Genomic DNA, 112,140 nt, shown 5'->3' with positions numbered 1-112,140 from the left:
TTGAATTCCATGCTGCGTTCCCCACCTGTACCACACGAAGTTACGATAGCTTGATCCTATAGCGCATCAAGAGTTCCCGTGGATGGTCAACGCCGTCCCACGGCTTAAGCTCGCGATTGCAAAAGCCTGAGAGGAAAGAAGATGTCCGATCTGGAGGGACTGCTGGTTGTGTCGGTGGAGCATGCTGTGGCGGCACCCTATGCCTCGTGCAAGCTGGCGGATGCCGGCGCGCGCGTGATCAAGGTCGAGCGGCCCGAAGGCGATTTCGCACGCACATACGATCAGCTCGTCCACGGTGAGAGTGCCTATTTCATATGGATCAACCGCGGCAAGGAATCGGTCTGTCTCGACCTGAAAGAGACGGCAGACCTCGATATTCTGCGCAATATGCTGCGATCTGCGGACGTGTTCATTCAGAACCTCGCGCCGGGCGCCTTCGACCGATTGGGCTTGCCGATCGAAACCATCCGTTCGGACAACCCCGGGCTGATCGTCTGTTCAATCTCCGGTTACGGCACCGAGGGATCGGCGAAGGATCAAAAGGCCTATGACCTGCTGATCCAGGCCGAGACGGGCCTGTCGTCGATCAACGGAACCGAGCATGGGCCTGCGCGCGTGGGCGTGTCGGTCTGCGACATCGCTGCGGGTATGACCGCGTACCAGGCGATCCTTCAGGGGCTGATCGCGCGTGCCCGGACGGGGCAGGGGCGCGAGATCGAGGTGTCGTTGTTTCATGCCATGTCCGACTGGATGAACGTTCCGTATCTGCAGTACAAATACGGCGGCAAGAAGCCCGCGCGCATGGGTCTCAAACACCCCACGATCGCGCCCTACGGGGTGTTTCGGTGCGCCGACGGCAAAGAGATCCTGATCTCGATCCAGAACGAGCGGGAATGGGCGCGCTTGTGCGCAACCCTTCTGAAGGATCCGGAGTTGCCCAGCCGCGAAGGCTGGCGCACCAATTCGGAAAGGGTGGCAAACCGGCAGGCCGTGGACGAAGCCGTCGCGCAAGCCTTTGCACGAGTACCGAGAGACAGGGCGATCGAGATGATGCAGCAGGCCGATATCGCGTTTGGCCGACTGAGCGATCCTGACGATCTGGTTTCACATCCGCAAAACCGGGTTGTTACGGTAGAGGTGTCCGGCAACTCGGTCGACCTGCTGGCGCCCGGCGCGCTTGTCAAAGGCGAAGACACCCAATTCCGCTCGGTCCCGGAGCTTGGTCGGGATACCCAGCGCATTCGCGAGGAGTTTTCCCCGCGTTTGGGCACGCTTCTGGCCGGTAAGTGACCGCGCAGCGCAAAGCGACGTGCAAGTGCATATGCACGCCGACTTTTGGTGCAACTGCCTTTGGGCACCAACGCGCAGCTTTACGCCGCTTTCTTCGAGTACGGTAAACCCCCGATCCAGAGCCATTCTCTGATTGCGGCATTGTGCGAAGACAAGACCCACACTCGCGCGCAACAGCTTTTGGAGGCTCCGGGTTGGGGCGGCGGTCTCTATGGATGTAGGCAGCGCCAGACTTCGCGATGCGACAACCGGGACAGGGTCTTCAAAGGCGTGTCCCGGTGGACGGTTCGGGCATGGACAGCTTACAGTTCCGGGGTGTTTCGAGAATTTGGGGGGGGGCGCATATTGTTCTGGCCAGTTTTGCGCCTGTCAGAGGCATGGTCTTTTGTGTGACGCTGGTCTTCTTGCCGCTGTCTGCGGCCGCGCAGAGCGGGTCTGCAGGGCTCTTTTTTGGCTGTGTAGGCATTGTATGGAACGGCTCAGCTCAAACGCAGGCGGAGCGTTCGGACGATTATCAGGTTGCACGCCGATTGCTCGACCTGATCGTGGTGGGCAGACGGACGCAAGCGGCCTTTGCCCGTTTTCTGCGTCTCTTGGGCGCCAAGCATGCTGAGGCCGCGCTGGCAACCGAGGCGGCGCTTGCCTCGATCCGGGGTGTGAGCGATCCGATCTGCACAGCGCGGTGGGTGGTCGCCAACGCGCCGGAGAAACTTGCCGGAAGCTGAGGGGGTCGCGCGAATTGCCAGACACTGTTCCGCAAGGTGCGCAACTGGCCAAGCTGCAACGCTGGTTTACCCCGTTCGAGGCGCTGAAGATGGCGACCTGCGACAATGCCGAGTTGCTGAAGATGTCTGGCGATCTCACACCCTATCCGCTGGGCCCGCTCGGCGTGATCGCGGCGGGGGCTTATGCGGACATGATCCTGGTGGACGGCAATCCTCTGGAGGATCTCGACCTTGTGGCGGACCCTTCGGAGAACTTCGACATGATCATGAAGGATGGCGTGATCTACAAGCTCGCCTTTGACTGAGCTTCTGACGGCGGCCCGCCCGACAAGCCAAGCGGTGCCAGAAACCCCTCCACGAGGGCATTGAAGATCTCGGGGCGTTCCATGTGGACCGCGTGGGCGCAGCCCGGGACCACGGCGAGCTGCGCGCTCGGAATGGTCCGCCAGAGCTGCTCTATCTGGCTCCAGCCATAGGTGCGGTCCCTGTCGCCCCAGAGCACGAGGGTCTCGCACGCGACCCGGGGCAGATGGTCTTCGCCCGACCAGTCGCGCATGGCCGCCAGCCCGGCGAGGATCGCCTCCAGCCCTGCGTTGCGGGCAATGGCGGCGCAGGCGGGATAGTGCGCGGCGTCTTCGCGGTGCAGGAACCAGGTGGCGGAGATCCGGCTCGCCGTGGCGGCCGCCCCTTCGGCACGGGCGCGCGCCATCGAGGTCTCGATCGGCTCGAACCGTCCGGGCAGCACGCCTTGCGCGCCGGTGCCGTAGAGGATCAGCCTTCCCACCCGATCCGGCGCCTGGCGCACCATCTCCTGCACGATCATGCCGCCCATGGAGTGACCCAACAGGTCGAAACGGTCCACGCCGCGGGCGGTGAGCCGTGCCAGCGTCCAGGCGGCGAAATCCGGGATCGCGTCGATCGGCGACAAGTCCGCATTGGCCCCGAAGCCTGGCAGATCGAGCGCGATCACCGCCCGTCCTGCGCCGAGGGGCGCCTGCAACGCCCATTGCGCGGACCCGCCCATGAACCCATGGACGAGAACCAGCGGGGTCACTTGCGCGCGCCCTGCACGATCCGGTCAAGGATCATCGCGCAGAACAGGATCGAGAAGCCTGCGAGAATGCCTTGGCCCACATTGGCGTATTGCAGCGCCTCCAGCACATCCTCGCCCAGACCCTTGGCCCCGATCAGCGAGGCAACGACCACCATCGCCAGCGACAGCATGATCGTCTGGTTGATGCCGGCCCGGATCGACGGGCCCGCCAATGGCAGGTCGACCTTGGTCAGCAGGTACCACTTGTTCGCGCCGAAGCTGATCGCTGCCTCACGGACGCTCTCGGGCACCCCGCGCAGGCCCAGCACGGTCAGGCGTACCACGGGCGTGCCCCCGAAGATCATCGTCACGATCACCGCCGCGGGCTTGCCCACGCCGAAAAACGCGATCACGGGCACCATGAAGACGAAGGCGGGCATGGTCTGCATGAAATCCATGATCGGCTGGATGAAGGCATAGAACCGCGGGCGGCGGGCGGCGAACATGCCCAGCGGGATGCCGATCACGATCGACAGGCACGCCGCCGTGCCCAGGAGCGCCAGCGTGGTCATCGCCGCCTCCCAGAAGCCCAGAAGCCCCATATAGGCGAGAAACGCACTGGAATAGATCGCCGTGCGCAGGCCCGCGGTGAGCCAGGTCAGAAGCACGATCAGGCTGGCGATCACGATCCACGGGGTCTGGACCAGGATCACCTCCAGCGCGTCCAGAAGCGTCCGGATGCCGAAGGTCAGCGCGTCGAAGAAGGCTTCGGTGTTGCGCACGGTCCAGGCGATGAAATCCTCCACCCAGGCGATCCCGGTAAGCCGGATATCCGGGTCGGTCGGGAAGGTGCTGAGGATGTCGAACCGCCCCGGGAAGCTGTAATGGACCATGGCCGTGGCCACGATCAGCCCCATGAAGATGGCGCTCAACACGATATGCTGCGGCGGCATGCCGGAGCGGATGCTGCGGTCGCTCAGCCATTCGGAAAACCGGGCCTCCAGCGCGGTGTTGGCGATGACCGCCTGGGCTATCTTGGCCAGGATCAGGAGGACGAGCCCGGTGAGCGCGATGGTGGGGCCCTCGGCGGCCATGGCCTCGGCCTCGGCGCGGATGCCGCCGATATTGGCCTCCAGCGACTCCACCGTGCGCCGAAAGGCATCCACCCGGTCCGAGCCGCTCTCGATGGCGGCGGCAAGCTGCTGGCGGCGCAGCTCCAGCGTGCCCTCGATCGATGCGATGCGGGCCATCGCGTCGGCCGCGAGATCCCCGAACAGGCCCCGCGCGATCTGTACCAGCGCGAGCGTCTCCAGGATCAGGAAGGCCAGCGCCCAGTTCCACAATCCCCGCGCCCCGAACCAGACCGGCCCGAACAGCCCCGCCATGAGATTGATCGTGGGCACGAATTTTGACGACGCGCCGATCTTGTCGAACATCGCCGCGTAGTAATCCGGGTTGGTGCGCACGAAGGTCGCGATATTGGCGCGCCGGTCGGCGGCATAGGCGAGGGCCGCGGCGCTTTCGGTGTCTTCGAGCGGATTGATGTCGCTGTCTTTCATGAGACTTCCGTTCCCTCGATGACCGTGCGCAACAGGTCCGCACGGGTGATGATACCGACGTCCCGACCCGCGTCCTGCACCAGGATCGGGTTCTCGTCATCGATGGCGAGCGTGATCAGGTTGCTCAGGGTTTCGCCCTCGTCGACCTTGGGGACGGCGGCCGGAAGCGGGCCGTGAGTGGCGAGATAGGCCTCCAGCGGCTGCATCACCGCGTGGGCATGAACCACCTTGAGCCGCGAGATCCCGGCCACGAAATCGGCCACGTAGTCATCGGCCGGGTGCATCACGATGTCCTCGGCGGTGCCCATCTGCACCACCTTGCCGTCGCGCATGATGGCGATCCGGTCGCCGATGCGCACCGCTTCGTCGAGGTCATGGGTGATGAATATCGTGGTTTTCTTGAGGATCTTCGACAATCGGATGAATTCGTCCTGCAACTGCCTTCGGATCAGCGGATCGAGTGCCGAGAAGGGCTCGTCCATCAGCAACACGTCCGGATTCGCCGCCAGCGCCCGGGCCAGCCCCACCCGCTGCTGCATCCCGCCCGACAGTTCATGGGCGAACTTCGCCCCCCAGGCGCCCAGCTCGACGATGTCGAGGATCGCGGCGGCCTGGCGCATGCGCTCGTTCTTGGGGACCTTCCGGATCTCCAGTGGCATCGCCACGTTGTCCAGCACCGAACGGTGCGGCATCAGCGCGAAGTTCTGGAACACCATGCCGATCTGTCGGTTGCGGAAGCGTTGAAGCTCCTGGGTGCCGAGCGCCATGACATCGGTCCCCTCGATCTCGATCCTGCCCGCGGTCGGCTCCAGCAAGCGGTTGAAATGGCGCACCAGCGTGGACTTGCCGCTGCCCGACAGCCCCATGATGCAAAAGATCTCGCCGCGCCGCACCGACAGGCTGACATCGGCCACGCCCACGACCGCGTTGAATTCGGCCAGGATCTCGGCCTTGCTCAGCCCCCGGTCGCGGACCGCCGCAAGGGCTGCCTGGGCGTTGGCGCCGAAAATCTTCCAGACATTCGATATCTCGATGACGGTATCGCCGTGCATGTCGGATCCATCCCTGTCGCGCGTGGAAGGAGGCGGCACCGGGGTCCGGTGCCGCCCATGGGAAGCGAAAGGATCAGAGGCCGAGCCAGCCATCGACGCGGTCGGAGTTGGCGTTCACCCATTCCGCCGCGACCTCTGCCGGATCACGGCCCTGGGCACTGATCTGGTAGGCAAGCTGGCTGACATCCTCGGCATTCAGCTGGAAATTGGCGAAGAACTCCGCAATGGCGGGCGAGCGATCCACGAGGGAGTTCGACCAGGCGATCTGCACGTCCTTCAGGGCGTCCTTGGTCGCGACCATGGACTTCTCGTACCAGTCCGCGTCATCGGAGGGCTGCACCATCACGTATTTCGCCGGGTCGAAGGTCGGCTCGGTCAACATCGTGACATCGAACATGAACCACACCGCGTGGGGCTCGTAGCAATAGAACGCATAGCCCTCGCCCTTGGCAATGGAGTCCTTGATGCGCGCGGTTTTCACGGCCTCCTCGGCGCGGATCGGCTCGATGAAGTCCAGCAGGCCGTAGTCGCGGACCTTGACCTCGTTGACATTGGCCGAGGCCCAACCGGGCGCGCCGATCCACATCTCGCCGCGCCCGTTGCCGTCGCTGTCCATCAGGGCGGCCACGTCCGGCCGACCCAGATCGGCGATGTCGGTAATGTCATGGGCGGCGGCGAAATCCTGGGTCACGCAGAAGCCCTGGTTGCCCTGGTAGGGGTTCGACGACAGGGTGACGGTGCCGGCCTCGTCCACATACTTGTTGGTGAAGCTCTCTTGGTTGGGCAGCCAGACATCCGGGTGGACGTCGATATCGCCGCGGCCCTGGTCCATCGCCTGAAAGATCGTGGCGTTGTTGCCGGGCACGTACTCGACCTCGCCGCCGATGCGCGAGGTGACGACCTCGCCCAGCACATGGGCGATGGCCTGCGCGCCGGTCCAGGACGGCACGCCGATGCTCACCTTCTCCGAGGCCAGCGCCGGCAGGGCCAGCACGCTGACCGCGGTGGCCAGTCCGAAGGATTTCAACGTTGTTTTCATGTGAATTGCTCCTCTGTTGGTGGTGCCGTTTTTCGGCGTTATGTCTTTTGGTCAGTCGGCGAGGGCCGTGATCTGGTCCTCGTAGGCAAACAGGGCCGAGGCCCCGCCGGTGTGCAGGAACAGCACGCTGTCGGATGGCTTGAAAAAGCCGCTGCGCACCATGCCGATCAGGCCCGCCATCCCCTTGGCCGAATAGACCGGGTCGAGCAGAAGGCCCTCCTGCCGCGCGGTGAGGCGGATCGCCTCCAAAGTGGACGGGGCAGGGATGCCGTAGCCTTCACCGACATAGCCGTCATCGACGATGATCTTTTTCAGCGGCACGCCGTCATGGCCCAGTTTTTCCAGCGTGGCCTGGGTCAGGGCATGGACCGCCTGCATCTGCCGCTCCCGCGGTTGGCGCACGCTGACGCCCATGACGGGCAACTCGTGGCCCATGGCATGAAACCCTGCCACAAGCCCCGCATGGGTGCCGGTACTGCCAGTGCTCATCACCAGCCAGTCGAAGCTCTGCCCGGTCGCGCGGCTGTGCTCGGCGATCTCGCGGGCGCAGGCCACGTAGCCCAGCGCGCCGGTGGGGTTCGAGCCCCCGCCGGGAATGAAATAGGGCCGATGCCCCTCGGCCTGCAACCGCTCTGTCACGGTGCGGGCCTCGGCATTCATGTCCAGCCCGGCGGGACGAAACTCGTGCGTGGCGCCGAAGAGGTTGTCCAGCAGCACGTTGCCGGTGCTCTCGTAAGAGGCATCGCGCCCGGGCACACGCCGCTCAAGCAGAACGTGGCATTTCATGCCCAGCTTGCAAGCGGCGGCCGCGGTCTGCCGCACGTGGTTAGATTGCACCGCGCCTTGGGTGACCAGCATGTCGGCTTTTTCCTCCATGGCTTCGCCGACCAGAAATTCGAGCTTGCGCGTCTTGTTGCCGCCCATGGCGAGCCCGGTACAATCGTCGCGCTTCACGAACAGCGACGGGCCGCCCAGCGCCGCACTCAGCCGTGGCATTGCCTCGATCGGGGTCGGCTGGTGGCAGAGCGGTGTCCGCGGAAAGCGGTCCAGGTCGATCTGCGCGTGCTGGCGGTCCAGCGTCTCTGTACTGCTCATGGATGTCTCCCCCTCATGTTCGAGGGAAAGTGTGCGGCAGATCAAAATCTCGGTCCAATGCCATGTTGAAATGACATTATGCAAAATTTGCATTATGTTGCAGCCATGGACATCACGCTCTTTCGCGATCTCGACCGGCTGCGGCAAACCGGAAATTTCTCCCAGGCCGCGGCGCTGGTCAATCTCAGCCAACCGGCCTTCAGCCGCCGGATCAAGTCCCTTGAGAAATGGGTGGGCGCGGTTCTGGTCGATCGCTCGCGTCAGCCGGTGGTGCTGACCGAGGCAGGAACCCAGATGCTGGAGGCGGGGATGCAGGCGCTGGCCCGGATCGAGCAGGAGCGCAGCCAGATCCGGGAGGCACAATCCCTGCCGGACAAATACGTGGTGACCTTCGCCACCCAGCATTCCATCGGCTGGCGCTTCTATCCGGCCTGGTTGCAGGCGCTGGAAGAGGCTTACGGGCCCATCTTGTCGCGCCTGCGGGCGGATGATCTGCCCAACTGCCTGAATGACCTCAAACAGGGCGCCGTGGATTTCGTCATCGCCTACGCCAGCGCCGAAATCCGCCCCCAGGCCGGGCAGCCGGGCGTGCGGATCGGGTCGGATGACCTGATCCCGGTCTGCAAGCCCGACGGGGCGGGCGCGCCGATCTACGATTGCGCCGCCGCCGGGGTGCGGATGCCCTTCCTGCGGTTCGGGGATGCCGCGCCGATCGGGATGCATCTGGAGCCGCTCTTTGCCGCTCACGGCCTGCGCAGCCGGTTTCGCACGGTCTACGAGAATTCCATGGCGGGGGCCTTGCGGATCCGGGCGCGGGCGGGCGACGGGGTGGCCTGGCTGCCCCATAGCCTCGTCGCACCGGACTTGGCCGGTGGTCTGCTGGTGCGTACCGGCCCGCCGGATTGGGACATCCCCCTCGAGATCCTGATCTACCGGAACGCCGAGCGGTCCAACCGCGTGACCCGCGCGCTCTGGTCCTTTCTGGAGGTTCGGCAGGCGGTCAGCCTCGTGCCTGCCTGACCCGGTGGCCCGGCAGGCGCGCGGAAGCAAGACCATTGCCGGATCGCCCGATCCGGCTTACGCTTTCGGTATTTGACGATATCCGTTTTTCCAAACGCGTCGGCAGGCGACCTGACCGCACCCCGGCATACGACACGAAGATTTTGAGGAAAACCATTGATGCACAACAAGTTTACCGTGGTGGCCCGCGTTCGGCCCGGCCATCAGGCCGAGATTGTAGAAATGCTCAGGGGCCGGAACTTCGTCTATCCCGGCGCCGATGCCGACCCGTTCGGCTTCCAGGACATCGCCAGCCTGCACTATGCTTCGGTCTGTCTCTATGACGACCCGGAGGATGGCTGGTCGCTGCTGTGCGAGCATAACGTGGATGGTGGGATCGGGGACTACCTGCGCGTGCTGATCCACACGGCCGAGAGGCGCGACGCGGGCCTCTTCCTGCGCACGCTTTACGGTCATTGCGAGGGGTTCGACGGGACCAGCCTCGATGGGTTGCACAACTACCTGCACAGCCGGGTGCACCGCCCGGTGGCCGGGTTCATCTCGGCCGTCAACATGACCCGGGACCAGATCCGGCTGGATGCCGCGGTCCACGACGTTGCGGATCGCGTCCTCGGCGAGGGCGGCGTGCCGATGTCCGCGGCGCAAGCGCAGGCGGCCGTGCTCGCAGCGCTCGATGCCGATGCCAGCACCCACGGGCGCTGGCACAGCCTTGAAGACCCGGGCGTCGATCTGCCCACGGGCGACAAGCTGAAGATGGGCCTGGCGCTGCTGGGCAATGGCGTGGCGTTTCTCGGACTGGCCCTGTGGAACCTGATCCCTGAACGCGCGGCGCGTACCGATCGCGCGCGCCCGGACCCGGATCTGCGCCGGTCGCTGGAGATCGGCGAGGATTTCGTGCCCACCAACCACATGCTCAGCGTCGTGCATGTCCATACCGATGCCGGACGGTTCCTGGCCAAGCACGCGGCCTTCGGCATGCTGCGGGCCCTCGTGGCGCTGGTGTTCAACAAGAGCTTCCTGGGGGAAATCAACACGATCCATTTCGCACACTGGGCCTTCGCCAACAACAACCGGCGCCTGATCTTCGTCAGCAATTATGACGGCTCCTGGCGCAGCTATCTCGATGACTTCACGCTCAAGGCGTCGAACGGGCTGAACCTCGCCTGGGCCCATTCCCGGTGGTTTCCGAAGACCTGGGCGATGATCTGGGGTGGCGCGTCCAAGGGGCCGCAATTCATCAACTTCGCGCGCCGATCCATGTATCCCACGCTGATGTGGTACAACGCCTATCCCGAGCTGAGCGTCACCAATATCGCCCGCAATCGCGCCCTGCGCGCAGCCCTGAAAGAGGCCCGCAAGGGCAGCGCCGACACATCCTGGCTGGAGCTCGTCTGACCATGACCTATCCCGATCTCAGCAACAGCCCGAACATCCAGGGCATCTTCTTTCGTGGCTACGTCAAGCTCGACCATACCGCCTACGGCATGTTCCGTGTCACGGATCGTCTGGCCTTCCAGGACTGGCTGTCAAAGCTGCTGAAGGCGGACGGCATCACTTCCGCCGCCGAGCGACAGCCCGACGCGGGCGTTGTCAACCGCATGAACATCGCTTTCACTGCCGCCGGGCTCAAGGCCCTGTTGCAGGACGGGTTCATGGGCGAGAGCTACGACCATTCCTTCACCGGCGGCATGGTCGCGCCGGAACGCAGCCGGATCCTCGGCGATGTGGAGGTGAATGCGCCGCAGACCTGGGACTGGGGCTGCCATGACGATATCCACGGGGTGCTGATGTCCTTCGCGCCCTCGCGGGAGGTGGCCGAAACCCGTCTGCGCGATTGCCTGAGTGCCAATAACGGGGCCGAGTGCACCCATGTCACCTTCGGGCGGCTGGAGCATACCCAGCACGAGCCCTTCGGGTTCAAGGACGGGATCTCGCAGCCCGTGCTTGACGGCACCCCGCGCGCGAAAAAGCTCAGGACCGAGCGCCCGGACGAGGCGCGGGTGTCCATCGTCCCGCCGGGCGAATTGATCCTCGGCTATGCGGACTCGACCGGCGCACTGCCCGAAACCCCTGCCACGAGCGCCGGGCTCGACCCGCTTGGGATCCTGCCGCCCCATCCCGAATGGTCCGAGCGGCGGGATTTCGGCAAGGACGGCTCCTACCTTGTGCTCCGGACCCTGAAACAGGACACTGACGCGTTCTGGAACTACTGCAACGACGCCGCCACGGGGGAGGGGGAGGACACCCCGATCGCGCTGGCCGAGAAGATGGTCGGACGCCGGATCAACGGCGATGCCATGGCCCCCAACGCCACACCCGAGGACAATAACAGCTTCGATTTCACCGATGACAGGGACGGCAAACATTGCCCCATCGGCTCCCATGTGCGGCGGTCCAACAACCGCGCCGTGAATATCCAGAGCGCGGATGTCTCCCTCGACGTCACCATGCGTCACCGCATCCTGCGCCGCGCGCGGATCTACGAAGATGCGGGCGAGACGGGTTTGCAGTTCATCTGCTTCAACGCCTCCATCGTGCGGCAATTCGAATTCATGCAGTCGGCCTGGTGCAACAATGCCTTCTTCCAGGGCCTTCAGAAGGAGGTCGACCCGATCATCGGTACCCACCGGCAGGCCGCTTTCGGGCTCGACGCGATCGACCGCTACACGATCCCGCGCAGCCCATATCGCCGGGTGCTGAAGAAGCTGCCGCAATTCGTGACCGTGAAGGGCGGGGCGTATTTCTTCATGCCGAGCCTCGCGGCGCTGCGGTTCGTGGCGCAATCGTGCCGGGCCGAACAGGCACTCAAGACCCCGCTCAACACGCCCGGGACCGCCTGAGGCGCGCGAGCCTGTCCGGGTCCGCGTGGCCGGGCAGGGCAGGGCGACTGGGCAATTCTACCGAAGAATGGGCGCTTGACGCCCCTCGACGAATGCGGGCACGCTTGCTCGGTACCGAACGTATGTTCCAACGGGAGAAAAACATGAGAACCTATCTCACTGGGGCCCTTGTGGCCGCGGCGACCGCGCTCGGCGGTGGCTCTGTCGCAGCTCAGGACACTTTCATCGCGATTGGCACCGGCGGCGTGACCGGCGTGTACTACCCCACCGGTGGCGCGATTTGCCGCCTGGTGAACCGCAACCGCTCCGAGCACGGCATCCGCTGCGGTGTCGAATCCACCGGCGGGTCGGTGTTCAACATCAACGCGATCCGGGGCGGCGAGCTGGAATTCGGCGTGGCCCAGTCCGACTGGCAGTTCCACGCCTTCAACGGCACCTCCCGCTTCGAGGAGCAGGGGCCGTTCGAGGACCTGCGCGCGATCTTCTCGGTTCACCCCGAGCCCTTCACAGTGGTGGCGCGGGCAGACGCGGGCATCGAGAGCTTCGAGGATCTCAAGGGCAAGCGCGTCAATGTCGGCAACCCCGGCTCGGGTCAGCGCGGCACCATGGAAGTGCTGATGGAGGCCATGGGCTGGACCATGGACGACTTCGCCGTCGCCTCCGAGCTTCAGGCGGCCGAGCAGTCCCAGGCGCTTTGTGACAACAACATCGACGCGATGATCTACACCGTGGGCCACCCCTCCGGGTCCATCCAGGAGGCGACCACCGCCTGCGACAGCGTGCTCGTGACCGTGGCCAACGACGCGGTCGACCAGCTCGTGGCCGATAACAGCTTTTATCGCACCGCCACCATCCCCGGCGGGATGTATCGCGGCACCGACGAGGACACCATGACCTTCGGCGTCGGCGCGACCTTCGTCAGCTCCATGGCCGTGCCGGAAGAGGTGGTCTACGAGGTGGTCAAGGCCGTGTTCGACAATATCGACCAGTTCAAGGGCCTGCACCCGGCCTTCGCCAATCTCGACGCCAAGGAGATGGCCAATGACGGTCTGTCCGCGCCGCTGCATCCGGGCGCGGAGCGGTATTTCCGCGAAGCCGGCCTGATCGAGTAAGGTCCGCGCGCATGACTTTCGCCCGGGGCGTGCATCTGCGCCCCGGGCCCTTTTCAGTATTCAGATTTTTCGGGGGCGCCCCATGACCGATCCCAACCAGCAGCCCGACGGCAAGGGTGGCGAAGGCCGCCAGTTCACCGACGAAGAACTCCAGGATCTGGTCGCCTCCACCGATAGCGGGGCGCGCAACCCGTCCAGCCGCAGTGTGGCCTTGCTGATTGCCGGTCTCGCCCTGGCGTGGTCGCTCTTCCAGCTCTGGATCGCCCAGCCCCAGCTTTGGTTCGCCGAATACGTGTCGGTTCTCAACTCGTCCCAGACACGTCCCCTGCACCTGACCTTCGCCATCGTGTTGGCGTTTCTGGCCTATCCCGCCTTCAAGAATTCGCCGCGCGACCGCATTCCGCTCTTCGACTGGATGCTGGTGGCCGTGGGCGGGTTTTGTTCCTTCTACATCTTCTGGTTCGCCGACACGCTCGCATTGACCGCGCGCTCCGGCCTGCCGACGCAGACCCAGATCATCATTGGTGCGATTGGACTGCTGTGCCTGCTGGAGGCGTCGCGCCGGGCGCTGGGGCCTGCCCTGACCATCGTCGGATCGCTCTTTCTGCTTTATGCTTATATGGGGCAGGGCTGGCTGATCCCGAACCTGATCGAGCATGAGGGCCTGTCCTTCACCGCCCTGATCAACGCGCAATGGCTCGACACGGCGGGGGTGTTCGGTATCCCGCTGGGGGTGTCGACCGCCTTCGTGTTCCTCTTCGTGCTGTTCGGCTCGCTCTTGGACAAGGCCGGCGCGGGCAACTACTTCATTAAGCTCGCCTTCGCGGGGCTCGGCCATCTGCGCGGTGGGCCGGCCAAGGCGGCGGTGGTCGGCTCGGCCATGACGGGCCTGATCTCGGGGTCGTCGATCGCCAACGTGGTGACCACCGGCACCTTCACCATCCCGCTGATGAAGCGCGTGGGCTTTACCGCCGAACAGGCCGGCTCGGTCGAGGTGGCGTCCTCGGTCAACGGCCAGATCATGCCCCCGGTGATGGGCGCGGCCGCCTTCCTGATGGTGGAGTTCATCGGGATTTCCTACGTGGAGGTGATCAAGCACGCCTTCATCCCCGCTGTGATCTCCTACATCGCTCTGATCTATATCGTGCACCTCGAAGCGCTGAAAAAGGACATGCCGGCGCTTGGCGAGGCCAAGAGCTTCGTCGGGATGATCGTCAAGTTCTTCATCGGGTTCGCCATCGCGGGCGCCGGGTTCACTGTTCTCATTTACGCCGTCGGCGCGCTGAAGGCCGCGGCCCCCGCGCTGACCGGGCCGGTGATGATGGTCGCCCTTCTGGCGGTTTACGTCTGGCTGGTGGCCATCGCGTCGCGCCGCCCGGACCTGGAGGTCGACGATCCCAACGCCAAGGAAATCGTGCTGCCGCAGGTCAAGGACGTCTATGCCACGGGGCTGCACTACATCCTGCCCATCGTGGTGCTGGTGTGGTTCCTGATGGTCGAACGGCAAAGCCCGGCGAAATCGGCCTTCTATGCCACGTCGCTGATGATCTTCATCATCCTGACCCAGCGCCCGCTCAAGGCGTTCTTCCGCGGGCTTGCGGCGGACGCGGTGGAAGAGTTCAAGGGCGGCTTCAACGACCTGGTCGAGGGGCTGATCGCGGGGGCGCGCAACATGATCGGCATCGGTGTGGCCACGGCCGCCGCCGGCATCATCGTGGCCACGGTCACCAAGACGCCCATCGGCACCGAATTGGCCGGGCTGGTCGAACAGTTGTCCTTCGGCATCCTGTTCCTGATGCTCGTGCTGGTGGGGCTGTTCTCGCTCATCCTCGGGATGGGGTTGCCGACGACCGCCAACTACATCGTTGTCTCGTCGCTCATGGCGTCGGTGGTGGTCTCGCTCGGCGCGCAGGAGGGGCTGATCGTGCCGCTGATCGCGGCGCATCTCTTCGTGTTCTATTTCGGGATCATGGCGGATGTGACGCCGCCGGTGGGCCTGGCGAGCTTTGCCGCCGCCGCGGTGTCCGGGGGCGACCCGATCAAGACCGGCTTCACCGCGTTTTTCTATTCCCTGCGCACGGTGGCGCTGCCCTTCCTGTTCATCTTCAACCCGACACTGATCCTTTATGGCGTGGATCTCGGGACATGGCCGGGCATATTCCAGGCCATCGGGGTGTTCATCGTGGCGACTTTTGCCATGCTGCTCTTTGCCGCCGCCACCCAGGGGTATTTCTTCGCCAAGTCGCGCCTGCATGAAAGCTTTGCGCTTCTTCTGGTCGCCTTCACGCTCTTTGTGCCGAATGTCTGGCTCAACATGGTGCAGCCGCCGTTCCGCGAAGCCCCGGCCACGGAATTCGAGCAGGTGGTCGAAGCGGCTGAGACCGGCCAGGCTTTGCGCCTGCTGATCCGCGGCCCGGACTTCAACACCGGCGAGGCGGCGGAAACCACGATCCTGATGGAGATCGGCGAGGGCGATCTTGCGCAGCGGATCGACGCCTCGGGCCTGCTGCTGCTGCCGGAGGGCGACCAGGTGCGCCTCGACGAGCCCATGTTCGGCACCAAGGTCGCCGAGATCCTCGCGGATTTCGACTTCTACGCGGATGAGCCGGTGCAGATCGCCTCGATCCAGGTGCCGCAGACCCAACTGCCCGAGCAGGTCTTCTACATCCCGGCGCTGCTCTTGCTGGGCGGGGTGATCGCGTTGCAGCGGCGCCGCCAGACCAAGCCCGCTTTCTGAGAGGAACCTCCCATGTTCAAGACCCTGCTTTTGCCCGTGGACCTGTCCAGCCCGCAAAGCTGGGAGAAAGCGCTGCCGGCCGCCTTGCGCCTGCGCGACAGCGAGGACAGCGCCCTGCATATCGTCACCGTGGTGCCCGATTTCGGCTTGTCCGTGGTCGGCTCCTTCTTCGAGGAGGGGTTCGAGAAAAAGGCCCTCCAGGAGGTGTCGGACAAGCTGCGCAGATGGGTGGCGGAGAACGTGCCGGACACGGTGGAGGTGCATCCCCATGTCCTGCACGGCCGGGTCTATGACGAGATCATCCGCGCGGCGGACCGGCTCGATGTGGACGCGATCGTGCTCGGCTCCCACCGTCCAGACCTGGCGGATTACCTGCTTGGACCGAACGCGGCGCGTGTCGTGCGCCACGCCAGGCAATCGGTGTTCGTGGTGCGTGGAGAGGCCTGATCCATGGCCGGTCATGTCTTCGGACGCAGTGCGGCGCAGATGCCCACGGCCGTGGCCGGAGCGGGCTGCTACATCATTGACGCCGACGGCAAGCGCTATCTCGACGGCTCGGGCGGCGCGGCTGTGTCCTGTCTGGGCCACGACCACCCGGCGGTGCGCGCAGCACTTCATGCCCAGATCGACAAGATTGCCTTCGCCCATACCGGATTCTTCACCTCCGAGCCTGCCGAGGTGCTCTGCGATGCGCTGATCGCGGCGGCGCCGAAGGGGATCGAGAAGGTCTATCTGCTCTCGGGCGGGTCTGAATCCGTGGAGGCCGCGCTCAAGCTCGCGCGGCAGTTCTTCCTGGAGACCGGAGAGCCCCGGCGCCACCGCGTTATCGCCCGGCGCCAAAGCTACCATGGCAACACGCTCGGCGCACTGGCCGCAGGTGGCAACGCGTGGCGCCGCGAGAAATACGCGCCCCTGCTGGTGGAAACTTCCCATATAGATCCCTGCTATGCCTACCGGCATCAGGCCGTGGGTGAGAGCGATGCCGCCTACGGGCGGCGCGCGGCGGACGCGTTGCGCACCGAGATCGAGCGCCTCGGCCCCGAGACCGTCATGGCCTTCATCGCCGAGCCCGTGGTGGGGGCCACCGCCGGGGCCGTGCCGCCCGCGCCGGGGTATTTCGAGCGCATCCGCGAGATTTGCGATGAATACGGCGTGCTGCTGATCCTCGACGAGGTGATGTGCGGCATGGGCCGGACCGGCACGCTCTTTGCCTGTGAACAGGACGGGATCAGCCCGGACATCGTGACCATCGCCAAGGGGCTTGGCGCAGGTTATGCGCCCATAGGCGCCATGCTGGCCTCTGGCCGGATCTACGACGCCATCGCCCAAGGCAGCGGCAGTTTCCAGCACGGCCACACCTATCACGGGCACCCGCTCGCCGCCGCGGCGGCCGGGGCCGTGGTCGAAACCCTGCGCGCGCCGGGCACCATGGCGCAGGTCCGTGCCAAGGGCGCGACGCTGCAGTCGCGGCTGGAGGCGGCGCTGGGCCAGCATTCCCATGTGGGCGATATCCGGGGCAGGGGCCTCTTTCGCGGCATCGAACTGGTCGAGGACCGCGACAGCAAGCGGCCGCTCGATCCCGCGCGCAAGGTGTCGGCCCGGATCAAGGCCGCCGCCATGGCGCGCGGCCTGATCTGCTACCCGGGCAGCGGTACGATCGACGGCAAACACGGCGACCACATCCTGCTGGCCCCGCCTTTCATCATCGAAGACAAGCAGATCGACGCGCTGGTCCACATGCTCGCCGGGGCCATCGACGACGCAATGGCCGTCACGGAGGCCTGAACGCCGCGCGGGCGCAGTCCGCAGGTCTGAAATCGTTGGGGAAAAGTGGCGGAGAGACAGGCCTGATATACAATCTTCTCTGCTCCAGAACCGTCGGTTTATAAAGGGTTTTAGAAAATTGAGCTGCCGGCTGCAGCAAGCGAGACTGAGAACCAACTCCTCGAACCTACAAGTAAGCCATGCATTCAACAAAAGCCGACTGCGGGCGCTGCATCAGGATCTCGTATGCGGACTGTGGCTTGAACCGCAGCCACTAGAACCGTGCTGTCTCGCAACCAGTCTTAACGCTGCGTTCGCGCAGCAAGTCCTCGACGTTACGCAGGGACAGCGGGAACCGGACATACATCATGACCGGCAGGCGGGTAATCTTGGGGCCGATCTTGAACCACTTGAACAGGCTGGGTTTGGTCAATACAGAACGTGACCTGCCACGGAACTCTCATCCAGCCGCGACCGGAGCCCGGTTGGTGTTTACGCCGATCGGCGCATGTTGAAAGATCGACCGACGCGCGGAGATTTCATCTCGCGCAGTGGGGCGGGCGATTGCGGCGGTCAGGGTCCGGGCGTAGCCGTAGCGACCTTATTGGGATGCAAGCGCGGTGATGTCCGCGGTCAGAGCGTCTTGCTGGGGACGCCCGCGTGGAACCTGCCGCTGCGTCGATCGATGCTGGCCGAGGACACGGCAGGCAAGCCGCTCCGACACAGTGCGTCTCGCGGCGCAGGGGCGGCACGTGGGTGACCCCGCATCCTCGGGATGTCTCGTCATGTGTCTAAAAAGCCTCGGATGTCCGTCTTTTGGAGCAGGCCTACAAGCTATAATGGGAAGAGATTCAAGCGGATTTCGCACAGGGTCGGCGGTGCTGACATTGTTTGAGGGCCTTGTGCGAACGGGGTGAAAACCTACATCTGTTGTATTCAGCCAGAGTTCTCACATCCCAGCCACCGGCACACTCGCCACGCGCACCGGCACCAAGGTACAGACGTTCCGCTATTACAAGCAGATCGGGCTGATGCCCTAACTTAGGCGGACCCAAGGTGGACAGTGGCGCTATGGCGAGGCGGATATCAACCGGCTCGCCTCATCCGTTGTGCGCGCAAACTTGGCTTCACGCTCGACGCGATCCGCGAGCTTATGGCGCTGTCGGAAACGCCGAACCGCCCCTGTGCCGAGGTGGACCAAATTGCACATCGCCAACTCCAGGAGGTGGAGGCCCGGATCGCCTGGCTCGAGGTGCCGCGCGCGGAACTCAAGCGCATGCTGCAGGAATGCGGGCGCGACACGGTTGCGGCATGCTGCGTGCTGGAGCTGTTGTGCGACCATTGCGCCTGCCGTGCGCGCAGGGATGCGCGGGACTGACCGATGTTCCGCTCTTGCGGGCCCCTCAGAAAAGGCGCCCGCCAGCTTCCCGCTCAGAATGTTGAACGCAGACCGATATAGAAGGATCGGCCGTCCCCGGGAATGAAGGCGGCCTGATCGTTGCGCGCCTGGTCGACGATCAGTGTTGAGGCCGCATAGCGTTCGTCGGTCGCGTTGCGGATCTCGAAGAACGCTGTGGTGGTTTCGGTCACGGCATAGCGCATATTGAGGTCCAGCGTCGCGAACGGATCCGCGTGGAGCGTATTGAGATTGTCCACCGGGGTCTTGACCGGCCGCCAGTAAAGCCGTCCCCCGAGGTTGAGCCGGTCGGTTGCGGCCCAATCAAGCGCGAGGTCGATCACATGGGGCGTGGCGCCCGCGAGGCGGTTATTGCCCCGCACGGGATCGTCGTCGAAGCGGAAGTCTTGATAGGTGTAGGCGAGCCGGGCAGCGACATCGCCGAACACGGCGGAGACCCCGAGCTCGACCCCTTTGTGGGTGGTCTCTCCGGCATTGACGGCGCCGAGCGAGGCCCCGGTGATGTCGCGGAGCGAGAGCAGCTCGTTTTCGATCGCGGCGTGATAGACCACCGCATCGACATCGAACGCGCCGACCTGGCCGCGCCAGCCGATCTCGACGGTGGTCGCGGTCTGCGCCTCCAGGTCCGGAGTGGCGAAGGCGGAGGCGGGAAAGGCCGGGTTCGGTGGTTGCGGGCGGCCCGCACTGCTGTTCGGGGTGCCATTGATGGTCGCGAGCAGGTCGTTATGGGTCGGCGGCTCGAAGGACCGGCTGATCGCGCCGAACACGAGGTTGCGGTCGTTCACCTGGTAGCTGAGGGCGAGCGAGGGGCTCCAGCCCTCGTAGGTGCGGGAATAGCTCGTGTCCTCGAAAGGGACGACGCCCGGGGGCAGGGCCATATCGGGCATCGCCGGGTTGAAGGCCAGCGTGGGCCGTGTGGCGGCGCCGAACCGGTCGTCATTGTCCCGTGTCGCATGGGACCACGCGATGCCCGGGGACAGAACCAGCCGGTCCGAAAGGGGGATATTGGCGATGGCCGAGACCGTCAGGGTGTCCGCGGTCAGCCGGTTGCGCCCGAACCGCGCGCCGCGTGTGCCCGCGTCGTTGAGGAAATAGTCGCGGTCCGCCGTGCCGGTGATGTAGGAGGCGGTGGCCTCGAAGAGCGGCAGTGCCGCGTCAGGGTCCGGGCGATAGGCATAGCGTGCCACGAAGGTGAAATCGTCCCCGTCCGTTTCGCGGACCCCCGAGGACACCGGGAAGCGGAAGCTGTCTTCGGTGCGGGCATAGCCGAAGGCGAGGTCTGCGACGCTCGCGCCGAATTCGCCGGTGATCCGGGCCCCGATGCGCGCCTGGGTCGCTTCGCGCCCCGGGTCGTCCCGCGGCACGTTCGGCCCCGGGTTGGCGACGCTCGGCGGCGCTCCCGGCGTGAAGACCGGCCCGGCATGGACGGAGGCGGGATCCCGGTCCAGTGCCGCGGCGGTGATGGGCCCGGGCACGCCGAAGGAGAGGTCGGTGACGCCCGCGAAGACCCGGGCGGAAATCTGGTCGGTCAGCTCGATCCCGAGGTTTGCGTTGAAGGCCTGCCGTTCGGAGTCGTTGTTTTCGTCCCGAAAGCCGTCGCGGGTCAGGGCTTCGAAGCGCAGATGGGCATCGTACCCGTCGCGCTGCCATCCGGCGATCGCCTCGCCTTCGAGATAACCGAAGCTGCCCCCGGTTAGGCCAAAGCTCAGGCCCGGGGCGGAGGAGCCGGTGGGCGAGACGAAGTTCAGCGCCCCGCCCAGCACCGTCGCCCCGAGCCGGTTCGCGGTGTAGCCGCGATAGACCTCGACGAACTCGGCGGCCCTTGGATTGGACAGGCCGACGATATAGGAGCCATCTGCCTGGTTGAGCGGCAGGCCGTCCTGCAGGAACAGCACACCGCGTTCGACCGGGTTCTGTTGCAGGCCCGATCCGCGGATCTGTACCCGGGGTTGATCGAACCCGCCGAAGAAGTCCTGCACCACCACACCCGGCGCCCCGTCCAGCACATCGGACAGGGTCACGGTCGCGCTGTCGCGATAACTGTCGCCGCGCAGCAAATCGGTCCCGCCCGGGGTGGCGCGCTGGCGGTCCTCAGCGGTGGCCAGGGCGCCGCTGGTGCCGTCGATGACGATCGGTTCCAGTTCGATGGTGGTGCCCGGCGTGGCCGATTGGCCGAGGGCGAGAGTAGGCATCAGGGCGGCGACCGCAGTGGCGGTCAGGGGTCTTGTGAACGGCATTATCCGGTCTTTCGGTTGGTGTGACGGCTGCCGTTCCGGTGGCGCGATGAGAAAGGTTATTCGGCAGCGGCGGGGTAGGGCGCCGCGGCGGTCGGTGGGGGGGCGGCCTCGGCGCTGCCGGGCCGAGCGACCGGGGGTGTGATGCGCGACAGGGCGGGCCAATAGGCCGCAAGCCAGAGCAGGAAGCCGCCCCCCCAGGCGGTGGCGGCGAGTGCCATCGTGGGCAGGGGCAGGTTGATGCCGAAATCCGGGGCAACGCGGAGCAGGACCGCCGCCACGAGCGCGCAGGCGCCGAGCCGCGCGGGGCGCGAAAGGCCCAGCGGCTGGCCCGTATGCAGGCATCCCGCGATGCAGTAGACCGCGTAGACGCCCAGCCCGAGCCCCCCCATGAAGGCGATGTGCAGGCCCGTAACGTCCGGCCAGGGCGCCCCGAGGCGCGCCGCCCCGGCAAGCATCAGGCCGAGCCCCGCAAGGGCGCTCGACCCCGCGAGCATGAGGATCTCGGTCCGGGCGGCCTCGCGCCCGATGAAGGCCTCGCCGACCCGGTCCATGAAGGCCGCACCGGCCGCGATCAGCAGCCAGGCGGAGACGGCGGCGCTGACCCCCAGCGCCTCCCCCGCCATCGCCAGAAGGACCAGGCCGGGCGCGAGGTGCAGCCGCCCGGGATGGGGCCGGAAGGGGGAGGTCCGCTCGGTCGGGTCGAGCACCAGGTTGGTGATCGGCGCGGTGATCCGCGACAGGGCCAGCCCCAGGAGGCCGAGGAAGGCGAAACCGGCGAGGTGGAGGCCCAGGGTCGCGCGGGCCAGATCTCCGGTGGCGAAGCCCAGCCGCGCGGTGGCGGTGGTGGCGGCCAGGAGCGCCAGCCAGAAGATGAAGGCAACCAGCCGGTCGGTGCGGCGGCGGAGAGACAGGGCGACCAGCCAGGCGATCAGCGCGAGCATCCAGCCCAGATCGGCGAGCGCGCCGAGCAGGCCCGCGGCCTCCCACCCCGGCAGGCCGACCAGCCGGCCAAGGCCCCAGAGCCCCGCCAGCGCCCAGAGCGGACGGCCCCGGGGTGGCGCGGTATCGGTCCATTCCGGCGCGGCGGTGGTGACGAACCCGATCAGCGCGGCGCCGAAGGCCCCGATCAGCATTTCATGGGCGTGCCAGAGCCCGGGCGGCACTTCCTGCGCCAGGGGCAGCGACAGCCCCCAAGCGACGACCCAGAGCAGCGGGAAGAGCGCGGCATAAAGTGCCCCAAGCGCGAAGAACAGCCGGAACCCCTCGTCGCCGAGCGTGGCGCGCCAGCCTCGGGGCAGGGGCCGGTCGTGGCCGGTGGCGGGGCCGCAGCTCATGCGATCTGCCTTTCGTCGACGTCGTGGATGTGGCGGAAGATCGGGTCGCGCCGGGTGGCGGTGCGAACCCAGTCGAAGACCGCGCTGTCGCTGCGGTCGCGCGGGTCTCCGGCCAGGGGCCGGTCGCCGAGAATGCCGCGCCCATGGGTGTCGAGCACGGCGATGCGATGGGCGATCCTTGCGGCCTCGGACAGGTCATGGGTGATGAACAGCCCCGACAGGTGGCCCCCGGCGCAGGTCTCGATCACCAGGTCCTGCATGCGGCGTCTGAGGGCCACGTCGAGGGCGGTGAAGGGCTCGTCGAAGAAGATGAAATCGGGTTCCACCGCGAGGGCCCGGGCGATGGCCACGCGCTGGCGCATGCCGCCGGAAAGCTCCACCGGGTACTTGCCGAGATCCTCGGGCAGGAGTGCCACCTGGGCCGCGGCCCGGGCGATGCGCGCACGCCGCGCGGCGCGCGGCAGTCCCGCGAGGCGCAGCACGTAGTCGATATTGCCCGCCGCCGTGGCCCAGGGCATCAGCGCGGAGCCCTGGAAGATCATCGCGTGGCGGGTGTAGCCGTGGGAGACGCGGCCCGCCCGGGCCTCCGTCAGCCGGGCCGCGATATGGGCAAGGGTGGATTTTCCGCAGCCCGAGGGGCCGACCAGGGCGACGATCTCGCCCCGGGCGACGTGCAGGTCGATCCCGTCGAGCACAGTGCGGCCGAGATAGGCGTGCCCGATGCCGGAGAGGGTCAGGGCGCTCATCGCTTCACCCCCCAGGGGCGGGCCGCATGGCGCCAGCGGTCGATCTCGGCCTTCACGGGCTGCACGAGCGTGTACTCCACCGCGATCAGCAACGCGACGGCGATCAGCACCCAGGCGAGCGCCAGTTCGATGTCGAGGTTGATGCGCGCGTCCGCGAGCGCCCCGCCGATGCCGCCCGCGTTGGCCAGAAGCTCTGCCATCACGGCCACCTTGAAGGCGGTGCCCAGGGCCAGGGCGAGGGCGGGAAAGAGCGTGGTTGTCGTTTGCCGCAGCCCCATGGTCAGGAAGCGCCGCAGCGGGCCGGCCCCGAAGGCCTCGGCCAGGCGGTCGAGCCGCCGGTCCCGGGTGGTGATGCCGCGCGCAGCCCCCATGAAGACCACCGGCAGGGCCGAGATCAGGATCACCGTGCGCACGGTGGCGTCGGAGCCGCCGAACCAGATCATCGCCAGCACGATCCACGCGATGGGCGGCACGCCGAGCAGGACCGTGACCAGCGGCGTGACCAGGCGCAGGATCGCCGGGAAGAATCCCGCCGCTACGCCGAGCGCGGTCCCGGCCGCGGCCACGAGGAAGAACCCGCTGAGGGCGCGTTGCAGGGTCAGCGCGGCGATCTCCCAGGCCGCCGGGTCGACCGCGAGGGCGCCGACCGTGCTCATCGTGTCGAGCGGCGCGGAGAGGATGAACGGCCCGTAGGCCTCGTGCCCGGCCTGCCAGGCGGCGAAGAGAAGCGCCAGCGCCGCCAGCCCGGCCCAGCCCGACCACAGGAAGGCACCGATGCGTCCGAGGCGGGCGGCGAGCGATATCAGGAAGGGCTGGATCATCATGGTGCCGATCTTTCGGGCGGAAGGGCAGGGCGGCACGGGGCCGCCCTGCGGTGCGGGTCAGAGGTAGAAGTCGGCGTCGGGCAGGGCGCCACCGATCCGGGCGAGGTCCGTCCCGCCCATGGCCGTCAGCATCCGTTCGATATCCGCCCGCGCCTCGGTGGCGGGACGGGCGACGAGATTCGCATGGGGGATCGAGGCCGCCAGAAGCGGCGCGGGCAGGCCGAGGGCCTTCGTCGCATGGGCCGCGGCCGCCTGCGGCTTGGCCAGGACATCGGCGGTCGCCTGCTCCAGCGCGGTCAGAAGCGCAGGCACCGTCTCGCCATGCTCCGCGAGGAAGGTTCCGGTCAGAGCCAGTCCCGCCTGCGGCAGGACGGGGGCGGCCCCGGTCATCTCGCCCCAAGCGTTTTGCAGGTTGATCGCGCGCCGGATCTGCTTGCCCGCCTCGCGCCCCCGCAGCACCGCCGCCGTGGTCGAGGGCTCGGCGGTCAGGGCGGCGTCGACGCGCCCGGCCAGCATCAGCTGCATCGCCTCGGTCGGGGTACCGGCATAGGTGATCTGCAGATCGTCCGGGCCCAGACCGTAATGGGCGAGAAGCTGGCCGAAAATGATCTCGGGCGTGTCGCCGCGGAAGGGCACGGCGATGTGACGGCCCGCAAGATCGGGGATCGCCGCGATCCCGGGATCTTCGGCGAGGACATAGAGCAGACCGTTGGTCATGGCATTGGCCAGCCGGATCGGGAAGCCGCGGTTGTAGAGGTTCGCCGCCGCCTGGATCGGCACCACCGAGGCGAGGATCTCGCCCGAGGCCAGCCCGGCGCGCAACTCGTCGGGGCTGCGCCAGGCGTTGAAGCGCGTTTCCTCGGCGATGTCGGTCAGCAGTCCGGCGGTGACCGCATGGGCGAGCGTGATCGACGGACCGGCGGGCGGCCCGTAGAGCGCTAGACGCGGGATCGGGGCGGCGACCGTGCGGCGGGGCAGGGCAAGGGCGCCAGTGGCGGCGCCGAGAAGGGCGAGGGTGGATCGGCGGGTAAGGGAGGTCATGTCAAGGGGCTCCTGAAGGGCGGCATGGATGATCGGGGCACGCCGGATGTGGGCGCTGCCGGATCGGGGGGGTCTGATTGGTGAGGCGCCGGGATCAGCGGCGGGAGGCGGGAACGGACCATGCAGAGACTCCAGATGGGCTGGCGCCGGAGGGGCGCGGGGATCTGGCTGGGGCCGTGTCGGCGCCTGGCTCTGAGAGGGTGGGGCGGCCGCTCGGGCGGCTGAGGATATAGGCGCTTGCGCCCAGCAGACAGGTCATCTGGACGGCGAGCACCGGCCCGGACACGCCCGCCACGAGGCTGAGGACCAGTGCGGCCCCCATCATCAGGTGCGCCACGACCCTGACGCGCGGGGCGATGGCCCGATGGGCGCGCCATTCGGCGATCATCGGGCCGAAAATCCCGTGCTGTTCCAGTCTTTGCGCAAGGCGGGGCGCGCCCTTGGCAAAGCAGAACGCGCCGAGAATCATGAAGGGTGTGGTTGGCAGGACGGGCAGGACCGCGCCCACCGACCCGGTCGCAAGCGAGACAACCCCGGCAGCGGCCCAGAGGGGCCGGACGGCGCCTGCGAAGGGGGGTGTCAGCTGTGTCATGATTCGGGGCGCCGATCGTAAAAGGTGTGTTCGAGAGGACAGATAACAGGGCACGGTCCAGGCAAGCCTTGATGTTGATCAATTTTGTCAGGTTTTAGATCGCCGCCCGCGCCATTGGCTGCGCAGCGCGCGCCGGCTGGTGTCTCGGGACTGCGACACCCGGTGGCCGGCCGGGGGCGCCGGGCGCTCCGGTCTAGAGGAGCGCTTCGATGCGGGTGTCAACTGCGTTCCCCGGTCACGGCAAGCTAACCCCAGAACAGGAAGAGCTCAGGATCCTGCGGCGCGAAGTGTCGAAACTGAAGGCGGAGCGGGACATCCTAAAAAAGGCCGCGGTCCACTTCGCCAAGGACCCGCTGTGATGTTTGGGTTTGTGGCGAAACACCGAGGGGTCTGGCCAGTCAGTTGGATGTGTGACGCGTTCGGTGTGTCACGGATCGGCTTCCATGCCTGGCTGACGCGAGCACGCAGCGACCGGTCGATCCGCGACGAAGAGCTGTCGGCGGCGATCCGTGCCAGCTTTCTGCGATCGGACCGGACCTATGGTGCTCCACGGGTCTGGCACGATCTTCTCGAAGAGGGCTATTCCTGTGGGTTGCATTGCGTCGAGCGATTGATGCGGCAAGCGGCCTTCAGAGCTCGTCCAAAGCGTCGGCAACCACCGAAAGACGAGGGCACGAGGTCGATCATAGCTACCAACGTGCTTGAGCAAGAGTTCGATGCAAACGGCCCTAACCAGAAATGGGTGGCCGACTTCACCTATGTCTGGACGGCTGAGGGCTGGCTCTACGTCGCGGCCGTCATTGATCTCTTCTCGCGCCGTGTCGTCGGTTGGTCCATGAGCGATCAGATGACGTCCCAGATGATCACGGACCCCTTGATCATGGCGATCTGGCGCAGAGGCCGAGCAAAGGAGCTGCTGCACCACTCGGACCAAGGCAGCCAATACACCAGCGAGCCGTTCCAAAGGCTAATGGCTGATCACGGCATCACCTGTTCAATGAGCCGATCGGGAAATGTCTGGGAGTTCAAGCTGGTCCGTGCAGCGGATCAAACGATCCGGGGGATCGTTTGAAGGCGCAGAACGCTGAACGAACAGATTGACGCGGTTGCCAAGTTTGGGATGCTCAAGCCCGACATCTCTAACGACATCACCGGCAACCTTGCGCCCCAGATCGAGTTGCGTCCCTATCAGCGCACGGCGCTGGAACGCTGGCTGTTCTACATCGACAAGTACGACGGACGGCCCAAGGCCCCGCACCTGCTGTTCCACATGGCCACGGGCAGCGGCAAGACGGTCCTGATGGCGGCACTAGATCCTGGACCTGTACCGGCGCGGCTACCGCAACTTCCTGTTCTTCGTGAACTCGGCCCAGATCATCGAGAAGACCAAGGAAAACTTCCTCAACCCCGCATCGGCCAAGCACCTGTTCGCGCCCACGGTGCGCATTGACGACAAGCCGGTGGACATCCGCGCGGTAGATACCTTTGACGCGGTAAGTGATGAAGCGATCAACATCCACTTCACGACTATTCAAGGGCTGCACACTCGAATGCAGAACCCTAAAGAGAACGCTGTCACCATCGAGGACTTCCGCGACTACAAGGTGGTGATGATCTCGGACGAAGCGCACCACCTGAACGCCGAGACCAAGAAGACGCTGACCAAGGGCGAGGCCGAGGACAAGGCCAGTTGGGAAGGCACGGTATCCGAGATTTTCCGCCAGCACCCCGAGAACATGCTGTTGGAGTTTACCGCGACCGTGGACCTGAGCCATGAGGCGATCCGGGCGAAGTATGCCGACAAGATCCTTTACGACTATTCCCTGCGGCAGTTTCGCGAAGATGGCTACTCCAAGGACATCGAGTTGCGGCAGGCCGATTTGCCGCCCGAGGCTAGGATGATGCAGGCGATGGTCCTGAGCCAGTACCGCCGCAAGGTGGCCGAGGCGCATGGGCTGCATTGCAAGCCGGTGATCCTGATGAAGTCCAAGACAATCAAGGAAAGCGCCGACAACGAAGCGGCCTTCACGGCGATGGTCGCGGGGCTGACGGGCGAGGCGCTGGACACGCTCAGGGCGGCCTCTGAGGGCGATGAGACGCTTTCGCGGGCCTTCGCCTTCATCATGGATGAAAGGGGCATGAGCGGCGCGGACTTCGCCCGTGAGCTACAGGGGGATTTTGCGCCCGAGAAGGTTGTGAACGTCAACAACCCCAAGGATCTGGAAAACAGACAGATTGAGTTGAACGCACTAGAGGACCGCGACAACGAGATACGGGTGATCTTCGCGGTCGATAAGCTGAACGAGGGCTGGGACGTGCTGAACCTGTTCGACATCGTGCGGCTGTACGATACGCGCGACGGCAAGGCCAACAAAGTGGGCAAGACCACAATGGCCGAGGCTCAGTTGATCGGACGCGGTGCCCGGTACTTCCCCTTCATGGCTCCGGACCAGCCCGACGCGGCGCGGGAAAAAGCGCAAGTATGACAGCGCGGTGGACATGGGCAGCAAGTTCTTGGCGTGGGGCCTGAAGGGACCGATCTGGCAGGCCGGTATCGTTCAGCGTCTCAACATACGCATCCAGCGAGGCCGCGAAGTAGCTTCGCACAATCTCGCGCATCTCGTCTTGTCTGAGCCTCGCCAATGCCTTGTTATCCCGAACCAATCGCCCGCATGATGCAAGATGGCGGGCCAGATCGCCAGCACGATCTGGGCACTTCGTGCGGAGGGAAATCCGAACGGTTCTGCGACTTTGGCGGTTGAGGGCAGGCAAGGGCCAGTGGTTGTAGTAAATCCCGTGGCGTGATGGAGATAGGTACGTGGACAGTTTCATGGGCGTGGTGGTCCACTTTGTGTCGCACTTGTCTGTCCAACTCTTAAGTCGCTGATCTATATGAAAATGGCGGAGAGACAGGGATTCGAACCCTGGGTGGGCTTGCACCCACAACGGTTTTCGAGACCGCCCCGTTCGACCACTCCGGCACCTCTCCGCGAAGGGTCTGTGGCGGATCGTGTAGCCGCGCCGCGCCGGGGGTGCAAGGGGGAAGCCGCCTCAAGTCTTCACATCCCGGACAAAACCCGCAATCGCCATTGGAAACCGCGCCGCCGTCCCATATTTCTAGTGCAACAACTCTCGGAGGTCCCATGCTGCGTTCCGCTGTCGCGCTCTGCGCCTGTCTTGCCCTTGCGCCCCTGCCTGCGCTCGCTACCCCGCGGATCGACGCGTTGCTCGATGCGGTGGGCATCCAGCGGATGCTGGAGCTGATGCGAGAAGAGGGGCTGGTCTACGGCACGGAGCTGGCCGAGGATTTCCTCGGCGGCAACGGCGGCCGGTCCTGGGATGCGGCGGTTCAGGATGTCTATGATCTCGACAGGATGCGCCTGCGTCTCAAGGAGGGATTCGAGGACAGCATGAACGAGGACCTGCTCGACCCGGTCGAGGCGTTCTACACCTCCGAGACCGGCACCGAGATCGTCTCGCTGGAACTGGCGGCGCGGGAGGCGTTTCTCGACAAGACGCTGGAGGATGCCACCAAGGCGCGGATCCCCGAACTCGAAGCGGAGCACCCCGAGACCTATGCCCAGGTGACCGAATTCATCGAGGTCAACGACCTGGTGGAGCAGAACGTGGTCGGCGCGCTGAACTCGAACTACGCCTTCTACATGGGGCTGATCGATGGCGGTGGCTTTCCCGGGGATCTGAGCGAGACCGCCATCCTCGCCGATGTCTGGGGCCAGGAACCCGAGATCCGCGCCAGCACCACCGAATGGCTCTATGCCTTCCTGCTGACGGCCTACCTGCCGCTGGAGACCGAGGCGATGGAGGACTACCTCGAGATGTCGCGCTCCGAGGCGGGGCAGGCCTTCACCCGAGCGCTCTTTGCCGGGTTCGACGAGATGTTCATCGAAATCTCCCGCAACCTCGGGGCCGCGGCCTCGCGCTTCATGGCCAGCGAAGAGTTGTGAGGCCCAAGCCCCCCGAGGCCCGGACGGGGCTTGACTTGCAAGGGGCTTTTGACAATAAGCCACCGTCCGGACAGGTGATCGCCTGGCGGGATCTAGAAATGTCGCCCGGTATGGGCGCGCTGTTCGCGGCGGGATGCGCAAGGCAGACCACGAACACCGGCAGGGCCGGGGCCACAGGACGCGGGTAAGAATGAAGGAAGATCATATGTTTGCGGTCCTCAAGACCGGTGGCAAGCAGTACAAGGTTTCCAGCGGGGATATTCTGCGCGTGGAAAAACTGGCCGCCGAAGCGGGTGAAACCGTTCAGTTCAACGAGATTCTCATGGTCGACGGCACCGTCGGCGCCCCCCTGGTGGATGGGGCCGGTGTGCAGGCCGAAGTGATCGAGCAGATCAAGGGCAAGAAGGTCATCCATTTCGTCAAGCGTCGGCGGAAGCATGGCTCCAAGCGCACCAAGGGCCATCGCCAGCAACTGACGCTGCTGCGCGTTACCGACATCCTGGCCTCCGGCGCAGGCGCGACCGGCGTCAAAGCCGCCGTGGGCGCAGGCTCGGTCTCCGGTGCCGCCGTCGAAGCGGTCGCACCCGCGCCGAAGAAAGCCGCGCCCAAGAAGGCCGCCCCGAAAGCCGACGCGCCCAAGGCCGAAGCGCCCGCAGGCGCGGATGACCTCAAGAAGCTGTCGGGCGTGGGCCCGGCGCTCGAGAAGAAACTGCTGGAGGCGGGCGTGACCACCTTCGCACAAATCGCAGCATGGACCGACGAGGACGTGGCTGCTATGGACGAGAAACTGTCGTTCAAGGGCCGGATCGAGCGTGAAGGCTGGATCGCTCAGGCCAAAGAACTGGCAAACGGCTGATAGGAGGCACGACCAATGGCACATAAAAAAGCAGGCGGTTCATCCCGGAACGGGCGCGACTCCGCGGGCCGTCGCCTCGGCGTCAAGAAATTCGGTGGCGAGACCGTCATCCCCGGCAACATCATCCTGCGTCAGCGCGGCACCAAGTGGTGGCCGGGCGACAATGTGGGCATGGGCAAGGACCACACCCTCTTTGCGACCGTGGAAGGCAACGTGTCGTTCAAGAAGGGTTTCAAGGGCCGGACCTTCGTATCCGTGCTCCCGGTCGCCGAGGCCGCCGAGTAAGCCGACCGCACTTCAGGAACACGCGTCCTGACGGACCGGCCCCAAAGGCCGGTCCTTTTCGTTTTGGCCCCGCGGCATATGCAATCGCAGCATTCCGTCCCGCATCGCGCAACCCGGAAGTCCCCCATGAGCGTCGCCATCGGCAGTTTCCTCGTTTTCGCCGCCAGCCAGGTCGGAACCCCCGGCCCGGCGAACATGGCGTTGATGGCCACCGGCGCGCGGTTCGGGCTGCGCCGGGCAGTGCCGTTTCTGGCCGGGGTGATCGCGGGCAAGCAGTTCATCATCTGGCCCATGGGCTTCGGCTTGCTGGCGCTCGGCACGAGGCAGCCATGGATCTTCGAGACCCTGAAATGGGTATCGGCGGCTTATATCTGTTATCTTGCCTGGCGCGTGACCCGGTTGCGTCTCGGCACACCCGAGGCCGAGGGCGCCCCCGCGCCGGGATTTGCCGCCGGGCTGATCGTGCACCCGCTCAACCCCAAGGCCTGGGCGATGATCACAGCGGGCTTCACCAGCTTCACCGCCCCTGGCACGCCTGCGCTGCAGGCCACGCTGACCATCGCGCTTTGCCTTCTGGCCTGCCAGATCGTGCTGCAGCCGATCTGGGCCTGGGGCGGGTCGGCCATGGCGGCCCGGGTCGCGGGCACCGCGGTGGAGCCGATCTTGATGTATGTCCTGGCGGGCCTGACGCTCGCCAGCGTCCTTTATGTGCTGTTCGGAGGAGGACCAGCATGAGTTATGAAACGATCGCACCCGCAGCGGCCATTCCGGCCAAGCGGTTCATCCTGCGGCCCCTGCGGGCGTCGGATGCCGGGCTGATGGCGCTCTATACCAGTGACAAGCGCGTGGCGGAGGCAACGACATCGATTCCCCATCCGCTGCCCCCCGGCACGTCTGAGGCCTTCATCGCCCGCGTGATCGCACCGGGCAGCGACGAGATCGTCTGGGCCATCGACGCGTCGGAGTTCGGCGGGGGGGAGCTGCTGGGCGTGATCTCCCTCAAGCGCATGGACCGCGGCCAGTCCGAGATCAGCTACTGGGTGGCGCCTGCCTGCTGGAACGCCGGCTTCGCGAGCGAGGCGGTGCACGCGCTCGTGGATGCCAACCCCTTGGCGAACAAGACGATCTTCGGCGCGGTTTTCCAGGACAACCCGGTCTCGGCGCGGGTGCTGACCAATGCGGGCTTCGACTATCTCGGCGATGCGGAGGCGTTTTCCGTGGCGCGCAACGCGAAGGTGCCGACCTGGACCTACCTCAAGACCGTGGACTGAGCCGATGGAGACGCCGGGCCACGTTCTGACGACGGCCCGGCTCTGCTTGCGCCCGGTCGTCGATGCCGACGCCACCGCGATCGTCGCGGCAATCCACGATTTCGAGGTGCTGCGCTGGCTTTCCCGCGCGCCCTATCCCTACGGGCTGTCCGATGCCGAGGCCTTCATCGCCAAGAACCGCGGCAACGCGGGCGAGGTCTGGATGATCCATGACGCGGGCGGTCTTGTCGGCTGCATCGGGCGGCGTCGGGAATTCGGCTACTGGCTGCGGCGCGCCGCCTGGGGGCAGGGCTATGCCACCGAGGCCTCCCGCGCCGTGCTTGCCCATCACTTCGCCACACCCGACGCGCCCGGGTTGCTCTCGGGCTACCACGCGGGCAACACGCGGTCGGCCCGGGTGCTGAGCAAGCTGGGCTTCACGCCCTGCGCGGACCGTCGCATCACGCCGCTCTCCACCGGGCAGGAGGTCGTCATCAAGGGGATGTGGCTGGACCCGGAGGATTACGTGCCATGACCGGCCCGCTGCCCGAGCTGCGCACCGCGCGGTTGCACCTGCGCCCGCTCGCGCTCGGCGACGCCGCCACGCTCGCGCGCATCGCCGGACACCCCAAGGTCGCGCCCAACATCTTCGTGGCCACCATCCCCTGGCCGGAGGTCGAGGCCGCGGCCGTGATCGCGCGCGACACCTGGCGCGGCACCCTGGGCTTCCGGCTGGCGATCTGCCTGCCGGAGGGGCGGATGATCGGCTCCATCGGGGTCAGCCGACAGCCGCATATCTTCTACTTTCTCGACCCCGACAGCTGGGGCCGGGGCTACGCCCGCGAGGCGGTCCGGGCCTTTGCCGACGCGGTGCAGACCCGGTTCGACCTGCCGGTGCTCGGGGCCGAGGTCTTCACCGACAACCCCGCCTCCGGCAAGGTGCTAAAGGCCTGCGGCTTTGCGCGCACGGGGCAGGGCATGGCAACCTCCCGCGCGCGGCTTGAGCCTGCGCCGGTGTTCCTGTACGAGCGACGCCAACCCGAAAAGGCGCTTTCATGAAATTCCTCGATCTGGCCAAAGTCTATATCCGCTCCGGCGGCGGCGGCACCGGGGCGATCAGCTTCCGGCGCGAGAAATACATCGAATACGGTGGCCCCGATGGCGGCGATGGTGGGCGCGGCGGCGATGTCTGGGTCGAGGCGGTCGACGGGCTGAACACCCTGATCGACTTCCGCTACCAGCAGCATTTCTTCGCCAAGTCCGGCCAGCACGGCATGGGCAAGCAGCGCACCGGCAAGGACGGGACCGGCGTGACCCTGCGCGTGCCCGTGGGCACCGAGATCCTCGAAGAGGACGAAGAGACCGTGATCGCCGACATGACCGAGATCGGCCAAAGGGTGCTTCTGGCCAAGGGCGGCAATGGCGGCTTCGGCAACCTGCATTTCAAATCCGCCACCAACCAGGCCCCGCGCCGGGCCAACCCCGGCCAGCCGGGGGTGGAGCGGACGATCTGGCTGCGGCTGAAGCTGATCGCCGATGCGGGGCTTCTGGGCCTGCCCAATGCGGGTAAGTCGACCTTTCTCGCCGCGACCTCCAACGCCCGGCCCAAGATTGCCGATTACCCGTTCACCACCCTGCATCCCAACCTGGGCGTGGTGGGCGTGGACGGGACCGAGTTCGTGATGGCCGACATCCCCGGCCTGATCGAGGGCGCCCATGAGGGGCGCGGCATCGGCGACCGCTTCCTCGGCCATGTGGAACGCTGCGCGGTGCTGTTGCACCTGGTGGACGGCACCGCCGAGGACGTGGTGGCCGACTACCGCACCATCCTCACCGAGTTGCAGGCCTATGGCGGCGCTCTGGCGACCAAGCCGCGGGTCACGGCCCTGAACAAGATCGACGCGCTGGACGAGCAAGAGCGTGCCGAGAAGGCCGCCGCCCTCCAGGCCGCCAGCGGCTTTCCCGTGCTGCAGCTCTCGGGCGTGTCGGGCGAGGGGGTGCAGGATGTCTTGCGCGCCGTGCGCCGACGGATCGACGGCGCGCGCCAAGCCGAGGAGGCCACGGATCGGGAGGATACCTCTTGGCAACCCTGAGTGCCGCGCGCTGCCTCGTGGTCAAGATCGGCTCTGCCCTGCTGGTGGACCAGGCCAGCGGGGCGTTGCGGCAGGACTGGCTGACCGGGCTGGCCCAGGACGTGGCCGAGATCCGCGCGCGCGGGGCGGACGTGATCCTCGTGTCGTCCGGTTCCATCGCGCTCGGGCGCCGGGTGCTGGCCCTCGGCACTGGCGCGCTGCCGCTGGAACAGGCCCAGGCCGCCGCCGCCGTGGGCCAGATCCGGCTCGCCCGCGCCTATGAAGAGGTGCTCGCCCCCCACAAGATCACCACCGCCCAGGTGCTCGTGACGCTGGAGGACAGCACCGACCGCCGCCGCTACCTCAACACCCGCGCCACGCTCGGCACGCTCCTGTCGCTCGGCGTGACCCCCATCGTCAACGAGAACGACACCATCGCCACGGATGAGATCCGCTATGGCGACAACGACCGGCTGGCCGCGCAGGTCGCGGTCATGGCCGGGGCGGACCAGCTGGTGCTGCTGTCGGATGTGGACGGGCTCTATACCGCGAACCCGGCGACCGACCCCACCGCCACGCGCTTCGATCGGGTGGACGAGATCACCCCCGAGATCGAAGCGATGGCGGGCGACGCGGTCTCGGGCCTGTCCAAGGGCGGGATGAAGACCAAGCTGATGGCCGCGCGCACGGCGATGGATGCAGGCTGCGCCATGGCGATCACCGAAGGCGCCCGCCCGCGCCCCCTCAAGGCGCTGATGGACGGCGCGCCCGCCACCTGGTTCGTACCGCGCACCGACCCGCTGGCCGCGCGCAAGCACTGGATCGCGGCGATGAAACCGCGCGGCGAGATCACCGTGGATGCAGGCGCCTGTGCCGCGCTGAAACGGGGCAAGAGCCTGCTGCCCGCGGGCATCACCGAGGTCTCGGGCGCGTTCGGGCGCGGCGATCCTGTCACCATCCTCGCACCGGACGGCACCGCCCTGGGCCGCGGCCTGACCCGCTACACCGCCGTCGAGGCGCGCGCCATTCGCGGCCACCGCAGCGCCGAGATCGAGGCGGTGCTCGGCTACCCGGGCCGCGCGGTGCTGATCCACCGCGACGACATGGTGCTCTGATCTACCCCGGCTTGGGTGTTCGAAAATTGCACATTTATTGAACGAATCGGTGAAATATGCCACTTTATTAGCCTTATACGACAGAAGGCTTTTAACCATGAAACTTGTAATCTATGCGGCCGCAGTCCTTTTTTCCGCGGCCAGCGCCCCCGCCGCCCCCGTCACCTACGACTTCGAAGCGTCATTTTCCTTCCGCTCCAGTGACGTTCCGACAAACTCCGTCGCTGACGCGGCAGAGGACCTTGGAAATCTCTCGGGCAGCTTCACCTTCGACGATGAACTGCTTCGGACAGAGACCGGCGATACTGGTCCCAGTCCGAACTTTACCCGCTCGCTCTATTCGGTGATCGATTTGCGGGTCGATGGCCTCGATCTCTCGGGCGTCGCACTGCCGGACTTGTTTCGGATCGAAGAGAACGACGTCAATGACACCGTGGGACTGGTTTATGAGGTCGACCCGCCTGCGGTGTCCTGGGAACGAGTGAGCCTTTTTCTCATCGACAACACGCGCACGGTTTTCGACTCCATTGATCTGCCGGACACGATCGACCTGGCGGATTTCGACCTCGTTCAACTTTACTTTTTCGGCGAGAACGCGGACGGCGGGTTTGAGCGGACAAATTTCACCATTACATCCCTGTCCAAGGTGGCGCCAATTCCCTTGCCGGCCGGTGGGGCGTTATTGCTGAGCGGCCTGCTCGGGATGGTGCTGATGCGGCGCAGGCGGACCTGAACTGGCCATCGGATCGAAGCCCCGGTTTCGCGCCGGGGCTTTTTCGTTGTCGGCGGGACAGGAGCGGGGTATTTCCTGCACCCAACAAAGGAGGCGCGAACCATGAAAGACTTCGCCGATATCCCCGCCCTGATGGCCGAGATCGGGTCCGCCGCAAAGGCGGCCGCTGCGGAGTTGGCCTTTGCCCCGGCAGACCAGCGCGCGCAGGCGCTGACGGCTGCGGCCGATGCGGTCTGGGCCCGGCGGGACGAGATCATCGCCGCCAATGCGCGCGATCTGGATTATGGTCGCGACAAGGGGCTGAGCCCCGCGATGATGGACCGGCTCGCGCTGGACGAGGCGCGCATCCAGGGCATTGTCGACGGGTTGCGCGCCGTGGCCGCCCAGGACGACCCCGTCGGCGCGGTTCTGTCGGAATGGGACCGGCCCACGGGGCTGCATATCCGCCGGGTGCGCACGCCCCTGGGCGTGATCGGCGTAATCTATGAAAGCCGGCCCAACGTCACGGCGGATGCGGGCGCTCTGTGCCTGAAATCCGGCAACGCGGTCATCCTGCGCGGCGGGTCCGAGAGCTTCCATTCCTCAAGCCTGATCCATGCCTGCCTGAGGGACGGGCTGCGCGCCGCAGACCTGCCCGAGACCGCGATCCAGCTGGTGCCGACCCGCGACCGGGCCGCGGTGGGCGAGATGCTGACCATGACCGACACGATCGACGTGATCATCCCCCGGGGCGGCAAGGGCCTCGTGGGCCGGGTGCAGGCCGAGGCACGCGTGCCGGTCTTCGCCCATCTCGAAGGGATCTGCCACATCTACGTGGATGCGGACGCCGATCCCGGGAAGACCGCCCGCGTGATCCTCAACGCCAAGACCCGGCGCACGGGCATCTGCGGGGCGGCCGAATGCCTCCTGGTGGACCGGGCCTGGTACGACAGGAACGGCGCAACCTTCATCGCGGAGCTCATCGCGGCCGGGGTCGAGGTGCGCGCGGACGATATCTTGCAGGCGATCCCCGGCACCGTCCCGGCCAAGGCCGACGATTTCGGCCGCGAGTTTCTCGACATGATCATCGCCGCCCGGGTGGTCGACGGGGTGGACGGGGCCATCGCCCATATCCGGCGCTACGGCTCCCAGCACACCGACTGCATCCTGACCGAGAACGACGCCACCGCCGAGCGTTTCTTCCAACGGCTCGACAGCGCGATCCTGATGCGCAACGCCTCCACCCAGTTCGCCGATGGGGGCGAGTTCGGCATGGGGGCGGAGATCGGCATCGCCACGGGCAAGATGCACGCCCGCGGACCGGTGGGGGCCGAGCAGTTGACCTCGTTCAAATACCTGGTGGAGGGTGACGGCACGATCCGCGCCTGACCCCGCCGGGCCGCTCAGACACTCAGGGTCAGCGTCGCGTCGGTCCGCGACACCGAGATGGCATTCCCGGCCTCCCGCGCCAGTTCGGCCAGCAGGGGGAATTGCACCTGTGCGGGCCGGACCCCTTCCCAGGGGCCGTTCTGTGTCAGCCCTTCCCACAAGGTCGCGTCATAGGCGAAGCGCTCCGCGCTGCCCTCGAAGACCAGGCCGCGCCGGCCCACATCCACCGCGCGGATGCGCCCGCCATAAGGCATCGCCGTCTCCAGGCATTGCAACGCCAGGAACCCGCGCTTGGCGGTCGACCGCAGCATGTCCTCCGGCTGCCAGTCGACCTGCAACCGGCTGCCCTGGTAGCTGCCATGGAGCGCACCGCGCAATTCCGCGCCCTTGATCATCTGGTTCTGCACCGCGTCGCCATAGGCGATCCGGAAAAACCGGATCCGGGCATTGGCGCTGGTGACGCTGTCTGCGATCAGGGTCATTTCCGGGCTTTCGGACGCCCCGGACATCTGCAAAAGCTCCAGACCATTGCCGATCGCGCCCAATGGGCTAATAAGATCGTGACAGATGCGAGACCCGATCAGCGCGCTCAGATCGCTGCGCGCCTGAGTCCCCCCAGGCTCATCCATAGCAACCTCCGTCGAAAGGACGTGCGGCCATGTCTGAACTCAACGCCCTGCTGGAGCCCGGGATGTTCGTGCGCAACCCCGCCGAGCCGGACTGGGGCATCGGACAGGTGCAGTCGAACATCGACAGCCGCATCACCGTGAATTTCGAGAACGAGGGAAAGGTGGTCCTCGACGGTCGGCGCGTCGCACTGGATCGGCTTTTCGACATGGACTGACGTTCCTTGAATGAGTGTACCAAAAAGCTAACAACAACCCTAGGTTGTGTCAACGAATGTCATGTCCCATGGACGATGCGGATGACATGATGCCTGAACACGCCTTGCAGACAGCGGACCATGTTGACCCACACGCCCCGATTTGACGTGAAACTCGCCACCACGGCAGAGGAATTGCGTGCGGCCCAGCGGTTGCGCTACGAGGTCTTCGTGGCCGAGTTGGGGGGTGGCGGGGACCTGGTGGATCACGACGCGCGGCTGGAAAGGGATGCGTTCGATCCGCTCTACGAGCATCTTCTGCTGCGCGATCTGGCGCGGCCTGCCGACGATTTGTGCGGGGTGGTCGGGGTCTACCGGCTCTTGCGCGATGCGGCCCTGCCGGCGGGGCGAGCCTTTTATTCCGAGGGGGAGTACGATCTTGCGCCCCTGCGGGCCACGGGCCGCCGCCTGCTGGAGCTTGGGCGCTCCTGCGTTCATGCCGATTACCGCGGCGGGCTGGCGATGATGGCGCTCTGGGGCGGGCTGGCGGAATATGTCGAAGCCCACGGGATCGAGGTGCTCTTCGGCGTGGCCAGCTTCCATGGCACGGATCTCGACGCGCTGGCGGCGCCTCTGTCGTTACTGCACCACCGGCATATGGCCCCGAAGGACCTGCGCGTGCGGGCCCAGCCGGACCATTTCCAGACCATGAACCTGATCTCCGAGGCTCAGCTCGACATCGTGGCGGCGAACCGCGCCATCCCGCCCCTGATCAAGGCCTACCTGCGGCTCGGTGGTGGGGTCGGGGAGGGCGCCTTCGTGGATCACGCCTTCAACACCACCGATGTCTGCCTGGTGATGGACACCACGCGAATGTCCGAGAAGCGCAAGGCATTTCACATCGCACGCGTGTCATGAGCACCTGGTACGGCGACGCGCCGCCCTGCACGCCGCGGCGGCTCGGCGCGGGGGACTGGGCGCGGATCGGGCTGCGGGGTGTGCCCCTGGCGGTCGTGGTGTTCGGCGGGCTCGCGGTGCTCTTGCTCCTGCGTCTGGTCGAGCGCCCCCTCTGCGGGCCGGACCGCCCGGTGACGCCGCATGTCACCACCGCCGTGTGCCGCGCGGCGCTCTGGCTGATCGGGCTGGGCTACGGGGTGCGCGGGCGGCCCATGACCGGCCAGGGCGCGCAGGTCGCCAACCACGCCAGCTGGCTCGACATCTTCGTGCTGAACGCGTGTCAGACCGTCTATTTCGTCTCCAAGGCCGAGGTCGCCCGCTGGCCCGGTATCGGCTGGCTGGCGCGGGCCACGGGCACGGTGTTCATCGCCCGCGACCGGCGGGAGGCGCCGGCCCAGACCGCGCTCTTCCGCGACCGCACCCTTGCCGGGCATCGCCTGCTGTTTTTCCCCGAGGGCACGAGTTCGGACAGCCAGCGCATTCTGCCTTTCAAACCAACGCTTTTCGCGGCGTTCTTCACCGACGATCTGCGTGAAACCTGCGCCATCCAGGCGGTGACCGTGACCTACCACGCGCCCGCGGGGGCCGACCCGCGCCTCTATGGCTGGTGGGGCGATATGGAGTTCGGCGCGCATTTCCTGCAAGTGCTGGCGCTGCCGCGTCAGGGTCGGGTGGTGGTGCAATTCCACGATCCCATCGCGGTCTCGGAGGTGACCGACCGCAAGGCCCTCGCCCAACTCTGCGAAACCCGCATCCGCGAGGCGTTTCACACAGAGCTTTCAAACAACGCGATAACCTGCTGAGGCGACAGCCCTTCCGCCCGATAGGCCGACAGCGCCCGCGCATCGTCGCGCTTGGCCAGCCGCTTGCCGGTCGCGTCGCGGATCAGGCGGTGATGGTGGTAGTCCGGGACCGGCAGCTCCAACAGGGCCTGCAGCACCACATGGATCGCGGTTGCCTCGAACAGGTCGCGCCCGCGCACCACATGGGTGATCCCTTGCGCGGCATCGTCCACCACCACCGACAGGTGATAGGAGGTCGCCATGTCCCGGCGGCACAAGACGACATCCCCCACATGGGTCAGCAAGGTCTCCGGGGTCAAACCGACATATCCACCGTGCCCCCCAAGCCCCTCACCCGTCTCGCTAAAGCCCAACTCGCGCGCGCCGAGTGCGGCCAGCGCCGCCGCCATGTCCAGCCGCAGCACCGCACCCTCGGGCCGGGCGCCGCCCCGGTCCCGCCCGCGACAGGTGCCGGGATAGACCACGCCGTCCGGGCCCAGGAGCGGCGCGCCCTCCTGCGGGGCGCGCGCGGCCTCCTGGATGTCCCGGCGACTGCAGCTGCAGGGATAGAGCAAGCCGCAATCCCACAGGGCATCGAGCGCCGCGGCATAGGCTTCGGCCCGCTCGGACTGCCGCATCACCGGCTCCGGCCAATCCAGGCCCAGCCAGCGCAGATCCGCGTAGATCAGCGCCTCCCATTCCGGGCGCGCGCGGCTCGGATCGATATCCTCGATCCGAAGCAGGAAGGTGCCGCCCGCCGCCTGCGCCATCCGCCACGCCGTCAGGGCGGAGAAACCGTGACCCAGATGGAGCGGCCCGGTGGGCGAAGGGGCAAAGCGGGTAATCATCTAAGGATCAATGGGTTGCAGGGCGAACTTGACGCTCGGTCACTCCGCCGCCAGCGCCGTCTGCCCCAGCCAGCCCTGCCAGGCGGCCTTGGCGCGGTCGGTATAGCCCTTGTAGCGTTCCTTGCGGCCCCGCCGCCCGCCGCGCACCCCGTCGAGCGGCGGGAAAAGCCCGAAATTGACATTCATCGGCTGAAAGGTCTTGGCCTCCGCGCCCCCGGTGATGTGATGGATCAGGGCGCCCATGGCGGTCTCCTGTGGCGGGCTGGCCAGCGGCGCGCCGAGGATCTCGGCGGCGGCCATCCGCCCCGCCAAGAGCCCCATCGCCGCACTTTCCACATAGCCCTCGACCCCGGTGATCTGCCCCGCAAAGCGCAGGTTGGGCCGCGAGTGCAGCCGCATCTGGTCATCGAGCAAGGTGGGCGCGTTGATGAACGTATTGCGGTGAATGCCGCCCAGCCGGGCAAACCGGGCCTCCTCCAGCCCCGGGATCATGCGCAGGACTTCTTTCTGCGCGCCGTACTTCATCTTGGTCTGGAAACCCACGATATTATAAAGGGTTCCCAGGGCGTTATCCCGGCGAAGTTGAACTACGGCATGGGCCTTGACGTCGGGCTGGTGCGGGTTGGTCAGGCCCACGGGTTTCATCGGCCCGTGGCGCAATGTCTCCCGCCCGCGTTCGGCCATCACCTCGATCGGCAGGCAGCCGTCGAAGTAACCGGCGGTCTCGCCCGGTTTGAACTCGGTTTTCTCCGCGGCCAGCAGCGCGTCGATGAATGCCTCGTACTGGTCGCGATCCATGGGGCAGTTGAGGTACGCGGTGCGCTCTTCCTCGGTCTCGCCCTTGTCGTAACGCGACTGCATCCAGGCCTTGGTCATGTCGATACTGTCGAAATAGAGGATCGGTGCGATGGCGTCGAAAAACGCCAGGCTTTCCTGCCCGGTCTCGGCGGCAATCGCCTCGGCCAGCGCGCCGGAGGTCAGCGGACCGGTGGCGATGATCCACTTGCCCTCCGCGGGAAGCGACGTGATTTCAGTGCCTTCCACGCGGATGTTCGGGTGCGCGCGGAGCCGTGCAGTCACCGACTCCGCGAAAGGCTCCCGGTCCACGGCGAGCGCCCCGCCGGCCGGGAGCGCATGGGCATCTGCCATCTCCATGATCAGCGCACCCGCGGCGCGCATCTCCCAATGCAGCAGGCCCACCGCGTTCTGCTCGTCATCGTCGGAGCGGAAGGAGTTCGAACAGACCATCTCGGCCAGGTGGCCGGTCTTGTGGGCGAAGGTGCCGACCTTGGGGCGCATCTCGTGGATCACCACGGACACGCCCATCTGCGCGGCCTGCCAGGCGGCCTCGGATCCGGCCATGCCGCCGCCAACGATATGCAGGGTCTCGGTCATCACGGTATCCTCCTGATCCAGCGGAAAAGCCTGTCGGCTTTGTTCTTTTTTCCAGGCGCCTGCATCTGCCCCGAGCCCCGGGGCCCGAACGCGGGAACGGAGCCCGTCGGGCTCCGTCTATCACCTGTTTCGGGCCGGTCTGTCCAGCCCCGGACCGGTTGGTGGCCTCAGCCCGCCTCGGGGGCCGGGTCGCCGCCGTCTTCTTCACCCTGGTCGGCGATATAGGCCACCGAGACCACCTGTTCCCCGGGCGCGGTGTTGAACACCTTGACGCCTCCGGCGGCGCGGGAGCGGAAGCTGATGCCATCCACGGGACAGCGGATCGACTGGCCGGTGGAAGTGGCCAGCATGATCTGGTCATCGATCTCCACCGGGAAGCACGCCACCAGCGGGCCGCCCCGCATCGCCTTGTCCATGGCCGTCACCCCCTGGCCGCCCCGGCCACGCACCGGGTAGTCGTGGGATGAGCTGATCTTGCCGGTGCCGCCCTCGGTGATGGTCAGGATCAGGTCCTCGGCCGCCGACATCTCGGCATAGCGCTCGGGGCTCAGCTGCCCGGCTTCGACGGCGTCCTCGTCCTCGCTCTCGGCCTCCTCGGAGAGCCCGGCCACGGCGCGGCGCATTTTCAGGTAAGCGGCGCGCTCCTGCGGGTCGGCGACGAAATGCCGGATCACGGCCATCGACACCACCCGGTCGCCCTCGGCCAGCCGCACGCCGCGCACGCCGGTCGAATCGCGGCCCTTGAAGACCCGTACATCCGTGGTGCGGAAGCGGATCGCGCGGCCCAGAGCGGTGACCAGCATCACGTCGTCCTCTTCGGAACAGATCCGCGCCTTCACCAGGCTGACGCCCTCGGGCAGTTTCATGGCGATCTTGCCGTTGCGCATGACATTGGTGAAATCGCTCAGCGCGTTGCGCCGGACGTCCCCCGCCGAGGTGGCGAAGACGATCTGCAGGTCGGCCCAGTCTTCCTCGGCCCGGTCCACAGGCATGATCGCCGCGATGGAGGTGCCGGGGTCGATCGGCAGCACGTTGACCAGCGCCTTGCCACGCGCGTTGCGCCCCCCCGAAGGCAGGCGCCAGGTCTTGAGCTTGTAGACCATCCCGTCCGTGGTGAAGACCAGAAGCGGCGTGTGGGTGTTGGCCACGAAGAGGGTCGTGACCACGTCGTCTTCCTTGGTGGCCATGCCCGCCAGGCCCTTGCCGCCGCGCCGTTGGGCACGGAATTCGACCAGTGGGGTGCGCTTGATATAGCCGCCGGAGGTGACGGTGACGACCATGTCCTCCCGCTCGATCAGGTCCTCGTCCTCCATGTCGCCGGACCAGTCGGTGATCTCCGTGCGGCGGGGGACGGCGAATTGATCCTTCACCTCGCGCAGCTCGTCCGAGATGATCGCCATGATCCGGGAGCGCGAGCGCAGGATGTCGAGGTATTCCTGGATCTTCGCGGCGAGCTCCTGCAGCTCGTCAGTCACCTCCTTGACGCCGATCTGGGTCAGGCGCTGCAGCCGCAGATCGAGGATCGCGCGGGCCTGGGTTTCCGACAGGTTGTAGGTGCCGTCCTCGTTCATCGTGTGGGTCGGGTCGTCGATCAGCCGGATGTAATCGGCGATGTCGGCGGCGGGCCAGCGCCGGGTCATCAGCTTCTCGCGCGCCTCGGCGGCGTCGGCGGAGGCGCGGATGGTGGCCACCACCTCGTCCACGTTCGAAACCGCCACCGCCAGACCGCAGAGCACATGGGACCGCTCGCGCGCCTTGCGCAGGTCATAGGCCGTGCGGCGCGCGACAACTTCCTCGCGGAAGGTTATGAAACTGCTCAGGAAATCCTTGAGCGTCAGCTGCTCGGGCCGGCCGCCGTTCAGCGCCAGCATGTTGCAGCCGAAAGAGGTCTGCATCGGCGTGAAGCGGTAGAGCTGGTTCAGAACCACCTCGGGGGTGGCGTCGCGTTTCAGCTCGATCACCACGCGGACGCCGACCCGGTCGCTTTCGTCCTGCACATGGGCGATGCCTTCGATCCGCTTCTCGCGCACCAGTTCGGCGATCTTCTCGATCATGGAGGACTTGTTGACCTGGTAGGGGATCTCGTCGAGCACGATGGCGTAGCGGTCCTTGCGCAGCTCCTCGATCCGGGTCTTGGCGCGGATGATGACCGAGCCGCGGCCTTCGAGATAGGCCTTGCGCGCGCCGCCCCGGCCGAGGATCTGCCCGCCCGTGGGAAAATCCGGGGCGGGGATGTATTGCATCAGGTCCTCGACCTCGAGATCCGGGGTCTCGATCAGCGCGAGCGTGGCGTCGATCACCTCGCCCAGGTTATGGGGCGGAATGTTGGTCGCCATGCCCACGGCGATGCCGCCCGCGCCATTGACCAGCATGTTCGGAAACCGCGCCGGAAGGACCGTGGGTTCGCGATCCTTGCCATCATAATTGTCTTGAAAATCAACGGTCTCCTTCTCGATATCCGCAAGAAGCGCCGCCGCCGGTTTGTCCATCCGCACCTCGGTGTAGCGCATGGCCGCGGGGTTGTCGCCGTCCATGGAGCCGAAGTTGCCTTGCCCGTCCAGAAGCGGCAGGGACATGGAGAAATCCTGCGCCATCCGCACCAGGGCGTCATAGATCGCGGAATCGCCGTGCGGGTGGTACTTGCCCATCACGTCGCCCACGGGGCGGGCGGATTTGCGATAGGCCTTCTCGTGGGTGTTGCCGGTCTCGTGCATGGCGTAGAGGATCCGCCGATGCACCGGTTTCAACCCGTCGCGGAGGTCCGGAATCGCCCGGCTCACGATCACGCTCATGGCGTAATCGAGATAGGAGCTCTTCATCTCTTCGGCGATCGAGATGGTTTCCTGTATCCGACCGCCGCCGGGCGGAGTTTCGTCTGTGTTTTCAGGGGGTTCCGGGGTATCGGTCACGAGGGCAGGCGTCCTTTACAAGGTGCACAATATTTAGTTGTCGAAAGTATAACAGAACCTTCATCTTGCGCACAAGTTGTGCGTTTTGCCTGTAAGCAGCCTCGGGCGGTGAGTGCTAACATACTGTTCTTATTGATTTATTATTTTTTCTATGGCGAGATGGTCTCACGGCACTCAGAATGGAGATCTTGATGAAGGCAAGTGAGACCGAATTGATGCTTCGCGGCTACGGGCTGACCACGGCGGAGATGTTCTACAGGATGCCCGATCACCCCAGTGTTCTCAACACGTTCATCTGGCAGGATTACGATCTGGCACCGGATTATCCGCGGCTCTTCAAGTTCATCGAATTCTGGCAGGACGAGATCGAAGGCGCGCTGCATTCGGTCCGGTTCGCGCATCGCAAACAGATCTCGCCGGGCGACTGGCGGCATGTCACCCACGAGGTCACGCTGCACTGAAATCGCCCCGACCGAGCGCTGTCCGACCGCGTCGGATCGCTGTCGGACAGGTGTCGGCCATGTGTCGGGCAAGTGTCGGGCACCTTCGCACGGTGGCGTAAGGATCCGGTAACGTCTCCGGCGGCTGTGGCGCGGCGGTCAGGCCCGGCGCGCGCGCAGCAGCGCGAGCGCCCAGAGCCCGGCAAGGCCGAGGCTCAGCACCATGTTCCAACTGGCCATGGACAGGCCGAGCATTTGCCAGGCGACCTCGTCGCAGCGCACCAGCGGCGCCTCCATGATCTGTGCGAGCAATTCGTCCGGGCTCAGCCCGCCGATCTCGCCCGAGGAACAGGTGGAGGGGCCTTCCCACCAGCCGCGCTCCACGCCTGTGTGATAGCCGCCGATCCCGGCGGTGGCGAGCGCACCGCCCAGGCCCAGCCAGGCCGCCAGCGGTGTGACCAGGGCCAGCATGCCCGCGGCCACGGCCAGCGCATGGGGCCAGCGTTGCCAGACGCACATCGCGCAGGGCGCCAGCCCGCCGAGATACTGGAACCCCCAGGCCGCGAGCAGCAGCGCCAGCGAACCGCCGGCGGCAAGAAGGGCGAATGTTCGGGCGTCAAGATGCATCGAGACCTCGGACAGGCGCGGACGGGGCCGCGGGATGGGTGTTGTCCCAGAATGGGACAAGACGGGCGCGGAACGCAATCACAGGCCGATCCATGACCTGAGCAGGCTGATCAGGGTCGCCCCGGCCACGATCAGGGCCCCGATCCAGGCTGTTCCCAGGAGAGTGCCCAGGATGACGAGGATCCCGTCCCGCTGCAACAGGCCCATGGCGACGATGACGACCGCGAAGCCGGGCACGGTGTTGGTCGACGGCAGCGGCACCAGGATCGACGCGCTGAACAGGACCAGCGCCAGCCCGACGATGCGGTCGGCGGGCCCATGGGTCAGGGCGGCAAGACGGGGGCGGCTGACGGCCTCGATCCGGTGCAGCCAAGGCTCCGCGCGCGCCGCAAGGCGCGACAGCGCCTCGGTCTGAACCTCGCGCGTGCTCAGGCGCTCGGGCAGCCAGGGGGTCTGCCGTCCGAACAGGATCTGGGCGGAGACGAACATCAGCGGCAGGGCGACGATCTGAGGAATGCCGTAGAGAAAGGGGATGCAGCAGGGCAGGGCGAGGATCAGCAGGAACAGGCCGAACGCCCGTTCGTGAAGCTGCGACATGACCCAGCCCAGCGACACGGAGGGGCCGTTCGCACCCGCCGCCAACTGGTGCAGGCGGTGGGATATCGCGAAATGCTCGGGCGATGATGGCATTATCGAGGCTCCCGCGTCGATCGCGCGCCGCAGACCGGATCGGGGGCGGAGGGAGGCCAGCAAGCGCATCTCTCGGTGGTCGGCAGCGGCATACCGGGCACGCGCGGGGAAGACCGCGCCTGCGATGAGGGGCACGCAGGCCGGGGCGCGTGGCGAGGCGGGGTCGGGCCGACACCCCAGTCATGCAGTTTCCGGATCATGCTTGCCTCGATGACTTTGCGCCCCATGCACCATGCGCGCGGCGCGCGGTCAATCCCCCGGCCGGGTACTGGGGGCATCAAACATCTGGCACTTTGGACAGGGCGCGTTAGAGTTTGCCCAAGGCGATGCGCGGCACCAAGAACCGGCGCGCGCCCGGGATATCGCGATCATTCGTTCCAGGGAGGGAACACCATGAACACATTGCTCAAAACTGCCCTGACCGGGGCAGTGGCCCTGTCACTGTCCGCCGGTCTCGCCGCCGCGCAGGAGGTCACGCTGCGCTGTCAGCATTTCCTCAGCCCGCAGGGGTCGATCCCGAAGTTTTTCATCACGCCCTGGGCGGAGAAGATCGAGGCGGAGTCCGAAGGCCGCATCAAGGTGGAGATCTATCCGGCGATGCAGTTGGGCGGCAAGCCGCCCGCGCTTTATGACCAGATCCGCGACGGGGTGATCGATTGCGGCTGGGCGCTGCCGGCCTATACGCCCGGGCGATTCCCCGAGAGCGAGGTGTTCGAGCTGCCCTTCATGACGACCATGTCGGCGGAAAACTCCTCCCGTGCGGCGTGGGAGTTTACCGAGAAGTACCTGATGGAGCGGATGGGTGACATCCACCTGATGGCGGTCCATGTCCACGGACCCGGGGTGATCCACAAGAAGGGCGCGCCGATCATGAGCACCGCGGATTTCGACGGGCTCAAGCTGCGTGGTCCGTCGCGGCAGGCCAACAAGTTGCTGGAGACCCTGGGCGCGACGCCGGTGGGCATGCCGGTTCCGGCGTTTCCCGAGTCGCTGTCCAAGGGGATTGTCGATGGCGGGGTCATCCCGTGGGAGATCGTGCCGCCGCTGAAGGTGCATGAGCTGGCCGACAGCCACACCCAGATCGGCGGGGACCGGGCGCTTTACAACACCTTCTTCCTGTGGGGGATGAACAAGGCGACCTATGAGGGCTTGCCGGAGGATCTAAGGGCGATCATCGACGCCAATTCCGGACTGGAGGCCTCGGCCTGGGCCGGGCGCGCGATGGACCAGGGCGACGGGCTCGGCGAGGAGGTCGTGGCGGGCACGGACAACAAGATCCACACGCTGGACGATGCCACGGTGGCGGAGCTGCGCAAGATCGGCGACGATCTGACCGCGGCCTGGATCGCCGAAATGGAGGACAAGGGCCTGCCCGGTGCGGCCATGGTGGACGATGCCAGGATGCTGATCACCAAGCACGAGGATGGCAGCAGCTGAGCGGCGGGTCGTCCGAGCGGAGCCATTTTGATGACCGGGGTTCGGGCGGCGCATCCGTCCGGCCCCTTTTTTTCCGCCGCGCGGCCCCTTGCGCCGCGCGACGGGACCGCTAAACCGGGGGGCGTCCGGATGCGCGGGTTGCGCGCGCGGGCTTTCCGATCCCGATCCGCAAGAGGCTCGTTAGCATGATCGCACCCACCTGGGAGGCCCGGACGGGCCGGGCGCTGGAAGCGCTGGCGCGCGCCATGGCCTATGGCGGCGGGCTGGTGCTGGTGGCGATTGCGGTGATCACCGTGGCGTCGATCATCGGGCGGGCGCTGATCGGGCTGGGCCTGGGGCCGATCACCGGGGATTTCGAGTTGGTGGAGGCGGGCTGCGCGGTGGCGATCTTCGCGTTTCTGCCCTGGTGCCAGCTCAAGCGCGGGCATGTGACGGTGGATATCTTCGTGGATCGGCTGCCGCCGCGTATCCATGCGCTGACCGGGCTGATCGGTGACGGGCTGATCGCGCTGGCGGCGGGCGTGATCTTCTGGCGGCTGTGGCTGGGGTTCGGGGAGAAGTTTCCCTATGGCTCCGAGGGGCTGCGGGAGGCGCTCGGGATGGGCTTCAAGCCGTTCTTTCCCGAAACGACCTACGAGCTGGAGCTGCCGGTGTGGATCCCTTACGCGCTGGCGGTGACCGGGGCGGCGGTGTTCCTGGTCGTGGCGCTCTATACGGTGTGGCGCAGCCTGAACTGGGTGCTTGCCGGGCGGGAGGGCCGGGCATGAGCGGCGTGGAGCTGGCGCTCACGGGCTTTGCGCTGATGCTGGGGGCGATTTTTTTGCGGGTGCCGATCGCGGTGGCCATGGGGCTGACCGGGTTCATCGGGACATGGGTGGTGCTGGGGCATCCCAACGCGACGCTGAGCCAGATGAAGACCCTGAGCTACGACACGTTTTCGAGCTATTCGCTGTCCATCGTGCCGCTCTTCCTGCTGATGGGGCAGTTCGCCACGAAGTCGGGCATGTCGGCGGCGCTGTTCCAGGCGGCGTCGGACTGGCTGGGGCACCGCAAGGGCGGGGTGGCGATGGCAGCCGTGGGGGCCTGCGCGGGGTTCGGGGCGGTGTGCGGGTCGTCGCTGGCCACGGCTTCGACCATGGGGCAGGTGGCCCTGCCGGAGATGAAGAAGCGCGGCTATTCCGACAGTCTCAGCACCGGGGTGCTGGCGGCGGGGGGCACGCTGGGCATCCTGATCCCGCCTTCGGTGATCCTGGTGATCTATGCGATCCTGACCCAGCAGAACATCGTCAAGATGTTCATCGCCGCGCTCATCCCGGGCATCATCGCGGCCCTTGGCTACATGCTGACCGTGGCGATCTATGTGCGCGTGAAACCGGACGCGGCCACCACCGCGCCGCGCATTCCCATGGCCGACCGGATGCGGACCCTGTGGCGGATCTGGCCCGTGGTGGTGATCTTCGGTCTGGTGATGGGGGGCATTGCTGGGGACTGGAACTGGGCCCAGGACGGGGTGCAGGCGCTGTTCACGCCCACCGAGGGCGCGGCGGTGGGCGCGGTGGCCACGGGGATCTACGGCTGGGCCACGGGCGGGTTGACCTGGAAGGGGTTGCTCGAGTCGATCCTGGAGACCGCGCAGGCCTCGGCGATGATCTTCTTCATCGTGCTGGGCGCGCAGCTCTTCAATTCCTTCCTTGCGTTCACACAGGCGCCGCAGCAGCTGGCCGAGTGGGTGACGGCCCAGGGCTTCGCGCCGCTGGTGGTGCTGTCGGCGATGTTGGTATGTTACCTGATCTTCGGTTGCGTGATGGACAGCCTGTCGATGATCCTGCTGACCATCCCGATCTTCTTTCCCATCGTCATGGCACTGGATTTCGGCCTGACGCCCGAGGAGGCCGCGATCTGGTTCGGCATTCTCGCGCTGATCGTGGTGGAGGTCGGGCTGATCACGCCGCCGGTGGGCATGAACCTGTTCATCATCAACTCCATGGCGCGCGACGTGCCCATGGGCCGGACCTATCGCGGGGTGGCGCCCTTTGTCGCCTCGGACCTGGTGCGGGTGGTGATCCTCGTGGCCTTTCCGGGGATCACGCTGTGGCTGGTCGGCGTGATGTTCTAGGGCGTTTTTGCTCTGGACGCGGCGCGGGCTTGGCGCTAGCACAACGCCCGTGCCCGAGTGGCGGAATTGGTAGACGCAGGGGATTCAAAATCCCCCGATGGCAACATCTTGTCGGTTCGAGTCCGACCTCGGGTACCAGCCGCATCCCCCTTGAGATCCGGCTGGTCGCTGCCGCTTCGGGTTACCACCTGTTCCAGGCACTGCCACGGGAGACCAGACGCTGTGGGGCGCAACGGCGGTTGTAAACCGTCTGCAAAGCGATGTCCTCGCCCTTGTTCAGCGCCACATCCGCAGACGCATCACCGGTGAAGGCACTGGGCGGAATCAGCACGAGAAACACGCCGACCGCATCCCCGGCCACAGCGGCGCGCTGTCGACTCTCCGCGGCGGCCAATTCGCGCATGTTGTGGCTCAGTTCCGCCTGCAACTCGGCACATGTGTAGCCTTCGTAGTTGGATGTGGACACAGCGGTGGGCGCTATGCTTTTCGGAGGTTTGGCGCATCCGGCAAGGGTTGCCGTTGCAATCAAGGCAACAATCAGAACTCTCATAACTCACCCATGATCTTTCGTGACGATAGCGGCGGCACAGGCCGCGCGCGCCGCCTTGTCCTTGTCGGCTGCGAAAGCGGTACGGCTTGGGAATTTCTGCGACGATACTGCGACGACCAGAGCTCGCATGGATCAGCCCGGGCACACCGTGGCTCAACTTCGATCAGGGCGTTTGGGAGCGCATGTCCCGCCAGGCCGCCCAGTCCTCGGGCGTGTCGAGGTCGCGGCGCGCGCGGGTGCCGGGCAGGGGCACGAGGTGCAGGTGGTCGCGGTGCCTGGCGATCACGGACTGGCCGCCCGCATCGCCGGAAAGCCGCGCGAAATCGGGGAAGGTGTCGGGGGCAAAGAGGATCGGGTGGCCCGGAGCGCCGTCCTCGGTGGCCCCGCGCCAGATGCGGGCCTGCGGGTGGGTGCGGCGCGCGGCGAGGACGGCGCGCAGGTCCTCGGCGGTGATTTCGGGCAGGTCCCCGAGCAGCAGCAGCAGGCCCGTGCAATCGGCAGGCAGGCGCGCGACGGCGCCACGCAGGGTGCCGCCCATGCCCTCGGCGCTGTCGGGCAGGCTCAGGCGGGTGACGTCGAGCCCATCCAGCGCGGCGTGGCGCGGGTGCGGCGCGGGTGGCAGGGCGACGAGGACGTGCGGGACCACGGAGGCCGCGAGGGCGGCCTGGCGGGCCACGAGGGGCGTGCCGTCCACAAGCTCCATCAGCTTGTCGCGGCCGCGCATGCGCGACGAGGCGCCGGCGGCGAGGAGGAGGGCGATATCGGCCATGACGTGATCCTGCCCGGAAAGGCGCGCGTCGGGAAGGGGATGCGCCCAAGCGTTTTCGAAAACGCTTGGAGGCCCGGAGATCGGACGCCAGCCTGCCATGGGCGCGCGCGGGGGCCCGCGCGGGGGCGCGTCCCTCGGGCCCGGCGTGCCGTCACGCGTTTTCGAAAACGCGTGTTCGCGGGATGCCTCAGCCGCGCATGCGGGCCCCGTCCGGATCGAAGAGCGGTGTGGTGATCAGGGTGGCCGGGCAATGGTCGCCGAGGATCTCGATGCTGGCCTCCAGCCCGTCCTGGGCCATTTCGCGCGGCACGAAGCCCAGGGCGATGGATTTGCCTGTGAAATGCGCGTAGCCCCCCGAGGTGCAGAAGCCCACGACCTCGCCGTCCAGCGAGATCGGCTCGTAGGCCACGACATCCGCGTCGGTGGCGGCGACCTCGAAGGCGCAGAGTTGGCGCGCGGGGGGCGTGGCGCGCTCCGCCTCCGCCGCGTTGCGGCCGATGAAGGCGGTGTTCTTGCCGAAATGGATGAACCGGTCGAGCCCGGTCTCGGCGGCGGTGTAGTCGGGCGAATACTCGCGGCTCCAGGCCCCGAAGAACTTGTCGAGCCGCAGGGACATCATGGCGCGCATCCCGAAAGGGCGGATGCCATGGGGTTGTCCGGCCTCCCAGAGCGTGTGGAAGAGGTGGCGCTGTTCAGCCGGGCTGCAGTAGATCTCGAAGCCCAGATCGCCCGTGTAGCTGACCCGTTGGACGAGGCACTGGGCCATGCCGATGGTCATGGGCGCCACGTCGAAGAAGCGGAACGCCTCGGCCGAGACATCCGCGCGGGTGCAGGCGGCCAGGACGTCGCGGGCCCTGGGTCCGGCGATCTGGAATCCGGTGCGCGCGTCGGAGATGTTTTCGATGGTTACGCCCGGGTCGGGATGGGCCTCGAACCAGCGCAGGTGCTGGTCCTGGGCGCCGTAGGAGGCGGTGAGCTGAAACTCGGTCTCCGACAGGCACGAGATGGTGAAATCCCCGATCAGCCGCCCCGAGGGTGCGAGCATCGGGCTGAGCGACAGGCGTCGGGGGGCGGGGATGCGGCCGGCCATGATCCGGTCGAGCCAGGCCCGCGCGCCGGGGCCGGTCACGCGGAACTTGCCGAAATTCTGCAACTCGTTGATGCCGACGCCAGTGCGCACGGCCATGACCTCGGCCTTCACCGCGCCCCAGGCGTTGGAGCGGCGGAAGCTTGGGGTTTCGAAGCGCGGCGCGCCTTCAGGGGCGAAGTAGTTGACGACCTCCAGCCCGTAGGTCTGGCCGAAGACCGCGCCCATGCCGTCCCAGATGTCGTACATCGCCGTGGTGCGGAAGGGGCGCGCGGCGGGCAGTTCCTCGTTCGGGTAGCTGACGGAAAAGCGGTTCTGGTAGTTCTCGATCACCTTGGGGACCGTGTAGCCCGGCGTCGTCCAGCGCCCGAAGCGGGCGACGTCCATGGCGCGGGGGTCGCGTTCGGTCTCGCCCTCGATCATCCATTGCGCGAGCGCCAGGCCCACGCCGCCCCCTTGCGAAAAGCCCGCCATGACCGCGCAGGCCGACCAGTAGTTGCGCAGCCCCGGCACGGGACCGACGAGCGGGTTGCCGTCGGGGGCGAAGGTGAAGGGGCCGTGGATCACCGATTTGACCCCTGCGGTTTCTAGCACCGGGAAGCGGCGGTAGGCGAAGGCGATGCTATCCTCGATCTTCTCGAACTGGTCGTTGAGCAATTCGTGCCCGAAGTCCCAGGGCGTGCCGTCCACGGACCACGCCTCGCAGGGTTTCTCGTAGAACCCGATGCAGAGGCCGCGGCCTTCTTGCCGGAGGTAGCTTTCGCCGCCCGGGTCGATCACATGGGGGAACTCGGTGGCGCGGGTGTAGATCCCGGGGATGTCGTCGGTGACGATATACTGGTGCGCCATGGGCAGAAGCGGCAGGTAGACACCCGCCATCGCCGCGACCTCCCGCGCCCAGAGGCCGCTGGCATTGACCAGGTGTTCGGCGATCACGGTGCCCTTGTCGGTCTCGACGGTCCAGGTGCCGTCGGGGTTCGGTGTGGTCGCGGTGACCATGGTGTGGGTGTGGATCTGCGCGCCGCCGAGTTTGGCGGCCTTGGCATAGGCGTGGGTCGTGCCCGAGGGGTCGAGATGGCCGTCGAGCGGGTCGTAGAGCCCGCCGAGGATGCCGTCGGTGTTGACCAGATCGGCCATGGCCTTGATCTCGGCCGGGCCGAGGATCTCGGTCTCCAGCCCCATGTAGCGGTGCTTGGCGCGCTCGGCCTTGAGCATGTCGAAGCGCTCGGGCGTGTCGGCCAGGGTGATGCCGCCCACGTGGTGCAGACCGCAGGACAGGCCGGTCAGTGCCTCCAACTCCTTGTAGAGCCCGATGGTGTAGCCTTGCAGGGCGGCCATGTTGGTGTCGCCGTTCAGGGTGTGAAAGCCCCCCGCCGCGTGCCAGGTGGAGCCGGAGGTCAGTTCGGAGCGCTCCAGCAGCATCACGTCGGACCAGCCAAGCTTCGTCAGGTGGTAGAGCACCGAACAGCCGACAACACCGCCGCCGATCACGCAGACCTGAGTGTGGGATTTCATCGTGCGCCTCCTGCCGTTGGGACACGGTGGCGTCTGGCCCGGGTCGGTGGCCCGCCCGTTCCCGACATCGCGCGGTCTGTTTTCGGCGTGGCCCCGTGAGGCGGGCGAGGTTGTTGGGGTGTGTGGCCACGAAAAAGGGCGGGGAAGATCCCCGCCCTGTGTCCTTGTCAAAGGGTCCGCGTCATTCCGCGGGGGTGGGGGCGGCGTCGGTGTCCGCCGGCTCCACATGGGTGGCGGGCAGCCCGTGCTTGAGCCGCAGCCCGTCGCGGTAGACCGCCTTGATCAGGGACAGGCCCATCAGGACCATCACCACCGAGAAGGGCAGCGCCCCGATCACCATGGCCGTCTGGATCGCGCCCAGGCCGCCCGCGATGATCAGACCGCCCACGACCAGCGCCAGGGCCGCGCCCCAGAACAGGATATGCGGGCGGGCCTTGGGACCCTCGTCGCCCGCGGCGTTGATCGTGTTGATGATCAGCACCGCGCTGTCGGCAGAGGTCACCAGGTAGGTCAAGAGCAGGATCACGATCAGCACGGACATGGCATAGGCCAGCCCCTCGGACAGCATCACCGCCAGCATCGCGAAGAGCTGGTCAGCCTGACCCGCCCCCTGGATCGCGCCATCGGCCACGCCGCGAAGTTCGAGGTCGATCGCCGTGCCGCCCACGAGGGCGAACCACACAAAGCACATGATCGCCGGGATGATCATCGCGCCCAGCACGTATTCACGCACCGTGCGGCCCTTGGAGATGCGCGCCAGGAACACGCCCACGAAGGGCGCGAACGCGATCCACCAGGCCCAGTAGAAGATCGTCCAGGCCCCTTGCCAGCCCGACAGGCGATTCTCGGTCGCCGCGGCATAGACCGCCGCGATGTCGGCTGCGGGCAGGGCCGCGGCGCTGGCCGGAAGCCCCTCGGTGAAGGACGCGAGCGTGCCCCAGGGGCTGGTTGCGCTCTCGACCATGGCGGCGAGATCCTCGGCCGGCAGGGCCTGCACCGACGCCGGTACGCTGGCGATGATCGCCTCGGCCGGTGCCCCGACCCAGACCGTGAAGATATTGCCGGGGATCGACACCAGGTAGTCGAACATGCCCACGAACAGGGTTTGCAGACCGAAGAAGGTCGAGCCGAAGATCAGGAAGAAGATCAGCACGAAGAAGCTGAGCCCCATGTTGAGGTTCGATAGCCACTTGATGCCCTTGCCCACGCCCGAGAGCGCCGACAGGGTCGACAGGCCCATGATCACGCACAGGGCGACGATGATCCCCATGGTCGAGGAGGTCTGTCCCCCATCGGCCGTGGCCGTGTAGAGCCAGTCGCCGACGCCGATCCGGCTGAGACCGGCGATGAATTGTTCGACCCCGAAACCGAGGGTCTGGGACACGCCGAGCACGGTCGCCACGACGGCCACGATATCCACCACATGCCCCACGGGGCCCGAGAGCTTGTTGCCGAAAATCGGCGTGAGCGCCGAGCGGATCGTGAGCGGCAGGCCGCGCCGGTAGCAGAAATAGCCCAAGGCCAGGCCCACGATGGCGTAGGACGCCCAGGCCGCGAGGCCCCAATGGGTGAACGACCAGATATAGGCGTCGCGCACGTTTCCGGCGGTCGAGCCTTCGGTGTCGCCCATGATCGTGGCCGGGTTCGCGCCGAAATGGTACATCGGTTCGGCGGTTGCGAAGGTCAGCATCCCGATCCCGATCCCCGCGCCGAACATCATCGAGAACCACGAGAAATTGGAAAATTCTGGCCTGTCATCGTCGTGCCCCAGCCGCAGCTTGCCCGCCGTGGGCCAGAGCGCCAGCGCGAAGCACAGGATGACGAAGAACGCCATCGTGTAGACGTACCAGATGTTGAATGTGGCCAGGATGATAGAGTTCAGCGCGCCGAGCACGCTGGCGGCCTGGTCCGGGAAGGCGATGGCCCAGAGGATCAGCCCGCCGACCAGGAGTTTCCCGGTGATCGCGACGTCCTTGGTGAAGCCCTTGTAAAATCCGCTGTCGGCGGTTCGAATTGGCAGGTCTGTGACCGGCGGTTTGACTGGCATTGTCTTTTCTCCCTCTGCGCCGCCTTACGCAGGGAGCCTGTCCCGCGCGGCCGCGTCGATTGTTGCGCTTTGGTTTTGGGTGTACCGGGGCACGCGCAAACTCAGTGTGTCGGTAGTCTTAACGGGTACTTATAACAAAAACGACCTCTTTTTGACGCAAACTGACCTTGTTGTCGCAATCCATGGGACGTTTGCCCCATGGGCGGATGGCCCGGGGGGCCGCGCGGGGCATATCCCGCCCGGGGGACAGGGGCGTCGGAAGGCGGGGGATCACTCCGCCGCCATCTTGATGACCGGGCCCATTCTGGCGAAGCTCTCTTCGCTCAGGTGGCATTTGATCTGGTGGCCGGTGGGGGTCTTGCGCTGGGGCGGGACCTGGGTTTCGCACAGGTTTCCGGGCACTTCGGATTTCCAGCGGCAGCGGGTCTGGAACGGGCAGCCCGGCGGCGGGTTCATCGCCGAGGGGATGTCGCCATCGAGCACGATCCGCTCCTTCTGGATGCTGGTGTCGGCGATCGGCACGGCCGAGAGCAGTGCCTCGGTATAGGGATGATAGGGGGGCGAGAAGACCTCGTCGGTGGTGCCCAATTCGACCACATGGCCGAGATACATCACCATCACCCGGTCACTGAGGTACCGCACGATGCTCAGGTCATGGGAGATGAACAGGAGCGTGGTCTGGTTCTGGCGCTGGATCTCCATCAGCAGGTCGGTGACCGCGGCCTGCACCGAGACGTCGAGCGCGCTGACCGGCTCGTCGGCCACCACGATGCGGGCATCCCCGGCAAAGGCGCGGGCGATGCCGACGCGCTGTTTTTGGCCGCCCGAGAGCTGCCGGGGCATCCGGTTTGCGAAGGCACGGGGCAGCTTCACCAGGTCCAAAAGCTCCAGCATCCGCTGCTTGCGGGCGTCCTCGGTGTCGCCCACGCCGAAGATCTCCAACGCCCGGATGATCTGGCGGCCCACGGTCATCGACGGGTTGAGCGTGTCGAACGGGTTCTGGAATACCATCTGCACATCGGCCACGGTCTTGGTGTCGCGGTCCTGGATCTCGATATCCTGGATCTCGCGGTTGTCGAGCAGGATGGTGCCGTCGGTGGCGGTCTCCAGCCCCATGAGGACCTTGGCGAAGGTGGATTTGCCGCAGCCGCTCTCGCCGACGATGGCGAGGGTTTCGCCCTCGCGCGCCTCGAAGCTGAGATCCTCGTTGGCCTTCACCACCTTGCGGTTCTTGCCCCCGAAGAGGGCCGAGGCGGCGACCTCGTAGTATTTCTTGAGGTTGTCCATCTTCAGAACGACGCGGCCCGGCTCGGGCTTCTCGGTCTGGTCGGCCTTCTCGACCGGGGCGTTCCAGTCGATCTCTTCGAAGCGCAGGCAGCGGGAGCCGTGGCGGTCGTCGCCGGGGATCTTGCGCATGCGGATGTCCTGGGCGTCACAGAGCCCGGGTTGGAAATAGTCGCAGCGCGGCCCGAAATTGCAGCCCTTGGGCCGCTCATGGGGCAGGGGGAAGTTGCCTGGGATGGCCACCAGGGGGCGGGCGTTCTTGTCGGCGCCGGGCAGGGGGATCGAGCGGAACAGCGCCTGCGTGTAGGGGTGCTGCATCTCGTCGAACACGTCCTCGATCGAGCCGGTCTCGACCGCCTCGCCGGAATACATCACGCAGAGCCGGTCGCAGGTCTCCAGGATCAGGCCGAGATTGTGGGAGATGAACAGCATCGAGGTGCCGTATTTCTTGCCCAGGTCCTTCACCAGATCGACCACCGCGGCCTCGACGGTCACATCGAGCGCCGTGGTCGGCTCGTCCAGGATCAGCAGCGCCGGGTTGGCCATCAGCGCCATGGCGATGACGATGCGCTGCTGCTGGCCGCCGCTGAGCTGGTGCGGAAAGCTGTTCAGGATGCGCTTGGGGTCCGGCAGGCGCACGTCGGTGACCACGTCGAGGGCACGCTGGTAGGCGACGTCTTCGGAGACGCCTTCGTGGATCATCGGCACTTCCATGAGCTGCTTGCCGATCCGCATGGCCGGATTGAGCGAGGCCATGGGCTCCTGGTAGATCATGGCGATCTCCTTGCCGCGGATGCGGCGGAGCTCTTCGGGGCTCATGGTGTTCAGGTCGCGGCCCTTGAACTTGATGGTGCCGCCGACGATGCGGCCGTTCACGCCGAGATCCTGCATCACCCCCAGGGCAACGGTGGACTTGCCGCAGCCGGATTCTCCGACCAGTCCCATGGCCTCGCCAGGCATCACGGTGCAGGAGAAATCCATCACTGCCGGGATTTCCCGCAGGCGCGTGAAGAAGGAGATCGAAAGGTTCTCGATCTCGAGGATCGGGCCGTCATAGGTCTCGGTCATCGCGTCCCTTTTCTTTTGTGCTGAAATACTCCGGGGGTGTGGGGGCAGCGCCCCCACGAACCGTTCCCTCAGTCCTTCAGGCTTTCTTCGCGCAGGCCGTCGGCCAGCAGGTTCAGGCCCAGCACAAGGCTCATCAGCGCGAGCGCGGGCGGCAGGGCGGGGTGGATGTAGATCGACAGCAGGCGCCGGCCCTCGTTGATCGTGGACCCCCAATCGGGGCTTTCGGGGCTGACGCCCAGGCCGAAAAAGCCCAAAGTCCCGAGCAGGATGGTCGTATACCCGATGCGCAGGCAGAAATCGACGATCAGGGGCCCGCGGGCGTTTGGCAGGATTTCCCACAGCATGATGTACCACGGGCCCTCGCCCCGGGTCTGCGCGGCGGCCACGTAGTCGCGGGTCTGGATGTCGAGCACGATGCCGCGCACGATCCGGAACACCGTGGGCGAGTTCACGAACACGACCGACACGAACACGATCAGCACGTTGGGCGGCATCGACACGATGCCCAGAGGATCGGCGTTGAACGCCAGCCCAAGATAGAGCCAGCCGCCGATCACCACGGTCAGCGCGACGAACAGGTTCCGCTTGGCCGGTTGGGTGAAATAGCGCGAATTCCACAGCACCACCAGGAACAGGATCGGGAACACGAAGAGCACCGCCGCCATGTAGGTCGGGATGCCGGTCGCCACGATCTCGGGTGTCACCAGCAGGTAGAAGAGCAGGATCACCGGGAAGGCCAGCACCAGGTTGGCGATGAAGCTGAGCACCGTGTCGAACTTGCCGCCGAAATACCCCGCCGGCAGGCCCAGCACGATGCCGACCATGAAGGCGAACAGCGTGGCGGCCGGCGCGATCTTGAGCACCTCGCGCGCGCCCATCACCATCCGGCTGAACACGTCGCGCGCCAGGTTGTCGCCCCCGAAGAGGTAGTGCGAGAAGCCCGCCGTGCCCTCCGGCACCGGGGTGCCGGGCACCTTGTTCTTCATGCCGGAGACCACCTGGATCGGGTCATGGGTGATGATCATGTCGGCGAAGATCGCCGTGAACACCCAGAACATCACGATCCCGAAGCCCACCATCCCGATCGGGCTGTCGAAGAGCTTGCCGTAAAGCCCCAGCCGTCGCTTGTAGACGATGGACAGGGTGAAGGTGGCGATCAGCATGACCCAGACGGGCATGAACTGGATGAAGACCTGGATCCAGATCTCGAGAGTTGTCATCGGCTCCATCGGGCTCTCCTCACGCGATCCGGATACGGGGGTTGAGGAAGACGTAGCCGATATCCGAGATCAGCTGTGTCACGAGCACCACGATCACCGCCACGACCGAGCAGGACAGCAGCAGCTCCACATCGTTGTTCGAGGCGGCCTGCACCAGGGTCCAGCCGAAGCCCTTGTAGTTGAACAGGGTTTCCACGATCACCACGCCCGTGAGCAGCCAGGGGAATTGCAGCATGATCACCGTGAAGGGCGCGATCAGCGCGTTGCGCAGGGCGTGTTTCAGCACGATGTTGCGGAAGCTCACGCCCTTGAGCCGCGCGGTGCGGATGTATTGCGCGGTCATCACCTCGGCCATGGACGCCCGCGTCATCCGCGCGATGTAGCCCATGCCGTAAAGCGCCATGGTCAGCACCGGCAGGGTGAAGTTTTCCAGCGTGGCGTCCTCGGCCGCCGAGGCCGCGGAGCCCTTGAGGATCGTGCGCCCGTCGATCCAGCCCCATTCGGCAAAGAGCGGCGAGAGCCCGGCGGTAGAGGAGGCGAAGAGCACCACCAGCACCACGCCCGAGACGTATTCCGGCGTGGCGGTGGTGATGATCGAGGCAGTCGACAGGCTCCGGTCCGTGCGCGAGCCCTCGCGCATTCCCGCCAGCACACCGACCAGCAGCGCCGAGGGCACCATCACCACCATCACCCAGAACATCAGCTTGCCGGTGAGGGCCAGGCGTTCCGCGATCACGCCGCCCACATCGGCCTTGAAGACGGTCGAGGTGCCGAAATCCCCCTGCAGCAGGCCGCAGAAGCCCGGGGGTTCGGGATCGCCGCTGCGCCAGATGCCGTCGATGCAGCGCCCGCGCATCCCGCCATCCTCCAGCGTGCGGGTCCAGCCCGGCACCAGGCCCAGCCATTCGCCGTAGCGCACCAGCATCGGCCGATCATAGCCGTTATTCGACAGCCAGCTTGCGACCTCGGCATCGGTCATGCGGACCGAGCCTTCGCTCTTGGCGACCTTCTCGAGGTTGGGCTGCAGGTTCGTCATGAAGAAGACGATGAAGGTGACGCAAAGCGCGGTCAGGGCCATGACGCCGAAACGGCGCAGGATGAAAGCGAACATGAGGGCCTCTCTGTCGGGCTGGTCGGGTGACGCGCGGGATCAGGAGCAAAAGACCGGAGCCCGATGGCGGGCTCCGGCCGGTGTCGTGCGTCGCGTCAGGCCGCGAAGCCGAGCTTGTAGACGTGGATCTCGTGGCTCGGATGCTTCTCGGCATTGACCACGTCGCCCCGGTGGTGGTTGTAGAGCGACCGCCAGTAGGGCTGGATGATCACGCCGTCGTCGCGCAGGATCTGCTGCACCTTGCCCATGACTTCGCGGCGCTTGTCGGCATCGGCGATGGCCAGGGCCTCGGCGAGGGCCGCGTCGAACTCCGGGTTGGCATAGGCGGATTCGTTCCATGCCTCGCCCGAGCGGTAGGCCAGTGCCAGGATCTGCACGCCCAGGGGCCGGTGGTTCCAGGAGGTGGCCGAGAACGCATGCTTGGTCCAGTCGCCCCAGAAGGTGGCGCCGGGCTGGATGCGGTGATCGACCTGGATGCCCGCGTCGCGCAGCTGCGCGGTCAGGGCGGCGCCAGTATTGGCGAGCCATTCTTCATCGGGGGTGATGAAGGTGTGGGTGAAATCGCCCAGGCCGGCGGCGTCGATCATCTCCTTGGCCTTGGCCGGGTCCGTTTCCGGCGCGCCGATATCGGCGTATTCCGGATGGATCGGGCAGACATGGTGATTTTCCGCCGCGGTGCCCTGGTTGTTGTAGCCCAGCTCCAGCAGCACGCTGTTATCCACGGCCATCGCAAGCGCCCGGCGCACGTTCACGTCCGCATAGGGGGTCACGCCGTCGATCTCGGCGGCCTGGTTGGGACGGCACACGACGGTGGCGCCGGTCACGGCCTCGGTGACGGACCAACCGATGGCGCTGAAGATGTCGACGAACTCGCCGGTGGTCTCGTAGGTCAGGTCGAATTCCTCGGCCTCGGCGCCCGCCAGCCAGGTGGCCGGGTCGGTGCCGAAATCGACGAACTCGATCCGGTCGACATAGGGGCCGCCATAGACCTCGGTGCCCCACCAGGTGTGGTCGGTGGCGCGTTCCAGCACGGCGCGCACGTTCGCCTCGAAACTGACCGGGCGATAGGGGCCGGTGCCGATGCCGTGGTCGAACGGATTGCCGCCCTCGTAGCTGGCATGGGTGATCGCGGCGGGGTAGTCGGACATGGTGGCGATCAGGGTGATGTCGGGCGCACTGAGGGTCAGGCGCACGGTCATGTCATCGACGATCTCGATCGCGCCCTCCCGGGCCTGGCCGGTGGCTTCGTCGATCAGCCCCTGCACGCGGGTGGCCATGGAGTTGCCTTCGAGCGAGCTGTCGCACCAGCCGGTAATGTTGCGCGCCACGTCCTCGGCGGTAAAGGCGTCGCCGTTGTTCCAGGTCACGCCGGGCCGGACGTTGAGGGTATAGACGGTGGCGTCGTCGTTCACTTCCCAGCTTTCCAGCAGCATGCCGCGGAAGGTTCCGTCGGCATTGTATTCCACGAGATATTCGAGGAACCCGCGGGAGTGGTTGCCAAGCTCGGACCAGTCATAGGTCCGCGGCTCCTTCATCGCCTTGACCAGGTGCTGGATGCGCAGCGTGCCACCCTGGGCCGGCGTGGCGGTCATCGCGCGGGCCGGTTTGGCCCCGATCATGCCGTAGGCGGCGACCGAGGTGGCGCCGAGCGCAGTGGCGTAGGACAGGAATTCGCGGCGGCTGAGCGTGCCGGTGCGGCAGTCCTGGGCGTAGGTTGCGACCGCCGGATGCATGGGTTTGCCGTTGATGGTGGACATCGTCATTCTGATCTCCCTGAGATACGTGTTCTTGCTATTTTCCGCGCGCTCGCCCCCGAGCTGTGATGCCTTCGGGTGGGGGCGCTGGGTCACTGCGCGGCGGAGGAAGCTGTTGATGCGCGCATCACGCCTCATTCTCTGCGGGGGGTCAACCGCCAGCCCGGGCCGAATCGGGGAAAAAACGACATGTTTTTGGTCCAAAAGCGACATCACTCCCGAAACGGCCGCGGATCAAAGCGGCTTGACGTAGGGTCAGTCGAGGATCACTCGGCCCGCAACATGCGTCGGGCCGCGGTCGGGGTTTGGCCCATCCGGGCGCCGAAGCTGCGCGCGAAATAGGCCGCCGAGCCGTAGCCGAGCGATTGCGCGATCTGGTGCACCGGGGCCGGGGTGTCGGCGAGCCGCCGCCGGGCCTCGGCCAGCAGCCGGTCCTGCACCAGGGTCGAGGCGCCCAGCTCCGTGACGGTCTGGCAGACGCGGGTCAGGTGGGTGGGCGTGATCCCCAGTCGCGCGGCATAGGCCGCCACGGAGGGTGGGCTTTCGGGCGCGGCGGCAATATCCCGTTCGATCAGCGCGGTGAACCCCGCAACGATGGTTTCGGCCTTGGACTGGCTCCATTCGGCGGCGCCTTCGCGCTGGTGCAGCCGGGTGACCGCCAGGGCCAGCAGGGTGCCATAGGCGGCGATGGCCACATCCGCATCCTCGGTCGCGGCGTCCGCCTCGCCCTCGATCTGGCCCAGAAGCCAGGTGATCTCGCCCTGGGTCTGGGTCGTGGTGGCGCGCAGCAGGACGGGAGTGTCGGGCAACTGGCCATCGAAGCCGGGGCCGAAGGCGACACGGTGGCCGAAGACGGGGGTGGGAAACTCGAACCGGGTGGTCGCCCGGGCCGGCACGTAGAGGTGGCAGGGGCCGCTGAAGCCGCGGGTCTTGCCGCAGACCGACACGCGCCCCTGACCGCGATTGACCACGTAGAGCAGGGGGGTGGGTTCGGCATGCCAGTCGGTCAATCGCCAGCGCCCGGCTTGCAGGATCGCGGCGAGGGACGAGGTGGAGACGGGGCGCTCGGGTGTCGTCATGGCCGAACCCTACCGTTCCCGGGCGCGCGGGGCCAGTCTCTGTGAAATTCCGGCGAAATCAGGCCGATCCGGGGGGGACCGGGGTCCAGTCGCGCATCCGGGCGCGAAACCAGGTGCGCTGGCGCTTGGCGTATTGGCGGGTGGCGCGGGTCGCGGCCTCTTCGGCGGCGTCGAGGGTGATTTCGCCGCGCAGATGGGCGATCAGTTCGGGCGCGCCGATGGCGCGGGCCCAGGGGGCGGCCGCGTCCCAGTGCGGCAGGGCGGCGCGGGCCTCGTCCAGCGCGCCCTGGTCGAGCATCTGGCGAAATCGCCGGGCGATGCGCGGGGCCAGCCAGTCCTTCGGGGCCTCGAGCACGAAGCGGGCCGCGCGGGTGCGGGGCAGGAGCGGCGGCGGGGTGTCGGCCTGCCAGCGGGCCAGCGGGCGGCCGGTGGTCTCCAGCACCTCCCAGGCGCGTTGGACGCGCATCGGGTTGGCCATGTCGATCCTGGCGCTGGTCTCGGGGTCGCGCGCCGCCAGATCCGCCTGCATCCGCGCGAAGTCGCCCTCCCGCAGGGCGTCGGCACGGGCGCGCACCTCTGCAGGCACCTCGGGGATCTCGCTGAGCCCTTCGGTCAGGGCCGTGAAAAACAGCCCCGTGCCGCCCACGATGATCGGGCGCGGACCCGACAGCAGCGGCGCGACCTCCCGCAGCCAGTGGCCGACCGAATGGGGCGTGCCCCGGGCGACATGGCCGTAAAGGCGGTGGGGCGCGCGGGCTTCGTCCTGGGGCGAGGGGCGCGCGCTGAGCACCCGCCAGGCATCGTGGACCTGCAGCGCGTCGGCGTTCACGATCACGCCCCCCTGGCGCTCGGCGATGCGGAGCGCGAGGGCCGATTTGCCCGACGCGGTGGGCCCCGCGATCAGCACGGGCTGGTCGGCGGACAGGGTGGAGAGGTCGGGCAGGGGCATCGGGGAACCGGTTCAGGACAGGGCGCGGCGGTTTCGCCGTTGATCCCGGCGGGGTTTCGGACCATTTTGCGCGCAAATCCCTTCCGGATACAAGACAGAGGTCATCACCATGGACGCCGCCCCGCACGCCACCAAGTACAAACGGGTGATGCTGAAAATCTCCGGGGAGGCCCTGATGGGCCCGCAAGGGTTCGGATTGCACCCGCCCACGGTGCAGCGCATCGCCCAGGAGGTGAAGACCGTCCACGACATGGGGGTCGAGATCTGCATGGTGATCGGCGGCGGCAACATCTTTCGCGGGTTGCAGGGCTCGGCCCAGGGGATGGAGCGGACGACCGCCGACTACATGGGGATGCTGGCCACGGTCATGAACGCGCTGGGGATGCAGGCCGCGCTGGAGGCGCTCGGCATCCACACCCGGGTGATCTCGGCCATTCCCATGGACCAGGTCTGCGAGCCCTATATCCGGCGCCGCGCGGTGCGGCACCTGGAGAAAAAGCGGGTCTGCATCTTTGCCGCGGGCACGGGCAATCCCTATTTCACCACCGACACCGCCGCGACCCTGCGCGCCAACGAGATGTCCTGCGAGGCGATTTTCAAGGGCACGAAGGTGGACGGGGTCTATGACAAGGATCCGGCCAAGCATGACGACGCGGTGCGCTATGACCAGATCTCCTACGACGATTGCCTGGCCCAGCACCTGGGTGTCATGGATGCCTCGGCCATCGCCCTGGCGCGCGACAACAAGCTGCCGATCATCGTCTTTTCCCTCGACGAGCCGGGCGGGTTCCGCGGCATCCTTGCCGGCGAGGGCACCTATACGCTGGTGAACAACGGCTGATCCTCGCGCGCGGCACGGGGTGGCGTGGGCGGGCCACAGCTTCGCCCCGATTGCTCGCTATACAAGTCCGCATCCATTGGCTACATACACCCAACAGGCAGCAGCAGACGTAACGAACCAAGAGACACACATGTCCGACGAAGATTTCGACCTCGATCTCGATGACCTCAAGCGCCGGATGGACGGCGCGCTCGCCTCCCTGCGTACGGAGTTCGCCTCTCTCAGGACCGGTCGCGCCTCGGCGTCGATGCTGGAGCCGGTGATGGTGGATGCCTACGGGCAGAAAACCCCCATCAACCAGGTCGGCACCGTCAACGTGCCCGAACCCCGGATGGTGACGATCAACGTCTGGGACAAGAGCCTCGTGGGCAAGGTGGAGAAGGCGATCCGCGAAAGCGGGCTGGGGATCAACCCGCAGCTCAACGGCACGATCATCATGCTGCCGATCCCGGAGCTGAACGAGGAGCGCCGGCGCGAGCTGACCAAGGTCGCTGCACAATATGCCGAGCACGCCCGCGTGGCGATCCGCAACGTGCGCCGCGACGGCATGGACCAGCTCAAGAAATTCAAGGCCGACGGCATGAGCGAGGACGATCACAAGATCTGGTCCGACGAGGTGCAGGCCCTGACCGATGCCGAGATCAAGAAGGTCGATGACGCTCTGGAGAACAAGCAGAGCGAGATCATGCAGGTCTGAGACCGAGCCCCGCCTGGACCCAGGCGGGGTTGTTTGTAACCGGGGGGCGAGAAAGCGAGATACAGGATGCAGCACGCACCGAAACCAAAGCCCCCGGCAGAGGGTCCGCGCCATGTGGCGATCATCATGGATGGCAATGGACGCTGGGCGCAGCAACGCGGACGCCCGCGCCTGTTCGGCCACCAGGCCGGGGCAAGGCGGGTGCGCGCAGTGGTGGAGGCCTGCCCCGATCTGGGGATCGAGTACCTGACGATCTTCGCCTTCTCGACCGAGAACTGGAAGCGCACGCAGTCCGAGGTCTCGGGCCTGATGGGGCTGTTCCGGCGCTACATCACCAAGGAGATGGAAGGTTTCCTGCGCGAAGGGGTGCGGGTGCGGTTCATCGGGGACCGGATCCGGCTGGACCCGAAACTGCGCGAGTTGATGGACGAGGTGGAAACGCTGACGGCCCATAATTGCCGGGTGAACCTGACGATCGCCCTGAATTACGGCGGCCGGGACGAGGTGGCGCGCGCCACCAAGCGCCTGGCCCAGGAGGTCGCCGCCGGGCGGCTCGATGCGGAATGCGTGGACGAGACCACCCTGACCCGGTTTCTCGACACCTGTGTGCTGCCGGACCCGGACCTGGTGATCCGTACCTCCGGGGAGGCGCGGATTTCGAACTTCCTGCTGTGGCAGTCGGCCTATGCGGAGTACGAGTTCATCGACACGCTCTGGCCCGATTTCACGCCCGAGATCTTCGCCGAAGTGGTCGAGCGGTTCGGCGGGCGCGCGCGCCGCTTCGGCGCCGTTCTCTAGCAGCCGTCGGACCGCCCGGAATGCCCCTGAATGCCAGTTTCGAAGACCTGCTGCCGCGCCTGGCGTCGGCGGTGGTGATGGTGCTCGTGGGCGTTGTCGCGATCTGGTACGGCGGATACCTGTTCCTGTTCCTGCTGGCGGCGGTTGTCGGTGCGATGGTGTGGGAACTGGCCCGGATGGTGGCACCCGAGGACAAGACCGGCGCCGTGGTCGTGGCGGGGGCTGCGGCGGCGGCGCTGGCCTCCTGCGCGGTGCTGCCCTTGGGATTTGCCCTGCCCTTGCTGATCCTGCCCGCGATGATCGGGGTGGGCCGGTTCGAATCGTCCCGGCGGGTCTTTGCGCTCTATACCGCGTTCATCGGGGTTGCGGGCCTGGGCCTGTGGGTGCTGCGACAGGATTTCGGCATGGTCTGGATGCTGTGGCTGGTTCTGTTGGTGGTGGTGACGGACGTGGCGGGGTATTTCGCCGGGCGGATCATCGGGGGGCCGAAATTCTGGCCCCGGGTCAGCCCCAAGAAGACCTGGTCGGGCACGGTCGCGGGTTGGATCGGCGCGGGACTGGTGGGCTGGGGTTTCATGACCCAGACCATCGCCGGTGCAGAGCTGATCGGGATTTCCATCGCCCTGGCCATGGCGAGCCAGCTGGGCGACGTGACCGAAAGCGCGCTGAAACGCAGGGCCGGGGTGAAGGACAGCTCCGCGCTGATCCCCGGTCATGGCGGGCTGCTGGACCGGTTCGACGGGATGCTCGGGGCTTCGGTGCTGCTGCTGCTGGTGGAGCAGATCATCGACTTTCCGCCCCTTCCTCTCTGAGCGGGAAACGGGCAAGAAGGGGCATGGCACGACGCATCTCCATTTTCGGGTCGACCGGCTCCATCGGGCAGAACACCGTGGACCTGATCCAGCGCGACCCGGACGCCTATGATGTCGTGGCGCTGACGGGCGGGGCGAATATCGCCCTTCTGGCCGAGCAGGCGCGGGTCCTGCGCGCCGATATCGCGATCACCGCCTATGACGACCGGCTGGAAGACTTGCGCGCGGCCCTTGCGGGGTCGGGGGTGGAGGTCGCGTCCGGCGCGCAGGCGCTGTGCGACGCGGCGGACCGGCCCGCGGATTGGGTGATGAGCGCGATTGTCGGGGCCGCGGGGCTCTATCCGGGTTTTGCAGCGCTGCGCCATGGCGGGTCGCTGGCGCTGGCCAACAAGGAAAGCCTGGTGACGGCGGGGCCGCTCCTGCTGGCCGAGGCGCGGGCGCACGGCGCGCGGATCCTGCCCGTGGACAGTGAGCATTCGGCGGTGTTCCAGGCGCTTGTGGGCGAAGACATGGACGCGGTGGAGCGGATCGTGATCACCGCCAGCGGCGGGCCGTTCCGCGACTGGCCGCTGGAGGCGATCGCCAAGGCGACCCTGGCCGAGGCGGTGGCGCATCCGAACTGGGACATGGGCCAGCGGATCAGCATCGACTCCGCATCCATGTTCAACAAGGCGCTGGAACTTATTGAAACGCGGGAATTTTTCGGCCTCGACCCCGCGCGGATCGAGGCCGTGGTGCACCCGGGCTCCATCGTGCATGCGCTGGTGGGGTTCAAGGACGGCGCGCTGATGGCGCATCTCGGCGCGCCGGACATGCGGCATGCGATTGGCTATGCGCTGCACTGGCCCGAGAGGCGTGATCTGCCGGTGGCGCGGCTCGATCTGGCGGCGATCGGGTCGCTGAGTTTCGAGCGGCCCGACGAGGCGCGGTTCCCGGCGCTGCGGCTGGCGCGCGAGGTCATGGCGACGGGCGGGCGCGCGGGCGCTGTGTTCAACGCCGCCAAGGAGGCCGCCCTCGATGCGTTCATCGCCGGGAAGATCGGATTTCTCGACATGGCGGCGGTGGTGGAGGCGACGCTGGAGGGCATGGATCGCGACGGCTCCCTGTCGATTCCACCTCAAAGCCTTGATTGCGTCGCAAATGTAGACCATCTCGCAAGGGACATGGCGCAGCGGGCGGCGGCGGACCGCGCCGCGCGGCGTTGACCGGACCCGAGCGCGAGATATCTGACCGCAACCCATCCGACCGTAACACGAAGGACACGTTTTGGACCTTGTTGGACTGATCCCCTCATTCGGCGGGCTCGCATTCACGATCATTGCCTTCATCGTGGCGCTTTCCGTGATCGTCGCGATCCATGAATACGGGCATTACATCGTCGGCCGCTGGTGCGGCATCCATGCGGAGGTCTTCTCGCTGGGCTTCGGGCCGGTTCTGTACAAACGCACCGACCGCCGCGGCACCCAGTGGCAGGTGGCGGCGCTGCCCTTCGGGGGCTACGTGAAATTCCTTGGGGATGCGGACGCGGCCAGCGGCAAGGACGGGGAGGGGATGTCCACCCTGTCGGAGGCGGAGCTGGCGCGCACCATGCATGGCGCGAAGTTATGGAAACGGGCCGCGACCGTGGCGGCGGGGCCGGTGTTCAACTTCATCCTGTCCATCGTGATCTTCGGCGGCATGATCCTGTGGCAGGGCACGGCGACGGAGCGGCCGACCATCGGGGCGCTGTCCGAGCTGCCCGTGGGGGTGTCGGAGCTGGAGCGCGGGGACGTGATCACCGCGATCGAGGGCGAGGCGACGCCGGATTACACCGCGCTCAACGCCTTGCGCGAGACCCTGCCGCGAGAGCCGTCGCTGACCTACACGGTGGAGCGGGACGGCAGCACCCTGAACGTGCAGGGGCCGTTCATCATGCCGCCGCTGGTCTCGGGCCTGCAGCCGCGCAGTGCCGCCATGGACCAGGGCTTCGAGGTCGGCGACGTGATCACCGCCATAGACGGCACGCCGATCTACGCCTTCGAGGATCTGCGCGAGGCGGTGGAGGCCTCGGCGGGCGCGGACATGGTGATGGAGGTCTGGCGCGACGGCGAGACGGTCGAGATCACGGTCGCCCCGCGCAGGATGGACCTGCCGCTGCCCGAAGGCGGGTTCGAGACCCGGTGGCTGATCGGGATCACGGGGGGGATGTTCTTCGAGCCCGAAACCGTGACCCCGGGCCCGCTCATGGCCCTGTGGCAGGGGGTGGAGCAGATGTGGTTCATCATCCGCTCCTCCCTGTCGGGGCTGTGGCACATGATCACCGGCGCGATCAGCACCTGCAACATCTCGGGGCCGATCGGGATTGCCGAGACCTCCGGCGCGGTGGCCTCGCAGGGGCTGGACCAGTTCATCTGGTTCATCGCGGTGCTGTCGACGGCGGTGGGAATGCTCAACCTCTTCCCGGTGCCGGTGCTCGATGGCGGGCACCTGGTGTTTCACGCCTATGAGGCGGTCACCGGAAAGCCGCCCAGCGACAAGGCACTGCGGGTGATGATGACCACCGGACTTGCGCTCCTGCTGACACTGATGGTGTTCGCGCTGAGCAACGATCTCTTCTGCCCCTGACCCGGGGTCCTGCCTGCAAACTTCCCGGGTTTCGCCCTATTCCGGCCCTATTCGGGGCGCAGCTTTCCCTGCGCAAACAGGGAGGTGGCAATGGACCGTGCAGGCAAGCGGCTTTCGGGCATCAGGACGACCTTGGGCGTCTTCGGGGACAGCTTTCTGGTGGCCGTTGCGATCACTGCGGCGGTCAGCACCGCGGTGATCCTCGGCACGTCTTTGCTCACCGGCCTCTGACCGGCCGCGCCCCGGCCCGGCGAGGCCGCAAGGGCATGTATTTTTTTGCCCGCATGGACGCCGCTTTTTTGACAATGCCCCCCATTTCCGGCTACGGGAAGAAGACAGGCAAAGTGCGGGGCAGAATCTATGGGCTGGCGTTCACGGAACTGGGGGACGTGCGGGGGTCGCGTTGTCCTGACCACAATCCTTTGTATGGGACTGGGGATGACCTCTCCAGATATGGCCCGGGCCCAGGACTTCCGCTTCACCAATGTCGAGATCAACGGCAACCAGCGGATCGAGGCGGCGACCATCCTCAACTTCGCCGAGATCGCCCGGGGTGAGACGGTCACCGGCGGGCAGCTCAACGATGCCTTCGTGCGGCTGCAAAACTCCGGTCTTTTCGAGAGCGTGACCCTGACCCCGCGTGGCAACACTCTGGTGATCGACGTGGTGGAGTTTCCGACGATCAACCAGGTCAGCATCGAAGGCAACCGGCGGCTGAACGACGATCAGCTGCTGAGCGTGTTGCAATCGGCCCCGCGCCAGGTCTTCACCCCCGAGACCGCCGAGGCCGATGCCGCCGCGATCATCGAGGCCTATCAGCTCAGCGGGCGGCTGGCCGCCACGGTAGAGCCGCGCATCATCCGGCGCAGCGAGAACCGCGTCGACGTGGTGTTCGAGGTGACTGAAGGTGCGGTGGTGGAAAACGAGCGCATCAGCTTCGTCGGCAACCGGGTATTCTCGGATCGCCGCCTGCGCCGGGAGCTGGCCACGAAACAGGCCGGGATTTTCCGCCAGATCATCCGTGCCGACACGTTCATCGAGGACCGGGTGGCCTTCGACCGCCAGCTTCTGACCGATTTCTACCAGGCCCGCGGTTACGTGGATTTCCAGGTCCTGTCGGTGACGCCGGAGCTGTCGCGGGAGCGCGACGCGGTGTTCCTGACTTTCAATCTGCGCGAGGGCCAGCAGTTTCGCTTCGGCCAGGTCACGGCCAGCTCGGACCTGAGCGAGGTGGACATCGACGGCTATATCGCGGCGATCGACGTGGACCCGGGCGAGGTCTATTCCCCCGCCAAGGTGGATCGCACGATCACCCGGCTCGAACGGCTGGCGCTGGCCCAGGGGCTGAATTTCATCCGCGTGACACCCCGGGTGACGCGCAACGACGCGGCCGGGACGCTCGACCTGGATTTCGTGGTCGAACGAGGGCCGCGCGTGTTCGTGGAACGCATCGATATCGAAGGCAACGCGACCACGCTTGACCGGGTGATCCGGCGCCAGTTCGACACGGTCGAGGGGGATCCGTTCAATCCGCGGGAAATCCGCGAGGCCGCAGAACGGATCCGCGCGCTCGGGTTCTTCTCCGTGGCGGATGTGAACACGCGCTCGGGCTCCACCGAGGACTCGGTCATCGTCGATGTGGATGTCGAGGAGCAGCCCACCGGGTCGCTGTCCTTCGGCGGTTCGTTTTCCCCCGATGACGGTTTCGGGTTGATCGTCTCGCTGACGGAGCGCAATTTTCTCGGTCGCGGTCAGACCGTCTCGTTGAATTTCGACGGCACGTCGGGGGACCAGAACCTGTCCTTCCGCTTCGTGGAGCCATCGTTCCTGGCGCGGGACGTGTCGTTCTCCTTCTCGGTGGGGACTGTGAGCTCGAACAACTCCAACCGGGAGTTCGATATCGACCGGAGCTTCCTCGATATCGGTGTCGGTTTCCCGGTGAGCGAGAACGGGCGACTGGGTCTGACCGCGGGGTATTTCAGCGAGGAGCTGTCCGATCTCGATCCGGTCAACTCTTCGCCGATCCTGTTCCGGGAGACCGGCAAGGAATCCGGGGCGCGCATCGGCTATGCCTATACCTTTGACACCCGGCGGACGGGTCTGAACCCCAATGCCGGCGTGCTGCTGCGCTTCGACCAGACGTTGCAAAGCCCGCTGGGCGACAACACGCTGTTGTTCACCGAGGCGACCGCCATCGCCCAGACGCGGGTGTTCAACGAAGAGGTGCTGCTGCGCGCCGCCCTCGAAGGGGGCGCGATCACCGCGATCGGCGATGCAAGCAGCCGCGTGACCGACCGCTATTTCCTGTCGCGGCGGCAGATGCGCGGGTTCGCGTCCAACGGGATCGGCCCGCGGGACCGGGAAGCCGGCAACGAGGACGCCCTGGGCGGCAACAAGTATGTCGTCGCCCGGTTCGAGGCGGAATTCCCGCTGGGTCTGCCGGAGGAATACGGCATCGAGTTCGGCGCGTTCCTTGATATCGGCACGGTCTGGGACCTCGATGACACCGCCGGAGCAGGTGGCGTGGAAGTGGATGACGACTTCATATTGCGCTCCGCCGCGGGGGTTTCGGTGTTCTGGGACACGGCGATCGGCCCGCTGCGCTTCAACTTTTCGCGGGCGCTGCGGAAAGAAGACTATGACGATGTGAGCAACTTCGACTTCACCGTCTCGACGCGCTTCTGACATGAGGGGCTGGCGGCTTTGGCGGGCCGTGGCGCTGGCCCTGTGTCTTCTGGCGGGGGCGGGGACCGTCGCCGGTGCGCAGGAACGTATCCAGTCCAGTATCCTCGTGATCGAGCAGGACCGTCTGTTCCTCGAAACCTGGCTGGGCGCACAGCTGATCGAGGATGTCGACGCGCAGTCGCGCGCGCTTGCCCTGGAGAACCGCGAGATCGAGCGCACCCTGATCGAGGAAGAGCAGGCCCTGACCACGTCGCGGCCCACCATGACCCCGGAGGCGTTTCGCGAGGCCGCCGATGCATTCGACGCGCGGGTCAACCGGATCCGGTCCGCCCAGGACGCCAAGTCCCAGGCCCTGATCGAGCAGCGGGAGCAGGCACGGGCGCAGTTCCTGGAACTGGTGCTGCCCATTCTCGGCGGGCTGTTGTCGGATTACGGGGCCTATGTCTTTCTCGACCCGCGCCAGGTGTTCCTGTCCGATGACCGCATCAACGTGACGGACGAGGCGATTTCCCGCATCGATGCGACCTTCACGGAGCCCGGCGAGGCGGAGGCCCAAACACCCCCGACGCCGGAGTGAGCCCATGCGCGTCTCTCTTGTCACCACCGGCTGGGATTGCTAGGCGAGGGCGCACCACACCGGCCCGAGAACAAGGAGAGTCCGATGAACGCCAAGGATAACGAGACCGCTGAGTTTGAAACGACAGCGGATCTCGCGATGATCCAGCGCATCCTGCCCCATCGTTATCCCTTCCTGCTCGTGGACAAGGTGATCGACATGGTCCGGTTCAAATCCGCGCTCGGCATCAAGAACGTGACCTTCAACGAGCCGCATTTCCAGGGCCATTTCCCGGGCGAGCCGATCATGCCCGGCGTGATGATCGTCGAGGCGCTGGCGCAGACCTCAGCGGTTCTGGTGGGGCACTCCATGGCGTCCGCGGACGAGGATGTGAGCGTCTATTTCATGTCCATCGACAACTGCAAGTTCCGCCGCAAGGTCGTGCCGGGCGATGTCATGTCGCTCAGGGTCGAGACCATGCGCGGCAAGCCCGGCGGCAAGGTCTGGAAGTTCCTCGGCGAGGCGATCGTGGAGGATACGGTGGCCGCACAGGCCGAGTTCACCGCGATGATCAGCTTTCCCCAAGCGGCCGCATGAGCGGGATCGACCCTACGGCCACTGTCCACCCCAGCGCGGTGATCGAAGAGGGCGCGACCCTCGGGCCGGGGGTCAAGGTCGGCCCGTTCTGCGTGATCGGACCCGAGGTGAGCCTGGGCGCGGGGGTCGAGATCAAGAGCCATGCGGTAATCACCGGCTGGACCGAGATCGGGGACGAAACGGTGGTCTTTCCCTTCGCGTCGATCGGGGAGATCCCCCAGGACCTGAAATTCTCGGGCGAGAGATCACGCCTTGTGATCGGCAAGCGCAATCGCATCCGCGAGCATGTGACCATGAACACCGGCACCGAGGGCGGCGGCGGTGTGACCCGCGTGGGCGATGACGGGCTGTTCATGGCCGGCTGCCACGTGGCCCATGACGCGGTGATCGGCGACCGGGTGATCCTGGTGAACAACTGCGCCGTGGCCGGGCATTGCGTGCTGGGCGACGATGTGATCGTGGGCGGGCTGTCGGGCATTCACCAATGGGTGCGGATCGGTCATGGCGCCATCATAGGGGCCGTGACCATGGTGACCAACGACGTGATCCCCTACGGCCTCGTGCAGGCCCCGCGGGGGGAGCTGGACGGGCTGAACCTGGTCGGGCTGAAGCGGCGCGGGGTGTCGCGCGCGGACATCACCGCCCTGCGCGCGGCGTTCCAGATGCTGGCCCAGGGGGAGGGCGCCTTCCTCGACCGGGCCGCGCGGCTGGGCGAAGAGACCGAGAGCGCCTATGTCCGCGAGATCGTCACCTTCATCCTGGCCGAATCCGACCGGTCCTTCCTGACCCCGCGTTAGCCCATGCTGGCGCTGATCGCAGGGCAGGGCGGCTTGCCCCTGGCACTGGCCGCGTCCCTGGGCGCGGCGGGCACGCCCTACCGGGTCTATGCGCTCGAAGGTTTCGCGCCCGATCTGCCGGAGGTCACCGTGTTTCGGGTCGAGGCCCTGGGCCGCGTGGTGCGGGACATGCGCAAGGCCGGGATCACCGAGGTCTGTTTCGCCGGCGCCATGCAACGCCCGAAGGTCGAGATGGGCAAGCTGCATCCGCTGAGCCTGCCGCTGGTGCCGCGCCTGATGAAGGTGATCGGTGACGGTGACGACCGGCTTCTGCGCGAGGTCATCGCGATCTTCGAGGAGGCCGGGTTGCGGGTGCTGGGGGCGCATGACATCGCGCCCGGGCTGCTGGCCCCCCAGGGCGCGTTGGGCGATGTCGCGCCTTCCGAGACGCTGCGCGCCGATGCCGCGCGGGGGGCGGAGATCCTGCGCGTGACCGGGCCGCTCGATATCGGGCAGGGCTGCGTGGTTGCAGGCGGGCTGTGCCTTGCCATCGAGACCCTGCCGGGCACCGATGCGATGCTGCGCTTCGTGGCGCAGACCCGGCCCGATCCGGGACCGGGCGGCGTTCTGGTCAAGCGCGCCAAGCCGGGGCAGGACCTGCGCATCGACATGCCCGCCATCGGTCCGGACACCGTGGCCGCGGCGCAGGCGGCGGGCCTTGCGGGCATCGCGCTGCAGGCCGGGCATATCCTGATCCTCGGCCGCGATGCGACCCGGACCGCCGCCGACGCGGCCGGGATCGCGATCTGGGGCGTGGCGTGATGCGCGTGTTCCTGATCGCGGGGGAGCCGTCGGGCGACAAGCTGGGCGCGGCGCTGATGGCGGGGCTGAAGACCCTCGCCCCGGAGGTCACGTTCCAGGGTGTCGGCGGCCCACTGATGCGGGCCGAGGGGATGGAGAGTCTGTTTCCCATGGACGAGCTGAGCGTCATGGGGATCGCCGAGGTGCTGCCGAAATACCGCGCGCTGAAGCGGAGGATCGCGCAGACCGCCGAGGCGGTGATCGCGGCCGCGCCGGATGTGCTGGTGACCATCGACAGCCCGGATTTCTGCCTGCGCGTGGCAAAGATCGTGAAGGCCGCAGGGGCGCAGCGCATCGTCCATTACGTGGCGCCCTCGGTCTGGGCCTGGCGTCCGGGGCGGGCCAGGAAAATGGCGCGGGTGGTGGACGAGGTGCTCTGCCTGCTGCCCTTCGAGCCGCCCTACATGACCGAGGCCGGGATGGGCGCGCATTTCGTGGGCCACCCGGTCGTGGCCGAGCCTGTCGCGACGCAGGCGGAGGCGGACGCCTTTCGCACGGCGCACGGGATCGCGGCGGAGGCGCCGCTGATCCTGGCGCTGCCCGGCTCGCGCCGCGGCGAGGTGGCGCGGCTGGCAGAGCGGTTCGGCGCAGCGCTCCGGATCGCGGTGGCGGCACGCCCGGAGACCCGCGTCGTCGTGGTCCCGGCCCCCGCCGTGCGCGCGATGGTGGCCGAGGCGCTGCGCGACTGGCCCGGCGCGCCGGTCCTGACCTCGGGCAGCGATCTGGCGGAGAAACGCGCGGCGTTCCGGGCGGCGGACCTTGCGCTTGCGGCTTCGGGGACCGTGTCGCTGGAACTGGCGGCGAGCGAGACGCCCATGGTGATCGCCTATGACATGAACTGGCTGTCACGGCTGCTGATCGGATGGTTGCTGAGGATCGACACGGTGACGCTGGTCAACCTGGTGTCGGACACGCGCGCGGTGCCGGAATGCCTCGGCCGGGACTGCACACCTGCGCGGATCGGGCAGGGGCTTGTCAGCTTGCTGAACGATCCCGCAGCCCAGGCGGCCCAGCGAGAGGCGATGACCAGCACGATGACGCGGCTGGGGCAGGGTGGGGAGGCGCCAGGCCTTCGGGCCGCGCGGGCGGTGTTGCGCCGCTAGAGACCTGCGGGCACCGGGCTGAGGGCCTTCTCGGCGACCATGCTGCGCCCCTTGCCGACGGGCACGAGCGCGCGCACGGGCGCAGGGGTTGCCCCGGTTCGGGTTTCCGGAAAGATGCGGAAGATCTCTTCCCGCGTGGCGCCGTCGCAGGCCGAGAGAGCATAGGCGCCGGGAAAGAAGCTCTCGGTCCAGGCCCCTTCGGCGCGCACCACTTCGTGGCGGTCGAACACCAGATGCACATAGGTGATCTTGCGGCACCCCTGCATCACGCGCACCCCGCCCATATTCACCAGCGCCTTGGCCGGCACCAGCAACTCGCGCCCCTCCACCGTGCGCAGCAGCATCCGATGCTGCGGCGAGACCACGAGGCGCGCGGCGGGCTGGTTCGGCCCGAGACTGCCGGGCTTGAACTCGATCGGCTTGTGGTCGGCCATGGTGTCGGCGGTCAGCGGCAACTCGCGAGAGAGCACGGCCGCCACCGGGCGCGGGCCGTGGTCGCGGGTCAGCACCAGGTCGCCGGGGCACAGCTCCTCCACGCGGACGGGGCCCTCGGGCGTGTCGATCCGGGTGCCGCGCGCGAAACAGGGCACGAAGGCCGCCGCGTAGATGTAGCTGTCGGTGGCCGCGTCGTATTGGTAGGAGAAACCCGCGCCCGGGTCCTTCTGCACGCTCTGGGCGTTCACCCGGCCCACCTCGTCGGTTCCCGGAAAGCCTGGCAGGTCGTCGACGCGGACGCGCCCGGCCATGTTGAAAACGATGTATTCTCCGGATGCCGGATCCACGAGGGCGATCGCCTCGCTGTCGGAATTCGGGGTGCTGCCTTCGGTCAGTAGGTTCGTGCTCTGGCCCCCGGGCCCGGACTCGACCCCGCCTTCGGAGGCTTCCTGGGCCCAGCCCGGCGGCGTGCCCGTGATCTCGTTGATAATGTAGAGGGTTTCTCCCGGCGCGAGCGTCGAGCCGGCCGGGAAGGTGTGGTAGAGCCCGTCCTGGGGCCGGTCCGGCGCGCCGGAGCCCGTGCTGTCGGACCAGATCTGCCAGCCCGAGATATCGATCGGCGCGCCCGTGGTGTTGGTGATCGAGACGAATTCGTCTTCCTGGCTGGCGGTGCCATCGAGATCGGAATCGAACTCCGGTCCACCGGTATTGTCCGGATAGATTTGTCCGAAAACGACCCCTGAAAGACTTGCGACCATGGATGTGCCTCCTGTCGCGGATGCGACCAAGACTGTAAATTAATCAATTGTTAATGAGGCGCAGTGCCGCGATGTTTGCAACAAAAAACCGCACGGGAGCGGGGATGGGCAGCGTGTGTGGCGGGGTCTTGCCGTTCGTGCTGCGGGATTACGCGCCCCGCCAGATCCAGCCGCCCCCGAAGATCCGCGTGCCATCTGGGTCATAAAACACGCAGGCCTGCCCCGGAGACACCCCTTCCTCGGGTGTGAGCAACTCGACCGTCGCCTCCGTGTCCGAGATCGGGCGCAGGATCGCGTCCCGCGGGGGACGGGTGGAGCGGACCTTCACTGCGATGGGCCATTCGGCGCGGCTGCTGAGGGGGGCATCGCCCAGCCAGTTGATCTCGCGCAGGGGCACATGGCGGGTGCTGAGCGCCTCTTTCGGGCCGACGATCACGCGGCGCGCGTCGGGGTCGAGCTTGACCACGTAGAGCGGCGTCTCCAGCCCGCCGATGCCCAGCCCCCGCCGCTGCCCGATCGTGTAGTGGATCACGCCCCGGTGGGTGCCCAAGACGGTCCCGTCCATATCCACGATCTCACCCGGCTCGCCCGCGCCGGGGCGCAGTTTCTCGATCACCGAGGCATAGTCGCCGTTGGGGACGAAACAGATGTCCTGGCTGTCGGGTTTGTCGGCCACGCTCAGCCCGTGCTTGGCCGCGAGCGCGCGGGTCTCGGCCTTCGACGCCAGGTGGCCGAGGGGGAAGCGCAGGTAATCGAGCTGCTCCTGGGTGGTGGAGAACAGGAAATAGGACTGGTCGCGATTGGCGTCCGCTGCCGAATGCAACTCCGCCTTGGCCGGACCCATCTTGCGCTGGATATAGTGCCCGGTGGCCATGCAGTCGGCCTCCAGGTCCCTGGCGGTCTCCAGCAGGTCCTTGAACTTCACCCGCTCGTTGCAGCGGATGCACGGGACCGGGGTCGCGCCGCCGAGGTAGCTGTCGGCGAATTCGTCGATCACCGCCTCGCGAAAGGTATTCTCGTAGTCCAGCACGTAATGGGGGAAGCCCATCTCTTCGGCCACCCGGCGCGCGTCGTGGATGTCGCGCCCGGCGCAGCAGGCGCCTTTCTTGGCCAGAGCTGCGCCGTGGTCGTATAGCTGAAGCGTCACGCCCACCACGTCATACCCTTCGCAGGCCAGCTCCGCCGCGACGACAGAACTGTCGACACCGCCCGACATCGCCACGACCACGCGGGTCTCCGAGGGCGGTTTGGCAAAGCCAAGGGAGTTGAGGGCAGGCGTCAGGGACGCTGTCGCTGAAGTCATCGGGTCTCTCCGGAAGAACAGTCCAAATATAGAAAAATACGGCTTACTCTCAAGCCCTCGCTTCACTTCCTCTTAAGGCTGTTGGCCGAAAGTGACCCCGTCTGAGGGACAAGAGGTAGACTGCGATGTATATGCGTAAAGAAAGTGGCCCCGCATCGGTAACCTTGCCGGATGGGAGCATCATGACCCGATCGGATCTGCCGGATCGCAATACGCGCCGGTGGGTGGCGAGCCGCAAGGCCGCGGTGGTCAAAGGGGTGATGTCGGGCCTGATTTCGGAAGAAGAGGCCTGCCGATGGTACGGATTGTCGGAGGAAGAGTTCGCCTCCTGGTTGTCCGCCATCGAAAGCCACGGCTTGAAAGGCCTGAAGGCAACAAAGTTGCAAGAGTATAGACAACCCTGAGTTGTTTTGGCAAAGTTAAGCGAGTTGGTAACTCGCAATTAACTATTTCCCGCCAGAGTGAGCGTTAACCATTGCGAGCCGAAGCGGAGAAATGCCCCCATGCGCATCCTGATCATCGAAGACGACCCGACAACGGCGAAGAGCATCGAGTTGATGCTGACCCACGCCAATCTGAACGTCTACTGTACGGCCATGGGCGAGGAGGGGATCGATCTTGCCAAACTCTATGACTACGATCTGATCCTGCTGGACCTCGGCCTGCCGGACATGACCGGGCACGAAGTGCTGCGTCAGATCCGGCTGGCCCGGATCGAGACGCCGATCCTGATCCTGTCGGGCGCCGACGATACCGAAAGCAAGATAAAGGGTTTCGGCTTCGGCGCCGACGACTATCTGACCAAGCCCTTCCATCGCGAAGAATTGGTCGCGCGGATCCACGCGATCATCCGCAGGTCCAAGGGGCATTCCCAGTCGGTCATCAAGACCGGTGAAATCCTCGTCAATCTCGACGCCAAGACGGTGGAAGTCGATGGGATGCAGGTCCATCTGACCGGCAAGGAATACCAGATCCTCGAGCTGCTGTCGCTGCGCAAGGGCACGACCCTGACCAAGGAGATGTTCCTCAACCATCTCTACGGCGGCATGGACGAGCCCGAGCTGAAGATCATCGACGTGTTCATCTGCAAGCTGCGCAAGAAGCTCAGCCAAGCCACGGGCGGCGAGAACCATATCGAAACTGTCTGGGGCCGCGGCTACGTGCTGCGCGATCCGGACCCCGTCGAAGCACCGGCGCCGCAACTCGCCACCGGTTGACCCCTCCACTCCGCACTGGCGACCGGGACCGTTCTTCGCATGTCGAAGGACGGTCCTTTCCGTTTCGGCGCCCGCGGGCTCTGGACCTCGGGGCAAGCGCTGCTATTCCTTGACCCGCTGGGAGTGTGGATGGGGACCCCGATGAACGACACGGATGTTGCGGTCGAAGCGCTGAGCGAGGCAGCGGCGCGGAAAGAGCTTGCGCGCCTGTCGGAGCTGCTCGCCCGTGCCAACGCGGAATACCACCGCGACGATGCGCCCAGCCTGTCGGATGCCGATTACGACGCGCTCAAACAGCGCAACGCGGCGATCGAGGCGCGTTTTCCCGACCTGAAACGAGGTGACAGCCCCAGCGACCAGGTCGGCGCCGCACCCTCGGACACGTTTTCGAAGGTCACCCACGCGGTGCGGATGCTGTCGCTGGCAAACGCCTTTTCCGACGAGGATATCCGGGACTTTGACACCCGCATCCGCCGCTTCCTCGGGCTGGCCGAAGACGCCCCGCTCGCCTACACCGCAGAGCCCAAGATCGACGGTCTGTCCCTGTCGCTGCGCTATGAAAACGGCACGCTGGTGCAGGCCGCCACCCGGGGCGACGGGGCCGTGGGCGAGAACGTGACCGCCAATGCGCGCACGATCGACGACATCCCGCACAGGCTCGACGGGGCGCCGGAGGTGCTAGAAGTGCGCGGCGAGGTCTATATGTCGCACGCCGATTTCGCCGAGCTGAATGCGCGCCAGGCCGAGACCGGGAGCAAGACCTTCGCCAATCCGCGCAACGCGGCCGCCGGGTCGCTGCGCCAGCTCGATGCCGAGATCACCCGCGCGCGGCCCCTGAAATTCTTCGCCTATGCCTGGGGGGAGATCTCCGCCCCGCTTGCCGAGACCCAGACCGAAACACTGGCGCGGTTTCGCGAATTCGGGTTCACGATAAACCCCTTGACCGTGCGCTGCGAGACCCCCGAAGATATGCTCGCCCAGTACCGCGCGATCGAGGCGCAGCGTGCCACGCTGGGCTATGACATCGACGGGGTGGTCTACAAGCTCGACGATCTCGACCTGCAGCGCCGGCTCGGGTTCCGTTCCACCACGCCCCGCTGGGCGATTGCCCACAAGTTTCCGGCCGAGCTCGCCTGGACCCGGCTGGAGGCGATCGACATCCAGGTCGGGCGCACCGGCGCACTCAGCCCCGTGGCGCGGCTCGCCCCGGTCACCGTGGGCGGCGTGGTGGTGTCGAACGCCACCCTGCATAACGAGGACTACATCCAGGGCCGCGACAACACCGGCGCGCCGATCCGGGGGGGGACGGATATCCGGGTGGGCGACTGGGTGCAGGTCTACCGCGCGGGCGATGTGATCCCCAAGATCAGGGATGTGGACCTGTCGCGCCGCCCCGAAGGCGCAGCCCCCTTCGACTTCCCCAAGACCTGTCCCGAATGCGGCTCCGACGCGCCGCGGGAGCCCGGCGATGCGGTGCGCCGCTGCAGCGGTGGGTTGATCTGTCCGGCCCAGGCGGTCGAGAAGCTGAAGCATTTCGTCTCCCGCGGGGCGCTGGATATCGACGGGCTGGGCGCCAAGCAGGTGGAGCAGTTCTACCGCGACGGCTGGATCGCGGAGCCTGCGGATATCTTCACCCTGCGCGCGCGCTACGGCCAGGGGTTGCAGCAGCTCAAGAACCGCGAGGGCTGGGGCGACAAGAGCGCCGAGAACCTGTTCCGCGCCATCGATACCGCGCGCACGGCGCCTTTTGCCAAGGTCCTGTTCGGCCTCGGCATCCGCCATATCGGCGAGAGCGCCTCGTCGCTTCTGGCCAATCAGTACCTGACCATGGAGGCACTGTTGGCGGCGGTCGACGCGGCCGTGGACGAGACCAGCGATGCCTGGGCGGATCTGCTCAATATCGACGGGGTGGGGGAGGTGATGGCCCGCGCCCTGGTCACCACCCTGACACAAGAGGCGGAGCGCGCCTCGGTCGACCGGTTGCTGGCGCAGATCGATCCGGCCCCGGCGACGCCGCCGCAGGTCGGGGACAGTCCCGTGGCGGGCAAGACGCTGGTCTTCACCGGGACGCTGGAGACCATGTCGCGGGCCGAGGCCAAGGCCACCGCCGAGGCACTGGGGGCCAAGGTCGCGGGGTCGGTTTCGGCGAAGACAGACCTTCTGATCGCCGGGCCGGGGGCCGGGTCCAAGGCCACCAAGGCCGAAGCCCTGGGCATCGAGGTGATCGACGAGGACGCCTGGCGCGTTCTGGCGGGGCTTGCGTGAGCAGCCGCCCCGCGGCGCTCTTCCCGCTCTTTGCAGAGCTGGAAACCCTGCCCGGCATCGGCAAGAAGACGGCGCAGACATTGGCGCATATGGACATCGCGCGGCCGCGGGACCTGATCTTCACCCTGCCGAGTTCGGGCATCGAACGGCGGCTGGTCGATACGGTGCAGACCGGCCCGTTCCCGTCGGTGATGACCGTGCCCGTGACCGTCACCCGCCACCTGCCGCCCTCGGGCAAGGGCCGCCCCTACCGGATCGAGGTCGCCGATGCCGCGACCACGATCACGCTGGTCTATTTCCACGCCCGGGGCGACTACCTGATGAAGCTGCTGCCCCCGGGGGCGCAGCGGATCATCTCGGGCCGGGTGGAGCTTTATGACGGTCAGGCCCAGATGCCGCATCCGGACCATGTCCTGACCGAGGCGGAGGCCGAAACCCTCGGCGGGTTCGAGCCGGTTTATCCCCTGACCGCCGGGATCACGCAAAAGACGATGCAGAAGGCCGTGGCGGGGGCGCTGGACCGCGTGCCGGATCTGGCCGAGTGGGCCGACCCCGCCCTCGTGGCGCAGGAGGTCTGGCCCGATTTCGCCTCCGCGCTGGCCTCGGCCCATGCGCCGCAGTCGATGAAAGAGCTTGGGCCCGACACGCCCGCGCGGCGGCGGCTGGCCTATGACGAGTTGCTGGCCCATCAGACCACGCTGGCCCTGGCCCGGGCGCAGCGCCGCCGGGCCCCGGGGCGGCGGTTGACGGGCGACGGGCGGCGGGTCGGGCCCGTGCTTGCCGCACTGCCCTACACCCCCACCGGCGCGCAGCAGCGGGTGATTTCCGAGATCACCGAGGACCTGGCAGCCCCCCACCGGATGAACCGGCTGCTGCAGGGCGATGTGGGCGCGGGCAAGACCCTGGTCGCCCTGGTCGCGATGCTGCTGGCGGTGGAGGCGGGGACACAGGCGGTGATGATGGCGCCCACCGAGATCCTCGCGCGGCAGCATCTGGCGGCGCTTCTGCCGCTGGCCGAGGCGGCGGGCGTGGTGGTCGAGGTGCTGACGGGCCGCGACAAGGGGCGGGAACGGGCGGCCAAGATCGCCGCCCTGGCCGCCGGGGACATCCATATCCTCGTGGGCACCCATGCGGTGTTCCAGGACGATGTCGCCTTCCACGATCTGGGCCTTGCGGTGATCGACGAACAGCACCGCTTCGGGGTGCGCGAACGGATGCGGCTGGGGGCCAAGGGGGCGGCGGTCGATGTGCTGGTGATGACGGCCACGCCGATCCCGCGGTCCCTGGCGCTGGTGACCTATGGCGACATGGATGTCTCGATCCTCGATGAAAAACCCCCGGGCCGCACGCCGGTGAAGACCGCGCTGGTCTCGGCCGACCGGCTGGACGAGTTGCTCGCCCATCTCGACGCGGCGCTGTCGGAGGGGCGGCAGGTCTATTGGGTCTGCCCCCTGGTCGAAGAGAGCGAAACCCTCGCCCTGACCGCCGCAGAAGAGCGGTTCAAGCATCTGCGCGCGCGGTTCGGCGAGGGGCGGGTCGGGCTGGTCCATGGCCAGATGCCCGTGGCCGAGAAGGACGCGGCCATGGCGGATTTCGTGGCGGGCGAGACGCGATTGCTGGTCGCGACCACGGTGATCGAGGTGGGCGTGGACGTGCCGAACGCATCGATCATGGTGATCGAAGGGGCGGAGCATTTCGGGCTTGCGCAGCTTCACCAGCTGCGCGGCCGGGTGGGGCGGGGCAGCACCGCTTCGAGTTGCCTGCTGCTCTATGCGCCGCCCCTGGGCGAGACGGCGACCAAGCGGCTCAAGCTGATGCGGGAGACCGAGGACGGCTTCCGGATCTCGGAGGCGGATATGGAGATGCGCGGGGCAGGGGACCTGATTGGCACCGCGCAATCGGGTCTGCCCCGGTTTCGCATCGCCGATCTCGAACGCCAGGCCGGGCTGATGGCGATGGCGCAGTCCGATGCGCGGGCGCTGCTGGCCAAGGATCCCAAGCTCGACAGTCCGCGGGGCGAGGCAGTTCGCATGCTGCTGTGGCTGACCGGGCAGGACGAGGCGATCCGCCTGATCTCCGTGGGGTAGAGCCTGCCGATCCGGTTTGTTCACACCTGTTCTTAAAAAGTTCTTTACTTCCGTTGCTAGAAATGAGAACAAAGAGTCAACAAACAGGTTGAGGAGGTCGAGATGTTTACTGAGATTAAGTCTATCGTAACCCGCGCACCGGCATCTCTGGCGCAGGATGCCACCGGGGCGCTCGCGATCCTCGTCCTCTTCGCGGCCATGCTGCACCTGCCTGTTTTGATCTGATCTGCCTGCGGTCTGTGCTTGGCGCCCCGCGTTCTCGGGCCCCCACCCGAAACGCCCGTCCCCGCGTAGTTTTGCGCCCCGGACGATCCGAGATTTGCCTGTCTCGCGCCGTTCCCCAACAGATCCGCTGCCTTGCCGCCGCCTCCTGACCGGAGCGCGGCGGTTTTTTTTGCCTTCAGAGCCGGTAGATCTCGGTAAACTTCGCGTCGAGATAGTCGAGCAGCGGCGCCTCCGTCGGGGCCGCGCCGCAGGCCGCTTTGATGGTCTCGCGCGGGCCCCGCAAGGCGCCGTGGCGTTGCAGCCGCTCCCGCAGCCAGCCGGTGCAGGCATTGGCATCGCCTCGGGTCAGACCATCTTCCCAGTCGGGCACATCGCGCTTGAGCGCGTCGAACAGGCACCCGGCATAGACATTCCCGAGGCTGTAGGTCGGGAAATACCCGAACAGCCCCACCGACCAGTGCACGTCCTGCAGCAGCCCATTTGACGGGCGGTCCACCGCCACGCCGAAATCGGCGGCGAACCGGGTGTTCCAGGCTTCCTTCAGCTCCGATACCTGCAGCCGTCCGGCGATCAGGTCCCGCTCCAGATCGAAGCGCAGCATGACATGGAGGTTGTACTGGATCTCGTCCGCCTCGGTGCGAATGTAGCCCGGGCGCACCCGGTTCACCGCGCCGTAGAACGCGTCGGCATCGTCGATCCCCAGCCCGCCGAAGGCCGCGCCCATGCGCTGGAACAGCCAGCCGGTGAAGGCCCGGCCGCGCCCCAGCTGGTTCTCGTAGATCCGGCTCTGGCTCTCATGGACCCCCATGGAGGCCCCGCGCCCGATCGGGGTCAGCAGGTGCGCGGGATCGACCCCTTGCTCGTAGGTGGCGTGCCCGACCTCGTGGATGGTGGAGTAGAAGCAGTTGAACGGGTCGTCTTCGGCCACCCGCGTGGTGATCCGCACGTCCCGGCCCGAGCCGGAGCTGAAGGGATGCACTGCGAGGTCGATCCGCCCGATATCGAGGTCGTACTGAAACGCCAGCGCCAGATCCCGTGACAGGGCGAGCTGCGCATCGCGCGGAAACGTCCCGGCAAGGGCAGGGGGCGCGTAATCCGCCCCGAGCACCCGGTCCCGCAAGGCCACGAGGCGCGGGCGCATCCGGTCGAAGAGTGCGGCGATCTCGGCCTCCGTCGCGCCGGGCTCGTAGTCGTCCAGCAGCGCATCATAGAGAGGCCTGCCGTCGGCGAGTGCCGCGGCCTCCTCCCGGCGCAGGGCGACGACTTCTTCCAGCACGGGCAGGAAGGCGGGCACATCCTCGGCCGCGCGTGCCTCGGCCCAGCGACCCTGCGCCAGCGACGTGACGCGGGCAAGCTCCGCCGCCAGTCGCGCGGGCACCTTGGTGTTGCGGGCGTAGCTGCGTGCGATCTCGCGCAGGTTGGCGGCCTCCACCTCGGTCTCGGGCGTGGCGCCGGCCAGCCAGTCGCCGATCCGCGGGTCGGTGCGGCGGGCATGCAGCACGCCCTCCATCGCGGCCATCTCGGCGCTGCGTTGCTCCGCGGCCCCGCGCGGCATGACCGTTTCCTGGTCCCAGCCGAGCCGCCCGGCGACTTGCGCCAGGGCTTCGGTCTCGCGCTGATACGCCATCAGCTCGGCAAGTGCGCTCATGCCACGGCCCCGCGCAGGGAGGTTGCGACCGGATACCGCGCCCGGAACCGCGCCCGCAGGATCAGGCAGATCGTGACCACCGCGCCGAACTGGTGCGCGATGGCCCAGGTCCAGGGCGCCGCGTTCAGCACCGTGACGATGCCCAGCACCATCTGCCCGAAAAGGATCACCGCCACCCAGTCAAAGGCGCGCTTGGTGGTGACATGGGCGCTGCGTCGCGACCGCCACCAGACATAGAGCCCCACGAGCAGCAAAAGGTACCCCACCATCCGGTGGTTGAACTGCACCAGCCCCGGATCCTCGAAGAAGTTGCGCCAGATCGGCTCGAGCTCCCACATGTTCAGGGGCAGGAACCCGCCCGCCATCAGCGGCCAGTCGGTATAGGTCCGGCCCGCATCGATCCCGGCGACGAGCGCGCCCAGCAGGATCTGCACCGCCGCCAGCCCCATGAGCCAGTTTGCCCCCGTCACGAGCCCTGCTTCCCCGGACCGGCGGGCCTGCAACAGGTCGCGCTCGGGACGGCCCAGGACCATGATGTACCAGGCGATCAGCCCCAGGATGAAGAAGGCCAGCCCCAGATGGGTCGCCAGCCGGTAGGAGGCCACGTCCAGCATGGTGCCGGTCAGCCCGCTGGCCACCATCCACCAGCCGATCGCGCCCTGAAGCCCGCCCAGAACCCCCAGCACGAACAGCCGACCGGTCCAGCCCGGCGGGATCTTCCGCGTCACCAGAAAGCCGAAGAACCCCAGCGCCCAGACCAGCCCGATCACCCGGCCCAACTGCCGATGGCCCCATTCCCACCAATATATGAACTGGAACTCGGCCAGGGTCATGCCCTTGTTCTGCAACTGGTATTCCGGAATCGCGCGATAGAGGTCGAACTCCCGCGCCCAATCCTCGGCGCTGAGCGGCGGGATCGCCCCCGCGATCGGCGCCCATTCCGTGATCGACAGCCCGCTATCGGTCAGCCGGGTCAGACCGCCCACGGCGATCATGATCACCACCAGCCCGAACAGCATCATCAACCAGACTCGCACCGCCCCGCGCGCGCCCGTGCGGGCCGCCCGGTCGATTACGCCCGGCTGGACCGGCTGCGCCTTGGGCTGTGCCTCGCTGACCTCTTCGAAAATGCTGCGTTTCTTGCTCATTTCTCGCCTCGGCTCTGTTTGGCGCGGACAGTATTGCCCTGCACCGCGCGCTTCAAGATGCGCCCCCGGAGCGATCCTTCCAGCGTACGAGTTGCCGCAGCACCCCGTGCAGGGTCTGCACATCCGCGAGCGTCAGGGGCAGGCGCGACCACATGTTGCGCATGTTCAGCTTCATGCTCTCGGCCTTGTGGTCGGGGAAGAAGAACCCGGCCTCCTCCATCCGCGTCTCGAAATGGTCGCCAAGGGCCGTGATCTCCGCCCCGTTGGCGTAGCGCGTGCCGGCCATCTCCATCACTTCCGCGGGCGTATCGGTGGTCTGGCGGCCCCATTCATAGGCCGTCAACAGCACGCATTGCGCGAGGTTCAGCGACGGAAAGGCCGGGTTGACGGGTACCGAGACAATCGCGTTTGCCAGCGCGATGTCTTCGTTTTCCAGGCCCGCGCGCTCCGGCCCGAACAGGACCGCGACCCGCTGGCCTTCGGCGATCAGGGCGCGGGCCTGTTCCATGGCGCGCTCCGGCGTAACCACGGGCTTGGTCAGGTCGCGGGGCCGGGCGGTGGTGGCAAAGACGTAATCGGCATCGGCCAGCGCCTCCGCGGTGCTGCCATAAAGCCCCGCTTCGTCCAGCAGCCGTCCCGCGCCGGAGGCCATGGCGACGGCCTTCTCGCTGGGCCAGCCGTCCCGGGGGGCCACGACCCGCATCCGGTCGAGCCCGAAGTTCCACATGGCACGGGCGGAGCCGCCGATATTCTCGCCCATCTGCGGGCGCACGAGCACGAAGGCCGGTTGGGAAGGCGTGTCGGTCATGGCCCGCGTCATAGGGCCAGAGCCGCGCAACGGCAATGGTCAAGCCCGCCCAGCCGGTTTATAGCACGTCCAAGAAAATCAGGAGCCACCCATGGCCGACACGCCCGAGCAGCCGCAGCTTTACCTCGTCACCCCGCCGGAGATCGAATTGTCCAGTTTCCCCGGCACGCTCGCCCGTCTTCTGGACGGGGCCGAGATCGCCTGTGTGCGGCTGGCGCTGTCCACCCGCGACGAGGATCGCATCGCGCGCGCGGCGGATGCCTGCCGCGAGGTGGCCCATGCCCGGGATGTGCCGCTGGTGATCGACACCCATTTCCGCATGGTCGAGCGGCTGGGCCTCGATGGCGTCCACCTGGGCGACGGCGCGCGCTCGGTGCGCAAGGTCCGCAAGGAGATCGGGGCCGAGGCCGTGGTCGGCGCCCATTGCGATGCCTCCCAGCATGACGGCATGACCGCAGGCGAGGCCGGGGCCGATTACGTCGCCTTCGGCCCGGTCGCAGCCAGCCTGACCGGCGCAGGCGAGGTGGCGGAGGCCGCTCTTTTTGCCTGGTGGTCGCAGATGATCGAGTTGCCCGTGGTGGCCGAAGGCAACCTGACCACCGCCGCGGTCGAAACCCTCGCACCGCTGACGGATTTTTTCGCCCTGGGCGAAGAGATCTGGGGCGCGGACGACCCGCTGGAGGCCCTGCGCACCCTCACCGCGCCCCTGGGCTGAGGCTCAGACCATGGGCGCCATCAATTCGACCTCCGCGCCGTCCCGGATTGCGGTGTAGAAACAGGTCCGCCGGTTGGTGTGGCAGGCTGGGCCTTCCTGGCAGACCTGGATCAGCAGGCAATCGCGGTCGCAATCCACGCGCATCTCGACCAGGGTCTGCACATGGCCCGAGGACTCGCCCTTGATCCAGAACGCTTGGCGCGAGCGCGACCAGTAGGTCACGCGCCCGGTGTCCAGCGTGCGCGCCACGGCCTCGGCATTCATCCAGGCCATCATCAACACCTCGCCGCTTGCGGCATCCTGGGCGATTGCGGGGATCAGGCCTTGGTCGTTATATCGCAGGCTTGCGGGATCGAATTCCATGTGCTCCTCCTTAACAGAGCGGATTTGCGCTCTACTTACGCAGGACCCGGAGGAAAAGCCATGTCAGACACGGACCTGATCAAACTCTATTCCCAGCGTATCCTGGGTCTTGCGGCCGAGATCCCCCATGCCGGGCGGCTGCCCGATCCCGATGCCTCGGCCAAGAAGCGCTCGCCGCTCTGCGGGTCGACGGTGACGGTGGATGTGAAGCTGGACCAGGGGCGCGTTGCGGCTTTCGGGCAGGACGTGAAGGCCTGCGCACTGGGGCAGGCGGCGGCGTCGGTGCTGGGCGGGGCCGTGATCGGGCGCAGCCGGGCAGAGATCGAGGCGGCCCGCGACGCGCTCAAGGCGATGCTGAAAGAGGGCGGGCCGGTGCCCGACGCGCCCTTCGACGGGTTCGAGGTGCTGCAACCGGCGCGGGACTACAAGAACCGCCATGCCTCGATCCTGCTGTCGCTTGACGCGACCGTGGCCGCCATGCGCGAGGCCGAAAGCGCCCATTGCGCCTGAGGGACCGGAGGGCCAGCCCTCCGGACCTCCCGGGATATTTCGGGACTTGAGATAGGGAAAACGCGCCTGCGGGTGGCGGGCGCGTTAACCTTAATACCTGGTGAAGGCCTCATTTCTCCGGGATCAATCCGCGCGGGCTGAAGCGCAGCACCAGAAGCAGCACGATCCCCATGGTCAGCAGTCGCATATGCGCCGCGCTTTCGATCAGATGTTCCTTCAGGGCGGAGCCGTCTTCCATGCCCGCGGTGATCAGCGCCATGAGTTGCTGGCCCATCGGCTCCACCTGGATCCACAGGAACCAGATCAGGAACCCGCCCAGGATCGCACCCCAGTTGTTGCCCGACCCGCCCACGATCACCATCACCCAGATCAGGAAGGTGAAGCGCAGGGGCTGGTATGAGGAGGGAATCAGCTGGCTTTCCATCGTCACCAGCATTGCGCCCGCGACGCCACATATGGCCGAGCCCATGACGAAGATCTGCAAATGCCGCTTCTTGACGTCCTTGCCCATGGCCTCGGCGGCGGTTTCGTTGTCGCGGATCGCCCGCATCATCCGCCCCCAGGGGGAGCGCAGCGCCATCTCCAGCAGCCACAAAAGCGCCAGCAGCACCGCAGCGAAAAGCCCCGCATACGCGAGCTTTACCACGATCGACGAGGCCACCACCGGGTCGTAGCCCCAGCTCGTCATGCGGGCCACGAAGTCGGGGTCGTTCTGCAGGTCGATCTCGTAGGGGACCGGCCGCGGGATTGAGACCACGTTCTTCACGCCGCGGCTGAGCCAATCCTCGTTCTTCATTACCGCGATGACGATTTCCGCGATCCCCAGGGTCGCAATCGCCAGATAGTCGGACCGCAGCCCGAGCGCGGCCTTGCCCACCACCCAGGCCGCGGCGCCCGCGAGCGCCCCACCGATGGGCCAGGCCAGCAACACCGGCAGGCCCAGCCCGCCAAGATACCCCGTGCCCGCCGGGTTCACCGCCTCGATCGCTGCCACGGCCGGGTCGAACAGCGCGCGATAGCTGAAGAACCCCGCCAGCAACACGACGATCAGCGCCAGCGTGCGCATCCGCCCCGGTGCCATCCGCTGATAGAGCAGAATGGACCCCGCAAGTACGATCAGCCCCCAGAACAGCGCCAAGACCACGCGCAGCCCGCCTGCGGACCATGCCTCGCCCACAGGCGGCATCGAGACCAGCACAACCGCCAGCCCGCCGAGTGCGGCGAACCCCATGATCCCCACATTGAACAGGCCCGCATAGCCCCACTGCATGTTCACACCCAGCGCCATGACCGCCGAGATCAGCCCGTAATTCAGGATCGTGAGCGCCACGTTCCAGCTCTGGATCACGCCGGTGGCCACGATCAGCAGGGCGACAATGCCGAACAGGCCCAGATTGCGCAGATTGACCGTCATACGGATTTCCCCTTGAACAGCCCCGTGGGTTTGAACAGCAGCACAATGATCAGGATGGCGAAGCTGACCGCGAACTTGTAATCCGTGGACAGCAACTGCACGAGCCCGTCCGGTTCCAGCGCCTCGGGCAGCAGGTATTCCAGCACCTTCTTGAAGGCGTAGGTGATCGTGACTTCCGAGAAGGCGATCACGAACCCGCCCGCGATGGCGCCCAGCGGACTGCCCAGCCCCCCGACGATGGCCGCGGCGAAGATCGGCAGCAACAGCTGGAAATAGGTGAAGGGTTTGAACGACTTGTCGAGCCCGTAAAGCGTGCCCGCCACCGTGGCCAGCGCCGCCACGATCAACCAGGTCACCATCACCACCCGCTCGGGGTTGATGCCCGACAAGAGCGCGAGATCCTCATTGTCGGAAAACGCTCGCATCGATTTGCCCGTGCGCGTGCGGTTCAGGAACCAGAAGAGCAGCGCCACCACGATGACCGCCGTCACCACCGTCAGGCCCTGGGTCGTGCGCAGGGCCAGCCCCTCGTCGAGGCCCGTCAGGTTGCGGAACTCCCGCGCCGAGATGATGAACCGCTCGCCATCGGCAAAGCGCTGGTCGTCCGGGCCGATGATGAAGCGCACAAGGGCGTTGGTGACGAACATCACGCCCAGAGAGGCGATCACGAAGATCACCGGCACGGCCTTCTGCTGGCGGTAGAATTTATAGACCAACCGGTCCGTGCCGACCAGCAGCGCGCCGGTCACCAGGATGCCGAAGGGCAGGGCGAGCAGGGCCGTGGGCAGGGGCCCTAGGCTGATCCCCATGGATTGGAAAGCCCAGGTGAACAGGATCGTCGCCATGGTCCCGAAGGCCATCGTGTCGCCATGGGCGAAGTTGGAAAACCGCAGGATTCCGTAGATCAGCGTGACACCGAGCGCGCCGAGCGCCAGCTGGCTGCCATAGGCGGTGGCGGGGACGACAACGAAGTTCAGGAATGCGACAAGGGCGTTGAGGAAATCCATCACAAGGCCTCGCAGGTACCGGTATAACTCACCATTGTCGGCCCCTCGGCTGCATGCACCGAAAGCCGCGCCTCAACCCCGATCAGGGTCAGCATCATCCGCAGACTCTCGCCGTCAAAGAACATGGTCCGCTCGTTCGGCCCGGCCTTGAGCACGAACCCCGGATAGGTGCCCGCATCGGTTTCCGCCACGAGCCGCCCGGTGATGGTTTGCGTGCCGGTGGGCAGGCTGATCTGCACGTCAAAGCCGCTTTCGGTGCAGGTCTCGGTTTCCAGGCACTCGGTGTCGAATCGACAGACTGTGTTGGCGGCGGCGAGGCTCGGCAGAAAAGCCAGCAATGCCAGATAGATGGCCCGCATGCCTTAACCCCCCAGGAACGATTTGCGCACATCCGGATCGGCCAGCAGCGCCTGCCCGGTGTCGGTGTAGCGGTTGCGCCCCTGCACGAGGACATAGCCCTTGTCGGCGATCTCCAGCGCCTGGCGGGCGTTCTGTTCGACCATCAGGATGGAGATGCCCGTGCGCGCCACCTCGATGATCCGGTCGAAAAGCTCGTCCATCACGATGGGGCTGACCCCGGCGGTCGGCTCGTCCAGCATCAGAACCTGTGGCTGGGTCATCAGGGCACGGCCCACGGCGACCTGCTGGCGCTGGCCGCCCGACAGCTCCCCCGCTGCCTGCTTGCGCTTGTCGCGCAGGATCGGGAACAGGTCGTAGACCTGCTCCATGGTGCCGGAAATGTCATCGCGGCGCAGGAACGCGCCCATCTCCAGGTTCTCTTCGACGGTCATGGTGGTGAAGATGTTGTTGACCTGCGGCACGAAGGCCATGCCCTTGGCCACGCGCGCCTGGGGGCTGAGGCCGGTGATGTCCTCGCCATCGAGCCGTACGGATCCGGTATGTATGTTCAGCATACCGAACACGGCCTTCATCGCCGTGGATTTGCCCGCGCCGTTCGGTCCGACGATCACCGCGATCTCGCCGCGGTCCACCGCGAGGGTGCAGTCATGCAGGATATCCGCACCGCTGCCATAGCCGCCGGTCATCCCGTCGCCGATCAGGAAGGGCTCGCCCGGATAGGCAGCGCTGCGTCCCTCGGGCGCTGTGCCGGGGGTCAGCGTGCCGCCGGGGCGCGGGTTGGTGATCGACGCGTCCTTGTTCCCGCGCGCCTCCTGGTAAGGGTTCTGCGCGCTCATGCCGGCGTCTTTTCCTTGTTCTTCAGGCCCGTACCGAGATAGGCCTCGATCACCTGCTCGTTGGCCTTGATCTCGTCGATGGTGCCCTCGGCCAGCTTCTTGCCCTCGGCCATGACGATCACCGGATCACACAGCTTGCCGATGAAATCCATGTCATGCTCGATCACGCAGAAGGTATAGCCACGCTCCTGGTTCAGCCGCAGGATCGCATCGGCGATGGTGCCCAGAAGGGTACGGTTCACCCCCGCGCCGACCTCGTCGAGAAACACGATCTTGGCGTCCACCATCATCGTGCGCCCCAGCTCCAGCAGCTTCTTCTGCCCGCCGGACAGGTTCCCGGCCCGCTCGTCGCGCAGATGATCTATGGTCAGGAATTCAAGCACTTCGTCGGCCTTCTTTCCCAAGGCCGCTTCCTCGCGCGCGATCTGGCCGCGCTTGAACCACGCGTTCCACATGGTCTCGCCCGATTGCGCGCCGGGCACCATCATCAGGTTCTCCCGCACGGTCATCGAGCCGAACTCATGGGCGATCTGAAAGGTCCGCAACAGCCCCTTGTGAAACAGCTCATGAGGCGGCAGGCCGGTGATGTCCTCGCCCAGCATCGTGACCTTGCCGGATGTCGGTTGAAGATTTCCCGCGATCACGTTGAAAAGCGTAGTTTTTCCCGCACCATTAGGGCCCACGAGCCCAGTGATCGAGCCCTCCGCAATCTCCAGTGTTGCGCCGTCCACGGCCCGGAAGCCGCCGAAATGCTTGTGCAGGTTCTCGACCTTGATCATGAGGCACCTCATGCGAAACAGCCCGGGGTGCGCCCGGGCTGTTCACGCGATATCAAAGGGTTAGCGGAACCGGACGGTCGTGACCTTGCCGTCCTTCATCTCCATCTCGCGATAGTTGCCGGCGGATTCGCCACCGCCGATCAGCTCCACCGCCGAAGCACCCACGTAGTCGATCTCGCCCCCTTCGGCGAGGATCTTGAGGCCTTTTGCCAGCTCACCCGGCAGGATCTCTTCGCCCGGCGCGTTGGCCACGTCCATCACGTGATCCTTGTAGTCGCCCGGCTCGGCGGAGCCTGCCGCCTGCATCGCCAGCATGATCAGCGCCGCGGCATCGTAGCTTTCGGCCGAGAAGGGCGAGGTCGAATCGTACGCATCGCCCACCATCTCCGCATAGATCCGCTTGCCGTCGCTGTCGGTGCCCGGGTTCTGCCCAAAGGAGCCGTCGATGTCGGACCCGAAGTTTTCCTCCAGCGCGACGGAGACCATGCCATCCGGCAGCACGAAGGTGTCGAACGCGCCGGTGTCGAGCGCGGCCTGGATGATGCCCGAGCCGCCCTGGTCCACGTAGCCCGCCACGACCAGCACCTCGCCGCCCGCAGAGGCCAGCGCGCCGACCTCGGCGGAATAGTCCGCCTTGCCGTCCTCATGGGCCGCCACGAGAGTCACGGTGCCGCCCGCCTCCTCGAAGGCCGCGGCGAAGCTGTCGGCCAGCCCCTTGCCGTAGTCGTTGTTGGTGTAGGTAACCGCCACTTCCTTGAAGCCGCGATCCATGATGATCTCGGTCATCACCACACCCTGACGCGCATCCGAGGGTGCCGTGCGGAAGAACAGGCCGTTGTCTTCGACCGTCGACAGGGCCGGCGAGGTGGCCGAGGGCGAGATCATCACAACCCCGTTCGGCATCGCCACGTTGGACAGGATCGCGCCCGTCGCCCCGGAGCACATCGCCCCCATGATGCCCTTCACCCCGTCGGAGGTGATCAGCCGCTCGGCGGCAGAGGTCGCCGCACCGGCATCGATGCAGGTGCTGTCGGCCCGGACCGGCGTGACCGTGGACCCACCAAGCAGCAATCCGCTGTCGGAAACTTCCTTCATCGCCATCTCGGCCCCCATCGCCATGGGCGGCGCCAGCGATTCCAGCGGCCCGGTGAAGCCCACCGAGATACCGATCTTGATGTCGTTCGATTGCGCGGCGGCGAAGGTCGCCATGGCCACGGTCGCCACGGAGGCGAGAAGCAGCGATTTCATGTGTAACTCCCAAGTTGGATCTTGTTGCCCAGATCGCAGGCTAGAGCGCCAATCGGGGAAAGAAAAGGGGGACAAGGTCGACATTCCCTTGCGGAAACCGGCTCCGCGGCCCCGGGCTACCCAGAACTGCGTAGGCATCAGTCCTCACATCCCCGTGGGACGCGGGTGGAGGGCTTGGTCCAGGCCGCGCGCCACCTATCTGGTGTCTTCAGCGCCCCCCAATACCGGAGCCCGCCATGATCCGCCTCGTCACCACGATCGCCCTCGGCCTCAGCCTGTTGTCCCCCGCGGCCTGGGCGGAAACGCTCACCACCTCCGCTGGACCCGTCGAGGTCACGGAGATCGTGCGCGACCTCGACGAGCCCTGGGCCTTCGGCTTTCTTCCCGAGGGCGGCGTTCTGATTACCGAGCGGGGCGGCGCGCTGCTGCATATTCGCCCCGACGGGACCCGGGCCGAGGTCTCCGGTCTGCCGCGTATCGCCGTGGGCGGGCAGGGTGGTTTGCTCGACCTGCTGATCCCGGCCGATTTCGCCCAGACCCGCGAGGTCGTCTTCAGTTACTCCCGGCCGCAGGCCCGCGGCGCGGGCACCGCTGTGGCGGTCGGGCGCTTGTCGGCGGATGGCCGCGCCCTGGAGAACACCCGCACCATCTTCGCGATGGAAGAAGGCACCCGTGGCGGGCGGCATTTCGGCTCCCGCATCGTCGAGGGGCGCGACGGGTTTCTCTATGTCACCATCGGCGACCGGGGCGACGATGACAGCGCCCAGAACCTCGCGATCGAAAGCGGCAGCGTCATCCGCATCGCCCGCAACGGCGGCGTCCCCACCAGCAACCCGTTCACCGGCACCGAGGGCGCGCAGCCCGAGATCTGGTCCTATGGCCACCGTAACCCCCAGGGGGCGGCCTTGGACTTGCAAGGCAATCTCTGGGTGGTCGAGCACGGTGCCCGCGGCGGGGACGAGATCAACCGGGTCGAGAAGGGCGCCAATTACGGCTGGCCGGTGATCTCCTACGGGCGGCATTACTCGGGTCTCAGGATCGGCGAGGGCACAGCCAAACCGGGGATGGAACAGCCGGCCCATTTCTGGGACCCCTCCATCGCCCCCTCGGGCATGATGATCTACTCCGGTGCGCTCTGGCCCGAATGGGAGGGCGATTTCTTCGTCGGCAGCCTGAAATTCGGCTACCTGTCGCGGCTTGAGGCAGGCAGCTTCGCGGAAGAAGAGATCACCGGCGACACCACCGCCCGCCTGCGCGATGTGCGCGAAGGGCCCGATGGCGCAATCTGGTTCCTCAGCGTCGGCAACGGCGCGCTCTACCGCATGAGCCCGGCGGAGCGCAGCTAGCCCCGCCGGATCCGTGCTCAGCCCCTGCGCCGCTTGGCAAGACCGAGCGCGCCGAGACCGCCCAGCAGCAGCAGCGCAGGCATCGGCAGCGGAACCGCAGCCATGTCGATGCGCATATCGTCATAGCCGAAGCCCGACGGTTCGTTCACGGGGGTGAGCCACACGCTGGTGGCCTTGTCGAGCCCGGCGATGGTGTAGAAATCCTTCGTGTTCGACACGCTGTCGAACCCGGTAAAGGTGTCGGTCACGATCCCCGCCGCCGTCGTGAAACTCAGCATGAGGGAGGACGCGCTGCCGCCCTCGTCGGACACGATATTCATCGAGAACTGCGAGGTCGCGTTGGGGAACACCACCTCCAGCGCGTTCTGGCAATCCCCCGGCACACAGGACAACACATAGGTCGTGCGCGGGTTGGGCGTGTCGTTGAAGATCCGCACCTCCGCCGGGGCCGTTGTGTTGAATGTGAAGCCGTCCACGACCAGGCTCTGTCCGTTGAGGCTGGTGGCCAGCCCCTCGAAATCCACCGAGGCGGCGGCGACAGGCCCCGCCAGCGCCAAGGCGCACAATGCACTCGTTAATAGTTTCATGATCAATTCTCCTTGGTCACAGCCCGCCAAAATCGGCGAGCGTGGCCAGGATCGCACCGAACCCGTCAGCGGGCCGTCATGCAGGCGTTGTCAAACCGACAGCCGCCCGGCCTGCGACCCGCGTTCGCGGTAAGGGGTGGTACTGTATTGCGACCGGTAGCATTTGGAGAAATGCGAGGGCGAGGTGAAGCCGCAGGCAAGTGCGACGTTGATCACGCTCATATCCGTCTGCATCAACAGGTTGCGCGCCTTCTGCAACCGCAATTCCATGTAGTATCGCTTGGGCGAGCGGTTCAGGTAGCGGCGGAACAACCGCTCCAGCTGCCGCGTGCTCATGCCGATATCCGAGGCCAGAACTGACGGGCTGATCGGCTCTTCGATATTGGCCTCCATCATCTGGATCACCTTGCTCAGCCGCGGATGGCGCACCCCGATCCGCGTCGGCGTGGACAGCCGCTGGGTGTCCTGGTCGGTGCGAATGCTGGTGTAGATCAGCTGGTCGGCCACCGCATTGGCCAGATCCTCCCCATGGTCGTCGGCGATGATCTTCAGCATCAAGTCGATCGATGCCGTGCCCCCCGCCGTGGTGTAGCGGTTCCCGTCCATCACGAAGACCGACTTGGTCAGCTCGATCTCTTCGAATTCTTCGAGAAAGCTGTCATGGTTCTCCCAGTGGATCGTCGCGCGCCTGCCATCCAGCAGCCCCGCCTTGGCCAGCGTGTAGCCCGCCGTGCACAGCCCCGCCGTGACCACGCCGCGCCGCGCCTCCCGCCGTACCCAGTTCAGCAATGCCTTGGACGAGGCCGATTTCACATCGATCCCGCCGCACAGGAACACCACGTCATCGCGGCTCAGTTCTTCGAGATCCATGTCCAGCTTGAAGCCGACCCCGGCCGAGCAATAGGCGATCTCGCCCCCCTCGCCCGCCAGCCGCCACTCATAGAGCGTCTCGCCCGCCATCCGGTTGGCGATCCGCAAGGCCTCCACCGCCGAGGCGAAACACAGCATGGTGAAATTCTCCAGCAGCACGAAGACATACCGCTTCGGCTTGGCGACCGGACCAAGCGACGGGCGGCGCGCGTCGGGCTGTACTGGCGGAGGCAAGGTCATCAAGGCCGTCTCACGTTTCATGCCACGAGACAGGATTTGGGCCGTCGGTGCAATGCCCACCGGCCCCGCGCGGGCCGAATTCCGCAGGATTCAGCGGCACAATGCGCATTGGCAAGCCGGGATCGGTCCAGTAAGCAAGCATCCTGTTGGCCGCGCAACCTGTGGAGGAAAGCAATGACCAAGGCGTGGAGCAAATCTGACTGGCGCACAAAGCCCCGGATTCAGATGCCCGAGTATATGGACCCGGCGGCCCTGGCCGCGGTGGAGGCCCGGCTCACCCAGTATCCGCCCCTCGTCTTTGCCGGCGAGGCCCGCTCCCTGCGGCGCGAGCTGGCCGATGTGGCCAATGGCAAGGGCTTTCTGCTCCAGGGTGGTGACTGCGCCGAGAGCTTCGGTGAATTCGGCGCGGATCTCATTCGCGACACCTTCAAGGTGATGTTGCAGATGGCGATGGTGCTGACCTATGGCGCCAAGGTTCCTGTGGTCAAGGTTGGCCGCATGGCGGGGCAATTCGCCAAGCCGCGCTCCGCACCCACCGAGGTGAAGGAGGGCGTCGAGCTGCCCAGCTACCGCGGCGATATCATCAATGATCTCGACTTCACCCCCGAGAGCCGCATCCCGAACCCCGAAAAGATGTTGCAGGCCTATACCCAGGCGGCCGCGACGCTCAACCTGCTGCGCGCGTTTTCCAAGGGCGGCTATGCCGACATCCACCAGGTCCACGCCTGGACGCTGGGCTTCACCGACCGCGACGAGGCCGAGAAATATCGCGAAATGGCGACCCGCATCGCCGATGCGCTGGATTTCATGAAATCCGCGGGCCTGACCTCCGAGAACAATTCCGAACTGGCGACGGTGGATTTCTACACCTCCCACGAGGCGCTCCTGCTCGAATACGAAGAGGCGCTCTGCCGGATCGACACGACCACCGGCCTGCCGCTGGCGGGGTCGGGCCACATGCTGTGGATCGGTGATCGCACCCGGCAGCCGGACGGGGCCCATGTTACCTTCTGCGCGGGCGTGCAGAACCCGATCGGGCTGAAATGCGGCCCCTCGATCACCACCGACGACCTCAAGGTGCTGATGGCGCGGCTCAATCCGAAAAACGAGGCCGGGCGACTGACGCTCATTGCGCGCTTCGGGGCGGGCTCTGTCGGTGATCACCTGCCGCGTCTGGTCAAGGCCGTTCAGGAGGAAGGCGCCAACGTGGTCTGGTCCTGCGATCCCATGCACGGCAACACGATCAAGAGCGCGTCGGGCTACAAGACCCGGCCCTTCGAGAGCGTGCTGCGCGAGGTGCAGGAGTTCTTCGCCGTCCATAACGCCGAGGGCACCTATCCCGGCGGCGTGCATTTCGAGATGACCGGCAAGGACGTGACCGAATGCACCGGCGGGGTACGCGCGGTCTCGGACGAAGACCTCTCCAGCCGCTATCACACCGCCTGCGATCCGCGCCTGAACGCGAGCCAGGCGCTGGAGCTGGCCTTCCTCGTCGCCGAGGAAATCGAAACCCATCGCGGGGCGACCGGCGCGGCCAAGCGCACCGCCTGATCCGACCTGCGATCCAGGGCAACGCGCCGCCGTCCCGACAGGGGCGGCGGCGTTGTCATGTCGGGTCCTGGGGGCAGGTTACTTGATGACCCTCAGGTAGCCAGGCAGGGACTGCGCCGGTGCCACTTCGGCAGCAGGGGCCGATGTCGGGGTGCCATAGCGCGCCGCAGGCTCGTGGAAGCCTTCGAGCACCCGGTCCTGAGCACGCACCTTGGGGCGGCGCAGGGCAGGCTGCCCGGTCTCGGTCGGGGCAGGCAGCGGCGTGGAGCGCGATTGTGTGACCTGGAACCGGTAGGGCGGCGACAGGATCGCGCCCTGGGCGACAAGACAACCGAGCGCCCGGGTCACGTTGCCATCATCGTCCAGCAACGGCAGGATCAGCAGCTCCGCATGGGTCGTCTCGGCCCCCGGGCTGCGCGATTGCAGGGTCAGCTCCAGCGACGACGGGCTGCGGAATACGTTCTCTATCATCGGCAGCAGCTTGTTGCGCTGGGTGTGGTTGAACACCGCACTGAGGGGCATGCCGCGCACCTCCATGCCCATCAGGTCGTTCAAGTGCCCCCCCGCGACCCGGAACCGCGCCAGGCCCGGCGCGATTTCTTCGAGGATGAACGCATAGGGTAACGCCCCCTCGATCCGACGCGGGTCGATATCGGCGCGCCGGGGCAGGGCATCCCCGTCACGCATGCTTTCCCAGTAGTCCATGACATCCAGCAGGATCTTGCTGCGCAAAGTGACCTTCTTCTTGTTCAGAGACACGATGGTATTATCCGCTTGGGTTACGTGGTCGCTTACATTCGATACGTGGTCCGGCACCTGGAACTCCTCACGCCGGCAAACAGAACACGCCGGAGTTGTCGAAGCGAGTGTCCGATGTTAACGGTTACTCGCATAATGATTACTGATATCTTAATAGTCCGGAATTCTCGAAAATTACATGTGAAAAAATCACCGATGGTTAACTCTCGTGGCTAGATCCATGACCGGTTTCGCCACCCAAGAAGGCAGTTTCGAGGACTGGACCTGGACCTGGGATATCCGCGCCGTGAACGGCCGCGGGCTCGAAGTGAAAGTGCGCCTGCCGGACTGGCTGCCCGGGCTCGACCGCGCCGTCCGCGCCCGGATCGCGAAGGCCGCAAAGCGTGGCAACATCTCCGTCGCCCTGCGCCTCAATCGCGCCTTCGGCAGCGGTCAGAGCGTGAATGCCGAAGCGCTTGACGCTGTCCTGCGCGCCCTGTCGGACCTGACGCTGCGCGCCGATCAGGCGGGGGTGCAGCTGTCGCCTCCCAATGCACTGGATTTGCTGAACTTTCGGGGAATATCCGAGACCGCGCCCCTGTCCGACGAGGCGCTTTCATCGCTGCAAGCCGCGCTGCTGGTTGACCTCGACGCCGCCTTGCCGGCCTTTGTCGAGAGCCGCGAGCGCGAAGGGGCCGCCACCGCGGCGGGGCTGACCGAGGCGCTGGATCAGGTCGCGGGGCGCCTTGCCACCGCGCGCCGTCTTGCCGAGGCCCGGCGCGACACCCAGGCCAGCCGCCTGAAAGCCGCTACCGCGCAAATCCTCGACGCCGCGGGCGAAGGCGCGCCGGACCCCCAGCGCATCGCCCAGGAACTGGCCCTTCTGTTCGTAAAGGCTGACGTTACGGAAGAGTTGGACCGCCTCGACACCCATGTCTCCAGCGCCTGCGAAATCCTTAACGCGGACGCCCCCATGGGCCGTAAGCTGGACTTTTTGATGCAGGAATTTAACCGTGAGGCGAACACGCTCTGCTCGAAATCCGCCGATGCCGCGCTGACGCAGGTGGGGCTGGATCTCAAGGTGCTGATCGACCAGATGCGCGAACAGGTCCAGAACCTCGAATAGCGCGGTGGTTGCCCTGCGCGGCGCAACCTCCTATGCAACGGCACGAAGACGAACGAGGGGGCACCCATGACCATCCACTCCGCGCGCCGGGGGCTCTTGATCATCCTGTCCTCGCCATCGGGGGCTGGAAAATCCACTCTGGCCAAACGGCTGATCGCCTGGGATCCGACCCTGTCCTTCTCGGTCTCCGCCACCACTCGCGCGCCGCGTCCGGGCGAGGTGGACGGCACCGATTACCACTTCCTCGACGAGAATGCCTTTCGCGACCTGGTCCACACGGGCGGCATGCTGGAACACGCTCATGTCTTCGGAAACTTCTACGGCAGCCCCATGGCCCCGGTGAAACGCGCCATCGACGGTGGCCGCGACGTTCTGTTCGACATCGACTGGCAAGGTGCGCAGCAAATCCGCAACTCGGACCTGGGCAAGCACACCCTGTCGGTCTTCATCCTTCCGCCCTCGATCAAAGAGTTGCGCCGCCGACTGGAAACCAGGGGCCAGGACACGCCCGAGACCATCGGCAAGCGCATGCAGAAAAGCTGGGACGAGATCAGCCATTGGGACAGCTACGATTACGTCCTGATCAACGAGGATATCGACGAGACCGATGCGCGGCTGAAATGCATCGTGTCGGCCGAGCGGATGCGCCGCGCCCAGCAACCGGGTCTGCAAGCCCATGTCCGCGCCCTGCAGGAAGAGTTCGAGAAGGAAAGAACATGATCTACGCGCTCGATGGCATCGCCCCGCAATTTCCCGCCTCGGGCGACTACTGGGTCGCGCCGGACGCCAATCTGATCGGCAAGGTCGTTCTGGAAGAGGCCAGTTCCGTGTGGTTCGGTGCCACCCTGCGCGGCGACAACGAGGAAATTCGCCTCGGGACCGGCTCCAATATCCAGGAAGCCTGCGTATTGCACACGGACATGGGCTTCCCCCTCACGATCGGGACGAACTGCACCATCGGGCACAAGGCGATCCTCCATGGCTGCACCATCGGCGATGGCAGCCTGGTCGGCATGGGGGCCACGATCCTGAACGGCGCCCGCATCGGCAAGGGCTGTCTGATCGGGGCGGGCGCGCTGGTGACCGAAGGCAAGGAGATCCCGGACTTCTCCCTCGTGATGGGCGCACCGGGCAAAGTGGTGCGCACCCTCGATGAGACGGCGCAGGCCGGGCTGCTGGAATCGGCCACCGGCTACCAGGCCAACATGCGCCGCTTCCGGACGGGCTTGACCGCGCTCTGAGACTGTTGCGCGGAAGCCGCAGTTTTGTCGGCCGCGGCACGACACCCCGTCTTGCGATTCGAAAATCAGAGAGAGACGACTCCGACCGGGCCGCCGCGATCGGTCAGTGCCCGCTGGCCATTTGCGCAGCCCGCGGATCGCTGATGATCCGGAACTGGATGTGGCCCGCGAATTCCCGGATTTCCCGCTCGATCAGGCCGGGATTGGGCAGGTCCGGTCCAACCGCCCACAATTCTCCGAAGAACCCGGCGAAGGACAGGGTCTCGGCCACATCGACGATATCGAAACCTTCGGAAAAGAGAGGCGCAACAATAACTTCCGGCCGGAACTTATCAAGAAGCGTCTCATTGAGCGCCGCAAAATCCACCGATTGGATTAGCAGGTCTTCCGTCGCGGCATTACGCGCGACCACCGCATGCTGGCAATCTGAAAGCTGCAGATAAAGCGCCACACGCGCCGTCTTGAGATCCCCGTTCAAATTGGCTGGAGTCCCCGTTGCCAAACGGCCTTCGTAGTCATCGTGCATGGACAAAAGATCCCCCTTGGATCCCTTGGGATCCTTTCTCCGACTGCGCACCGTCTTTCCCTAACCCAACGGAAATGTGACTCAAGCGCCCGGGAAAGAAAAGCGGCTTGTTATGGCCCAGCCCATCGCAGAATAGTCCGCGCAACATTGTGAGGACGCTCCATGGATCAGGCCGAGCTTTCCGAAATCGTCTCGGGCATTCCAATTCCGGCCTTTCTGATTGCCGGAAATGCCCGGGTCCAAACGATGAATACTGCTGCGAATGCCCTGTTCGGGGCAGAGGTACAAGGGCGCCATTACGTGACAGCCCTGCGCCAACCGGCGATCCTGCGCGCGATCGAGGAGGCGCTGCGCACGCGCAGTCGGACCACCGGCCATTACACCGTGTCGGGCGATGTCAGCGACCAGCGCTTCCGCGTCACCGCCGCCCCCCTCGGCCCCGGCGCGGTGTCGGGCATCCTCGTCTGTCTCGAAGACATCACGCCGCTCTACGAGGCAGGGCAGATGCGCCGGGATTTCGTCGCCAATGTCAGTCACGAGCTGCGCACCCCGCTGACCGCTCTGATGGGCTTCATCGACACGCTCCAGGGGCCCGCGCGCGATGATGCCGCCGCGCGGACGCGGTTTCTCGGCGTCATGGCCCGCGAGGCAGGGCGGATGAACCGGCTGGTGGGGGATCTTCTATCCCTCAGCCGGGTGGAGTTCTCCGAAAGACAAAAGCCCGAGGACCGGATCAAGCTGTCGGACGTTCTGCGCGCCTCCCGCGCCATGCTCGCCCCAGAGGCCGGGCAGGACGCGGTGCATCTCGATCTCGGGGCCGGGGAGGGGCAGAGCGACATTGTCTTGGGGGAGGCCGACCAGCTGCGCCAGGTCTTCAACAATCTGATCGAGAACGCCCTGAAATACGGCGGCGCCGAGTCGCCGGTCGAGGTGCGCCTGTCGCTGACCGACCAGGATCCCTACCTGCGCAGCCCCGCGGTGCGGGTCGATGTGCGCGACCACGGCCCGGGAATTGCCGCCCATCACATTCCCCGCCTGACCGAGCGATTCTACCGCGTGGACGAGCACCGGTCCCGCGAGCTGGGCGGCACCGGTCTGGGACTGGCCATCGTGAAACATATCGTGCAACGCCACCGCGGCCGCCTCGCCATCACCAGCGAGCCGGGCGCAGGCGCCTGTTTTTCGGTGATTATTCCCACCGCCGGGGCGGCACCGCGCAGCTAGGCGCGCCCTGCCACGACCCCCTGCCGCCACGTCAGCAGGCGCCGTCATAAAAGCGTTACAAAATTTTAACAAAAGCATCGCACGCGACCCATAGAAGCGCGGTTGAGCGTCCAGGAAAAGGCGCCTCGGGATCAACCTAGGAGAGCATCGTCATGCATTCTGTCAAACTCGCAGCAACCGTCGCCGCCGCCGCGCTTGTCGCCGCGTCCGCCGCCGCCGCCCGCGACCAGGTCCAGGTGGCCGGGTCCTCTACCGTGCTGCCCTATGCCGCCATCGTCGCCGAAGCCTTCGGCGAAAACTTTGACTTCCCGACCCCGGTCGTGGAATCCGGCGGCTCCTCGGCGGGGCTCAAGCGGTTCTGCGAAGGCGTGGGCGAGAACACCCTCGACATCGCCAATGCCTCCCGGCAGATCCGCGACGCCGAGGTCGCCGTCTGCGCCGAAAACGGCGTGACCGAGATCATCGAAGTCCGCATCGGCTATGATGGCATCGTCTTTGCCTCTGACATCAACGGCCCGTCCTTCGCCTTCACCCCCGAAGACTGGTACAAGGCGCTCGCCGCCGAGCATTTCATCGAAGGCGATCTGGTCGCCAACGAATTGACCACCTGGGACCAGGTCAACCCCGACTTCCCCGCCCAGCCGATCCAGGCCTTCGTACCCGGCACCAAGCACGGCACCCGCGAGGTATTCGAGGAAAAGGTGATCCTGCAGGGCTGCCAGGATGGCGGCGCCTTCCAGGCCATGCTCGACGCGGGCGTCGATGAGGACACCGCCGAAGAAAAATGCATGTCCCTGCGCACCGATGGCCGCTCCGTCGATATCGACGGCGATTATACCGAGACCCTGGCGCGCATCGCCAGCGACACCAACGGTATCGGCGTGTTCGGCCTGGCGTTCTACGAGAACAACACCGACAAGCTGCAGGTCGCGACCATGAACGGCGTCGTGCCCACCACCGAGGCCATCGCCGCCGGCGACTACCCGGTGTCGCGCCCGCTGTTCTTCTACATCAAGAAGGCACATATCGGCGTGATCCCGGGCCTTCAGGAATTCGCGGAATTCTTCGTCGCCGACGAGATTGCCGGCCCCGACGGCCCGCTGGCCGCCTATGGCCTCGTCTCGGACCCAGCCCTGGGCGACACTCAGGCGCTCGTGGCCTCCGGGCAGTCCATGTAAACCCCGTTCCCGGGACCGGCGGGGCCGCCACGCCCCTCCGGTTCCTTTTCTTTGCCCCCACGTGAGGTTCCATGCCGGTTTTCTGGATACTCGTGACCGTTCTGGCGCTCGCCGTGCTCGGCTATGTGCTGGGACGCGCCCGCGCCATGGCCTCCTCCGGGGGGGATTTGCGCGAATTGCACTCCCTGCCGAACTACTACGGCATGAATGTGGCGCTCTTCACCACCGCGCCCGCGCTGATGGTGCTGGTGGCCTGGATGCTGGTCCAGCCCGGTATCATCGAAAGCCGCGTGGCCTCGCTCCTCCCCGATACCGCCATCGCCGCCGACACCAGCCTCGGCCTCGTGATGTCCGATGTGCGACGGATCTCCGACGGGCTCGATGCCGCGGTGGCGCGGGGCAGCATGACCGAGGATGAGGCCCGCAGCCTGCGCGCCGACGCCACCGATATCCGCCAGGTGCTCGGCACCGTGGGCGTCGCCTTGGGCAGCGATGTCGACCCCGCCACCCTGCGCGCCGCACAAGCCTACCGCACCGCCAGCGCCAGCCTGAGCACATGGATGACCGTGGTCGTGCTCGCCATCGCGCTGGTCGGGCTTGGCCTGTCCTGGCTGCGCACCAACCGCGATTTCCGCGCCCGCAACACGGTCGAGACCGCCATCCTCGGCCTGCTGATGCTGGCCTCCACCATCGCGATCCTGACCACGCTGGGGATCATCCTGTCGATGTTGTTCGAGACGCGGAACTTCTTCAGCCAGTATCCCTGGACCAGCTTCTTCTTCGGCACCACCTGGGATCCCAGCTTTTCGGGCCGGGGCGGGGCATCGCAACTGTCGATCCTGCCGCTTCTCTGGGGCACGCTCTATATCTCGTTCATCGCGCTGCTGGTGGCCGTGCCCATCGGGCTCTTCGCGGCGATCTACATGTCGGAATATGCCGGGCCACGGGTCCGCGCCGTGGCCAAGCCCCTGATCGAGATTCTCGCGGGCATCCCCACCATCGTCTACGGTCTCTTTGCGCTGATCACCGTGGGCCCGCTTTTGCGGGACTACTTCGCGCAACCCATGGGGCTCGGCTCCTCCAGCTCCAGCGTGATGACCGCGGGCCTCGTGATGGGCATCATGCTGATCCCGTTCGTCAGCTCGCTGTCGGACGACATCATCAACGCCGTGCCGCAATCCATGCGCGACGGCTCCCTCGGGCTGGGTGCGACGCATTCCGAAACGATCAAGCAGGTCGTCGTACCCGCCGCCCTGCCGGGCATCGTGGGGGCGATCCTGCTGGCGGCCTCGCGCGCCATCGGCGAGACCATGATCGTGGTGCTCGGGGCAGGGGCGGCGGCCAAGCTCGACCTCAACCCGTTCGAGGCGATGACCACCGTGACCGTCAAGATCGTCAGTCAGCTGACCGGCGACACGGATTTCGCCAGTCCCGAAACCCTCGTGGCCTTCGCCCTCGGCCTGACGCTCTTCGTGATCACTCTGGGGCTGAACGTGCTGGCCCTCTACATCGTCCGCAAATACCGGGAGCAGTACGAATGAGCGACGCAAGCCTGCCCGGCGCGGTACCTGTGCCGAAGACATCCTCGCTCCTGGTGCAGGACGCGCGGACCGCGAAACGCAACGCCGCCGAGGCCCGGTTCAAGATGTACGGCCTGGCCGCCGTGATCACCGGCATTCTCGCGCTGGTGCTGCTCTTGGCCTCGATCCTGTCGAACGGCCTCAGCGCATTCCAGCAGACCTACGTCACGCTGGAGATCGCGCTGCCCGAGGACAAGCTCGACAAATCCGGCACACGCGACCTGGAAGTGATGCGCAAGGTCTCGACCTTCGGCTACGCGCCCCTGATCGCCACCGCGATGGAGGCCAAGCTGGCCGAGGCGGGGATCGAGATCGAGGGGCTGACCGCCAAGGACGCGGGCGCCATCATCTCCAAGGACGCCCCGGCGCAACTGCGCGACTTCGTGCTCGCCAACCCGCAGGTCGTCGGCACCACCCAGACCTTCGAGCTTCTGGCCAATGGCCGCATCGACGGATACCTCAAGGGCCGCGTGTCCATGGAGAGCGCCTCGCTCGACAAGAACGTCTCGCCCGCGCAACTGCAGCTGACCGATGCACTGCTGGAGGAGGGGGCGCTGGAGAAGCGCTTCAACTGGGGCTTCTTTACCAATCCCGACGCCTCCGGCCAACGCCCCGAGGCCGCGGGGCTCGGCGTGGCGATCATGGGCTCGCTCTACATGATGATGATCGTGCTGTGCCTGGCGCTGCCCATCGGCGTTGCGGCCTCGATCTATCTTGAGGAATTCGCGCCAAAAAACCGGCTCACCGACCTGATCGAGGTGAATATCTCAAACCTCGCGGCGGTGCCGTCGATCGTGTTCGGCATCCTCGGGCTCGCGATCTTCATCAACTTTGCGGGCCTGCCGCAATCGGCCCCCATCGTCGGCGGGCTGGTGCTGACCCTGATGACCCTGCCGACGATCATCATCTCGACCCGCGCGTCCCTGAAATCCGTGCCGCCCTCGATCCGCGATGCGGCCCTCGGCGTGGGGGCGTCGAAGATGCAGGCGGTGTTCCACCATGTCCTGCCGCTCGCCGCCCCCGGCATCCTGACGGGCACGATCATCGGCCTCGCGCAGGCCTTGGGCGAGACCGCGCCGCTCCTGCTCATCGGCATGGTGGCCTTCGTGCGCGAATACCCCGCCGCCCCGCCCGAGGGCTTTTTCGATCCCGCCTCGGCCCTGCCGGTGCAGATCTACAACTGGACGCAGCGTTCCGATCCCGCCTTTGTCGAGCGTGCCTCGGGCGCGATCATTGTGCTGCTCGTCTTTTTGCTCATCATGAACGCCGTCGCGATCCTTCTGCGCCGCCGGTTCGAGCGTCGCTGGTAACACAAGGAGCGACCCCATGAACGATATGCGCCTGACGGAGAGAGCCGTGACCGAACAGACCAAGATCGCCGCCAAGAACGTTCAGGTCTATTACGGCACGACCCACGCGATCAAGGACGTGAACGTCGACATCCTCGACAAGACGGTGACCGCCTTCATCGGCCCCTCGGGCTGCGGCAAGTCCACGTTCCTGCGTTGCCTGAACCGGATGAACGACACCATCGACACCGCCCGCATCGAGGGCGACATCCGCATCGATGGCGAGGATATCTACGACCGCCGCGTGGATCCGGTGCAACTGCGCGCCAAGGTCGGCATGGTGTTCCAGAAACCCAACCCGTTCCCCAAGTCCATCTATGACAACGTGGCCTATGGGCCGCGCATTCATGGGCTGGCGCGCACCCGGGCCGAACTGGACGAGATCGTCGAGAAATCCCTGCGCCGCGCCGCGCTTTGGGACGAGGCCAAGGACCGGCTCGACCAGCCCGGCACAGGCCTCTCGGGCGGCCAGCAGCAGCGGCTCTGCATCGCCCGCGCGGTGGCGACCTCGCCCGAGGTGCTGTTGATGGACGAGCCGTGCTCGGCCCTCGACCCCATCGCCACCGCCCAGGTCGAAGAACTGATCGACGAGCTGCGCGAGCGCTATTCCGTGGTCATCGTCACCCACTCCATGCAGCAGGCCGCCCGCGTCAGCCAACGCACGGCCTTCTTCCATCTCGGCCATCTCGTCGAGTACGGCGAGACCGGGCATATCTTCACCAACCCCGAAGACCCCCGCACCGAGAGCTACATCACAGGACGGATCGGCTAATGGTCATCGACAACGCACATATCGCCTCGGCCTTCGACCGCGACCTCGAAGCGATCCAGGCCCTCATCATGAAGATGGGCGGCATGGTGGAGGAACAGATCATCGACGCGGCCCGCTCGCTGGCCGAACGGGACGAGGATCTGGCCGAAACCGTCCGCACCCGCGACAAGCAGATCGACGCGTTGGAAGAGCAGATCAACGAAGAGGCCGCGCGCCTCATCGCCCTGCGCGCACCCACCGCGGGCGATCTGCGCGTGGTGCTGACAGTGATCAAGATGAGCGCCAATCTCGAACGCATCGGCGATTACGCCAAGAACATGGCCAAGCGCACCTCGATCCTGGTGCAGCTGCAGCCCGTGGGCAATTCCGCGGCTTCGCTGAAACGCATGGCACGCGATGTCGAGATGATGCTGCGCGACGCGCTCGACGCCTATCTGCGGCTCGATGTCGAGATGTCCGAGGCGATCCGGATGCGCGACCAGGAGGTCGACCAGATGTACAACGCGCTCTTTCGCGAATTCCTGACCCACATGATGGAAGACCCGCGCAACATCACCGCCTGCATGCACCTGCATTTCATTGCCAAGAATATCGAACGGATGGGCGATCACGTCACCTCCGTGGCCGAGCAGGTGATCTACATGGTCACCGGCGAGCTGCCCGACGAGGACCGGCCGAAGCAGGATCGCACCAGCTTGGACGCCCAGGGGTAGGCCCGTGTCCGACCAACCCACCGTTCTTGTGGTCGAGGATGAACCGGCACAGCGCGACGTGCTGTGCTACAACCTCGAGGCCGAAGGGTTCCGCGTGGTCCAGGCCGAGAATGGCGACGAGGCCATGGTCCTGGTCGAGGAAGAAACCCCCGACATCATCGTGCTGGACTGGATGCTGCCGGCGGTCTCGGGGATCGAGGTCTGCCGCCGCCTGAAATCCCGCCCCGACACCCGTGCGATCCCGATCATCATGCTCTCGGCCCGCTCCGAAGAGGTCGACCGGGTGCGCGGGCTGGAAACCGGGGCCGACGACTACGTGGTCAAACCCTACTCGGTGGTGGAGCTGATGGCCCGGGTGCGCGCGCAACTGCGCCGGGTGCGCCCGGCGACGGTGGGACAGCAATTGCGCTACGACGACATTCTGCTCGACGCCGAGAGCCACCGGGTCTTCCGCGACGACCAGGCCCTGAAACTCGGGCCCACCGAATTCCGCCTGCTGGCGACCTTCATGGAGAAGCCGGGCCGTGTGTGGTCGCGCGAGCAACTGCTCGACCGGGTCTGGGGGCGCGACATCTATGTCGATACCCGCACCGTGGACGTCCATATCGGTCGGCTGCGCAAGGCGCTGTGCCAACACGGCGGCACCGACCCGGTGCGCACCGTGCGCGGGGCAGGCTACGCGCTCGGCTGATCGCCCGGCACCCTCCCGCCGACCGCGCAATTCTCGCACCCGCGCAGGGCAGGGGCCTTGATCCCGCCCCGAGCGATCTCCAAGTCTTTGCCAGACAGGCGCGGATCCCGGCACCGCCACGGTGCCCGCGACCTGGGGCCCAGGACCCGACGCCCCCGTGGAAGCAGTTCTCTTGATCCTCGCCGGCCTTGCCGGGCTGGTGCTCGGCGGCGAGTGGCTCGTGCGCGGCGCGGTCTCGGCCGCGCGCAGCTTCGGGCTCTCTCCGCTCGTGATCGGGCTGACACTGGTGGGTTTCGGCACCTCGGCGCCGGAGCTGGCCACCAGCCTGCAGGCCGCCCTTTCCGGCTCCCCCGGGCTTGCAATCGGCAACGTGGTCGGCAGCAATATCGGCAAC

At 66.4% G+C, this 112,140-nt stretch carries 107 protein-coding genes, 2 tRNA genes and 5 pseudogenes (2 of these 114 only partly in view); 66 read left to right on the top strand and 48 right to left on the bottom strand.

Features of this window, described 5'->3' with window-relative positions:
• Positions 1 to 11, bottom strand: the 5' portion of a protein-coding gene (locus tag PVW48_RS03200; protein WP_012178103.1) for a LysR family transcriptional regulator. Its footprint begins 946 nt before the window's first position; the window shows 11 of its 957 coding nt (coding positions 1–11); it begins with the start codon at positions 9 to 11; its stop codon lies beyond the left edge, outside the window.
• A 130-nt stretch (positions 12 to 141) separates the two neighbouring features.
• Here PVW48_RS03200 and PVW48_RS03195 point away from each other — a divergent pair, with 130 nt between their 5' ends.
• From PVW48_RS03195 to PVW48_RS03185, 3 genes are all read left to right on the top strand, one after another.
• Positions 142 to 1,290 (top strand): CaiB/BaiF CoA transferase family protein, encoded by a 1,149-nt coding sequence (locus tag PVW48_RS03195; protein WP_274580249.1) that lies wholly within the window; start codon positions 142 to 144, stop codon positions 1,288 to 1,290.
• Between the two features lie 293 nt (positions 1,291 to 1,583).
• A complete protein-coding gene (locus tag PVW48_RS03190; protein ID WP_274580248.1) occupies positions 1,584 to 2,015 on the top strand; it encodes a hypothetical protein in 432 nt (143 codons plus the stop codon).
• 14 nt (positions 2,016 to 2,029) lie between these two features.
• On the top strand, positions 2,030 to 2,320 hold the full coding sequence (locus PVW48_RS03185) for an amidohydrolase family protein (RefSeq protein ID WP_274580247.1): 291 nt from the start codon (positions 2,030 to 2,032) through the stop codon (positions 2,318 to 2,320).
• Here PVW48_RS03185 and PVW48_RS03180 read toward each other — a convergent pair.
• From PVW48_RS03180 to PVW48_RS03160, 5 genes are all read right to left on the bottom strand, one after another.
• Positions 2,299 to 3,069 (bottom strand): alpha/beta fold hydrolase, encoded by a 771-nt coding sequence (locus PVW48_RS03180; protein ID WP_274580246.1) that lies wholly within the window; start codon positions 3,067 to 3,069, stop codon positions 2,299 to 2,301. The genes PVW48_RS03185 and PVW48_RS03180 overlap by 22 nt on opposite strands.
• On the bottom strand, positions 3,066 to 4,607 hold the full coding sequence (locus PVW48_RS03175; protein ID WP_274580245.1) for an ABC transporter permease: 1,542 nt from the start codon (positions 4,605 to 4,607) through the stop codon (positions 3,066 to 3,068). Before PVW48_RS03175 ends, PVW48_RS03180 begins: the two co-directional genes overlap by 4 nt.
• On the bottom strand, positions 4,604 to 5,659 hold the full coding sequence (locus PVW48_RS03170; RefSeq protein WP_274580244.1) for a quaternary amine ABC transporter ATP-binding protein: 1,056 nt from the start codon (positions 5,657 to 5,659) through the stop codon (positions 4,604 to 4,606). Before PVW48_RS03170 ends, PVW48_RS03175 begins: the two co-directional genes overlap by 4 nt.
• A gap of 73 nt (positions 5,660 to 5,732) precedes the next feature.
• Positions 5,733 to 6,698, bottom strand: coding sequence for an ABC transporter substrate-binding protein (locus PVW48_RS03165; protein ID WP_012178110.1), 966 nt, complete (start codon positions 6,696 to 6,698; stop codon positions 5,733 to 5,735).
• 51 nt (positions 6,699 to 6,749) lie between these two features.
• Complete coding sequence (locus tag PVW48_RS03160) at positions 6,750 to 7,793, bottom strand: D-cysteine desulfhydrase (protein ID WP_012178111.1); 1,044 nt, start codon at positions 7,791 to 7,793, stop codon at positions 6,750 to 6,752.
• Between the two features lie 105 nt (positions 7,794 to 7,898).
• Between PVW48_RS03160 and PVW48_RS03155 the strand changes: the two genes are divergently transcribed.
• From PVW48_RS03155 to PVW48_RS03125, 7 genes are all read left to right on the top strand, one after another.
• Positions 7,899 to 8,813 carry a LysR family transcriptional regulator gene (locus tag PVW48_RS03155; protein WP_044028513.1) on the top strand — a complete coding sequence of 305 codons (915 nt, stop codon included), beginning with the start codon at positions 7,899 to 7,901 and terminating at the stop codon, positions 8,811 to 8,813.
• A 159-nt stretch (positions 8,814 to 8,972) separates the two neighbouring features.
• Positions 8,973 to 10,208: a hypothetical protein gene (locus PVW48_RS03150; RefSeq protein WP_274580243.1), complete on the top strand. Its 1,236-nt coding sequence runs from the start codon at positions 8,973 to 8,975 to the stop codon at positions 10,206 to 10,208.
• 2 nt (positions 10,209 to 10,210) lie between these two features.
• Positions 10,211 to 11,653 (top strand): Dyp-type peroxidase, encoded by a 1,443-nt coding sequence (locus PVW48_RS03145; RefSeq protein ID WP_274580242.1) that lies wholly within the window; start codon positions 10,211 to 10,213, stop codon positions 11,651 to 11,653.
• Positions 11,654 to 11,796: 143 nt separating this feature from the next.
• A complete protein-coding gene (locus PVW48_RS03140; RefSeq protein ID WP_274580241.1) occupies positions 11,797 to 12,765 on the top strand; it encodes a TAXI family TRAP transporter solute-binding subunit in 969 nt (322 codons plus the stop codon).
• A gap of 82 nt (positions 12,766 to 12,847) precedes the next feature.
• Positions 12,848 to 15,502: a TRAP transporter permease gene (locus PVW48_RS03135; RefSeq protein ID WP_274580240.1), complete on the top strand. Its 2,655-nt coding sequence runs from the start codon at positions 12,848 to 12,850 to the stop codon at positions 15,500 to 15,502.
• A gap of 12 nt (positions 15,503 to 15,514) precedes the next feature.
• A complete protein-coding gene (locus PVW48_RS03130) occupies positions 15,515 to 15,949 on the top strand; it encodes a universal stress protein (protein WP_274580239.1) in 435 nt (144 codons plus the stop codon).
• Between the two features lie 3 nt (positions 15,950 to 15,952).
• Complete coding sequence (locus tag PVW48_RS03125) at positions 15,953 to 17,287, top strand: aspartate aminotransferase family protein (RefSeq protein WP_274580238.1); 1,335 nt, start codon at positions 15,953 to 15,955, stop codon at positions 17,285 to 17,287.
• A gap of 256 nt (positions 17,288 to 17,543) precedes the next feature.
• Here PVW48_RS03125 and PVW48_RS20105 read toward each other — a convergent pair.
• From PVW48_RS20105 to PVW48_RS03115, 3 pseudogenes are all read right to left on the bottom strand, one after another.
• Positions 17,544 to 17,699: pseudogene (locus tag PVW48_RS20105) on the bottom strand (IS6 family transposase); the annotation flags it as partial.
• Between the two features lie 27 nt (positions 17,700 to 17,726).
• Positions 17,727 to 17,855: pseudogene (locus PVW48_RS03120) on the bottom strand (IS3 family transposase); the annotation flags it as partial.
• Positions 17,856 to 17,870: 15 nt separating this feature from the next.
• Positions 17,871 to 17,990, bottom strand: a pseudogene (locus tag PVW48_RS03115) (IS3 family transposase); the annotation flags it as partial.
• A 229-nt stretch (positions 17,991 to 18,219) separates the two neighbouring features.
• Here PVW48_RS03115 and PVW48_RS03110 point away from each other — a divergent pair.
• Positions 18,220 to 18,644: pseudogene (locus tag PVW48_RS03110) on the top strand (MerR family transcriptional regulator).
• A 53-nt stretch (positions 18,645 to 18,697) separates the two neighbouring features.
• Here the strand turns inward: PVW48_RS03110 and PVW48_RS03105 are convergent.
• The 6 genes from PVW48_RS03105 to PVW48_RS03080 all read right to left on the bottom strand — a co-directional run bounded on the left by PVW48_RS03105 (position 18,698) and on the right by PVW48_RS03080 (position 25,457).
• Entirely contained in the window at positions 18,698 to 20,920 is a 2,223-nt protein-coding gene (locus tag PVW48_RS03105) for a TonB-dependent receptor family protein (RefSeq protein ID WP_274580237.1), read from the bottom strand.
• 56 nt (positions 20,921 to 20,976) lie between these two features.
• A complete protein-coding gene (locus PVW48_RS03100) occupies positions 20,977 to 22,254 on the bottom strand; it encodes an NnrS family protein (protein WP_274580236.1) in 1,278 nt (425 codons plus the stop codon).
• On the bottom strand, positions 22,251 to 23,000 hold the full coding sequence (locus tag PVW48_RS03095) for an ABC transporter ATP-binding protein (RefSeq protein ID WP_274580235.1): 750 nt from the start codon (positions 22,998 to 23,000) through the stop codon (positions 22,251 to 22,253). Before PVW48_RS03095 ends, PVW48_RS03100 begins: the two co-directional genes overlap by 4 nt.
• Positions 22,997 to 23,824, bottom strand: coding sequence for an ABC transporter permease (locus PVW48_RS03090; protein WP_274580234.1), 828 nt, complete (start codon positions 23,822 to 23,824; stop codon positions 22,997 to 22,999). The genes PVW48_RS03095 and PVW48_RS03090 overlap by 4 nt, the downstream gene beginning before the upstream one ends.
• 57 nt (positions 23,825 to 23,881) lie before the next feature.
• Complete coding sequence (locus PVW48_RS03085; protein ID WP_274580233.1) at positions 23,882 to 24,865, bottom strand: ABC transporter substrate-binding protein; 984 nt, start codon at positions 24,863 to 24,865, stop codon at positions 23,882 to 23,884.
• Between the two features lie 94 nt (positions 24,866 to 24,959).
• Entirely contained in the window at positions 24,960 to 25,457 is a 498-nt protein-coding gene (locus PVW48_RS03080; protein ID WP_012178126.1) for a YbaN family protein, read from the bottom strand.
• A gap of 218 nt (positions 25,458 to 25,675) precedes the next feature.
• On the opposite strand from PVW48_RS03080, the pseudogene PVW48_RS03075 reads away from it, so the two are divergent.
• The 3 genes and pseudogenes from PVW48_RS03075 to PVW48_RS03065 all read left to right on the top strand — a co-directional run.
• Positions 25,676 to 26,481: pseudogene (locus tag PVW48_RS03075) on the top strand (IS3 family transposase); the annotation flags it as partial.
• Between the two features lie 96 nt (positions 26,482 to 26,577).
• Positions 26,578 to 26,907: a DEAD/DEAH box helicase family protein gene (locus PVW48_RS03070; RefSeq protein WP_274580232.1), complete on the top strand. Its 330-nt coding sequence runs from the start codon at positions 26,578 to 26,580 to the stop codon at positions 26,905 to 26,907.
• Complete coding sequence (locus PVW48_RS03065) at positions 26,816 to 27,943, top strand: DEAD/DEAH box helicase family protein (RefSeq protein WP_274580231.1); 1,128 nt, start codon at positions 26,816 to 26,818, stop codon at positions 27,941 to 27,943. Before PVW48_RS03070 ends, PVW48_RS03065 begins: the two co-directional genes overlap by 92 nt.
• Positions 27,944 to 28,356: 413 nt before the next feature.
• Here PVW48_RS03065 and PVW48_RS03060 read toward each other — a convergent pair.
• Positions 28,357 to 28,446, bottom strand: a tRNA-Ser gene (locus tag PVW48_RS03060).
• A 154-nt stretch (positions 28,447 to 28,600) separates the two neighbouring features.
• Between PVW48_RS03060 and PVW48_RS03055 the strand changes: the two genes are divergently transcribed.
• The 11 genes from PVW48_RS03055 (at position 28,601) to PVW48_RS03005 (ending at position 37,101) form a co-directional block, all read left to right on the top strand.
• Positions 28,601 to 29,422: a DUF2059 domain-containing protein gene (locus tag PVW48_RS03055; RefSeq protein ID WP_274580230.1), complete on the top strand. Its 822-nt coding sequence runs from the start codon at positions 28,601 to 28,603 to the stop codon at positions 29,420 to 29,422.
• A 205-nt stretch (positions 29,423 to 29,627) separates the two neighbouring features.
• Positions 29,628 to 30,278: a 50S ribosomal protein L21 gene (locus PVW48_RS03050; protein WP_274580229.1), complete on the top strand. Its 651-nt coding sequence runs from the start codon at positions 29,628 to 29,630 to the stop codon at positions 30,276 to 30,278.
• A 15-nt stretch (positions 30,279 to 30,293) separates the two neighbouring features.
• Positions 30,294 to 30,563: a 50S ribosomal protein L27 gene (gene rpmA, locus PVW48_RS03045; protein WP_012178133.1), complete on the top strand. Its 270-nt coding sequence runs from the start codon at positions 30,294 to 30,296 to the stop codon at positions 30,561 to 30,563.
• A 126-nt stretch (positions 30,564 to 30,689) separates the two neighbouring features.
• Positions 30,690 to 31,298 carry a LysE family translocator gene (locus PVW48_RS03040; protein WP_044027679.1) on the top strand — a complete coding sequence of 203 codons (609 nt, stop codon included), beginning with the start codon at positions 30,690 to 30,692 and terminating at the stop codon, positions 31,296 to 31,298.
• Complete coding sequence (locus PVW48_RS03035; protein ID WP_274580228.1) at positions 31,295 to 31,834, top strand: GNAT family N-acetyltransferase; 540 nt, start codon at positions 31,295 to 31,297, stop codon at positions 31,832 to 31,834. The genes PVW48_RS03040 and PVW48_RS03035 overlap by 4 nt, the downstream gene beginning before the upstream one ends.
• A 4-nt stretch (positions 31,835 to 31,838) precedes the next feature.
• Complete coding sequence (locus PVW48_RS03030) at positions 31,839 to 32,348, top strand: GNAT family N-acetyltransferase (protein WP_274580227.1); 510 nt, start codon at positions 31,839 to 31,841, stop codon at positions 32,346 to 32,348.
• Positions 32,345 to 32,872 (top strand): GNAT family N-acetyltransferase, encoded by a 528-nt coding sequence (locus PVW48_RS03025; RefSeq protein WP_274580226.1) that lies wholly within the window; start codon positions 32,345 to 32,347, stop codon positions 32,870 to 32,872. The genes PVW48_RS03030 and PVW48_RS03025 overlap by 4 nt, the downstream gene beginning before the upstream one ends.
• Positions 32,869 to 33,906, top strand: coding sequence for a GTPase ObgE (gene obgE, locus PVW48_RS03020; RefSeq protein ID WP_274580225.1), 1,038 nt, complete (start codon positions 32,869 to 32,871; stop codon positions 33,904 to 33,906). Before PVW48_RS03025 ends, obgE begins: the two co-directional genes overlap by 4 nt.
• Complete coding sequence (gene proB / locus PVW48_RS03015) at positions 33,894 to 35,000, top strand: glutamate 5-kinase (protein WP_274580223.1); 1,107 nt, start codon at positions 33,894 to 33,896, stop codon at positions 34,998 to 35,000. Before obgE ends, proB begins: the two co-directional genes overlap by 13 nt.
• Before the next feature lie 97 nt (positions 35,001 to 35,097).
• Positions 35,098 to 35,733, top strand: a complete 636-nt coding sequence (locus tag PVW48_RS03010; RefSeq protein WP_274580222.1) for a VPLPA-CTERM sorting domain-containing protein — start codon at positions 35,098 to 35,100, stop codon at positions 35,731 to 35,733.
• A gap of 102 nt (positions 35,734 to 35,835) precedes the next feature.
• Entirely contained in the window at positions 35,836 to 37,101 is a 1,266-nt protein-coding gene (locus PVW48_RS03005; RefSeq protein WP_274580221.1) for a glutamate-5-semialdehyde dehydrogenase, read from the top strand.
• Positions 37,102 to 37,115: 14 nt separating this feature from the next.
• Here PVW48_RS03005 and PVW48_RS03000 read toward each other — a convergent pair whose 3' ends face one another.
• On the bottom strand, positions 37,116 to 37,730 hold the full coding sequence (locus PVW48_RS03000) for a histidine phosphotransferase family protein (RefSeq protein WP_274580220.1): 615 nt from the start codon (positions 37,728 to 37,730) through the stop codon (positions 37,116 to 37,118).
• A 29-nt stretch (positions 37,731 to 37,759) separates the two neighbouring features.
• On the opposite strand from PVW48_RS03000, the gene PVW48_RS02995 reads away from it, so the two are divergent.
• From PVW48_RS02995 to PVW48_RS02985, 3 genes are all read left to right on the top strand, one after another.
• On the top strand, positions 37,760 to 37,945 hold the full coding sequence (locus PVW48_RS02995) for a DUF3553 domain-containing protein (protein ID WP_012178143.1): 186 nt from the start codon (positions 37,760 to 37,762) through the stop codon (positions 37,943 to 37,945).
• A gap of 120 nt (positions 37,946 to 38,065) precedes the next feature.
• Positions 38,066 to 38,842, top strand: coding sequence for a GNAT family N-acetyltransferase (locus PVW48_RS02990; protein ID WP_274580218.1), 777 nt, complete (start codon positions 38,066 to 38,068; stop codon positions 38,840 to 38,842).
• The gene (locus PVW48_RS02985) at positions 38,839 to 39,684 is read left to right on the top strand and encodes a lysophospholipid acyltransferase family protein (protein WP_274580217.1); all 846 of its coding nucleotides are present in this window, start codon (positions 38,839 to 38,841) and stop codon (positions 39,682 to 39,684) included. The genes PVW48_RS02990 and PVW48_RS02985 overlap by 4 nt, the downstream gene beginning before the upstream one ends.
• On the opposite strand, the gene gluQRS is transcribed toward PVW48_RS02985, so the two are convergent.
• From gluQRS to gyrA, 3 genes are all read right to left on the bottom strand, one after another.
• A complete protein-coding gene (gene gluQRS / locus PVW48_RS02980; RefSeq protein WP_274580216.1) occupies positions 39,648 to 40,511 on the bottom strand; it encodes a tRNA glutamyl-Q(34) synthetase GluQRS in 864 nt (287 codons plus the stop codon). The two genes, PVW48_RS02985 and gluQRS, sit on opposite strands and share 37 nt — an antisense overlap.
• Before the next feature lie 39 nt (positions 40,512 to 40,550).
• Positions 40,551 to 41,906: a methylenetetrahydrofolate--tRNA-(uracil(54)-C(5))-methyltransferase (FADH(2)-oxidizing) TrmFO gene (gene trmFO / locus PVW48_RS02975; RefSeq protein ID WP_274580215.1), complete on the bottom strand. Its 1,356-nt coding sequence runs from the start codon at positions 41,904 to 41,906 to the stop codon at positions 40,551 to 40,553.
• A 167-nt stretch (positions 41,907 to 42,073) separates the two neighbouring features.
• Positions 42,074 to 44,815 carry a DNA gyrase subunit A gene (gyrA, locus tag PVW48_RS02970; RefSeq protein WP_274580214.1) on the bottom strand — a complete coding sequence of 914 codons (2,742 nt, stop codon included), beginning with the start codon at positions 44,813 to 44,815 and terminating at the stop codon, positions 42,074 to 42,076.
• 191 nt (positions 44,816 to 45,006) lie between these two features.
• Here gyrA and PVW48_RS02965 point away from each other — a divergent pair, with 191 nt between their 5' ends.
• Positions 45,007 to 45,276: an usg protein gene (locus PVW48_RS02965; protein WP_012178149.1), complete on the top strand. Its 270-nt coding sequence runs from the start codon at positions 45,007 to 45,009 to the stop codon at positions 45,274 to 45,276.
• Positions 45,277 to 45,414: 138 nt separating this feature from the next.
• Here PVW48_RS02965 and PVW48_RS02960 read toward each other — a convergent pair whose 3' ends face one another.
• The gene (locus tag PVW48_RS02960) at positions 45,415 to 45,882 is read right to left on the bottom strand and encodes a disulfide bond formation protein B (RefSeq protein WP_274580212.1); all 468 of its coding nucleotides are present in this window, start codon (positions 45,880 to 45,882) and stop codon (positions 45,415 to 45,417) included.
• 78 nt (positions 45,883 to 45,960) lie between these two features.
• Positions 45,961 to 46,572 (bottom strand): exopolysaccharide biosynthesis protein, encoded by a 612-nt coding sequence (locus PVW48_RS02955; RefSeq protein ID WP_274580211.1) that lies wholly within the window; start codon positions 46,570 to 46,572, stop codon positions 45,961 to 45,963.
• Between the two features lie 393 nt (positions 46,573 to 46,965).
• Between PVW48_RS02955 and PVW48_RS02950 the strand changes: the two genes are divergently transcribed.
• The 4 genes from PVW48_RS02950 (at position 46,966) to PVW48_RS02935 (ending at position 50,263) form a co-directional block, all read left to right on the top strand.
• Positions 46,966 to 48,009: a TRAP transporter substrate-binding protein gene (locus PVW48_RS02950; protein WP_274580210.1), complete on the top strand. Its 1,044-nt coding sequence runs from the start codon at positions 46,966 to 46,968 to the stop codon at positions 48,007 to 48,009.
• A 185-nt stretch (positions 48,010 to 48,194) separates the two neighbouring features.
• Positions 48,195 to 48,776, top strand: coding sequence for a TRAP transporter small permease (locus PVW48_RS02945; protein WP_012178153.1), 582 nt, complete (start codon positions 48,195 to 48,197; stop codon positions 48,774 to 48,776).
• Entirely contained in the window at positions 48,773 to 50,125 is a 1,353-nt protein-coding gene (locus PVW48_RS02940; protein WP_274580209.1) for a TRAP transporter large permease, read from the top strand. The genes PVW48_RS02945 and PVW48_RS02940 overlap by 4 nt, the downstream gene beginning before the upstream one ends.
• A gap of 51 nt (positions 50,126 to 50,176) precedes the next feature.
• A tRNA-Leu gene (locus PVW48_RS02935) sits at positions 50,177 to 50,263 on the top strand.
• Between the two features lie 43 nt (positions 50,264 to 50,306).
• Here the strand turns inward: PVW48_RS02935 and PVW48_RS02930 are convergent.
• From PVW48_RS02930 to miaA, 10 genes are all read right to left on the bottom strand, one after another.
• The gene (locus PVW48_RS02930; protein WP_274580208.1) at positions 50,307 to 50,591 is read right to left on the bottom strand and encodes a hypothetical protein; all 285 of its coding nucleotides are present in this window, start codon (positions 50,589 to 50,591) and stop codon (positions 50,307 to 50,309) included.
• Between the two features lie 247 nt (positions 50,592 to 50,838).
• Positions 50,839 to 51,444: a nucleotidyltransferase family protein gene (locus tag PVW48_RS02925; RefSeq protein ID WP_012178156.1), complete on the bottom strand. Its 606-nt coding sequence runs from the start codon at positions 51,442 to 51,444 to the stop codon at positions 50,839 to 50,841.
• A gap of 187 nt (positions 51,445 to 51,631) precedes the next feature.
• Positions 51,632 to 54,046, bottom strand: coding sequence for a GcvT family protein (locus PVW48_RS02920; protein WP_274580207.1), 2,415 nt, complete (start codon positions 54,044 to 54,046; stop codon positions 51,632 to 51,634).
• 181 nt (positions 54,047 to 54,227) lie between these two features.
• Positions 54,228 to 56,093 carry a BCCT family transporter gene (locus PVW48_RS02915; protein ID WP_012178158.1) on the bottom strand — a complete coding sequence of 622 codons (1,866 nt, stop codon included), beginning with the start codon at positions 56,091 to 56,093 and terminating at the stop codon, positions 54,228 to 54,230.
• A gap of 270 nt (positions 56,094 to 56,363) precedes the next feature.
• A complete protein-coding gene (locus tag PVW48_RS02910; protein WP_274580206.1) occupies positions 56,364 to 58,445 on the bottom strand; it encodes a dipeptide ABC transporter ATP-binding protein in 2,082 nt (693 codons plus the stop codon).
• A 68-nt stretch (positions 58,446 to 58,513) separates the two neighbouring features.
• On the bottom strand, positions 58,514 to 59,674 hold the full coding sequence (locus PVW48_RS02905) for an ABC transporter permease (protein ID WP_274580205.1): 1,161 nt from the start codon (positions 59,672 to 59,674) through the stop codon (positions 58,514 to 58,516).
• Positions 59,675 to 59,684: 10 nt separating this feature from the next.
• The gene (locus tag PVW48_RS02900; protein ID WP_274580204.1) at positions 59,685 to 60,776 is read right to left on the bottom strand and encodes an ABC transporter permease; all 1,092 of its coding nucleotides are present in this window, start codon (positions 60,774 to 60,776) and stop codon (positions 59,685 to 59,687) included.
• A 95-nt stretch (positions 60,777 to 60,871) separates the two neighbouring features.
• Complete coding sequence (locus tag PVW48_RS02895) at positions 60,872 to 62,539, bottom strand: ABC transporter substrate-binding protein (protein WP_012178162.1); 1,668 nt, start codon at positions 62,537 to 62,539, stop codon at positions 60,872 to 60,874.
• Between the two features lie 257 nt (positions 62,540 to 62,796).
• Entirely contained in the window at positions 62,797 to 63,609 is an 813-nt protein-coding gene (locus PVW48_RS02890; RefSeq protein WP_274580203.1) for a helix-turn-helix transcriptional regulator, read from the bottom strand.
• Positions 63,610 to 63,667: 58 nt separating this feature from the next.
• Positions 63,668 to 64,558, bottom strand: a complete 891-nt coding sequence (miaA, locus tag PVW48_RS02885; protein WP_274580202.1) for a tRNA (adenosine(37)-N6)-dimethylallyltransferase MiaA — start codon at positions 64,556 to 64,558, stop codon at positions 63,668 to 63,670.
• A gap of 103 nt (positions 64,559 to 64,661) precedes the next feature.
• On the opposite strand from miaA, the gene pyrH reads away from it, so the two are divergent.
• From pyrH to lpxB, 13 genes are all read left to right on the top strand, one after another.
• On the top strand, positions 64,662 to 65,399 hold the full coding sequence (gene pyrH / locus PVW48_RS02880) for a UMP kinase (protein ID WP_274580276.1): 738 nt from the start codon (positions 64,662 to 64,664) through the stop codon (positions 65,397 to 65,399).
• A gap of 130 nt (positions 65,400 to 65,529) precedes the next feature.
• Positions 65,530 to 66,096: a ribosome recycling factor gene (gene frr, locus PVW48_RS02875; RefSeq protein WP_012178166.1), complete on the top strand. Its 567-nt coding sequence runs from the start codon at positions 65,530 to 65,532 to the stop codon at positions 66,094 to 66,096.
• Positions 66,097 to 66,162: 66 nt separating this feature from the next.
• The gene (gene uppS, locus PVW48_RS02870; RefSeq protein ID WP_012178167.1) at positions 66,163 to 66,894 is read left to right on the top strand and encodes a polyprenyl diphosphate synthase; all 732 of its coding nucleotides are present in this window, start codon (positions 66,163 to 66,165) and stop codon (positions 66,892 to 66,894) included.
• A 20-nt stretch (positions 66,895 to 66,914) separates the two neighbouring features.
• The gene (locus tag PVW48_RS02865; protein WP_012178168.1) at positions 66,915 to 67,706 is read left to right on the top strand and encodes a phosphatidate cytidylyltransferase; all 792 of its coding nucleotides are present in this window, start codon (positions 66,915 to 66,917) and stop codon (positions 67,704 to 67,706) included.
• Positions 67,707 to 67,729: 23 nt separating this feature from the next.
• Entirely contained in the window at positions 67,730 to 68,911 is a 1,182-nt protein-coding gene (gene dxr / locus PVW48_RS02860; protein ID WP_274580201.1) for a 1-deoxy-D-xylulose-5-phosphate reductoisomerase, read from the top strand.
• A gap of 61 nt (positions 68,912 to 68,972) precedes the next feature.
• Positions 68,973 to 70,310: an RIP metalloprotease RseP gene (gene rseP / locus PVW48_RS02855; RefSeq protein ID WP_274580200.1), complete on the top strand. Its 1,338-nt coding sequence runs from the start codon at positions 68,973 to 68,975 to the stop codon at positions 70,308 to 70,310.
• 90 nt (positions 70,311 to 70,400) lie between these two features.
• Positions 70,401 to 70,541 (top strand): hypothetical protein, encoded by a 141-nt coding sequence (locus PVW48_RS02850; protein WP_157865284.1) that lies wholly within the window; start codon positions 70,401 to 70,403, stop codon positions 70,539 to 70,541.
• Positions 70,542 to 70,748: 207 nt separating this feature from the next.
• Positions 70,749 to 72,995 (top strand): outer membrane protein assembly factor BamA, encoded by a 2,247-nt coding sequence (gene bamA, locus PVW48_RS02845; protein WP_274580199.1) that lies wholly within the window; start codon positions 70,749 to 70,751, stop codon positions 72,993 to 72,995.
• Position 72,996: 1 nt separating this feature from the next.
• Complete coding sequence (locus PVW48_RS02840) at positions 72,997 to 73,572, top strand: OmpH family outer membrane protein (protein ID WP_274580198.1); 576 nt, start codon at positions 72,997 to 72,999, stop codon at positions 73,570 to 73,572.
• 84 nt (positions 73,573 to 73,656) lie between these two features.
• Complete coding sequence (gene fabZ, locus PVW48_RS02835) at positions 73,657 to 74,148, top strand: 3-hydroxyacyl-ACP dehydratase FabZ (protein WP_012178173.1); 492 nt, start codon at positions 73,657 to 73,659, stop codon at positions 74,146 to 74,148.
• The gene (gene lpxA / locus PVW48_RS02830) at positions 74,145 to 74,945 is read left to right on the top strand and encodes an acyl-ACP--UDP-N-acetylglucosamine O-acyltransferase (RefSeq protein ID WP_274580197.1); all 801 of its coding nucleotides are present in this window, start codon (positions 74,145 to 74,147) and stop codon (positions 74,943 to 74,945) included. The genes fabZ and lpxA overlap by 4 nt, the downstream gene beginning before the upstream one ends.
• Before the next feature lie 3 nt (positions 74,946 to 74,948).
• Complete coding sequence (locus tag PVW48_RS02825; protein ID WP_274580196.1) at positions 74,949 to 75,746, top strand: LpxI family protein; 798 nt, start codon at positions 74,949 to 74,951, stop codon at positions 75,744 to 75,746.
• Positions 75,746 to 76,888 carry a lipid-A-disaccharide synthase gene (gene lpxB / locus PVW48_RS02820; RefSeq protein ID WP_274580195.1) on the top strand — a complete coding sequence of 381 codons (1,143 nt, stop codon included), beginning with the start codon at positions 75,746 to 75,748 and terminating at the stop codon, positions 76,886 to 76,888. Before PVW48_RS02825 ends, lpxB begins: the two co-directional genes overlap by 1 nt.
• Here lpxB and PVW48_RS02815 read toward each other — a convergent pair.
• Positions 76,885 to 78,081, bottom strand: a complete 1,197-nt coding sequence (locus PVW48_RS02815) for a Hint domain-containing protein (protein ID WP_274580194.1) — start codon at positions 78,079 to 78,081, stop codon at positions 76,885 to 76,887. The two genes, lpxB and PVW48_RS02815, sit on opposite strands and share 4 nt — an antisense overlap.
• 148 nt (positions 78,082 to 78,229) lie before the next feature.
• Complete coding sequence (gene mnmA, locus PVW48_RS02810; RefSeq protein ID WP_274580193.1) at positions 78,230 to 79,384, bottom strand: tRNA 2-thiouridine(34) synthase MnmA; 1,155 nt, start codon at positions 79,382 to 79,384, stop codon at positions 78,230 to 78,232.
• A gap of 125 nt (positions 79,385 to 79,509) precedes the next feature.
• On the opposite strand from mnmA, the gene sciP reads away from it, so the two are divergent.
• From sciP to PVW48_RS02785, 5 genes are all read left to right on the top strand, one after another.
• Positions 79,510 to 79,788, top strand: coding sequence for a CtrA inhibitor SciP (sciP, locus tag PVW48_RS02805; protein WP_012178179.1), 279 nt, complete (start codon positions 79,510 to 79,512; stop codon positions 79,786 to 79,788).
• A gap of 99 nt (positions 79,789 to 79,887) precedes the next feature.
• The gene (gene ctrA, locus PVW48_RS02800; protein ID WP_012178180.1) at positions 79,888 to 80,601 is read left to right on the top strand and encodes a response regulator transcription factor CtrA; all 714 of its coding nucleotides are present in this window, start codon (positions 79,888 to 79,890) and stop codon (positions 80,599 to 80,601) included.
• Between the two features lie 141 nt (positions 80,602 to 80,742).
• A complete protein-coding gene (gene ligA / locus PVW48_RS02795) occupies positions 80,743 to 82,866 on the top strand; it encodes an NAD-dependent DNA ligase LigA (RefSeq protein ID WP_274580192.1) in 2,124 nt (707 codons plus the stop codon).
• Complete coding sequence (gene recG / locus PVW48_RS02790; RefSeq protein ID WP_274580191.1) at positions 82,863 to 84,953, top strand: ATP-dependent DNA helicase RecG; 2,091 nt, start codon at positions 82,863 to 82,865, stop codon at positions 84,951 to 84,953. The genes ligA and recG overlap by 4 nt, the downstream gene beginning before the upstream one ends.
• A gap of 102 nt (positions 84,954 to 85,055) precedes the next feature.
• Positions 85,056 to 85,178 carry a hypothetical protein gene (locus tag PVW48_RS02785; RefSeq protein ID WP_274580190.1) on the top strand — a complete coding sequence of 41 codons (123 nt, stop codon included), beginning with the start codon at positions 85,056 to 85,058 and terminating at the stop codon, positions 85,176 to 85,178.
• Positions 85,179 to 85,353: 175 nt separating this feature from the next.
• Here PVW48_RS02785 and PVW48_RS02780 read toward each other — a convergent pair whose 3' ends face one another.
• From PVW48_RS02780 to PVW48_RS02770, 3 genes are read right to left on the bottom strand one after another with little or no spacing between them, the layout of a single operon-like run.
• A complete protein-coding gene (locus PVW48_RS02780) occupies positions 85,354 to 86,826 on the bottom strand; it encodes a carboxypeptidase M32 (RefSeq protein WP_274580189.1) in 1,473 nt (490 codons plus the stop codon).
• Positions 86,823 to 87,974 carry a heme A synthase gene (gene ctaA, locus PVW48_RS02775; protein WP_274580188.1) on the bottom strand — a complete coding sequence of 384 codons (1,152 nt, stop codon included), beginning with the start codon at positions 87,972 to 87,974 and terminating at the stop codon, positions 86,823 to 86,825. The genes PVW48_RS02780 and ctaA overlap by 4 nt, the downstream gene beginning before the upstream one ends.
• A gap of 52 nt (positions 87,975 to 88,026) precedes the next feature.
• Complete coding sequence (locus PVW48_RS02770; protein ID WP_044027681.1) at positions 88,027 to 88,782, bottom strand: RNA methyltransferase; 756 nt, start codon at positions 88,780 to 88,782, stop codon at positions 88,027 to 88,029.
• A 91-nt stretch (positions 88,783 to 88,873) separates the two neighbouring features.
• On the opposite strand from PVW48_RS02770, the gene PVW48_RS02765 reads away from it, so the two are divergent.
• Entirely contained in the window at positions 88,874 to 89,497 is a 624-nt protein-coding gene (locus tag PVW48_RS02765; RefSeq protein ID WP_274580187.1) for a thiamine phosphate synthase, read from the top strand.
• A 3-nt stretch (positions 89,498 to 89,500) separates the two neighbouring features.
• Here the strand turns inward: PVW48_RS02765 and hisI are convergent, their stop codons facing one another.
• Positions 89,501 to 89,860 (bottom strand): phosphoribosyl-AMP cyclohydrolase, encoded by a 360-nt coding sequence (hisI, locus tag PVW48_RS02760; RefSeq protein WP_274580186.1) that lies wholly within the window; start codon positions 89,858 to 89,860, stop codon positions 89,501 to 89,503.
• 60 nt (positions 89,861 to 89,920) lie between these two features.
• Here hisI and PVW48_RS02755 point away from each other — a divergent pair, with 60 nt between their 5' ends.
• The gene (locus PVW48_RS02755) at positions 89,921 to 90,370 is read left to right on the top strand and encodes an iron-sulfur cluster assembly scaffold protein (RefSeq protein ID WP_274580185.1); all 450 of its coding nucleotides are present in this window, start codon (positions 89,921 to 89,923) and stop codon (positions 90,368 to 90,370) included.
• A 109-nt stretch (positions 90,371 to 90,479) separates the two neighbouring features.
• On the opposite strand, the gene PVW48_RS02750 is transcribed toward PVW48_RS02755, so the two are convergent.
• The 6 genes from PVW48_RS02750 to PVW48_RS02725 are packed head-to-tail and all read right to left on the bottom strand — an operon-like array spanning position 90,480 to position 96,014.
• Entirely contained in the window at positions 90,480 to 91,784 is a 1,305-nt protein-coding gene (locus PVW48_RS02750) for a branched-chain amino acid ABC transporter permease (RefSeq protein WP_012178189.1), read from the bottom strand.
• Positions 91,781 to 92,791, bottom strand: a complete 1,011-nt coding sequence (locus tag PVW48_RS02745) for a branched-chain amino acid ABC transporter permease (protein WP_274580184.1) — start codon at positions 92,789 to 92,791, stop codon at positions 91,781 to 91,783. The genes PVW48_RS02750 and PVW48_RS02745 overlap by 4 nt, the downstream gene beginning before the upstream one ends.
• Positions 92,791 to 93,150: a hypothetical protein gene (locus tag PVW48_RS02740; RefSeq protein WP_274580183.1), complete on the bottom strand. Its 360-nt coding sequence runs from the start codon at positions 93,148 to 93,150 to the stop codon at positions 92,791 to 92,793. The genes PVW48_RS02745 and PVW48_RS02740 overlap by 1 nt, the downstream gene beginning before the upstream one ends.
• Positions 93,151 to 93,153: 3 nt before the next feature.
• Positions 93,154 to 93,987, bottom strand: coding sequence for an ABC transporter ATP-binding protein (locus tag PVW48_RS02735; RefSeq protein ID WP_274580182.1), 834 nt, complete (start codon positions 93,985 to 93,987; stop codon positions 93,154 to 93,156).
• Positions 93,984 to 94,766, bottom strand: a complete 783-nt coding sequence (locus tag PVW48_RS02730) for an ABC transporter ATP-binding protein (RefSeq protein ID WP_274580180.1) — start codon at positions 94,764 to 94,766, stop codon at positions 93,984 to 93,986. The genes PVW48_RS02735 and PVW48_RS02730 overlap by 4 nt, the downstream gene beginning before the upstream one ends.
• A 60-nt stretch (positions 94,767 to 94,826) precedes the next feature.
• The gene (locus PVW48_RS02725) at positions 94,827 to 96,014 is read right to left on the bottom strand and encodes an ABC transporter substrate-binding protein (RefSeq protein WP_012178194.1); all 1,188 of its coding nucleotides are present in this window, start codon (positions 96,012 to 96,014) and stop codon (positions 94,827 to 94,829) included.
• Between the two features lie 236 nt (positions 96,015 to 96,250).
• Between PVW48_RS02725 and PVW48_RS02720 the strand changes: the two genes are divergently transcribed.
• On the top strand, positions 96,251 to 97,360 hold the full coding sequence (locus PVW48_RS02720) for a PQQ-dependent sugar dehydrogenase (RefSeq protein ID WP_274580179.1): 1,110 nt from the start codon (positions 96,251 to 96,253) through the stop codon (positions 97,358 to 97,360).
• 17 nt (positions 97,361 to 97,377) lie between these two features.
• On the opposite strand, the gene PVW48_RS02715 is transcribed toward PVW48_RS02720, so the two are convergent.
• Entirely contained in the window at positions 97,378 to 97,947 is a 570-nt protein-coding gene (locus tag PVW48_RS02715) for a hypothetical protein (RefSeq protein ID WP_274580178.1), read from the bottom strand.
• A gap of 90 nt (positions 97,948 to 98,037) precedes the next feature.
• Complete coding sequence (locus PVW48_RS02710; RefSeq protein WP_274580274.1) at positions 98,038 to 99,057, bottom strand: GlxA family transcriptional regulator; 1,020 nt, start codon at positions 99,055 to 99,057, stop codon at positions 98,038 to 98,040.
• A 174-nt stretch (positions 99,058 to 99,231) separates the two neighbouring features.
• Between PVW48_RS02710 and PVW48_RS02705 the strand changes: the two genes are divergently transcribed.
• Positions 99,232 to 100,608, top strand: coding sequence for a class II 3-deoxy-7-phosphoheptulonate synthase (locus tag PVW48_RS02705; protein WP_012178198.1), 1,377 nt, complete (start codon positions 99,232 to 99,234; stop codon positions 100,606 to 100,608).
• Positions 100,609 to 100,686: 78 nt separating this feature from the next.
• On the opposite strand, the gene PVW48_RS02700 is transcribed toward PVW48_RS02705, so the two are convergent.
• Positions 100,687 to 101,424 (bottom strand): PAS domain-containing protein, encoded by a 738-nt coding sequence (locus tag PVW48_RS02700; RefSeq protein WP_012178199.1) that lies wholly within the window; start codon positions 101,422 to 101,424, stop codon positions 100,687 to 100,689.
• A gap of 163 nt (positions 101,425 to 101,587) precedes the next feature.
• Between PVW48_RS02700 and PVW48_RS02695 the strand changes: the two genes are divergently transcribed.
• The 3 genes from PVW48_RS02695 (at position 101,588) to PVW48_RS02685 (ending at position 103,713) form a co-directional block, all read left to right on the top strand.
• On the top strand, positions 101,588 to 102,472 hold the full coding sequence (locus PVW48_RS02695; protein WP_338020461.1) for a YicC/YloC family endoribonuclease: 885 nt from the start codon (positions 101,588 to 101,590) through the stop codon (positions 102,470 to 102,472).
• A gap of 66 nt (positions 102,473 to 102,538) precedes the next feature.
• Positions 102,539 to 103,192, top strand: coding sequence for a guanylate kinase (gene gmk / locus PVW48_RS02690; protein WP_012178201.1), 654 nt, complete (start codon positions 102,539 to 102,541; stop codon positions 103,190 to 103,192).
• A complete protein-coding gene (locus tag PVW48_RS02685) occupies positions 103,189 to 103,713 on the top strand; it encodes a gamma carbonic anhydrase family protein (RefSeq protein ID WP_274580173.1) in 525 nt (174 codons plus the stop codon). Before gmk ends, PVW48_RS02685 begins: the two co-directional genes overlap by 4 nt.
• A 103-nt stretch (positions 103,714 to 103,816) precedes the next feature.
• Here the strand turns inward: PVW48_RS02685 and PVW48_RS02680 are convergent, their stop codons facing one another.
• On the bottom strand, positions 103,817 to 104,239 hold the full coding sequence (locus tag PVW48_RS02680; RefSeq protein WP_274580172.1) for a hypothetical protein: 423 nt from the start codon (positions 104,237 to 104,239) through the stop codon (positions 103,817 to 103,819).
• Positions 104,240 to 104,401: 162 nt separating this feature from the next.
• On the opposite strand from PVW48_RS02680, the gene PVW48_RS02675 reads away from it, so the two are divergent.
• The 8 genes from PVW48_RS02675 to PVW48_RS02640 form a co-directional block, all read left to right on the top strand.
• Entirely contained in the window at positions 104,402 to 105,463 is a 1,062-nt protein-coding gene (locus PVW48_RS02675; RefSeq protein ID WP_274580171.1) for an ATP-binding protein, read from the top strand.
• A gap of 152 nt (positions 105,464 to 105,615) precedes the next feature.
• Positions 105,616 to 106,641, top strand: coding sequence for a substrate-binding domain-containing protein (locus tag PVW48_RS02670; RefSeq protein WP_274580170.1), 1,026 nt, complete (start codon positions 105,616 to 105,618; stop codon positions 106,639 to 106,641).
• A 71-nt stretch (positions 106,642 to 106,712) separates the two neighbouring features.
• On the top strand, positions 106,713 to 108,182 hold the full coding sequence (gene pstC, locus PVW48_RS02665) for a phosphate ABC transporter permease subunit PstC (RefSeq protein ID WP_274580169.1): 1,470 nt from the start codon (positions 106,713 to 106,715) through the stop codon (positions 108,180 to 108,182).
• The gene (gene pstA / locus PVW48_RS02660; RefSeq protein ID WP_274580168.1) at positions 108,179 to 109,531 is read left to right on the top strand and encodes a phosphate ABC transporter permease PstA; all 1,353 of its coding nucleotides are present in this window, start codon (positions 108,179 to 108,181) and stop codon (positions 109,529 to 109,531) included. The genes pstC and pstA overlap by 4 nt, the downstream gene beginning before the upstream one ends.
• 16 nt (positions 109,532 to 109,547) lie before the next feature.
• Positions 109,548 to 110,342, top strand: coding sequence for a phosphate ABC transporter ATP-binding protein PstB (gene pstB, locus PVW48_RS02655; protein WP_012178208.1), 795 nt, complete (start codon positions 109,548 to 109,550; stop codon positions 110,340 to 110,342).
• Positions 110,342 to 111,055: a phosphate signaling complex protein PhoU gene (gene phoU, locus PVW48_RS02650; protein WP_012178209.1), complete on the top strand. Its 714-nt coding sequence runs from the start codon at positions 110,342 to 110,344 to the stop codon at positions 111,053 to 111,055. The genes pstB and phoU overlap by 1 nt, the downstream gene beginning before the upstream one ends.
• A 4-nt stretch (positions 111,056 to 111,059) precedes the next feature.
• Complete coding sequence (gene phoB, locus PVW48_RS02645; protein WP_274580167.1) at positions 111,060 to 111,746, top strand: phosphate regulon transcriptional regulator PhoB; 687 nt, start codon at positions 111,060 to 111,062, stop codon at positions 111,744 to 111,746.
• 157 nt (positions 111,747 to 111,903) lie between these two features.
• Positions 111,904 to 112,140 carry the 5' portion of a calcium/sodium antiporter gene (locus PVW48_RS02640; RefSeq protein WP_274580166.1) on the top strand. 720 nt of this gene lie beyond the right edge of the window, so 237 of the gene's 957 nt are visible here — the first part of the coding sequence; it begins with the start codon at positions 111,904 to 111,906; its stop codon lies beyond the right edge, outside the window.

It is taken from the genome of Dinoroseobacter sp. PD6, assembly GCF_028807315.1.
GTDB classification, from domain to species: domain Bacteria; phylum Pseudomonadota; class Alphaproteobacteria; order Rhodobacterales; family Rhodobacteraceae; genus Dinoroseobacter; species Dinoroseobacter shibae.
Note: the sequence above shows the minus strand (reverse complement) of the source record. Positions and strands in the feature narration are given on the sequence as shown.

Bases quoted from the DNA above. Each gene is read 5' to 3' on its own strand.
- PVW48_RS03195 (WP_274580249.1), top strand. From the start codon at position 142: ATGTCCGATCTGGAGGGACTGCTGGTTGTGTCGGTGGAGCATGCTGTG.
- PVW48_RS03190 (WP_274580248.1), top strand. From the start codon at position 1,584: ATGGACAGCTTACAGTTCCGGGGTGTTTCGAGAATTTGGGGGGGGGCG.
- PVW48_RS03175 (WP_274580245.1), bottom strand. From the start codon at position 4,607: ATGAAAGACAGCGACATCAATCCGCTCGAAGACACCGAAAGCGCCGCG.
- PVW48_RS03170 (WP_274580244.1), bottom strand. From the start codon at position 5,659: ATGCACGGCGATACCGTCATCGAGATATCGAATGTCTGGAAGATTTTC.
- PVW48_RS03165 (WP_012178110.1), bottom strand. From the start codon at position 6,698: ATGAAAACAACGTTGAAATCCTTCGGACTGGCCACCGCGGTCAGCGTG.
- PVW48_RS03160 (WP_012178111.1), bottom strand. From the start codon at position 7,793: ATGAGCAGTACAGAGACGCTGGACCGCCAGCACGCGCAGATCGACCTG.
- PVW48_RS03155 (WP_044028513.1), top strand. From the start codon at position 7,899: ATGGACATCACGCTCTTTCGCGATCTCGACCGGCTGCGGCAAACCGGA.
- PVW48_RS03150 (WP_274580243.1), top strand. From the start codon at position 8,973: ATGCACAACAAGTTTACCGTGGTGGCCCGCGTTCGGCCCGGCCATCAG.
- PVW48_RS03145 (WP_274580242.1), top strand. From the start codon at position 10,211: ATGACCTATCCCGATCTCAGCAACAGCCCGAACATCCAGGGCATCTTC.
- PVW48_RS03140 (WP_274580241.1), top strand. From the start codon at position 11,797: ATGAGAACCTATCTCACTGGGGCCCTTGTGGCCGCGGCGACCGCGCTC.
- PVW48_RS03135 (WP_274580240.1), top strand. From the start codon at position 12,848: ATGACCGATCCCAACCAGCAGCCCGACGGCAAGGGTGGCGAAGGCCGC.
- PVW48_RS03130 (WP_274580239.1), top strand. From the start codon at position 15,515: ATGTTCAAGACCCTGCTTTTGCCCGTGGACCTGTCCAGCCCGCAAAGC.
- PVW48_RS03125 (WP_274580238.1), top strand. From the start codon at position 15,953: ATGGCCGGTCATGTCTTCGGACGCAGTGCGGCGCAGATGCCCACGGCC.
- PVW48_RS03105 (WP_274580237.1), bottom strand. From the start codon at position 20,920: ATGCCGTTCACAAGACCCCTGACCGCCACTGCGGTCGCCGCCCTGATG.
- PVW48_RS03100 (WP_274580236.1), bottom strand. From the start codon at position 22,254: ATGAGCTGCGGCCCCGCCACCGGCCACGACCGGCCCCTGCCCCGAGGC.
- PVW48_RS03095 (WP_274580235.1), bottom strand. From the start codon at position 23,000: ATGAGCGCCCTGACCCTCTCCGGCATCGGGCACGCCTATCTCGGCCGC.
- PVW48_RS03090 (WP_274580234.1), bottom strand. From the start codon at position 23,824: ATGATGATCCAGCCCTTCCTGATATCGCTCGCCGCCCGCCTCGGACGC.
- PVW48_RS03085 (WP_274580233.1), bottom strand. From the start codon at position 24,865: ATGACCTCCCTTACCCGCCGATCCACCCTCGCCCTTCTCGGCGCCGCC.
- PVW48_RS03080 (WP_012178126.1), bottom strand. From the start codon at position 25,457: ATGACACAGCTGACACCCCCCTTCGCAGGCGCCGTCCGGCCCCTCTGG.
- PVW48_RS03070 (WP_274580232.1), top strand. From the start codon at position 26,578: ATGCTCAAGCCCGACATCTCTAACGACATCACCGGCAACCTTGCGCCC.
- PVW48_RS03055 (WP_274580230.1), top strand. From the start codon at position 28,601: ATGCTGCGTTCCGCTGTCGCGCTCTGCGCCTGTCTTGCCCTTGCGCCC.
- PVW48_RS03050 (WP_274580229.1), top strand. From the start codon at position 29,628: ATGTTTGCGGTCCTCAAGACCGGTGGCAAGCAGTACAAGGTTTCCAGC.
- rpmA (WP_012178133.1), top strand. From the start codon at position 30,294: ATGGCACATAAAAAAGCAGGCGGTTCATCCCGGAACGGGCGCGACTCC.
- PVW48_RS03040 (WP_044027679.1), top strand. From the start codon at position 30,690: ATGAGCGTCGCCATCGGCAGTTTCCTCGTTTTCGCCGCCAGCCAGGTC.
- PVW48_RS03035 (WP_274580228.1), top strand. From the start codon at position 31,295: ATGAGTTATGAAACGATCGCACCCGCAGCGGCCATTCCGGCCAAGCGG.
- PVW48_RS03030 (WP_274580227.1), top strand. From the start codon at position 31,839: ATGGAGACGCCGGGCCACGTTCTGACGACGGCCCGGCTCTGCTTGCGC.
- PVW48_RS03025 (WP_274580226.1), top strand. From the start codon at position 32,345: ATGACCGGCCCGCTGCCCGAGCTGCGCACCGCGCGGTTGCACCTGCGC.
- obgE (WP_274580225.1), top strand. From the start codon at position 32,869: ATGAAATTCCTCGATCTGGCCAAAGTCTATATCCGCTCCGGCGGCGGC.
- PVW48_RS03010 (WP_274580222.1), top strand. From the start codon at position 35,098: ATGAAACTTGTAATCTATGCGGCCGCAGTCCTTTTTTCCGCGGCCAGC.
- PVW48_RS03005 (WP_274580221.1), top strand. From the start codon at position 35,836: ATGAAAGACTTCGCCGATATCCCCGCCCTGATGGCCGAGATCGGGTCC.
- PVW48_RS03000 (WP_274580220.1), bottom strand. From the start codon at position 37,730: ATGGATGAGCCTGGGGGGACTCAGGCGCGCAGCGATCTGAGCGCGCTG.
- PVW48_RS02995 (WP_012178143.1), top strand. From the start codon at position 37,760: ATGTCTGAACTCAACGCCCTGCTGGAGCCCGGGATGTTCGTGCGCAAC.
- PVW48_RS02990 (WP_274580218.1), top strand. From the start codon at position 38,066: ATGTTGACCCACACGCCCCGATTTGACGTGAAACTCGCCACCACGGCA.
- PVW48_RS02985 (WP_274580217.1), top strand. From the start codon at position 38,839: ATGAGCACCTGGTACGGCGACGCGCCGCCCTGCACGCCGCGGCGGCTC.
- gluQRS (WP_274580216.1), bottom strand. From the start codon at position 40,511: ATGATTACCCGCTTTGCCCCTTCGCCCACCGGGCCGCTCCATCTGGGT.
- trmFO (WP_274580215.1), bottom strand. From the start codon at position 41,906: ATGACCGAGACCCTGCATATCGTTGGCGGCGGCATGGCCGGATCCGAG.
- PVW48_RS02965 (WP_012178149.1), top strand. From the start codon at position 45,007: ATGAAGGCAAGTGAGACCGAATTGATGCTTCGCGGCTACGGGCTGACC.
- PVW48_RS02960 (WP_274580212.1), bottom strand. From the start codon at position 45,882: ATGCATCTTGACGCCCGAACATTCGCCCTTCTTGCCGCCGGCGGTTCG.
- PVW48_RS02955 (WP_274580211.1), bottom strand. From the start codon at position 46,572: ATGCCATCATCGCCCGAGCATTTCGCGATATCCCACCGCCTGCACCAG.
- PVW48_RS02950 (WP_274580210.1), top strand. From the start codon at position 46,966: ATGAACACATTGCTCAAAACTGCCCTGACCGGGGCAGTGGCCCTGTCA.
- PVW48_RS02945 (WP_012178153.1), top strand. From the start codon at position 48,195: ATGATCGCACCCACCTGGGAGGCCCGGACGGGCCGGGCGCTGGAAGCG.
- PVW48_RS02940 (WP_274580209.1), top strand. From the start codon at position 48,773: ATGAGCGGCGTGGAGCTGGCGCTCACGGGCTTTGCGCTGATGCTGGGG.
- PVW48_RS02925 (WP_012178156.1), bottom strand. From the start codon at position 51,444: ATGGCCGATATCGCCCTCCTCCTCGCCGCCGGCGCCTCGTCGCGCATG.
- PVW48_RS02920 (WP_274580207.1), bottom strand. From the start codon at position 54,046: ATGAAATCCCACACTCAGGTCTGCGTGATCGGCGGCGGTGTTGTCGGC.
- PVW48_RS02915 (WP_012178158.1), bottom strand. From the start codon at position 56,093: ATGCCAGTCAAACCGCCGGTCACAGACCTGCCAATTCGAACCGCCGAC.
- PVW48_RS02910 (WP_274580206.1), bottom strand. From the start codon at position 58,445: ATGACCGAGACCTATGACGGCCCGATCCTCGAGATCGAGAACCTTTCG.
- PVW48_RS02905 (WP_274580205.1), bottom strand. From the start codon at position 59,674: ATGGAGCCGATGACAACTCTCGAGATCTGGATCCAGGTCTTCATCCAG.
- PVW48_RS02900 (WP_274580204.1), bottom strand. From the start codon at position 60,776: ATGTTCGCTTTCATCCTGCGCCGTTTCGGCGTCATGGCCCTGACCGCG.
- PVW48_RS02895 (WP_012178162.1), bottom strand. From the start codon at position 62,539: ATGACGATGTCCACCATCAACGGCAAACCCATGCATCCGGCGGTCGCA.
- PVW48_RS02890 (WP_274580203.1), bottom strand. From the start codon at position 63,609: ATGACGACACCCGAGCGCCCCGTCTCCACCTCGTCCCTCGCCGCGATC.
- miaA (WP_274580202.1), bottom strand. From the start codon at position 64,558: ATGCCCCTGCCCGACCTCTCCACCCTGTCCGCCGACCAGCCCGTGCTG.
- frr (WP_012178166.1), top strand. From the start codon at position 65,530: ATGTCCGACGAAGATTTCGACCTCGATCTCGATGACCTCAAGCGCCGG.
- uppS (WP_012178167.1), top strand. From the start codon at position 66,163: ATGCAGCACGCACCGAAACCAAAGCCCCCGGCAGAGGGTCCGCGCCAT.
- PVW48_RS02865 (WP_012178168.1), top strand. From the start codon at position 66,915: ATGCCCCTGAATGCCAGTTTCGAAGACCTGCTGCCGCGCCTGGCGTCG.
- dxr (WP_274580201.1), top strand. From the start codon at position 67,730: ATGGCACGACGCATCTCCATTTTCGGGTCGACCGGCTCCATCGGGCAG.
- PVW48_RS02850 (WP_157865284.1), top strand. From the start codon at position 70,401: ATGGACCGTGCAGGCAAGCGGCTTTCGGGCATCAGGACGACCTTGGGC.
- bamA (WP_274580199.1), top strand. From the start codon at position 70,749: ATGACCTCTCCAGATATGGCCCGGGCCCAGGACTTCCGCTTCACCAAT.
- PVW48_RS02840 (WP_274580198.1), top strand. From the start codon at position 72,997: ATGAGGGGCTGGCGGCTTTGGCGGGCCGTGGCGCTGGCCCTGTGTCTT.
- fabZ (WP_012178173.1), top strand. From the start codon at position 73,657: ATGAACGCCAAGGATAACGAGACCGCTGAGTTTGAAACGACAGCGGAT.
- lpxA (WP_274580197.1), top strand. From the start codon at position 74,145: ATGAGCGGGATCGACCCTACGGCCACTGTCCACCCCAGCGCGGTGATC.
- PVW48_RS02825 (WP_274580196.1), top strand. From the start codon at position 74,949: ATGCTGGCGCTGATCGCAGGGCAGGGCGGCTTGCCCCTGGCACTGGCC.
- lpxB (WP_274580195.1), top strand. From the start codon at position 75,746: ATGCGCGTGTTCCTGATCGCGGGGGAGCCGTCGGGCGACAAGCTGGGC.
- PVW48_RS02815 (WP_274580194.1), bottom strand. From the start codon at position 78,081: ATGGTCGCAAGTCTTTCAGGGGTCGTTTTCGGACAAATCTATCCGGAC.
- mnmA (WP_274580193.1), bottom strand. From the start codon at position 79,384: ATGACTTCAGCGACAGCGTCCCTGACGCCTGCCCTCAACTCCCTTGGC.
- sciP (WP_012178179.1), top strand. From the start codon at position 79,510: ATGTATATGCGTAAAGAAAGTGGCCCCGCATCGGTAACCTTGCCGGAT.
- ctrA (WP_012178180.1), top strand. From the start codon at position 79,888: ATGCGCATCCTGATCATCGAAGACGACCCGACAACGGCGAAGAGCATC.
- ligA (WP_274580192.1), top strand. From the start codon at position 80,743: ATGAACGACACGGATGTTGCGGTCGAAGCGCTGAGCGAGGCAGCGGCG.
- PVW48_RS02785 (WP_274580190.1), top strand. From the start codon at position 85,056: ATGTTTACTGAGATTAAGTCTATCGTAACCCGCGCACCGGCATCTCTG.
- PVW48_RS02780 (WP_274580189.1), bottom strand. From the start codon at position 86,826: ATGAGCGCACTTGCCGAGCTGATGGCGTATCAGCGCGAGACCGAAGCC.
- ctaA (WP_274580188.1), bottom strand. From the start codon at position 87,974: ATGAGCAAGAAACGCAGCATTTTCGAAGAGGTCAGCGAGGCACAGCCC.
- PVW48_RS02770 (WP_044027681.1), bottom strand. From the start codon at position 88,782: ATGACCGACACGCCTTCCCAACCGGCCTTCGTGCTCGTGCGCCCGCAG.
- PVW48_RS02765 (WP_274580187.1), top strand. From the start codon at position 88,874: ATGGCCGACACGCCCGAGCAGCCGCAGCTTTACCTCGTCACCCCGCCG.
- hisI (WP_274580186.1), bottom strand. From the start codon at position 89,860: ATGGAATTCGATCCCGCAAGCCTGCGATATAACGACCAAGGCCTGATC.
- PVW48_RS02755 (WP_274580185.1), top strand. From the start codon at position 89,921: ATGTCAGACACGGACCTGATCAAACTCTATTCCCAGCGTATCCTGGGT.
- PVW48_RS02750 (WP_012178189.1), bottom strand. From the start codon at position 91,784: ATGACGGTCAATCTGCGCAATCTGGGCCTGTTCGGCATTGTCGCCCTG.
- PVW48_RS02745 (WP_274580184.1), bottom strand. From the start codon at position 92,791: ATGGATTTCCTCAACGCCCTTGTCGCATTCCTGAACTTCGTTGTCGTC.
- PVW48_RS02740 (WP_274580183.1), bottom strand. From the start codon at position 93,150: ATGCGGGCCATCTATCTGGCATTGCTGGCTTTTCTGCCGAGCCTCGCC.
- PVW48_RS02735 (WP_274580182.1), bottom strand. From the start codon at position 93,987: ATGAGCGCGCAGAACCCTTACCAGGAGGCGCGCGGGAACAAGGACGCG.
- PVW48_RS02730 (WP_274580180.1), bottom strand. From the start codon at position 94,766: ATGATCAAGGTCGAGAACCTGCACAAGCATTTCGGCGGCTTCCGGGCC.
- PVW48_RS02725 (WP_012178194.1), bottom strand. From the start codon at position 96,014: ATGAAATCGCTGCTTCTCGCCTCCGTGGCGACCGTGGCCATGGCGACC.
- PVW48_RS02720 (WP_274580179.1), top strand. From the start codon at position 96,251: ATGATCCGCCTCGTCACCACGATCGCCCTCGGCCTCAGCCTGTTGTCC.
- PVW48_RS02715 (WP_274580178.1), bottom strand. From the start codon at position 97,947: ATGAAACTATTAACGAGTGCATTGTGCGCCTTGGCGCTGGCGGGGCCT.
- PVW48_RS02710 (WP_274580274.1), bottom strand. From the start codon at position 99,057: ATGACCTTGCCTCCGCCAGTACAGCCCGACGCGCGCCGCCCGTCGCTT.
- PVW48_RS02705 (WP_012178198.1), top strand. From the start codon at position 99,232: ATGACCAAGGCGTGGAGCAAATCTGACTGGCGCACAAAGCCCCGGATT.
- PVW48_RS02695 (WP_338020461.1), top strand. From the start codon at position 101,588: ATGACCGGTTTCGCCACCCAAGAAGGCAGTTTCGAGGACTGGACCTGG.
- gmk (WP_012178201.1), top strand. From the start codon at position 102,539: ATGACCATCCACTCCGCGCGCCGGGGGCTCTTGATCATCCTGTCCTCG.
- PVW48_RS02685 (WP_274580173.1), top strand. From the start codon at position 103,189: ATGATCTACGCGCTCGATGGCATCGCCCCGCAATTTCCCGCCTCGGGC.
- PVW48_RS02680 (WP_274580172.1), bottom strand. From the start codon at position 104,239: ATGCACGATGACTACGAAGGCCGTTTGGCAACGGGGACTCCAGCCAAT.
- PVW48_RS02675 (WP_274580171.1), top strand. From the start codon at position 104,402: ATGGATCAGGCCGAGCTTTCCGAAATCGTCTCGGGCATTCCAATTCCG.
- PVW48_RS02670 (WP_274580170.1), top strand. From the start codon at position 105,616: ATGCATTCTGTCAAACTCGCAGCAACCGTCGCCGCCGCCGCGCTTGTC.
- pstC (WP_274580169.1), top strand. From the start codon at position 106,713: ATGCCGGTTTTCTGGATACTCGTGACCGTTCTGGCGCTCGCCGTGCTC.
- pstA (WP_274580168.1), top strand. From the start codon at position 108,179: ATGAGCGACGCAAGCCTGCCCGGCGCGGTACCTGTGCCGAAGACATCC.
- pstB (WP_012178208.1), top strand. From the start codon at position 109,548: ATGAACGATATGCGCCTGACGGAGAGAGCCGTGACCGAACAGACCAAG.
- phoU (WP_012178209.1), top strand. From the start codon at position 110,342: ATGGTCATCGACAACGCACATATCGCCTCGGCCTTCGACCGCGACCTC.